Consider the following 113,158-nt stretch of genomic DNA (forward strand, 5'->3'; position numbering starts at 1 on the left):
ACGTAGCGCGCGGCGACCAGGTTCGGCGCGACGATCACGGCCTTGGCGTCAGCCGGCACCGGGACGTCCCGGTCGATGCTGAGCACCATCCGGGTGTGCGTGCCCTCCGGCGTGATCGATTCGATGGAGCCGACCTCCACGCCCGACACCCGGACTTCGTCGCCCGGGTAGATGCCGGTCGCGGACGTGAAGAGCGCCGAGATCGTACGCGGCCCGAAGTAGAGCTGGCGCACCATGTACGCACCGCCGGCGACCAGCAGGGCCACCAGTGCCACCGCGACGATCGTCGTAACCCGCCTGCGCCCCATCAGCGCGTACCTCCTGGAATCCCGTTGTACGGCAACGGAAGCTCTGCACGGGGGCCTGCCTGGTCCGGCGGCTTACCCGCGTTGGTGCCGCGCCGGAACCCGAACGCGTAGTCGAAGAACGGCTGCAGCAGCTGTGCGGGCTGCAGGTTCGGCACGAACGCGTTGTAGTACGGGCCGTTGGCCAGGGTCTCACCTTGGGCCAGGATGAACTTCTTGATGCTCGGCAGCATCTTGGCGATGTTCTCGCGGTTGCGTTCGAGCATCTCCATCACGGAGTTGAGCCGCGTGAGGGTCGGCGCGAGCTCGGCCTCGTTGTCGGCGACCAGGCCGCTGAGTTCCTGCGCCACCGCCGAGGTGTTCGCGAGCAGGTCCACGATCGCCTCCCGGCGCGTGTTCAGCACGCCGAGCAGGTCGTTGGCGTTCAGGATCAGCGTGTTGAGCTGCTGGCTGCGTTCGGAGAGCACCTCGGTCACGTCGCTGGCGCTGGCGAGCAGCGACGCGAGATTCTCGTTGCGTTCGTTGATCGATCGCGACAGTCGACTCAAGCCGTCGAAGGTCGGCCCCAGGCGCGGCGCGATCTGGTCGATGGTCGCCGACAACGTGTCCAGCGACTGGTTCAGCGACGACGTGTCGGTGCCTGCCGTGTTGGCGGCCAGATCGCCGACCGCATCGGTGAGCGAGTACGGCGACGACGTGCGCGTGGTCGGGATGACGTCGCTCGAATCCAGGCTGCCGCTGCCGTCGGATTCCAGTGTGATCACCCGCTCGCCCAGCAGGGAGCCGGTGCGGATGTGCGCGGTGGTCTGGGATCCGAGCGGATACTTGCCGGCGATGGTGAAGGTCACCAACGCGTCGCCGTTCTCCAGTTCGACGTCGGTGACGCTGCCGATCTTGATACCGGAGAGCGTGACGTCGTTGCCGACGGTGATGCCGCCGGCCTCGGTGAACAACGCCTGATGGCGGATCGAGGTGGCCCACTGGATCAGCCGCTCGGGCTGCAGACCGACCGCGATCACCAGGATGATCAGCATGGCGCCGATGAAACCGGCCTTGACCAGGTTGGATTCACGATATTTCAGCATCAGGGTTCCCCGCACCTTCCGCTCTCTTGTTTCAGCATGGGGAAGACCGCGGTCCGACCTTGCAGGTCGGTGACCCGGAATGACAAGCCGCAGATGTAGTACATGATCCAGCTGCCGTAGGACCCGAGGCGGGCCAGCTTGCGGTAGTTCTCCGGCCCGCGCTGCAGCGACCGTTCCAGCACGATCTGGTGGTCGTCGAGCAGGGGCGCCATTCGGTTGAGCTCATCGACCGTGCCCGCCAGCGAGGGGCGCGCCTGCGAGAGCAGACTCGCGATCGACGCGGTTCCGTTGTCCAGCGCGGTGATCGCGGTGCCGATCGGGTCCCGGTCCTCGGCGAGGCCGCTGATCAGTTGCTCCAGACCGTCGATCGCGGTGGAGAACTTGTCGCCGTCCTTGCCGAGCGTGGCGACGACGCTGTTGAGGTTGTCGATCAGCTGCTGCACCACCGCGCTGTTGTCGGCGATGGAGGTCGAGAACGACGACGTCTTGCTCATCAGGGAGTCCAGCGTGTTGCCCTGCCCCTGGAAGATCTGGATCAGCGCCGAGGTGAGCGCGTTGACGTCACGCGGATTCAGTCCCTGGATGACCGGTCGCAGGCCGCCGAGCAGCAGGTCCAGGTCGAGCGCCCCGGCGGTGCGCTGCTCGGGGATCTGCGACCCTTCGGGCAGCACGCGGGTCGACCCGGGTCCGTCGAGAAGCTCCAGGTAACGGTCGCCGGTCAGGTTCAGGTAGCGCACAGCGGCTTTCGTGCCGGTGGTCAGCACGACGGTCCGGTCGGCGTCGAAGTCCACCAGCACGCTCTTGTCCTGCTGCAGCGACACACCCTTGACGGTGCCGACCCGAACGCCGGCCACCCGCACCGAATCTCCGCTCTTGAGCCGCGACGCGTCGGCGAAGATCGCCGAATAGCCGGACGTGGAACCACTGCGGTACTGGCTGAACGTCATGAACAGGAACGCGGTGAGCACAGTCATCACGGTGGCGAACACGCCGAACTTGACGAGAGTGGCCGTGGTGCGCGTCATCCCGGTTGTCCGATCTGTGCGGTGTTGCGCGGCGGGCCGTCCAGCGGTCCGAACAGCAACTGCTTGAGGCCGTCGGAGTTCAGCAGGATGCCCTGGTTGCCGTACTGCCACGGGTTGGCGTTGGTGTCGGTGACGAGGTACTTGGCCCGGTTACCGAATCCGATGTACGGCAGGCCCATACACTGCGGGCCGCCCTTGGCCGCCACCTTCGGCAGGTTCTGCGGGTAGCGGTAGCGCTCGATGCCCAGCGTGAACGCGACGTTGACGAGGACGCCGGGATCCATCTGCGGCGGCTGGTGCAGGACGTACTCCATGCCCTGCAGCGTGCAGTTGATCGCGGGTGCGTATTCCTTGAACAGGTCGGTGGTGGGAGCGATCAGCTCGAGGACGTTGCTGACGGCCTCCCGGTTGCTGCCGAGCACGTCGTTGCCGACGTCGGCCAGCCCGATCGCGCTGACCAGGAACGCGTCCAGATTGTCCTGTTCGTCGACGATGCCCTCGCTGAGGGTGATCGAATTCTGCACGGTGCGAAGCAGATCCGGGGCGGCGTCGGCGTACGCGTCGGCCACCGGCGCGGTCAGCTCCAGGTCGCGGCTCAGCGCGGGCAGGCTGGGCTCCAGTTTGGCCAGCAGCGCGTTGAACTCGGTCAGGCTCTGGCCGAACTTCTCACCGCGGCCGGAGAACGCGGAGGAGATCGCGCCGAGCGTCTCGTTGAGCTTGGTCGGGTCGACCTTCTCCAGCACCGAGACCAACTGCTGGAACACGGTGTTGGCCTCGATCATCACGTGATCGCCCTCGAGCGTCTGCCCCTTCTGCAGCGGTTTCGGCGACGGGGTGGACGGTGCGACGAGTTGCACCGACTTCGCGCCGAAGACGGTCGATGAGGCGATGTCGACCCCGACGTTGCTCGGAATCAGGTGCATCTGGGACGAGTCGATCGCCAATTTCAGCGCCGCCGTGCCGTCGGGCCGGTAGTCGATCGCCTCGACCGTCCCGACCTGCACGCCGCGCATCTGCACCTTGGCGTCCGGGTTCATCACCAGGCCGGCGCGGTGCGAGATCACGGTCACCGGTGTGGTGGTCCGTAGGTCGCCGCGGAACAGCACCACGGCGATCGTGAGCGCCGCGATGATCGCGACCACCAGTCCGAGGCCGGCCAGCGGCCGGACGTAACTGCGTGTCACCTGTCCCCCTAGCCCGACAGATTGAAGTTGCCGTTGGAGCCGTAGATGGACAGCGACACCAGAAGCGTCACCGACACCACGACGATCAAGGATGTCCGTACTGCGTTACCCACGGCGACACCGACTCCGGAGGGTCCGCCGGAGGCGAAGTAGCCGAAGTACGTGTGGATCAACAGGATTGTGATCGCCATCAGAATTGCCTGCAGGAAAGACCACAGCAGGTCGATCGGGTTGAGGAACGTGTCGAAGTAGTGGTTGTACAGACCACTGGACTGCCCGAACAGCACGGTCGTGGTGAACTGGCTGGCCAGGAAGGACAGGATCACCGCGATCGAGTACAGCGGGGTGATCGCGATCATGCCGGCCACGATCCGGGTCGACACCAGGTACTCGACCGGCCGGATTCCCATCGACTCCAGCGCGTCGATCTCCTCGTTGATGCGCATGGCGCCCAGCTGGGCGGTCACGCCGGCGCCGAACGTGGCGGCCAGACCGATCCCGGCCACCACCGGCGCCGAGATGCGCACGTTGATGAACGCCGCGAGAAAGCCGGTGAGCGCTTCGATCCCGATGTTGCCAAGCGACGAGTAGCCCTGCACCGCCAGGGTTCCGCCTGCGGCCAGTGTCAGGAATCCGACGATCACCACGGTGCCGCCGATCATCGCCAACGTCCCGGCGCCCATGGAGATCTCGGCGATCAGCCGGATGATCTCCTTGCGGTAATGCACGGCGGCGTGCGGCACCCCGGCCAGCGACCGGGCGTAAAAGATCGTGTGGTCGCCGATGCCCGACAGCAGGGCCACCGGACGACCGGCGTAGTGGACCAGCCGCGGGAACCGCGACCGAATGACTGTGGAAGTACCCATGCCGCCCGCCCTAGCCCGTCGTCATCCGGATGCCGATGGCCGTGACGAGCACGTTGATCACGAACAGCGCCATGAACGCATACACCACCGTCTCGTTGACCGCGTTGCCGACCGCCTTGGCGCCACCGCCGGTGATCGTCAGCCCGCGGTAGCACGCCACCAGGCCCGCGATCAGGCCGAACAGCGCCGCCTTCACGCAGGAGATGATCACTTCGGGCACCCCGGTGAGCAGCGTGATGCCGGCGGCGAAAGCTCCGGGGTTGACGTCCTGGATGAACACCGAGAAGAAGTAGCCGCCCAGAATGCCGATGATCACGACCAGGCTGTTGAGCAGCAGCGCCACCAGGCCGGAGGCCAGCATCCGCGGGGTGACCAGCCGCTGCACCGGGTTGATGCCCAGCACCTCCATCGCGTCGATCTCCTCGCGGATGGTCCGCGAGCCCAGGTCCGCGCACATCGCGGTCGCACCCGCCCCGGCCACGATCAGCACCGTCACCATGGGTCCCACCTGGGTGACCGCACCGAATGCCGCGCCGGCGCCGGACAGGTCCGCAGCGCCCAGCTCGCGCAACAGGATGTTGAGGATGAAGCTGACCAGCACCGTGAACGGAATGGCCACCAGCAGCGTCGGGGCCAGGGACACCCGCGCGATGAACCAGCATTGCTCCAGGAACTCCCGCCACTGGAACGGGCGGCGGAACACGAACACGACGGCGTCGGCCGACATCGAGAACAGGCCGCCCACGGCCTGCATCGGCCCCGTGAGGTTGCGGATCTGCCCGATCCCGGGCGACCAGCGTTCCGGTCCCTTACTTGCCATGGGTTTCGGGTCCCTCCAGGATTGTCACAGCCGACACCGCCGTCGGACCGCCGACGGTGTGTGCCAATGCGATTCGGGCACCGTCGACCTGGTTGACGGCCTCGCCCCGCAGTTGGGCGAACAGTTCCACGCATTGAGCGACCCCGGTGGCGCCCGGCGGATGCCCCTTGGCCTTGAGCCCGCCGCTCGGGTTGACCGGCAGCGCCCCTCCGACGCTGGTCACCTCGGCCTCCAGAAGTTTGTAGCCACCGAGCCTCTCGGCGAAGCCCAGGTCCTCATAGCTCATCAGCTCGATCCCGGTCAGGAAGTCGTACACCTCGGCGACGTCCACGTCGGCCGGTGTTCTGCCCGCCATCGCGTAGGCCTGCTTGGCCGCGCGGGTGGTCGCCGGGAACGTGGTCATGTCCGCCTTGTGCTGGTGCATCACCGAATCCAGGCCGAGTCCGACACCGCTGACCCAAACCGGCCGGTCGGTGAATCGGTCGACCACGTCTTCCGCGGCGACGACCAGTGCCGCGGCACCATCGCTCGGCGGTGCGCAGTCGTACAGGCGGAAGGGGGTGACCACCGTAGGTGCGTTCAGTGCCTGCTCCATCGTGATCTCAAAGCGCAACCGCGCCTTGGGGTTGTTGAGTCCGTGGCGGTGGTTCTTGACCGCCACCATAGCTAAGTGTTCTTCAGTTGCCGGCGATTCGTGGAGATATCGGCGAACATGTAGCGCGAATCCCGCAGGCGCCACCAGACCGAGCGGATAGTCCCAGGCCATGTCGCGTGCCATGGCCTCCCATTCCCACACCATCTCCGCGCTGGTGGTGTCGCGGAGCTTGTCCGCGCCCATCACCAGAGCCACGTCGAAGGCTCCCGAACCGACGGCGAACAGTGCATTGCGGAGCGCGTCATGGCCCGTCGCACAGGAGTTCTCGACTCGTGTGACGGGCAGTTCGGGGGTGCCCAGCGTGTCGGCCAGGATTCCGGAGGGAAACCCGTCAGCGGTGCCCATCGCCCCGATCCACGCCGCCTGCAGATCCGACTTCGACAGGCCCTTGTCCACCGTGGCGGCGCACGCCGAGAACGCCATCGGCAGCAGGTCCTTGATGCCGAGCGCGAAGTGCTCGGCAAACGGCGTCATCCCGGCGCCGACGATCGCGACCCTTCTCACGCCGCTCCCCTGGTCTGGGCACCGACCGCGTCGGGCTCGAACGCGTAGCCGTAGTCCGGGACCCCGGATCGCATCGCGACGCGCCGGAGCACCAGGCGGCCCCGATCGCCGATGGCGACCGAACCCGGCGCCACCCCGGTGACTTTGACCAGCGCCCGAACCCCGACGCCGTCGAGTGCCACGATCGCCAGCGAGTACGGCGTCCGCAGTCCCGGAACCGGGATGTGCACGGTGGTCTCCGTGTACACGGTGCCGGTGCGCGGCAGCGGGACCAGTTCGTAATCGGTGGCCAGCGCCCCGTCGGCGCCGACGCGGTAGCGGGGCGGAAAGTCCAGTTCGTCCGAGCCCGCGAACAGCCCTGCCTCCCAACGCACTTTCGACTCGAAAGCACGCTCGTATGCGGCCAGGGAGATCGGGATATCGGTGCCGGTGGCCGAGATCCCGTCCGGCACCGCGCGCGCGGCGGGCTCCCTGCGATGGGTCCGCGCGCTGCCGCCACTCACGCTGATCCCCGACAGGATGGCCTGCTCCACCGCGACCAGCGGGCCCGATCGGCCCTGCTCGGCCAGGGCGGCCAGCGCGAACAGACTCGCGCTGGCACCGCAGGTGGGCAGTGCGGGTGGGTCGCCCAGGCACAGCTCGATGGCACGCTCGTGATCGACACCGGCCACCGCCACCGGGGTGTCCAGCCACGCGGCGGCCAGCGACGCGATCAGGCCCCGCTCGTGCAGCAGTCTCGGGTCCCCGTAGTCGTGCACGTCGCCGGTGGCCTTGCGGGTCCGCACCGGCAGGCTGCGCGCGACCCGGGCCGCGGTGCGCACCTGCAGACCCCGCTCGCCCGTCACGATGGCGGCGGCGCCGGCAGGCGCCAGGTCCGCACCGATGATCAGCGTGCGCGGCCGCGCCGAACTGACCGCATCGACGGTCGCGGGCGCCCCGCCGAGCCGTTCGTCGACCTCCAGTTCGGGATCCAGGCCGAGCCCGGCCAGCAGCACCGCGGCGTTACTGCTCTCCAGCAGAGGCAGATCGCGACTGACGAACACCACCCGCTCGACCGCGCCACCGCCCGTCAACGCCGCCCGGCCGGCCTCGACGGCCATCGTGACGGTGTCCTCGTCGTCGCCGGCGACCCGGTGCAGGGGGGTACCCCAACACGGCAGGTAGGTGCCGACGGACGCGACGTTAGGCATTGCGGATCTCCAGGTGTGGGATATCGACGGTCAGGTGACCGCACCTGCGGTCTTGAGCTCGATGATGCGGTCCCAGTCCAGCCCGAGCTCGACGAGGATGTCCTCGGTCTGCTCCGCGAAACCGGGGGCCGGTCCGGAGGCCGGCGCGGTGACGTCGAACTGTACGGGGTTGGCCACCAGCTCGAGTTCGCCTGCCTGAATGAGGTATTCGTTGGCGCGAACCTGTGCGTCCTCAGCCGCCTGGAGGGTGTCCTGCACCGGCGCCCACGGCCCGGCCAGCGTCGAGAACCGCTCACTCCACTCGACCAATGGCCGCTTCTTCATGGCTTCGGTGAGGATCTCGTTGGCCGTCGCGGTGTTCTCGGCGATCGCCTCCGCGGTGGCGAACCGCGGGTCGTCGGCCAGTTCGTCGAGATCCATGTGCCTGCACACGTCGGCCCAGAACTTGGTGGGCTGCATCATCACGAAGGAGATGTAGCGGTCGTCAGCGGTGGCATACAGCCCGACCAGCGGGTTGATCGGTGATCCGTGCACTCCCGGCGGGAACGCCTCCATGCGCTCGCCGAGGTGCTTGGTCAGCGCAACGGTGTGGCCCATCGCCCACAGACCGCTGCCCAACAGGGACACGTCGACGACCGACGGCTCACCGGTGCGTTCGCGCTTGAGCAGCGCCGCAGCGATACCGCCGGCGAGGTTGGTGCCCGAGATCGTGTCGCCGTAGGCCGGTCCGGGCGGGCCCACCATGCCGGGGGTGCCCGGCGGAGTGATGGTGGCGGCGGTGCCGGCCCGGCACCAGAACGCGGTCATGTCATAGCCGCCCTTGACCGACTCGTCCCCACGCGGTCCCAGCGCGCTGCCGCGCGCATAGACGATCGCCGGGTTCACCGCACGGATGTCGTCGACGTCGATGCCGAACTTCTTCCGGTGTCCCGGCAGGAAACTGGTCAGGAACACGTCCGCCCGACGGGCCAGTTCCAGCAGCACCTCTTTGCCTTCGGGCACCGACATGTCCAGACCGATGCTGCGCTTGAGGCGGTTGGCGTGCTCGATGTTCGGGTTCGGGTCGCCCTCCACCCGCAGCAGCCCGGTCTGGCGCAGGCCACGCTGCGGGTCGCCGGTGACCGCGTGCTCGACCTTGATGACGTCGGCGCCCCACTCGGCGAGCACCGCGCCCGCCGACGGCACGAAGCCGTACATCGCGACCTCGAGGACTCGGATCCCGTCCAACGGCTTGCTCATCAGTCTCGTCTCCTCTTCGCGCAAGCGCTCATCAGTGCCCCTCCGCCTCAGGCACCACTACTGCGAACGTCTTCGATTCCAGGAACTCTTCGAGGCCCGCCCGGCCCATCTCGCGGCCGATACCGGACTGCTTGAACCCCCCGAACGGGCTGTCGGGGCTGAAGTAATTACCGCCGTTGAGGGAGAAGGTGCCGGTGCGGATACGGCGGGCGACCGCGAGCGCGCGGTCGTGACTGCCGAACACGGCGCCCGACAGTCCGTAGATCGAGTTGTTCGCGATCCGCACCGCATCGTCGTCGTCCTCGTAGCCGATGACGGCCAGCACGGGGCCGAACACCTCTTCCTGGGCGATCTCGCTGTCGGGATCGACGTCGGCCAGCAGCGTCGGCGTGTAGAAGTAGCCGGGGTCGACCTTCTCGCCGCCGGTCACCAGAGTGGCGCCGGCCTCGACCGCGCGCTGGACCATGCCGTCGACCTTGTCGCGCTGCTTGGCGCTGATCAGCGGGCCCATGTAGGTCGACGGGTCCGTTGGATCCCCGAAACGCACGTGCCCGAAGTTCTTCTTGACCAGTTCGACGATCTCGTCCTTGTGGCGGTTGGGCACCAGCAACCGCGAGGTCAGCGCACATCCCTGGCCGGCGTGGGTGACCATGCTGAACGCGGAGAACATTGCGGCCGTGCCGAAGTCGGCGTCGTCGAGGACGATCGCGGCCGACTTGCCGCCGAGCTGAGGAACACCTTCTTCAGCGTGCCGCTGGCGGCGGCCATGATCGCCCGCCCGGTGGGGGTGGATCCGGTGAAGGTCACCATGTCGACGTCCGGACTGGTGGTCAGCGCAGCGCCGACAGCCGGGTCGGCGCCGGACAGCACGTTCACCACGCCGGCCGGGATGTCGGTGTGCTCGGCGATCAGCTCGCCGAGCGCCAACGTGATCAGCGGCGTGTCGGGCGCGGACTTCAGCACCACAGTGCAGCCGGCGGCCAGCGCCGGAGCCAGCTTGGCCAGTGCCAGCTGGTTGGGATAGTTGTAGGCGATGATCGCCGCGACGACCCCTGCGGCTTCCTTCTCCACCCAGCGGTGGTGTTGCATGCCGCGGCTCTCGATGTTGCCGAGATCTTCGGTCATCGGGTAGGTCTTCAGGAGTTCGGCGTAATACCGCACGATCTCGATCGGCTGATCCAACTGCGCGCCCTGGCACAGCGCCGGGGTGGCGCCAACCTCGGCGATGGTGAGGGCGGCCAATTCGTCGCGGTGCTCGACCAGTGCTGCGTGGAACTGCTCCAGGCAGCGGATCCGCAGCTCGGTGTCGGTCGCCCAGACGCCGGCGTCGAACGCGTGCCGGGCCGCGGTCACGGCGGCCTCGGCGTCGGCGACCGTCGCATCGGGGGCATGTCCGAGCACCCGGCCGGTCGCCGGGTTGAGCGAAGGAAACGTCCGCTCGGTCTCGAGCAGTTGCCCCCCGATCAGAAGGCGTCGCTGCGCGGCTGCGGCGCCTGCGATCGTGGCTGTTTCCTGCATCATCCTCCTCGGTAGCTGTGACGGCACAGGGGATATATAGGTGAGTGTGACGGAAACTGCATTCTCATCACCGGCGAATCATACATTCGCAGGATGAGAACTCAAGAAAATGCGTCGAACCGGCTCTGCCTGCGATAAACGGTGCGACAATCCACCGTCGGACGTCTCACCTGTGTGAACACACGCGACGAGATGTCTTGCGGTCTCGCAGGATCTGAGAGTACGGTTCTCATATTCGGAAGGATGGTTCTTGTTGACCGACGATTGGGCTGGAGCGCGCCGATGAAGAACGCTGTGGTGACCGGAGGGGCGTCGGGCATCGGCGCCGCAGTGGCCGAGCGGCTGCGGGCGGACGGCATGCGCGTCGCGACGCTCGACCTGAACCCAGGCGACGAGAAGTTCTCCTATGCCGCGGATGTCACCGACCGGGCCGCCGTCGATGCCGCACTCGATGCGATCCACGCCGAACTGGGCCCGGTGACCGTGCTGGTGAACGCGGCCGGGCTGGACCGCTTCAAGAAGTTCATCGACCTCACCTTCGACGAATGGCAGAAGGTGGTCGACGTCAATCTCAACGGCGTCTTTCACTGTGTCCAGGCAGTGCTGCCCGACATGATCGAGGCCGGTTGGGGGCGCATCGTCAACATCTCGTCGTCGAGCACGCATTCCGGCCAGCCCTACATGTCGCCCTACGTCGCCGCCAAGTCGGCCGTCAACGGACTCACCAAATCCCTTGCGCTGGAATACGGCCCCGACGGCATCACGGTGAATGCGGTTCCGCCGGGCTTCATCGACACCCCGATGCTGCGCAAAGCCGAGCAACGCGGTTTCCTCGGAGACACGCAGAAACAGATCGAGCAGACCCCGGTGCGGCGGATGGGCCGCCCGGAAGACATCGCCGCCGCGTGCGCCTTCCTCATCTCCGAGGAGGCCGGCTACATCACCGGACAGATCCTGGGCGTCAACGGCGGCCGGAACACCTGACCGGCCAGCAGATCTCAGCGAAAGGACAAGTGCTAATGGGACGCGTTCAAGGCAAGGTCGCCTTCATCACGGGGGCGGCACGCGGTCAGGGCCGCAGCCATGCCGTCCGGCTCGCCGAGGAGGGCGCCGACATCATCGCAGTGGACTTCTGCGAGGACTTCGAGACCATCGGTTATCCGATGGCCACCCCCGATGACCTCGAAGAAACCGCGGCGTTCGTCGAGAAGACCGGTCAGCGCATCGTCACCGCCAAGGCCGACGTGCGCGAGGCCGCGCAGCTGCGCGCCGCGCTGGAGGCGGGGCTCTCCGAGTTCGGCAAGGTCGACATCGTGGTCGCCCAGGCGGGTATCGCCGGCATGAAAGGCCAACCCCCGCTTCAGGCGTGGACCGATGTCATCAACACCAACCTGGTGGGCACCCTCAACGCCATCCAGGTCGCCCTGCCCCACCTGAAGGAAGGGGCCTCGATCGTCGCGACCGCGTCGGCCGCGGCGTTGATGGATGCGCACAACAAGCCGAACCCAGGCAGCGACCCGGGCGGCATGGCCTACATGGTGTCCAAGCGGATGATCTCGTCCTACGTGCACGACCTGGCCACCGAACTGGCCGTGCGCGGTATCCGGGCCAACGTCATCCATCCGACCAACTGCAACACCGACATGCTGCAGAGCCCGCCGATGTACAAGTCGTTCCGGCCCGATCTGGAGAATCCGACCCGCGCCGACGCCGAGCCGGTCTTCAGCGTGCAGCAGGCCATGAAGGTCAACTACATCGAGCCCGAGGACATCAGCAACGCGGTGCTGTGGCTGGCCTCTGACGAGGCCCGTTACGTCACCGGAATGCAGTTGCGAGTCGACGCCGGCGGCTATCTCAAGTGGTACGACTACCACGTCTGACGAACAGCAACAGGGTTGAGGAGGCCAGGCTGTGAAGGTTCGGGTTGATTCCGGACGGTGCCAGGGACACACGCTGTGTTCGATGATCGCGCCGGATTCCTTTGAGCTCAGCGACATCGACGGGACCGCATCGCCGGTCAACGAGATCGTCCCGGACGATCAGCGCGACGCCGTGCGGGAGGCCGCACAGTCGTGCCCGGAACAGGCGATCTCGGTCGACGAGTGAGACGAGTGATGAGCGCTTGCGCGAAGAACAGAACAGCCTGCCATTTGCGAAGAGAGAGCTAGGGAGACAGCCTTGAGTGTCGACGACGTCGTGAACGGCACCGCCGACGACAGCCGCAAGAAGAACACGTACTACTTCGACCGGCACACCCCCGAATACCGGCTGCAGTTCGAGAAGATCACCGAAGAGATGCAGGCCAAGTGCCCGATCGCGTGGTCGGAGACCTACAACGGGCACTGGGTGGCCGCCGACAGCAAGCACGTGTTCGAACTCGCCCGCTGCCCTGCTGTCTCGAACCATCACGACATCTCGGGTGAGACGCCGTTCCAGGGCATCACGATCCCGAAGGCCAGTCGCGCCACCGTTGTTCGCGGCGGCATCCTGGAGATGGACGAGCCCGAGCACAGCGCCTATCGCGGCGCGCTGAACCCCTACCTGTCCCCCGCGGCGATCAAGCGCTGGGAACCGTTCATCGACGAGATCACCCGCGCCGCGCTCGACGAGCACATCGAGTCGGGCCGGATCGATTTCGTCGACCATCTCGCCAATGTGGTGCCCGCGGTGTTCACGCTGGCGATGATGGGCATCAAGCTGGACAAGTGGAACGTCTACAGCGAGCCCACACACGCGTCGGTGTACACCCCTGAGCATGCGCCGGAACGCGAGAAGATCAACGAGCAGCACCGCGAAATGGGCATCGATCTCATCACCAACATGATGGAGATCCGCGAGAACCCGCGCCCCGGTCTGGTGAATGCGTTGCTGCAGTTGCGCATCGACGGTGAGCCCGCACCGGACATGGAGATCCTGGGCAACCTCGGATTGATCATCGGCGGCGGTTTCGACACCACCACCGCGCTGACCGCGCACGCACTGGAGTGGTTGGGCGAGCACCCCGACGAGCGGGACCGGCTGAGCCGGGAGCGGGACACTCTGCTGCATCCGGCCACCGAGGAGTTCCTGCGGTTCTTCACGCCGGCTCCCGGGGACGGCCGCACGTTCGCCGACGACGTCGAGGTCGAGGGTCAACAGTTCAAGCAATTCGAGCGGCTGTGGTTGTCCTGGGCGATGGCCAACCGCGACCCGTCGGTGTTCGAGCGGCCGAACGACGTGGTTCTTGACCGCAAAGGTAACCGGCACTTCAGCTTCGGCATCGGTGTGCACCGCTGCGTCGGCTCCAACGTCGCGCGCACGGTGTTCAAGTCGATGCTGACCGCGGTGCTGGACCGGATGCCCGACTATGTGTGCGACCCCGAGGGCACGGTGCACTACGACACCATCGGCGTCATCCAGGGCATGCGCAACTTGCCTGCGACGTTCACCCCCAGCAAGCCGCTGGGCCCCGGCCTGGACGAGACGATCGAGAAGCTGCAGCGGATCTGCGACGAACAGGAACTCGCGCGGCCCATCACCGAGCGCAAAGAAACCGCCGTTATCGACTAGCGCTGCCGGCATGACAAGGGCAAGGCCTGGTCACACGTCCTCGCCTCGAGCAGAGTCCCTCAGAGCGACGAGTAGCGCTGCCGTATCGCGGTGAACCGGGCCCACATCTGCGCGGTCCGCTCGTGCGCGGTGACGGTTGCGGTCCCGGCCGGTAACACATGCGCCAGGTCGGACTGTTTGACGACCCTGGTGTGCAGCGTCACGGGCGCCCCGTCGAGCATGTGCCGGTAGGTGAGATTGCCCCGCCCGAAGCCCTGGGTGTCGATCCAGTTGTGATAGCCGGGGTCGGTGTGGGCGAGGATGAGCCGGATCTTGCCGTCGGCGTCGACGCTCGTCCGGCTCGGCGTGTAGCTGACCGGGCGATACAAGAAGTCCATGCTGTTGAAGAACACGCCCATGTTGGTCAGAGACCACAGTCCGTCGTGGGCGTCGAACTCGATGATGAGGGCTTCGTCCGGCGAGAGGACCCAGTGCATGTTCACCGCGGCCCGCCCACGCTTGGCGTCGCCGTCATCGGAGGTGATGCGCGGGAAGCGGTTCGGGTGTTCGGCGTCCACTCCCCCGTAGGTGAAGGGAAACTCGGGCCAGTCCCGCATCAGACCCGTCAGGAAGTCTCCGGCCCACCCGATCGCCTCGACCATCTGCCCCGCAGTGGGCAAGGGCTTGGGTTCGGCCATGTCGACCCGCTCGATGCCGAGGCGAGCCGGGATTTCGTCCCAGGAGTCGAACCCCTGGCGGACGAACAGTTTCCGCGATTCCGGCGTGGTGGGCAGCCAGTTCTGGGCCCGGGCCTGGCCGCCGACGTACACCTCGAATGCCCCGTCCCGGTCGGTGGAGAGTTCCGCCGCGGACAGGTTGGCCTCGGGCACGTCGCCGAACGGTTCGTGCAGCACCCCCGGCCCGTCCGGGCGCCGACCCTGCACGGTGATATTGAAGAACCGTGCCGTCCCCCGCTCTCCGGAGATGCGGTAGGTCGAATCCCCGTCGATCCAGGCCTGTTGATAGGTGAAGTCCGCGCAGTCACCTCCCAACTTGCGCGTCGGTCCGCAGAACTCGTGCAGGACCGGATATTTCGTGTTTCGAGTCTCCAATGCCAGGTCGAAGGCCTGGCCCAGGTTCTGGGTGAGGAACCGTAGCGCGTCGACACGCTGCAGCCCGTCGACCGGGTTGTGCTCCTTGAAGATCTGCTGACCCGCCGCTGTCAGCTGATGGCAGAACGTCTCCCAGGCACGGCGCAGCGCGGCGTCGTCCGGTCCGTCTCCATAGGCCACCGCTACCGACCCTTCTCGATGTCGGACAGCATCTCCGACACCACTGAACACGCTCGCCGAGATGCCGCGAGGGAACCCTCGTCGGCGATTCGCGGACCGATCAGCTCCAAGTCGAATCCGTGTGCATAGCCGCCGGCCAGCGCGTGCGACACCACCGTCCCGATCGGGATCGCGCCGTCCCCGGGAACAGCGCGCGCGGGTAGGGCCCTGTCGCCGAGCACATGATCGCTGAGTTGGATCAGCTGGGTCCGCGGCAGCGCGCGGTCGAGCAGGGAGCCCAGATGCGCCTCGGTCCAGCAGTGGAACAGGTCGATACAGATGCCCAGCCCCGCCGATTCGGCCAACTCGATCGTGTCGCGCAGCGTGTGGGCGATGTGAATGTCGGCATAGAGACCCGATGCGTTCTCGACCGCCAACGCGACACCCGCCTGACGCGCGTCCTCAAGACACGGTTGCACAGCTTCGCAGAAGCGGCCGGCCGCCTGCTCCCAGCTGAATTCTCCGCGACCGCCGGTCAGCATGTAGATCACTCTCGCGTCCGCCCTCGCCGCCGCTTCGATGACCCGCCGCAAGCCGTCGGCCGAGCTGAACAGGTGGAAGACCGACTCCACGGAGTAGCCCTGTGCCGAGATGACGTCGGTGAGCGCGGGGTCGAACAGTTGATCGTCGATCAGGCTGAGGCGACTGACCCCGAGCGCCTCCCACGCGTGACGCAGCTCGGCGGGTCCGGCGCCGTGAAAAGTGACCGAATGCACCGACAGTCGCGGGTCCACCGCAGCGGTCATGTCAGTCACGGTTCTCGATCTCGACGCCGAACCTCTCCCGGAAGGGCCGGAACTCCTCGTGCAGCGCTTGGAGGTCCTCACCGATGTCGGTGAGAAGGCTGGTCGAGTACCGGAACTTCCCGTGCCGGTCCCCTTTGTTCGACGCGAGGTAGTCGCGCATACTCGCCTCGGCCTCTGCAGTCAGGGTCCGGCCGGCGAAAGTGTAGTAGTCCCGCACCGTCGCGACGGGCTTGGCGACAAAGTCGGTGTATCTGACATGCCGGATCCGCGGGTCACTCACCGCGGGGCTCGTCATGGTGTTCGCGATTCCGGCTCGTGTGAGTTCCAGATGCTTTTTCGCCGCCGCGCGCAGGTCGACCGGTCCGACGAGACCTTCGAGTATGTCGGCCATCATCATCGTGCGGGATGCGGCCACCTGCACCGGATCACGGTGCAGCCACACCAGGCTGGCATCGGGATAGGCGTCGAACAACTCCGTCAACCGGAACCCGTGGAAACCTTTCAACACCCAGTACTTCTGCGGTCGCTGATACTGGAATTGCTGCAGCATCGCCTTGTGGATGCGGTACTGGGCGACCGCGTCGGTCGGCAGCCCACCGACCACGGTCTGCATCGGCACCCGCCACCACGCCGTCGGTGTCATCACGCGGAAGTCGAACGCCCAGGTGCGTTCGTCCTCAGGCAGCCCGTCGCCGAGCATGTCGTTGTACGGGTGACTGTGCAGCCACTTCGGGAGCATCGTGTTGATCTCACGCCAGTCGGCGTCGGCCAGCGCACGCCGCCGGTCGTCGGGCCCGGCACGTCCAGGCGGCGGGGACGGGTACATCACCTCCCAGAACCGCAGCGCCCGGGCATCAGGGTCCACCGACATCAACGCGTGCATCAGCGTCGTGCCGGAACGGGGTTCTCCGGTAACGAACATCGGCCTGTCGATCACCTCGTCGGCAATCGGAAAGCGTTTCCTGTCCTCGAAGAATTCCAACCGTGTGGTCAACAGCCAGTGGCACACGTCGGCGGCCCGGCGGTGGCCGTCCTCATCCATTCCCAGTGCGTTGAGGTGCTCCACCGCGACCGCGAAACGCTCAGGCAGTGTCGGGTCGCCGTAGTCGTCCAATCCGGTCTCATCCTGTGCACGAGCGAGAAGTGCCGTGGCGTCCAGCTTCTGCGTCATTCGACCGCCCCGCACAGCATCATCAACTCGTCCTCTGCCTCCCTGACGTTGCCCGCCGAGGCTGCGGCGTGCCCGAGGCCGGCCATCGCCGAATAATCGAGGATCTTCGGAACTCGCAGACCAGCATCGACGTAGTCCTTGATGACGCGGGCCACCTGTCTCGGCGTCCCGTGTGGCACCAGGGCCAGGACCATCTCCGGCTCGACGCGGCCGAGAAATTCGACGATGCGGTCCCGGGTCAGGACTGCGGGGTCGACGTCGTGGAACCCGTTCCAGTGGGGCCCCATCGGATGTTCGAAACCGAACCTGCGCAACACGTCTGCGGAGACCTGCAACAGGAACGATTTGACCAGCGGAGCCTGCAGGACCTCCGCGAGTGCGGACTCGTCGCGGCCCATGAGGCAGACCTGGATGAAGCACGGCGTGATCTGGTCTGGGTCACGGCCGGCCTTCTCCGCAGAAGATCGCACCCGCGTGAGCTTTTCGGCATAGTCGTCGGGTGTCCACGCTCCAGCCGGCCACCACCCGTCCGCATATCGGCCGGCGATGTCCAGCGACCTCGGGCCGCTGGCGCCTATCCAGATCGGGGGGAACCGGCTGTCGTACGGCTCGGTGTCGAGCCGCGCGTTGTGCAGCCGGTAGAACGTCCCCTCGAAGTCGACGGGTCCGTCGCTCTCCCACAACAGCCGGATGACGTGCAGTGCTTCCTCGAAACGTCCGACGGGACGGCTGAACTCGAACCCGTACGGCAGGATATTCTCGCGCTCACCGCTGCCCAGCCCGAGGATGAACCGCCCCTTGGACAGGTGGTCGATGGTCAGTGCGCTCTGCGCCAGGCTGGCCGGGTGCCGTCGCACGGTGTCCACGACGCTGGTGGCCAGCGGCACGTTCTCGGTCAGGACGGCCGCGGCTGCGGCCACGGCCATGCCGTCGAGGTGACGGTGCGGGGACGGCGAGGCGGTGGCGAGATCCGTGAACTCGGGCGTCCAGATCGAGTCCGGCCAGAAACTCACCATATGGTCGGGCAGCCAGATGGAGTGGTACCGGCCGCTGTCGAGTTGTGCGAGCTGCCCGAGGTCCAGCGGCAGCGTGGTCCGCAGGAACGCGGCGGGCTGGACCTTCATTGATCGCTCCTCGCGTCCGCGGCCATCGATCGCTCCTCGCGTCCGCAGCCATTGATCGCTCCTCGCGTCCGCAGCGCCGGCTAGCGCCGGGGCAGCCCCAGCACCTGCTGGGCGATGATGTTGCGCTGGATCTCCGAGGTGCCACCGGCGATGGTGCCGCCGAAGCTTCGGCAGTAGCGCTCGAACCAGCTGGCGAAATAGTGATCCAGGTTCATGTGCTCGTACGGTCCGGATGTGGCGGGGTGCACCAGGCCCTCCGGCCCGGCCGCCTCCAGCGCGAGACCCTCGATCCGTTGTTCGGCCTCGGCCCCAAGCAGTTTGGGGATCGACACTGACGCCACGTCGACCTCGCCCCGCGCCGCCTTGGCGATCCCGACCGAACCGAGCAGCCGAAGAGCCTCGTAGTCCATGATGCTGGTGGCCAGCGCGTCGCGCTCCAGCGCAGTGCGGGGCTCGAAGTCGGCGATGCAGTTGGCGATCCGATCGGCGAAACCGAGCCACATCATCGTCCGCTCGTGTCCGAGCGAGCCGTTGGCCACGCCCCACCCACCGTGGAGTGGTCCCACGAGGTTCTCGACCGGCACGCGCACGTCGGTGAAGAACACCTCGTTGAAGTCGAGATTGTCGATCCCGGTCATGTCGGCGAACGGCAGGCACACCACGCCCTCGAGATCGGTCGGGATCAACAGCACGCTGATGCCCTTGTGCTTGGGGGCATCCGGATCGGTGCGCACGAACGTCAGCAGGAAGTCGGCGTCGTGCGCACCCGAGGTCCACACCTTCTGCCCGTTGACGACGAAATGGTTACCGTCGCGAACCGCCTTGGTGCGCAACGACGCGAGGTCGGATCCCGCGCTCGGCTCGCTCATCCCCAGCGACGCCGTGCGCTCGCCGCGCAGCACCGGAACGGCCCACTGGTGCTTCTGCTCGTCGGTGCCGAAGGTCAGCAGCGAAGCGGCGATGATGTTGACGCCCTGCGGGTTGAAGCTGTGGTAGATCCGGCGCCGGCACAGCTCCTCGGCGTGCACGAAGGTCTGCAGCACCGAGGCGTTGCGGCCGCCGAACTCGGGCGGTTGCGCGGGCAGCAACCAGCCGTTGTCGAACAACAGGCGTTGCCAGTCGCGGGCCCACTGCGGCATGTGCGAGACCGAGCGCGGACGCTCCAACGTCTCTGCGGCAGAAGGGGTGTGCTCGTCGAGAAACGCGGAGAACTCGGCGCGGAACTCCTCGACGTCGGTGTCGAAAGCCAGCTGCATCTACAGATCCCTTCCGTATTCCTCCGCGATCATCGCCCGGTGCTCGGCGGCGCCACCGAGCATCAACTCGCCCGCCTTGGCCCGCTTCAACGCGAACTGCAGATCGTTCTCCCACGTGAAGCCCATGGCACCGAACAGTTGCACGCCGTGCCGGAAGACCAGTGTCTGGCACTCCCCCGCGGACGCCTTGGCCATCGCGGCCGCGAGCCGGCGGCGCGGATCGTCTGCGGCGATGGTCAGCGCCGCGAAGTAGGACAGCGCGCGGGCGCGTTCGATCGCGACGTACATGTCGGTCGCCTTGTGCTGGACCGCCTGGAAGGTGCCGATCGCCACGCCGAACTGCTGGCGACTCTTGGCGTGCTCGAGCACGAGGTCCAGGATGCGCTGGCAGGCGCCGACCATGGTGACGGCCATACCCATCAGTGCCACATGATGCGCGCGTTCGGTGTCGGTCGGCAGCCGGTCGCCCTCGGATACCTGCGCACCGGCGAAGGTCACCTCGGCCACGTGCAGGACCGGGTCGAACACCTCGACGCGCCGGGTGGTGGCCTTGTCCGCGTCGATCAGGAAGACTCCGGCCGGGGTCACCACGGCCAGCCGGTCGGCGCGGTCGCCGTCGAGCACGAAGCGGTCGGTGCCGGACAGCACCCATCCCTGCGCATCGCGGTTGGCGCTCACCCCCGAGTACACGGCGGCGCCCGCACTGTCGGCGTCGTAGCGGTCGCCGACCAGTGGCGCGTACTGGGTCAGGGTGGCCAGGAATGGCGTCGGGTCGGTGGCCCGCCCGAGTTCCTCGAGCACGATCGCCAGCTCGACGGCGTTCTCGGGATCCGTCAGCTCGGTCCATCCGGCGTCCAGATAGCTGTTCCACAACGGGGTCGGATCGACGCCGGTCTCGGCGATGTCACGGATCAGGGAGGCCGGGCACTGCTTGGACACCGCGTCGCGCACGGTCTCCTGCCACAACCTCTGATCTGCATCGAACTCAAGTAACACCCGCACGCCTCCTGACGACCGACCAGACCGGAGAATATCATTCTCAGACTTGATCCTGAACGTTCTCATACGGCGGGTACCGGCTCTCCGCCGTCCGCCTCGGCGGGCACGGAGGGCACCCCGCCGACCTGCGCGGATATTAAGCGGTCTGCTGGAGAACAGAGTTCTTGATAATGAAGAACAACGATCTACACTGAAGCGATGACGGCCGCCCCCTCGGCCGCGTGAACAAAGGAAAGACGCGGACATGAAGGAGAGGATCCTGTGAAGGTTCTCGGCGACGGGTCCGTCGGCGCAGAGGCGGGCGCAAGCACCCCGGTCATCGACGCCAGCGTGCACATCTTCTGCCGGTCGAACAAGGACCTACGCCAGAACTTCCTGCAGGAGCCGTTCCGTAGCCGCGGCTTTCCCGACTACGAGATGGACTGGTACGGAGCGCCCGGCGGTGAGTACGCCGACCGGACAGAGGGTCCCGACGGCCAGTACCCGGGTTCGGACCCCGAGGTGGTGGCCAAGCACCTGTTCACCGACCGCGGCGTCGACATCGCGATCCTGCACCCGATGACCCGCGGAGTCATGCCGGATCGGCACCTCGGCACGGCGATCGCGTCGGCGCACAACGACATGATGGTGACGCGCTGGCTGGACCACCCCGAGTTCGGCGAGCGGTTCCGCGGCACGCTGCGGGTCAACCCCGACGACATCGCCGGCGCCCTGCGCGAGATCGACAAGTACCGGGGCCATCCGCGCATCGTCCAACTGGGCATCCCGCTGCAGTCCCGCGAGCTCTACGGCAAGCCCCAGTTCTGGCCCCTGTGGGAGGCGGCGGTCGATGCCGGGTGGCCGGTCGCGGTGCACTTCGAGGTCGGGTCCGGTGTCGCGCTGCCGCCGACGCCCAACGGCCTGACCCGCACCTATGAGCAGTACGTCGGCTTCACGGCGCTGAACTTCCTGTACCACCTGATGAACATGATCGCCGAGGGGGTATTCGAGAGAATGCCCGACTTGAAATTCGTCTGGGCCGACGGTGCCGCGGATCTGCTGACCCCGTTCATCTGGCGGATGGACTGCTTCGGCAGGCCCCACCTGGAACAGACGCCGTGGGCGCCGAGGATGCCCAGCGAATACCTCCCCGGCCACGTCTTCTTCGTCCAGGGCGCCCTCGACGGTCCCGGGGACGTCGATTTCGCCGGCGAGTGGGCGGGATTCACAGGCAAGGACGACATGGTGATGTACGGCTCGAGCTATCCGCACTGGCAGCTCAACGAGCTGTCAGTGCCCAGCGCGTACACCCCCGAGCAGCGCGACAAGCTGGCCTGGCGTAACGCCGCGCAGCTGTACGGGATCCAAAGCCCGGCTATTTCCGTCCCGGCTGCGGCACAGTAGAGGGAGCGAGGAGGCATCACCATGACCGTTACCGCCAATCCACGAGTACCTGCCGCTGAACGCATCGCGGTCCGGTGCGTGGACTCCGACGTCCACCCCGCACCCCGGCGCGGCGATCTCGTCCAGTACCTCCCGGAGCCGTGGCGCAGCAAGTACTTCCTCACGCGCAAGGTCGGCGAGCAGATCTACTACGACGCACCGGACTACGCGCACTCCTACGCGATGCGCATGGACGCGTTCCCCCTGGACGGCGAATTCGCTTGCAGTGACCCCGATCTGGCGTTCAAGCAGTTGATCATGGAAGCAGGCGCCGACATAGCGATCCTGGAACCGGCGGCCTATCCGGCCCGGATTCCCGAGGCGCAGCACGCGATGTCGGTGGCGCTCAACGACTGGCAGGCCAACCACTGGCTCGACAGCCACAACAACTGGCACGAACGCTGGCGTGGTTCCATCTGCCTGGCGATCGAAGAGCCCGAACTCAGCGTCGCCGAGATCGAACGCTGGGCCGGGCACCCCTACATGGCGCAGATCCTGATCAAGGCCGAACCGCGCCCGTCCTGGGGAAACCCGAAGTACGACCCGATCTGGGCGGCGGCGGCCAAACACGACATCACGGTCAGTTGTCACCTGTCGCGCAGCCATTACGACGAACTGCCGATGCCACCGGTCGGGTTGCCCAGCTACAACCACGACTTCATGGTCACCTACTCACTGCTCGCGGCGAACCAGGTGATGAGCCTGATCTTCGACGGCACCTTCGACCGCCACCCCAATCTGCACATCGTGTTCGTCGAGCACGCATTCAGCTGGATCCTGCCGCTGATGTGGCGCATGGACAAGCTCTACGAGGCACGCAAGTCCTGGATGGACATCAAGCGCAAGCCCAGCGAGTACGTCAAGGACCACATCAAGTTCACCACCCAGCCACTGGACTACCCCGAGGACAAGACCGAGTTGATGCGGGCGTTCGACTGGATGGAGTGCGAGAAGATCCTGCTGTTCTCCAGCGACTACCCGCACTGGACCTTCGACGATCCCCGCTGGCTGGTCAAGCACCTACCCGAACACGCCCGGGAAGCCGTGATGTTCAAGAACGGCATCGAGACCTACAAGCTGCCCGACACAGTGCCTGCACTCGAGGGTCAGGTACGGGTTTTCTGACACATGGACAAGGACAAGACGCCCCGGTTGGCACAGGGGCGTGAACACGTCGTCGCCACTGTCGATGAAATTCCGCCGGGCACACACAAACTCGTCCCGATCGGTCGTCACGGCGTCGGCGTCTACAACGTCAACGGCACCTTCTACGCGATCGCCAACTACTGCCCGCACGAGGGTGGTCCACTGTGTTCGGGCCGCGCCCGGGGGCGCAACGTCGTCGACGAGACGGTCCCCGGGGACGCGGTGATGGTGCGCGACATGGAGTACATCTTCTGCCCCTGGCACCAATGGGGTTTCGAGCTCGCCACGGGGACCACCGCGGTCAAGCCAGAGTGGAGTATCCGCACCTATCCCGTCCGGGTCGTCGGCAACGACGTCCTGGTTCAGGCCTGACACCCACTTGAGCCACTGAAATCGGAGCGACGTTGCCCAACAAGTCAATCGAAATCAACGGCGGAAACGTCGTCTACGAAATCCTCGGGAAGTCCGGGGATTTCATCGTCCTCACTCCGGGCGGACGGTTCAGCAAGGACATCCCCGGCCTCAAGCCGCTGGCCAAGAAGCTGGTCGAGGGGGGTTACCGGGTGCTGCTGTGGGACAGGCCCAACTGCGGCAAGTCCGACGTCCAGTTCTACGGCCAGAGCGAGTCCCACATGCGCGCCGAGACCTTGCAGCAGCTGATCACCAACCTCGACATCGGCCCGGTCATCCTGCTCGGCGGGTCCGGCGGGGCCCGCGACTCGATGCTGACAACGATGCTGTATCCGGAGCTGGTCCGGAAACTGGTGGTGTGGAACATCGTCGGCGGCGTCTACGGCTCGTTCGTGCTGGGCTCGTACTACATCGTGCCGAGCATCCTGGCGGTGCGTGGTGCCGGGATGAAGGCCGTCGCCCAGGTCGCCGAATGGCAGGAGCGCATCGCCGAGAATCCGGACAACGAGGCACGCATCCTCGGTCAGGACCCCGAGGTGTTCCTGAAGCTGATGCTGCGGTGGCTCAACGCCTTCGTGCCCAAGCCCGGACAGACCATCCCGGGTGTCGAGGACGAGATGTTCGACAACATCACGGTCCCGACGCTGATCATCCGCGGCGGCGAGAACGACCTCGATCATCCGAAGCGGACCTCGCTGGAGGTCAGCTGCCTGATCAAGGGCTCGAAGGTGATCGATCCCCCGTGGCCCGAGGACGCGTGGGAGCGGGCCGGCGAAGCGCGCGCCTCGGGGAAGGTCAAGCGGTTCAACATGTTCGACACCTGGGTGCAGGCCGCGCCGGCGATCCTGGACTTCCTGCAGAAGTCGAAATGACCGCGGGCTCGGCGTCCCGAGTGTGGGCCATATGCACGCCGGCGGGCGGATTTCGGTACACAAGGCCCACAGTCTCCCGCTCAGTCCGTGATGACGATGCGGACCTCGCTGTTGGTCGCAGCCTCCAGCGCGGTGTGGATGCGGCTCTCGGGGATGCGTTCCAGGTCGGCCTTGCGCAACCTCACCGTGATGATGTCCCAGCCCTCGTCGCCCGTCGTCCGGTCGACCACGCCGGTCAGCCCGAAACCCGCGAGCACACCGTGGGCGTCGTCGTCGGTGCCGTGACTGACGAAGGTCAGTACGCCGGGGACCGGATCGGTGGCGAAGGCGGCGGCGCAGAGGCCGATCGCCTTGTCCTGCAGGACTTGCGGATCGCTACCGCGCATCAGGATCTCCACCTCGCGGCGCTTGGGCGGCAGCGCGGGCAGGTTGTTGTCGATCAGCTCGGCGCCCGCGTCGGTGGCCAGCCGGCCCAGTTCGGCCATACCGGCGCTCAGCTGGTCGGCGGTCAGCTTCCCGGCCAGGTCGACGCCGACTCGCACCACCGCTGTTCGCATGCACGGAAGGGTAACCGGAGATGAGCACGGCGATGAACACCGAACTGACCGTCACCGCATGGCCCGGGCTGACACCGCGACTGCTCCGTATCGGTACCGGTCCCGAAACTGCCGACCAGTACCGCGACGCGGGCGGCTATCTCCCGTTGGCCGATGTCGACGCCCTGCACGACGCGATCGCCCACGCGGGTGTGCTCGGCCGCGGCGGCGCAGCGTTCCCGATGGCGGTGAAGCTGTCCACCGTGCGGAGGGCTTTTCAGCGCGGCGCCGACACCGTGCTGGTGGCCAACGGCGAAGAGGGCGAACCCGCCTCGGTCAAGGACCGCTGGCTGTTGCGCAACCGCCCGCACCTGGTGCTCGACGGGCTGCGGCTGGCCGCACAGATCATCGGTGCCCGGCATGCCCACGTCTACGTGTCCGACAGCGGGGCCGCCGGCGCAGTGCGCGCGGCGCTCGACGAGTTGACTCCCGGTGCGCTCGACGGCGTCACCGTCACCGTCCAGGTGGTGGCACCCACCTATGTGGCCGGCGAGGAGACCGCGGCGGTGCGGGCCATCAACGGCGGGCCCGCCAAACCCACCGACAAGCCGCCCCGGCCGTTCGAGGAAGGAGTCGGCGGCCTGCCCACCATGGTCAGCAACGTCGAGACGCTGGCCAACCTGCCCTACGTGCACCGCCTCGGCCCGGCCGACTACCGCCGGGAGGGCACCGAACGCTCCCCCGGCACGTTCCTGGCGACCCTGACAGGCGGCGGCCGGGCACCCGGCCTCTACGAGGTCCCGTTCGGCACGTCCGCCGCGGATCTCGTTGCGCTTCACGGGGTGTCTGCCGAGCAGGTCCGCGGTGCGCTGATGGGCGGGTACTTCGCCGGTCTGCTGGACCGGCGTGTCCTCGACGGCCGGCTCGACCACGAGTCGCTGCGCGGACTCGGCAGTGGCCTGGGGTGCGGCGCGGTGTCGCTGATCACCGACGAGTGCCCGGTCGCGGTCGGCGCCTCGGTGCTGTCCTACTACGACCGCGAGAACGCCGATCAGTGCGGTTCGTGCTTCAACGGCACCGCGGCGATGGCCGCCGCGGCGGCAGCGCTGCGCGACGGCGTCGCCGATGCCGACGACGTGGCGCGGCTGCAGCGATGGTCGGTCGTCCTGCGCGGCCGCGGGGCGTGCGCCACCCTCGATGCCGCCTGCAACATCGCGGCCAGCCTGCTGGCCATGTTCCCCGACGAGGTGGCCCGCCATCTGACCGCGGACTGCCCGGACTGCAGCGCAGGTGCTTTCAGCTCCGCCCGGCCGTTCGAAGTGGAGGCACTGTGACCGACAGGATGCGGATCAAGCTCGACCGGACGCTGTGTGACGGGTTCGGCATCTGCGCCAAACATGCGCCGGAGTACTTCTCTCTGGACGACTGGGGATACGCGGTGCTGGTCGGCGACGGCGACATCCCCGAGCAGGACCGCGACGCCGTCCAGCGGGCCCTGCTGGACTGCCCGGTGCACGCGATCCTGGAGATCGGTGAGCGCCGCCCGGACGAGACACCGATCCGGCCGTTGCGCGAACCTGACCTGGAGAACCTGAAGACCGAGGACAACGAAGCGGAGTGGGGGTTTTCGCGATGAGCCGACTTCCACTGCCGCAGTTGACCTTCGACAACGAGTTCTTCTGGACCTCGGGCGCCGACGGGGTGCTGCGGATCCAGGAGTGCGGGGACTGCAAGGCGCTGATCCATCCGCCGCAGCCGGTGTGCCGCTATTGCCACGGCCACAACATGGGTCCGCGCGAGGTGTCCGGACGGGCGGTGCTCTCGGCGTTCACCGTCAACGAGAGGTTCTCCATCCCTGGACTGCCCGCACCGTACGTCGTGGCCCAGGTCGCGATCGAGGAGGATCCGCGGGTCCGGTTGACCACCAACATCATCGACTGTGACCCCGGCGAACTGGAGCTGGGCCGCGTCCTCGAGGTGGTCTTCGAGGAGAACGACGACGTGTGGCTGCCGCTGTTCCGGCCCACCGCGGAGCCGGAGACCGCTCCACTGCCCGAGGACGAGATCGCCCCGCAGGACTTCGCGAAGTTCGTCCGGCCGATGCTGACGGCGGAGAAGTTCGAGGATGCGGCCGCGATCACCGGCATCGGCGCGTCGAAGATGGGGCGGCGCCTGATGGTGTCGCCGTTGTCGCTGACGCTGGAGGCGTGTGAGGCGGCGATCGCCGACGCCGGGCTGACGCTGGCCGACATCGACGGCCTGTCCACCTATCCGGCGATGGACGCGATGGGCATGGGTGAGGGCGGCGTCACCGCGCTCGAGGGGGCGCTCGGTATCCGGCCGACCTGGATCAACGGCGGGATGGACACCTTCGGTCCCGGCGGATCGGTGATCGCCGCGGTGATGGCGGTCGCGACCGGGATGGCGCGGCACGTGCTGTGCTTCCGCACACTGTGGGAGGCCACCTTCAACCAGTTGATGAAGGAAGGCAAAGTCTCGCCGCCGGGCGGGATCAGGGTGAACAACTGGCAGGCGCCGTTCGGGGCCACCTCGGCCGCGCACACGCTGGCGCTCAACGCGCAGCGGCACTTTCACCGGTACGGCACCACGAAGGAAACGCTGGGCTGGATCGCGCTGAACCAGCGCGCCAACGCCACGCTGAATCCGACGGCGATCTACCGCGATCCGATGACGATGGAGGACTACCTCAACGCGCGGCCCATCACCACACCGTTCGGCCTCTACGACTGTGACGTGCCGTGCGACGGCGCCGTCGCCGTCGTGGTGTCGGCCGTCGACGCTGCCGCCGACCTGCCGAAACCGCCGGTGTACTTCGAGGCGGTCGGCACCCAGATCATCGAGCGCACCGACTGGGATCAGACCACGCTGACCCACGAACCCCAGGTCCTCGGGCAGGCCGCCCACCTCTGGACCAGAACGTCGTTGCGACCCGCGGATGTCGACGTCGCCGAACTGTACGACGGGTTCACCTTCAACTGCCTGTCCTGGCTGGAGGCCCTCGGGTTCTGTGGAATCGGCGAGGCCAAGGACTTCCTCGACGGCGGCGCTGCCATCGCCCGCGACGGGGTGATCCCGCTGAACACCCACGGCGGGCAGCTGTCCCACGGACGCACGCACGGTATGGGTCTGATCCACGAGGCGGTGTCACAGCTGCGGGGCGAGGCAGGCGACCGACAGGTGGCCGACGCCCGGGTGGCCGTCGTCAGCAGTGGTGGACTGACCCCCAGCGGCGTGATGCTGCTGCGGACCGGCACATGACGGTGGCACCGCGGCCGCGGGTCATCCTCGTCGACGGGATTCCGATGTCGGGTCTGGTGGCGCAGGCGCCGGATCCGCGCGCGGTGATCGTCGCGGTGCACGGTGGGGCGACCTCGGCGGCGTACTTCGACTGCCCCGCCCATCCGGAACTCTCACTGTTAAGACAGGCTGCGGCAAGCGGTTTCACCGCGATCGCGCTGGACCGCCCCGGATACGGCACGTCGGCGGTGTATGCCGGTGAGTTCGCCGATCCGGCCCGCCGGGTGGCCGTCACCTCCGAGGCGGTGGACAAGATCCTGGCCGGCAGCGCCCGCGGCGCGGGGGTGCTCGTGCTCGGCCACTCGGCCGGATGTGAACTCGCGCTGCGGCTCGCGACCACCCGCGATGACGTGATCGGCGTCGAGTTGTCCGGCACCGGCCTGCGCTACAGCGATACGGCCAAGGACATCGTCGCCTCGGCGACGATGACCAACCGGCCCGCAGGGCTACGCGATCTGCTCTGGGAGCCGTCGCACCTCTACCCCGCCGAAGTGCTCACCGGGGCGCTGTCCGCGCAGGGGGCCGCCTACGAGGGCGAGGTGACAGCGAACTGGTCGCGGCGGGATTTCCCGGCCGTCGCCGCCGACGTGCGGGTGCCGGTGCAGTTCACCATCGCCGAGCACGAAAGAGTCTGGCAGACGGGACCGCAGGCCGTATCGGCCATCTCCGGGCTGTTCACCGCATCCCCGCAGGTCCGGATCAACGAGATGTCCGACAGCGGGCACAACCTCTCTGTCGGGCTGACGGCCGGTGACTACCACCGGAAAGTGTTGTCGTTCACCGAGAAGTGCATCGCGGACGCACAGGGCCGCGAGCGGAAACAAGTGGAGGCGAGCTGATGCGCGTCGGATTCATCGGTCTGGGCAGCCAGGGCGGGCCCATGGCACGCCGGATCGCCGAGGGAGGCTTCGAGACCACGCTGTGGGCGCGGCGGCCCGCCAGCCTCGAACCGTATGCCGACACCCCGGCGAAGACGGCCGCCACCCCGGCAGAACTCGGCGCCGCGAGCGACCTCGTGTGTCTGTGCGTGGTCGGCGACGACGACGTCCGCGAGGTGCTCTACGGCGACACCGGCGTGCTGGCCGGCATGGCCGACGGTGGGATCATCGCGATCCACAGCACCGTGCATCCCGACACCTGCCGGGAGATCGCGGACAAGGCGGCGGCGCAGGGGGTTTCGGTGATCGACGCCCCGGTCAGCGGTGGCGGCCCCGCGGTGGAGCAGGGCACGCTGCTGGTGATGGTGGGCGGCGACGAAGAGGTCGCGGAGCGCTGCCGGCCGGTGTTTGCGACGTACGCCGACCCGATCGTGCACCTCGGTCCGCTCGGCGCCGGACAGAACACCAAGATCCTGAACAACCTGTTGTTCAGCGCGAATCTCGGCAGCGCCGTGAGCACCCTGGAACTGGGCGAGTCGCTCGGTATCCCCCGCGACAAGCTCGTCGAGGTGCTCAACCGGGGCTCGGCCACCAGCAAGGCGGTGGGCAGCATCTCGATGTTCGGCGGCACCCTGGACGGGTTGGCCCCGATCGCCGGCGCATTGCTGCAGAAGGACGTGCGGCACGCGGCGAGCCTGGCCGCCGCCGCGAAAGCCGCCGAGGGCGCGGTGTTCACGGCGGCGGATGCGGCGCTGGAATCCATGGATCACAGGCGATGAGCGCTTGCGCGAAGAGCAGAAGACCACGATGAGCGCTTGCGCGAAGAGCAGAAGACCACGATGAGCGCTTGCGCGAAGAGCGCCGTCGGCTTCGTGGGCGCCGGCCGCATGGGCGCCCCGATGGTCGAGCGCCTCGTCAAGGCCGGCCACGACGTGCGGGTGCTGGGCAGGTCGGCCGAGAAGTGCGTCGCCATCTCAGAACTCGGCGCCACCGCGGTGACCGGACTCGACGAGGTGGCCGTCGACGCCGCCGTGGTGGTGATCTGCGTCTTCACCGATGCCCAGGTGCGCGAGATCTGTCTGGACGGTGGACTGCTCGCCGCCATGCCGACCGGCTCTGTGCTGGTCGTGCACACCACCGGCAGCCCGCGCACCGCCGAACTGCTGGCCGCGGCAGCGCCCGGGATCGCTGTGCTCGACGCGCCGGTCAGCGGTGGACCGCACGACATCGCGGCCGGGAACATCACGTTGTTCGTCGGCGGGGATGTGACAGCCCTGGAAGCGGCCCGTCCCGTGCTGGCTGCGTACGCCGACCCGATCCTGCATGTCGGCGGTCTGGGCACGGGCCAGTGGGTGAAATTGCTCAACAACGCGATGTTCGCCGCTCAGCTCGGAATGTTGCGTGAGGCAGCATCGTTCGCCGCGCACGTGGGAGTGCGCGAGGCCGGGCTGCTGGAAGCGGTCGGGCACGGCAGTGGGGCCAGCCGCGCCGCCGAGATCGCCGGCGCGCGAGGGTCGGTGCAGTCGTTCATCGAGTCGGTCGGCGAGTTCCTCGGCAAGGATGTCGCGGTGGTGCGTGAGGTGGCCGCCGAGGCGGGTGGTGACCTGGGCTTACTCGAAGGGCTTCTGGACTTGGTCGTTGGCGCACCGACCGACGGCACACCCCGGTGAGAACCAACACCGCAGAATCCATTGCTGGACCACAGGAAACTGTTAGCGTTACGGTAAACACAATTCTCGTAACGCTTCCGGCCCCAGTAGCCGCGACGGAGGAACACCGATGACCGCTCCTGAACTCCGCTTCGATCCCGTCTCGCAGGACTACTTCGACGATCCGTATGCGATCTATCGACGGATGCGTGACGAAGCGCCGATCTACTACAACGAGCATCTGGATTTCTACGCGCTGACCCGGCATGCGGATGTCGCGGCGGCACTCAAGGACCACGAGGCGTTCTCCTCAAGCCAGGGCTGCGACCTCGACATGATCCGCTCCGAAGACAAACCGATGAAGTCGATCATCTTCATGGATCCGCCGGACCACCGACACATGCGCAGCCTGCTCAACAAGGCGTTCACTCCACGGGCCGTTCAGTCCCAGCGCGAGACGGTCATCGAACTCGTCGAGCACTACCTGAGCAAGGTCGACCCGGACAACTTCGACGTGGTGCAGGACTTCTCGGGCCCCTTCCCGGTCGAGGTGATCACCCGGATGGCAGGCGTGCCCGAAGAATTCCGGCAGCAGGTCCGGCATTGGATCGACGTCGGACTGGAGCGCGAACCGGGCCAGATGGGGCTGAGCGAGCGGAGCATGCAGGCCCATATCGACTCCGGTATGTATTACTACAGCTTGACGCAAGAGCGACGGCGCAATCCTCAGGACGACATGATCAGCCGTCTGATCGCCGCTGAGATCCCGGGCGAGAACGGTGAGATGCGCAAACTCGATGACATCGAGATCACCGGATTCACCTCGCTGTTGGGCGGGGCGGGCGCCGAGACCGTCACCAAGCTCGTGGGCAGCGCAGTGGTCGAGTTCGCCCGCCATCCCGAGCAGTGGCAACTGTTGCTCGACGACCGCAGCCTGATTCCCGCCGCCGTCGAGGAACTGCTGCGTTATGTGGGGCCGGTGCAGTACAACGTGCGTTTCACCCTCAAGGAAGCCCACGTGCCGAGCGGCACCATCCCGGCGAACAAGCCGGTGTTCCTGATGAAGGCCGCCGCCAACCGTGACCCCCGCGCCTACGACGACGCCGAGACGTTCGACATCACCCGCGACCCCCGCCAGGCGCAGAACCTCGGGCTGGGCTACGGGATCCACAGTTGCCTCGGCGCGGCACTGGCCCGGATGGAGACCGCGATCGCGCTGGAGCACCTGCTGGACTTCATGCCGCGTTTCGAGGTCGATTTCGACGGCTTGCAGAAGGTGCACATGCAGAACGTCGCCGGATATCACCATGTGCCGGTGAGGGTGCTGAAATGAGCCAGAAGATCGTGGTTGATTTCGGCCTGTGCGAGAGCAACGGGGTGTGCATGGGCATCATCCCGGAGGTGTTCGATCTCGACGAAGACGACTACCTGCACGTCCTGCAGGACGAGGTGACGCCGGAGAACGAACAGGGGGTCCGGGAGTCGGTACGCCAATGCCCGCGACAAGCGATCTCGATCGTCGACGAGTGACCGCCGCCGAACTCGTCTTCGACCCGTTCTCCGAGGAGTTCTTCAACGGCCCCTGGGAGATCTACCGGCGGATGCGCGGCGAGGCTCCGGTGTACTACAACACCGAATACGACTTCTATGCGTTGTCCCGGCATGCCGACGTCGCCGCGGCCTACAAGGACTTCGAGACCTACTCCTCGGCGTACGGTCTCGACCTGGCGACGGTGCGCTCCAACGAACCGATGATGGCGAAGATGATCATCATCATGGATCCGCCCGAGCATCGGCAGATGCGCAGTCTGGTCAACAAGGTGTTCACGCCGCGGGCAATCCAGGCGTTGCGCCCCATGGTCGAGGCCACCATCGACCACTACATCTCCGAGGTTGATCCTGACGGTTTCGACGTCGTGCAGGATTTCTCGGCGCTGTTCCCCGTGCAGGTGATCACCCAGATGCTGGGTGTACCAGAGGAGTATCGCCTGCAGGTCGGCGAGTGGGTGGACACCTCGCTGCGCCGCGAGCCGGGTCAGATCGACATGTCCGACGAAGGCATGAAGGCCGTCGGCGAGCTGATGGGGTTGTACTACAACATCATTCAGCAGCGCAGGGCCGAACCTCGCGATGACATGTTCAGCAGGTTGATCGGCGCAGAGATCACCCGTGAGGACGGCGAGAAGGAAACGCTGGACGATTTCGAGATCGCGGGTTTCGCCACGCTGCTCGGCGGGGCCGGCGCGGAGACCGTCACCAAGCTGGTCGGCAACGCGGCGGTGACCTTCGCCCGCTTCCCCGACCAGTGGCAGAAGTTGCTCGACGACCGCAGCCTGGTGCCGGCCGCCGTGGAAGAGCTGTTGCGCTACGAAGCGCCGAACCAGTACAACGTGCGCCGCTCGATGCGGGATGTGACGCTGCACGGCGTCACCATCCCCGCCGGTAAGCCTGTCTTCCTGCTTGCCGGTTCGGCGAACCGCGACCCGGAGGCGTTCACCGACGCCGACACGTTCGACATCGACCGCGACCGTTCCGAGGCGCAGAACCTCGGTTTCGGGTACGGGGTGCACAGCTGTCTGGGCGCGGCACTAGCCCGGATGGAGAGTGCCATCGCGCTCGAGCGTCTGCTGGACTTCATGCCGCGCTACGAGGTGCGGTGGGACGAATGCCGCCGCGTGGCGGCGCAGAACGTCGCCGGCTGGTCACGGGTGCCGGTGCGGGTTTTGCCGTAGCGCAACGGCGTTCATTCAGTCCACACCACCGCGGCCGTCCGCCGTCACTGCTGGTGGACGCCGAGCCGCGGCGACGTGAGGTCGGGGATCACCGCCACCCCGGCTGGGGCACCGGTGTCTCCCGATTACCGTGAGTGCGCCGTCAGAACCCTGCGACGATGACCCCGTTGCAGTCGGCCGCGGCCTGACGCAGCTTGGCCGCCTCCTGGTACTCGTCGGAGTAGTACCACTCCTTCGCGGCGTCCACGGAGTCGAACTCCAACAGCACCGTCTGGGTGCCGTGCCACTGGCCCTCGAGGGCTTCCGCCGCCGGGCCGAACGCCAGCACCTTGGCGTTGCCCATCGTCTTGCCGGCGAGCTTGGCGTACTCCGCCATACCGGCGGCATCTTTGATGTCCTCGGTGATGATCACATAACCCTTGGCCACTGGTGTGTCTCCTGCTCTCAGTCGATTTCGCTAATTGCTCGTTCGGGACAGCTGCTGATGGCCTCGCGGGCGGTATCTTCGAGTCCGGCGGGCACCGTCTCGGGGTCGGCGACGGCCCAGCCGTCGTCGGTCATCTGGAACACGTCCGGACACAGCGTCAGGCACATACCGTGACCGGCGCACCGGTCCTCGTCGACCGTCACCTTCATCGAACGTCGAACTCCAGGTGGAGCTCGGTCAGTCCCCGCAGGATGTAGGTCGGGATGTACCCGTAGCGTCGGCTGCCCGCCGGGCCGTGCTCGCTCTCCGAGATGCGGATGTCGATGGTGCGGTCCAGAAGCCGCTCCAGGCCGACCCGGGTCTCGGTTCGGGCCAGCGGCGCGCCGGGGCAGCTGTGGATGCCCCGGCCGAAGGCCAGGTGCTGGCGCGCGTTCTTGCGGGCCGGATCGAACGTGTCGGGGTCCTCGAAGCGGCGTGGATCGCGGTTGGCGGCACCGTTGATGACCATCACCGTGCAGCCCGCGCCGAGTTCCTGGTCGCCGATGGTGGTGGGCACGCGGGTCAGCCGGAAATCCCCCTTGACCGGACTCTCGATCCGCAGACATTCCTCGATGAAGTTCGGCAGCAGGCTGCGATCGGCGCGCAACTGCGCCTGGACGTCGGGGCGCTCCCCGATCACCTTGAGCGCCGTGCTCAGCAGCCGCACGGTGGTCTCCTGACCGGCCGAGAACACGTTGGTCGCCACCCGCACCACGTCGCCGACCTCCGGCACGGTGCCGTCCGGGAACGTCGCCGTGGCGAGGCCGGTCAGCACGTCTTCACGCGGCTCGGCACGTCGTTCCTCGACGTAGGTGGCGAAGACCTCGTACAGGTATTCCAGCGGGGTCTTGGTCAGCGTCTTCTCGGCGTTGCCGAGACCGCTGCCGTGGGTGCCTTTCGCGAGCCGCTCCAGCAGTTCTGGTCGGTCGGCTTCGGGGACACCGAGCAGGTCGGCGATCACCCGCAGCGTGAACGGCGCCGCGAACCCTTTGATGAACTCACCCTGACCCGGCGCCAGGTAGTCGTCGAGGATGTCGTCGGCCAGCTGCCACATGGCGTCTTCGTTCTCTTTGAGACGCTTGGGCGTGATCAGGCGCATCAGCAGCGCGCGATGGTTGGTGTGTGTCGGCGGGTCGAGCGTCGGCAGCTGATCGCTGAAAGGGATCTCGTCGCGGTGCTTTTCGATCAATTCGGTGATGTCAGCGTCGCGGTGCTCGTCCAGCGACACCGGAAAGCCCGGGAAGGGGCCGGTCACCGAGATGCAGGACGAGAACGCGTCGGCGTCGTTGTAGACGTCGACGGCTTCCTGCCACCCGGTGACCATCGTGACGCCGTAGTGCTCTTCGCGCGCCACCGGGCACTTGTCGCGCAGCGCTTCGTAGAACGTGTACGGGTCGTCCGTCAGGCGACTGTCCCTGAAGAAATCCACCGCGGTGAGGTCTTCGGCCATCTTCACTCCGTTCCGACGATCCCAGGCTGCGAGAACGTGATTCTCAATATTGCGTATCAGGTTTTCATACCGGGCCGCACGACGTCAACGAGGACGCGCTCACTGCGGCTCGGGAAGCACACCCAGCACGTTCACCGCCGCACCCAGCAACTGATAACACCCGACGGTGAACAGCAGATCCAGGATCTGGCGCTCGTCGAAGTGCTCCCGCAGCGCCGACCACGTCGCATCGCCGACGGTGTTGGTGGCGTCCAGTTCGTCGACGGTGCGCACCAACAGCCGGTCGAGGGCGTCGGCGGGGTCGCCCTGTGCGATCGCGTCGATCTCGTCGTCGGTGAGGCCTGCCCGCCGCGCCAGCGGAATGTGGTGTTCCCACAGGTAATGGGACGGGCGCACGTGCACGGCCCTCAGCAGCGCGACCTCGCGGACCCGGTCCGACAGCGTCGACGTGCGCAGCAGATGCGCGTTGAAATGCAGGTAGGCGCGGGTCAGGTCCGGGTGGCGGACGAGCGTACCGAGCACGTTGCCGGCGTCGCGCGGGTTGGCCCTTTCCCGGGGCAGCAGCGGGCTCAGCGCCGCGCGGGTCTCGTCGTCCCAGTCCTCGTCGGGTAACGGCGCCAGCCTCGGCGGGACAGCGTCGGTCATCGTCTACTGGATCGGTTCGTCGCCGAGCACGGTGGTGCGCAACATCTCTCGCTCCGAACTCTCGTCGTAGGGGGCCGCCCGGTGCAATACGCCCCGGTTGTCCCAGATCACGGTGTCACCGACCGACCAGTTGTGGCTGTACACCTTGTCCGGGGTGGTCGCGCGGTCCAGCAGTTCGCCGAGCAGCGTGCGCCCCGCCTCGAGATCCATCCCGACGACGTAGTCGGCGGATGCTCCGAGCACCAGCGACTTTCGCCCGCTGCGGTGCGTCCAGACCAGCGGATGCTCGTGCGTCGGCCGCGACCGCCACCGCTGCAGCTGTTCGGGTGTCGGATCCGGGGTGATCCGACTCTGCGACGCCTCCAGTGAGTGGACGACGCGCAGCGCCGCGAACCGCTGCTTCTCGTCGTCGCTCAGCCCGTCGTAGGCGGCGTAGGAGCTCGCGAACTCGGTCTCCCCGCCACTGTCGGCGACCTGTTTGGCCGACAGCACGGTCGCCATCTGCGGATACTCGTCGCCGGTCGGGGTGCAACCGTCGATGTGCCAGTCGAACGTCGCTCGCAGATAGGCCGCCGAGGAGTTCTTCGACTTGTCCAGCGTGACGGGATAGATTCCGGCGACCGGATGGTGACCGTCCGAGGAGTAATCGACACCGCCGAGTCTGCGGCAGAATTCGACCTGCGCAACGGGATTCAGATGCAGGCCCGGCAGCACCAGCACCCCGTTCTCCTCCAGCGCCTCCAGCAGGGCGCCTGCGAGCGCCGCGTCAGCGCCCAGCCGCTCCGGGTCGAGGCCGACGACCTCGGCGCCGACGGACGCGGTGAGCTTGTTGATGGTCAGAACTGTCATTGCGGCCACGCTTCTCTCTCAGGGCACCGGGGCACCGACGCGGTCGATGACGGCGTCGGCGGAATCGGCGGGTTTCTGGGTACCGAAGACCTCCACGGCCATCGACACCATGATCATCGAATAGACCAGGTGCAATAGGTTCAGCACGTCCTCTGGCAGGTCGTCGAGCGGGAACTTGTCGCAGTAGTCGATCGCCTCTTCGAACCGGGGCGAGAACGCATCGTAGAACTCGTGGATCTGCCCCATCGGGGTCGACAGGCGGGTCTGCCAGCGCTCGGGCTCGGTTGCCAGGCACCACTTCTCGGCGAACCGTTCGTACTCGGCGAATGCGCTCGGCAGCCGCGGGGATCCGGACATGGTCACACCCCCACCGGACGGCGCTCGTTCTTGTACTGCTCGACCCAGTCGACGGCCGTCTTGTGCAGGTGTCGGACCAGGATCTCCTGGTCGCTGAGCGGGTAGTCGTCGACGACCGGTTCCCCAAGGCCGTATTCCAGCGCGGCCTGGGTGCCGCCGAGCATGCCGGCGTCCTGCAGTGCGAACTCCTTGAGCACGACCGACGCCACCTCGTGCTCGACGCGTTCCCGCACGCTGCGTGCCGGGTGAAAAGCGTTGTACGCCTCGAACTTGTGGGTGTTGTGCGAGGTCGGCCAGTACCGGTAGAGCAGATACCAACCGTGGTAGATCAGGATCTCGAGGTTGGGGAAGATCTGGAAGTTCGTGATCCCCCACGGCTCGATGCCGCCGGGATTCAAGCCGGCCGACTGGTGTGTCTCCGGGGTCCGCCACGGCCCGACCAATCCGCTGCGGGTGGCGCGCTCGACCGGATACATGTACTCCGGAGCGAGCAGCCAACGTCGGGTACCGGCCGTCGAGACGAGCCGGTGCGGCCCGTCGATCTGGAAATGTCCACACTCGAACGTCGCGTTGGGTTGGCGGACCTCGGTGGGCACCTGCTGGCTGTGCAGCGAGGGCACGTGGTAGTACTCCTGGAACGCGTCGGCGAAGACCTTCCAGTTGCTGTTGTTGTGTGCGACGAAGTCGTAACGCTCCGTCATCAGCTCGAACGGGTAGTCGTCGAGCGCGGTGATCATCGGCCCGAGGAATTCGCGCAGCGACTGGCGCGGTTCGGTGTCGAGATTGATGAAGATGAAGCCGTTCCACACGTCGCAGTGCACGGGAGCCAGTCCGAGCTTCCCGGTGTCCAGGTCGAAGAACTCGCCGGCCTGCTGGACGAAGGTGAGCTCACCGTCGAGTCCGTAACGCCAGCCGTGGTATTTGCAGGTGAACTGCCGGCACATCCCCTTGACTTCCTCGTTGGGAAAGTCGTTCCACACAAGCTTGTTCCCGCGGTGCCGGCAGATGTTGTGGAACGCACGGATCTGCTGGTCACGACCTCGCACCACGATCACCGAGGTCTTGGCGATGTCGATTTCCTTGGTGGAGTGACTTCCGACGCGCGGGACCTCCTCCACCCGGCCGACGTTGAGCCAGGCGCGCTTGAAGATCGCCTCGCGCTCGAGCTCGTAGAACTCCGGCGAGGTCGAGTCCCGGAACGACACCGGTCCGGTACCCAGTCCGGGATAGTGCTCGGTCCAGCTACCCTCGGCGGGCTTCGGCCACTTAGCCATCGGAACCTCCCTGTCCTCGTGCGTGCTCCTGGAACGTCATCCCATCACCGATCCGCCGTTGACCCCGAGTGTCTGGCCGGTGATGAATCCCGCTGCCTCCGAACACAGGAACCCCACCGCCGCGGCGATGTCGTCGCCGGTGCCGAGGTGGCCGACCGGGATGCTGGCGGCCATCTGCTCGCTGGGTGGCAGGAAGCCTGCCTGCTGCGACTGGCGTTGCATCGGGGTCTCGATACCCGATGGCGGAATGTTGTTGACGGTGATGCCCGCCTGCCCGTATTCGCGTGCCAGCGACCGGGTGAACGAGATCAGCGCCCCTTTGGAGGCGGCGTAGTGGGCCATGCCGGGCGATCCCCGCTGCGCGCTCGACGACGAGATCATCACGATGCGGCCCCAGCCCGCCTCGAGCATGTCGGGCACGGCGACCTGCGCGCAGTGGAAGGTGCCGTTGAGGTTCACGTCGACGAGGCGTTGCCAGTTCTGCGGCGTGATCTCCAGGAACGGGGTGAAGTCCACCAGACCTGCGCTGGTCACCAGGATGTGCACCGGCCCCAGTTCGGTGCGGACCTTGGCGAACGCCTCCTCCACGGCGGCCCGGTCGGTGACGTCGACGGCGACGCCGAGAGCCGGATACCCCTGGGCACGAAGCTCTTCGGCGACCCGTTGGGCTGCGTCGCCGTTGAGGTCGAGTACGGCGACCTTGTGCCCGAGCCGCCCCAGCTCGTGGCTGGTCGCCTCACCCATGCCCGAGGCGCCGCCGGTGACCACCGCCACCCGCACCACGTGGGAGTCCTTGTCCATATTCGGCCGCTCCTACTCGTAGATCATGTGCACTCGGGGGCTGGTCGGCAGTGCCTGGCAGGTGACCACCCAGCCCTCGGCCACCTCGTCGTCGTCGAGCGCGTCGTTGTTGACCATGCGGGCACTGCCTTCGACGATGCGTGCCATACATGTTCCGCACGAGCCGGTTTCGCACGAGTACGGTGCCTTCAGCCCGGCCGAGCGCGCGGTCTGCAGCAGGGTGTCACCCTTGCGGTAGGTCGCGGTGGTCTTCCTGCGGTCGAGTTCGATGACGATCTCGTCGGTGTCCTGGGCGTCGGCGGCACCGGATGCGGTGGCGGTGACCGTGAACCGCTCCAGATGTAGGCGGCCCTTGGTCACCCCGGCCGTCAGCAGGGTCTTCTCGACGGTGTCCATGAACGGTGCGGGACCGCAGATGTAGTAGTCGCCGACCTCGGTGTCGCCGGCGAAGGACTGGATCGCCTGCGCGCCCACCACTCCCCCGTCCTCGTCGAAGTGGTGCTGGACGGTCAGCCGGTCGGGGTGTGCCGCGGCCATCCCGGCCAGCACGTCGGCGAAGATCACCGAATCACGAGCGCGGTTGGCGTAGAACAGTTTGACGGTGCGATCCGATTCGGTCAGCACGGTCCGGACCAGGGACATGATCGGCGTGATACCGCTGCCGCCGGCGAACGCGATGAGCGGATCTGTCGCCGAAACACCCTCGTCGAGAACGAACTTCCCTTCGGGCGGCGCGGCGTGGAGTTCGTCGCCTGCGGCCACCGTGTCGTTGATCCAGTTGGACACCACGCCGCCGGGGTCGCGTTTGACGGTGATCCGCAGTTCGTCCTCGAGCGGCGCCGAGGACATTGAGTAGCAGCGACGCAGGTCGCGGCCGTCGAGGCTGACCCGCACTGTCAGGAACTGGCGGCCCGGTAGCGGAAGCGGTGCGAGCAGTGGTCGGGGACGTCGAGCACCAGCGAGACCGCGTCACAGGTCTCGCGGACCACCCGCGTGATGCGAAGCGGTGCGAATCCTTCTGTGCTGCGGTCGTCGGCCATCCCGCCGACAATATCAAGTACTTGTCATTCACATCAAGTACTTGACGCTCATTCAGTGCCGAAATGGCATTCCACGCGGCGGTTGTTCGAGAAGGCGCCGCATGGAATGCGGTTTCGGCGACTAGTTGGGGTCGACGTGGTCGGCATACAGTTCATGGCCCGTCCCCTGCTCGACCACCCGCCCCAGCAGTTCGCGCAGCGTCTGCTGCTCGGCCTTGGACAGCACGCCGAACACCTTGTCGTGCGCGGTGATTGCGTCGCTGACCACCGCGGCCGCCACCTTGCGTCCCTCCTCGGTCAGGAAGGCCTGCAGGATTCGGCCGTGCGTGGGGTTCTGTTTGCGCTCCACCAGCCCGCGCTTCTCCAGTGCGGTCAGCGCCAGCTGTACACCCTGCGGGGTGATGAGCAGCCGCCGGGCCAGTTCGGCGCCGGACAGGCCCGGCTCGTTGGCCAGCTGGCGCAGCACACCGATCTGCGCCGTGCTCACACCGTGCTCGGCGACGGCTTCGTTCACGCTGGTCAGCGAGAAGTAGAAGGCCTGCTTGAGCAGCCAGAGGATGTTGTCGGTGAGCTCGATGCCTGCCACCTCGTGCGCCTCCATGCGTTCACGCTAGTCCGGCGTGGCCGCGACGTGCTTGTGGACCACCCCGTCCTTCATCACGAACCGCACGTCGAGGGTGGCGGCGATGTCCTTCGACGGGTCCCCGCCCACCGCGATGATGTCGGCGAGGTAGCCGTCGGCGAGCCGGCCGAGTTCGTCGTCGGCCTCGATGAGCTCGGCGCTGGTGACCGTCGCCGCGCGCAGCGCCTGCATCGGCGTCATCCCCCGCGACACCAGGGCACACAGCTCCTTGGCGTTCTGCCCGTGCGGTACCGCGGGCGCGTCGGTGCCGCAGGCTATCCGCACGCCGGCGGCGATGGCCTTGGGCAGCATCGCCTGGGCCTGCGGGAACACCACCTCCGCCTTCTTGCGCAGTTCGGGTGCGATGCGGTCGATCGCCATCGCCTCGGTCAGGTAGGTGGTCGACACCAGGAAGGTGCCGTGGTCGACCATCATCGCGATGGTGTCGTCGGTGGCCAGGAAGCCGTGCTCGATACAGTCGATGCCGGCGCGGATGCACGCGCGAATAGCGCTGTCCCCCACCGCATGTGCGGCAACGCGCACACCGGCGCGGTGCGCTTCGTCGGCGATCGCGGCGAACTCCTCGTCGGAGTACTGCTGTGCGCCCGGCGCCGTGCTGTGGGACATCACCCCGCCCGAGGCCGACACCTTGATCAGCTTCGCGCCGTGCCGGATCTGGTAGCGCACACACGCGCGCACGTCGTCGACGCCGTTGGCGATCCCCTCGGCCACCGACAGCGGCATGATCCCCGGCGCGAGCCGCTGAAAAACCGTCGGGTCCAGGTGCCCGCCGTACGGGGTCACCGCGTGCCCGGCTGGATAGATGCGCGGCCCGGCGTGCCAGCCCTGGTCGATGGCCCGCTGAAGGGCCACGTCGAGCAGGTAGCCGCCGGTCTTGACCATCAGCCCGAGGTTGCGCACCGTGGTGAAGCCGGCGTCGAGGGTGCTGCGGGCGTTCACCGCGGCCCGCAGCGTGCGGTAGACCGGATCGTCCTGCACCCCGTGCATCGGGCTGGGCAGGCCCTCCGGTCCCCCTGGCCCGCCGATGAGCAGGTTCAGCTCCATGTCCATCAGTCCCGGCAACAGCGTGACGTCGCCGAGGTCGATGGTCTCGTCCGCGTCCTGCGGCAGGACCGCGGGATTCACCGCATGGATGCGGTTGTCGACGACCACGACGGTGGCCGGCGTGCGCACCCGGCCGGAGTCGATGTCGACCCACCGCGCTGCCCGGAGGACGGTGGTCGTCACGGGACGGGTTCGGAATCGCAGTCCAGCGACGTCGCGCCGGAATCCGGCACCTTCGGCTGTTTCCAGCACTCGACCGGAAACGACACCTGGATCATCGAATACAGCAGGCGCATCAGGTTCAGTACGTCGTCGGGAAGATCGTCGAGCGCGAACTTGTCGCAGTAGGCGATGGCCTCCTCCGCGCGCGGCGTGATCGCGTCGTAGAAGGCCTGCATGTCACGCATCGTGCTGGCGAGGCGCTTGCCGTAGCGTTCCGCCTCGGTGGCCAGGCACCAGTCGGCGAACTGCTCGAGATCGGCGAACTCAGCGGGGAGTTTGGCGGTCTGCGTCGACACGTCCACGCTCAGACCCCCTGCCCGACCTGCTCGGTCCTGCGCCGGTAGTCCTCGACCCACGCCGCGGTCTCGGTGTGTAGATGACGGATCAGCACCTCCTGGTCGCAGAGCACGAACTCGTCGAGCACTTGCGACTCGATCATCGACTGGGTGGCCTCCAGGGTGTTGGCGTCCTGCAGCCCGTACTCCTTGAACGAGACCGCGGCCAGTTCCTGCGCGATGCGCTCGCGCGGCGTGCGCGGCTGCGGGAAGTACAGCGTGCCCTCGAAGATATGGCTGTTGTGCGACGTCGGCCAGTAGTGGTAGGTCAGGTACCACCCCTGACCCCAGAACAACATCACGAAGTTGGGGAACAACTGGAACGAATCCAGGCCCCACGGATCGCATTTCGCGGGGTTGAGCCCTTCGGGCATCGGCCCGAGATCTTGCTTGTCCCACGGCCCGAACAGCCCGCTCTGGCAGATGTCCTCGATGGGCTTGCGCATCTCGTCGGCCATCTCCCAGGCACGCACACCTGAGGTGCTCACCAACCGGTGCGGACCGTCGATGCGATAGTGCGGCGCCTCGAAGCCGGCTTCGGCCGCGGCTTTGGAGTAGGCGGTCGGCGACTGGTTCGCATGCAGTACGGGGGCATGGTAGAACTCCTGGAACGCGTCCATGTAGAGCTTCCAGTTGGCCTTCACCTCGGACCGGTAATGGAACCGCGAGGTCATCTTGTCGAACGGATAGCCCTCAAGATCGGTGATCATCGGACCGAGGAAATCGCGCAGCGTCTGCTCGGGCTCCTTCGCGAAGTTGACGAAGATGAAGCCCTCCCACACCTCGCAGTGCACCGGCACGAGCCCGTAGCGACTCTTGTCGAGATCGAAGAACTCGCCCTCCTGCTGCACAAAAGTCAGGTTGCCGTCCAGGTCGTAGCGCCACGCGTGGTACTTGCAGGTGAACTGACGGCACACGCCGCTGGTCTCCTCCAGCGGCATCTCGTTCCACACCAGCTTGTTGCCGCGGTGGCGGCAGATGTTGTGGTACGCCTTGACCTCGCCGGCGGTCGTCCGCACCACGATGATGGAGGTGTTGACGACCTTGAGTTCCTTGGTGAAATAACTGCCTTTACGCGGAACCTGTTCCACCCGGCCCACGTTCAGCCAGGCCCGCTTGAACACCGCATTGCGCTCGATTTCGTAGAACTGCGGGTCCACCGAGTCCCGATAGGAGACCGGGCCGGTTCCCAACTGCGGATAGTGCTCGGTCCAGCTGCCTTCTGCCGGCTTCGGAAATCGGGCCATCGTCGTCTCCTCTTGACTGCCGCCACTGCCGCGCCGCCCGCGTGCGAAGCGCCCCGGTCCACTCTCAGGGAAACCATCAGGCACAGCTGACTTTTCGCCATATCGCAGGAGACGACAAGGCCGACGGTATCTGCTTCAGACACCAATCGCAAGTAGTTGATATTCGCGAGCGCCGCGCTCCCATCGCGAGCAGACACAAAATCGCACAGAACGGAGTGAAAACGTGCGAGTTCGCGTCTGCTCGCCGGGAGGAGGCGGCCTCAGAACGTCAGGTTGTGCTTCTCGAAATGCCGGGCGAGGGCCTGCATGTAGTCGTCACCGCGGAACGGCCCGCGCGCACCGATCGCCGCCTGGAGGAACGGCCCGTACTCCTCGTCGTTGACGTAGGTGGACCAGTGCACGATCCGGCATTCCTCGTCGGTCTCGACGAAGCTGATCGAGTAGAAGCCCATCACCGCGCCGGTATTGACGTTCGTGCCCTCCCAGCGGTAGCGCTGCACGAATCCGTTCTCGGCCGGCCAGACCTTGAAGTCGACAGGCTTCCAGTCGGGAAAGGTGATGCCGTAGGCCTTGGCCTCGATCGTCGCCGCGGTGTCCCAGTGGGTCGCGACGTCCTTGAGCACCAGTTCCTGCTCGGCGACGAAGTACGGCGAGGTGTACACCGCGTCGTCGGCGAACTCCCACTCGTCGTAGCTCTCCCCCTGCTGCACCTTCTGGAGCACGTACTTGTCGCGGTAACTCTCGGCCATTCTCCGGTGCTTGGCGATGCGCTCAACGAGATCCATTACGGAGCAATTCCTTTCGACTGCCATACCTGCAGCGGGACGTCCACCGACCGCTTCCTGGTTGAATATACATACGCGTATCCGTGATACATCGATGAATCGCAAGACTGGCCCCGACGCCGCGCCCGTGGTCGGCGAGCAGACATGTAATCGCACGAAAAGGGCCCGAACAGTGCGATTTCGCGTCTGCTCGGCGCCGATCCCGGATCAGCTCGGCAGCGTGATGACCGCGGTGTACATCTCGATGACCGGCCGATAGAGGTCGACGTCGTCGAGTTGACTGCCCAGGATCACCGAGTCGCTGGTGGCCACCAGTGCCTGGGCGAAGGTCAACGGCGAGATGGTCAGCGTGGCACCCAATTTGTCCATGCTGTCGACGATGAACTCGGCGAGTTTCTCGACGACCTCCGAGCGCTTGTTCGCGACCCGCTCCCTGGCTTCCGGGTTGCGCAGCAGGTACAGCGTGAACTCCAGGCCGAGCGCAGCATGCTCGGCCCCGCGGTCGTTGCTGAGCTGACGCCAACGTTCGGCGATCGCGTCGAGTTCATGAGCGCCGACCCGGCTCGCCGAGGCCATCACCTCGGCGAAGCTGTCGAAGTAGCGGCGCCAGTACCGGTCGCTGACGGCCAGGAACAGGTCTTCCTTGGTGGCGAAGTGCTTGTAAATGGCACCTTTGGTGTAGCCGGCCGCATACGCGATGTCGTCGAGAGTCGCTGCGGTGAAACCCTTTTCGCCAAAAACAGCCTCAGCGGCGTCCAACAGCAGCGACCGAGTGTGCTCGACTCGCCGCTCCCGGGTCCACCGCTCCGCCATGAAAGAAAGTCTGCCACAGAATCTGAGCAACCTATTGGAATCTCAGATACTGATGAGTATATTCGCATCCGTCGGATCGCCGCGCCGCGTTCGGAACGCGCCCGGGCGACTGCCTTCAGCGAGGGGAAACCGGATGAGCGATCTATCGAAGAAACCAGGCGTCACCGAATCGGCGACGCGAACTGCCGAACTCGGGCATCAGAAGCCTTCGTCGTCGGGGGCTTTCAAGATCTGGGCGACGATCGGTGCCGTGTTCCTTGCGTACACCCTCTATGTGTTCGTCCGGTGGGTGACCGGGCCCTACTTCGAGCCGGTGGCCAGGCGGCCCGAGCGACCCACCGATGTACATGAAGATCCCGCTGATCGCCAACGCCGTCGTGCTCTGGATCGGCCTGCCTTTCGCCCTGTGGTTCTTCATCATCCGGCCCTGGGTGCGGGAAAAGCGCATCACGCTCGACGGCATGCTGCTCGTGTCCATGGGGCTGATGATGTTCCAGGATCCGATGCTCAACTACTACAGCACCTGGTGCACCTACAACGCATGGCTGTGGAACCAGGGTTCCTGGGCCCCGCACATCCCCGGTTGGGTGGCCCATGAGGAGCCCGGCCACACGGTGCCCGAACCGCTGCTCACCAACATTCCCGGCTACATGTACGGCGTCCTGCTGCTGACCATCGTCGGCTGCGCGATCATGCGCAAGATCAAGAACCGGTGGCCCACGATCAGCAACCTGCGCCTGATCCTGGTGACCTACGCGATCGCGATCGTCTTCGACTTCATCATGGAGGGACTCATCCTCCTGCCGATCGGCTTCTACTCCTATCCCGGTGCCATTCAGTCGTTGTCGTTCAACGCGGGCACGTATTACCAATGGCCGATCTACGAGGGTTTCATGTGGGGCGGTGTCCAGGCGGCGCTGTGCTGCCTGCGCTTCTTCACCGATGACCGGGGCCGGACCGTGGTCGAACGCGGACTGGACAACATCCGCGGCGGATTCGTCAAGCAGCAGTTCATCCGCTTCCTGGCGATCTTCGGCGGGGTCAGCGCGTGCTTCTTCCTGTTCTACAACGTCCCCGCGACCTGGCTCGGCATGCACGGAGACCCGTGGCCGGAAGACGTTCAGAAGCGCTCCTACTTCAATCCCGGGATTTGCGGTGAGGGGACCGATCGCCCCTGCCCGAATCCCGATCTTCCGCTGCCGACCAAGCATTCGGGATACATCAACCACGACGGCGAACTCGTGATGCCAGAGGGATTGACGATACCGCCGGTGGTGCCTATCCAGGGTGCGAACAGTGTTGAGGGCCAGTAACATCCGGGTGGCATCCGACACCTCCTCGACGGCGCCGTTCTACCGGCCCACCGGCCGCGAGGTCGACGCGTTCCTCGCCGCGGCGCGCCGCGGGTCTCCGGTGCTGTTGAAAGGCCCGACCGGGTGCGGCAAGACCCGGTTCGTCGAGGCGATGGCCCACCGACTGGGACGTGACCTCATCACCGTGGCCGGCCACGAGGACATGACATCGGCGGACCTGGTCGGACGCTTTCTCCTCAAGGGCGGCGAAACCGTCTGGGTCGATGGCCCGCTGACACGAGCCGTGCGGGAGGGAGCGATCTGCTACCTCGACGAAATCGTCGAGGCCCGTCAGGACACGACGGTCGTCATCCATCCACTCGCCGACCACCGCCGCGAGTTGCCGATCGACCGGCTGGGTACGACTCTTGCTGCGGCACCGGGCTTTCAGCTGGTCATCTCGTACAACCCCGGCTACCAGAGCATCCTGAAGAGCCTGAAGGAGTCGACCAGGCAGCGATTCGTCGCGATCACGCTCGGCTTCCCTCCGGCGGACGCCGAGGCGGAGGTGGTCGCGCGCGAGGCCGGCATCGATAGCTCGACAGCGCAGACGCTGGTCATGCTGGGTGCGGCCATCCGCGACCTGGACGGCTCGGCGCTCAACGAGGTGGCCTCGACCCGGATGCTCATCCTCGCCGGGGGTCTGGTTGCCGAAGGCCTGAGCCTGCGTGAAGCTGTTCAGTCCGCTGTCGTCGAGGTCCTGTCCGACGATATCGCCGTGACCGTCGCTCTCGGCGAACTGGCCGACGCCCTGCTCCCCCGGCCGTGAGCTCCGAAGACCCTGGCCCCGAACGGTTTCGACTTCTCGCGAGCTTCGCCGCCGAGCGGACGCTCGATGTCGCCGAGGCTGCGGCGGGTGAACGCGCGTATACGGACGGCAGCGTCGTCTTCGTCTCCGCCGCCGGCGATGCGGACGACTGGCGCCGGGAGGTGCTCGTGCAGAGCGCTCTGCTGAGGTCGGGAAGTCTGGACCCCCGCCTTGTGCGGCGTCTGCGGGGCCGCCCCGCGGCGGCGCGCCGCTACCTGTCGCTGGAGGGTCGGCGGGTGCTGGCGGAACTCGGACGGTCGGTTCCGCTGGCGGCCGACGTCTACCCCGGCTCTGCGTTGACCGCAGATGGTGCCGAATCTCTTGACCTCGCCATGGGTAGAACGCACATCGACGACCCACCGGAGTGGTTCGGATCGATCAGACCGGCGGTGCTGCTGCGCTCCTCCGCGTTCACGGGAACACGCGCGACCGACGCCGACGTCGGATCGTCGCTCGGCGACGCCGAAGAACCGGAACCCGACGATGAGACAGATGAGGACGACCGACCGTCGGAGAGAAGCCGGATCCTGAAGATCTTCGAGGTTCCCGTCGGCGCCCAGGCCGCCGCGAACTTCCTGCGCAAGCTGCTCGGCAGCTCGCGTTCCGGCGAGAACGAGGGGCCCGGGGGCGAGCTGCGGGCCGGGTCCATTCGCCGTTCGCTGCACGCCGGCGCCCACGCCCGACCGGTGCCGACGCCGATCCGGTTCACCGGCGCCGAGAGCCCCGGCAGCGCCGTCGGGATCGGCGGGGCCCTGTATCCCGAATGGGACTGCCACCACGACGAATACCGTGAGGATTGGTGCCGGGTCATCGACTTTCCGTTGGTGACCACCGCCGACGTCGCCGCGGCCGGGGTCCCGGCCGATGCCGTCCTGCGCCGTCGCCTGAGCCGGGTCGGGCTCGGCCCGAAGGTGTTGCGTGCCCGGGCCGACGGTGAGGACATCGACACCGAGGCGCTGATCGATCTCTTCGTCGATCTGCACTCGGGGCACTCCCCGCCCGAACACGTCTACACCGAACGCAGGAGGGTCGCCAGGAATCTCGGCGTGCTGATCCTGCTCGACGCGTCGGGTTCGGCGACCGACGCCGACCAGGACGGTCTGGCGGTTCACGAACACCAGCGCCGCGCTGCTGCCATCCTGGCCGCGACCCTGGAGGAACTCGGCGACCGCGTCGCGGTGTACGGGTTCCGGTCTCAGGGCCGTCGCGCGGTCCACCTGCCCGCGATCAAGACCTTCGGACAACGATTCGGTGCGGTAGGCCGGGCACGTCTCAACCAACTCCAGCCGTCGGGCTACACACGGCTGGGAGCCGGCATCCGAGGCGCCGGCGAGATCCTGAAGAAACAGGCGGGCACACCGAACCGGTTGCTGCTGGTGCTGTCCGACGGCCATCCGTACGACGACGGATACGAGGGACGCTACGCCGAGGCCGATTCCCGGAAGGCACTCGAGGAGCTGCGCGCCGATGGCATGGGGTGCCTGTGCCTGACGATCGGCGCCACCACCGACGCCGACGCACTGGCGCGGGTCTTCGGTTCGGCATGCCACGCCAGCGGGACGACACTGGCCGAACTCAGCCCGCGGATGGACCAACTGTTCCTGGCGGCCCTGCGTGAACTCTCCGCTCCGCGACCGTCCCGCATATATGCTCGCCCGAGTTGACAAGTAGTTGATAAAGAACCGACAGAGGTAGCACCGTGGCGGTAACCACCGAGGCGCACGTACCGGACCTCGCCCAGCCCTGGGCGCCGCACCGGCTACGGATCTACACCTGGACCGGCATCTTCACCTTCGCGATGTTCCTGGCGGTGACCGTCGGGGTCGCCACCGGGATCGTCGCGCCGAGCTTCACCACCGACGTCGTCGTCAATCTGATCTTCGGCATCCCGGTGATGCTGCTGCCGTTCGTCATCCTGTGGAATGCGCCGGGAGAGAAGCGTACCCGGCTCGACAAGGCCGCCGAACTGACGCTGTTCTACCTGCCTTACACCGCCGGCAGTCAGATCGGCTACGAGCTGATGTTCCTCATCGGCCATCCGCTCGGTCTGTGGGCACCGACGACCGACCCGGGCTGGAAATGGCTGTGGTGGCAGTACGCTCTGGCCGACACCCGCTACGTCAGCGGCAACCCGTGGATCTTCGCGCTCGAGGTCGTCGGCGTACTCACCGGCGTCACCGTGTTCGTGATGTGGACCCGCCTGGTTCGCCCGGGACTGCCGGACGAGGCACGCATCAGATGTCTGTGGATCGCGTTCACCGGGTGCGCCATCCTGATGAGCAGCACCGCTGTCTATTTCCTCGCCGAGGTCGGCGCGGGCTTCACCAACATCGGGCAGGGCTGGTGGGGGCTGGGGTTCAAGTTCATCGGCGAGAACATCCCGTTCATCCTGTTGCCACCGCTGGTGCTCTACTCGATCCACCTGCAGATCGACTATCTGACCCGACGCGCCGGCCCGGTTGTTCCGAGCCGTTGACCGCGGAAACCGTGCTTCGCGGCGAGAAAATCCTGATCACCGGCGCCACCGGCAAAATCGCGTATCCGATCGCCCGCGCCCTGGCACCGGACAACGACGTCTGGGGTGTCGCCAGGCTCCGCGATCCGGCTGACCGGGACAAGCTGACCGCGGCGGGCGTCACACCTCTGGCCCTGGATCTGGGCAGCGTCGACTTCTCCCGACTACCAGACGATTTCACCTACGTGTTCCACGCCGCCGTCGACCCGGGACAGGGCGAATGGAGGCGTGCGCTCGAGACCAATGCACACAACTCCGGCGAACTGCTCCACCATTGCCGGACGGCCAAGGGATTCGTGCTCTGCTCGACCGGTTCGATCTACGGATACCAGGGCAGGCGCCCGCTGACCGAAGACGACCCGCCCGGAGTCCCGCTGCGGGCGAACTACAGCTTCTCCAAGGTCGCCGCCGAAGCGGTCTGCAGCTGGATCTCCCGGCACTACGACATCCCGCTGACGATCATCAGAATCTGCTCGACCTACGGGCCCGAGGGCGGCTCACCGGCAGACCGTCTCGATGCGATTCTGGCGCGCAGGCCGATTCGGCTCCACCCCGACCAACCGAACAACTACAACCCGATCTACGAGGACGACTACGTCGAGCTCGGCATCCGCGCAATGCAGGTCGCCCGCACACCGCCCCAGGTGGTGAACTGGGCAGGCAGCGAAACCGTCAGCGTCGAGGAATATTGCGCGTATCTGGGCGAACTTGTCGGCATCGAGCCCATCTTCGACTACACCGCCGACGCGCACACCCCGCTGTGGCCCGACGTGACGCACATGCATGAGGTGCTGGGCAAGACAAAAGTGCCGTGGCGAGAGGGATTCCGGAGGATGGCTGCCGCGCGCCACCCGGAGCTCACACTCTCCGACAAGCCCACGGCGAGCTGACGACGACGTGATGGAGCTACCCGGGACACCGTCCGACACCGTGGAAGGCGTGCTGGCCGCCGGACGCGGTGACATCAGCACCGTGTTCGTGTCCATGGCCGCCCGCCACCCCGAGGGACTCGATGCCGAGTACCTGCGATGGCACACGCTCGATCACCGGCCGGAGCAACATCGGCTCAGCGCCGTGCGGGCATCGCTGCGTCTGGTGTCCACCCCCGAATGTCGCGCGGCTCGCTGGGGCGGGGACGACCGGTTCGACGCCGTCGACCACGTGATGTCCTATTTCTTCTCCGATCCCGCCGGCTTGACGACCTTCAACGACTTGTCGATCGCACTCGGCGATGCCGGCCGGAAGCTGCGACTGCTGCCTCCGGTCGAACGAGGCGTGTACACCGTCGGCGACAGATCGGCGGCACCTCGGATCAAAGTGGGTGCCGACGTGCTGCCGTGGTGGCCGGTTCTCGGCGTGATCCTGCTTCTCGAACGCGAAGCCCCCACGACCGAGGAGCTTCTGGAGGTCGACGGGGTCGCCGGGGTGTGGAGCACCTCGACGTCGGTGACGCACGGGTCGTTCGCCGGCGCCCCGCAGGGCCAACACCTCACCTACTGCTTCCTCGACGACGACCCGGTGGTGACCGCAGGCCGGATGGACGCGGTGGTGCGCAACCGCTGGACCGGCGGTGGCCCGCTGCTGGCTGCACCGTTCTACCCCGTCATCCCGCACCAGTGGGATCGCCGTGTGCCGTAACGAAGGAGACCCATGCGCATCGGCCTGATGGTCGGCTCCGACAAGGAACGCGATCGCCGAGACCGGTTGGCGGGCCTGATCGACGACGCTGTCGCGGCCGAGGCCGCCGGCTTCGACTCGTTCTGGTTCCCGCAGGTGCCCGGTTACCTCGACGCGATGACCGCCGTCGCGTTGGTGGGCGCGTCGACGACCACCATCGAAGTCGGCACGGCGGTGGTCCCGATACAGACACGCCATCCGCTGATCCTGGCGCAGCAGGCGTTGACCACCAACGCCGCGTGCGGCGGCCGGTTCGCCCTCGGCCTGGGACTGTCCCACGACTGGATCATCCACGGCCAGTTGGGACTTCCGTATGAGAAGCCGGTACGCACGTTGCGCGAGCACCTCGATGTGCTCGGCGCCGCGTTCGCCGGACCCGGCCAGGTCGACGTCGACAACGACACCTTTCACGTGCACAGCCCGGTCGACGTCGCCGACACCGCCCCCGCGCTGCTGCTCGCGGCTCTCGGGCCGACGATGCTGCGGATCGCGGGCGAGCGGGCCGACGGCACCGTGTTGTGGATGGCGGACGAGCGCGCGATCGGCGAACACGTCGCACCGCGGATCACCGACGCCGCGCAGAATGCCGGCCGGCCGGCACCGCGCATCGTCGCCGGTGTCCCGGTGGCGCTGTGCGATCCCGGCGACGTCGACGATGCCCGCGCGTACGCGAGCGAGATCCTCGGACATGCGCACTTCTCCCCCAACTACGTCGCGCTGCTCGAACACGGCGACGCCGAGGACGTCGGGGACACCATGGCCGCCGGCGACGAAGCCGCGGTGCTGGCGCGACTCCGTAGTTACCGCGACGCCGGCGTCACCGATCTGGCTGCACGCATCGTCGGGCTCGGCCAGGATCCGGACCAGCGACGCCGATCACGGCTCCGCACAGCGCAATATATCGCATCGGTGGCCGCTCAGCTGTAGTGGGCGGAACGGTCAGCGCCGGGACTTCACGATCGCCGCGACGGCGGCAGCCCCCACGGAGCAGCCGACCGCACAGGCGAACACGCCGACGATCAGGTGCCGCAGCCAGCCGCCGGAGGCGTAGGCCGCGATCTGCAGCACCCCGGCAGTCAACGCCAACACGGCGAATGCCAATGCGGCGTACTTCAGCGCAGCCATTCCCCCATTGTTCACGAGGTCGGACCCGGCCCTGCCGCCCGGCTCGATAGTTGGACTCCGGTCAGCTATTCCTTCTCGTCGCCGAGCCTGTTAAGTTCAGCGGCATGGCGGCTACCCGGCGGGAGGTCGGCGCTGACCACGGTCAGCGCCGAGCTTCATTTCAGCGGGCCAGGTCGCATGAGACCAAGCGCATGCTTGTCCAGGCGGCGATGGCGCTGTGGCGGACCAAGGGTTACGCGGCCACCACGGTCGCCGACATATGCACCGCCGCCGGGGTCTCCAAAGCGTTGTTCTACTTCTACTTTCCGCGCAAAGAGGACGTGCTCTTCGAGGTCGGCGTGCTTTCGACGCAGTCGGCGCACCGAACCATCCACGCCCTACTGCAGAAGCCCTACGACATCGAACCTGTCGTGTCCGCTGCACTGACGGCGTTCGAGCGCTCCATGGCGCGCAATCCGCCGGAACTGATCATCGAGACGATCTTGGAGGGCTACCGCCACGAGCATCGGATCATCGCCGAGGGCGGTCCGCCGGAGGCCGACGCCGACATGTTCTCCGAGCTGTTCACCCGTGCCCGCGGCGACGGCAAGCTGCCGGACACCGTCGACGTCGCCCATCTGGCCTACCTCGCCCAGACGATGGTCAGCGAGGGCGCACGGCACTGGGCCGCCGGCGCGTTCGGGAAGCGCTCGTTCGCCGCGGTCGTCACCGCCGACATCTGCACCCTGGTCAAGGGGTACCTCACGCACTGACCCGGCAAGGAGGCCGACATGTGGAGTTTCGAAACCGACCCCGAGTACCAGAAGGTGCTGGACTGGGCCGACGAATTCGTCCGGGAGGAGGTCGAGCCACTCGATCTGGCGTTTCCCCATCAGCAGTTCGTACCGCTGGAGGGCAAGCGGCGTGAGGCGATCGATCCCCTCAAGGAGGAAGTGCGCCGCCGCGGCCTGTGGGCCACCCACCTCGGCGCCGATCTCGGCGGCCAGGGTTACGGACAGCTGAAGCTGGCGCTGCTCAACGAGATCCTCGGACGGTCGCAGTGGGCGCCGATCATCTTCGGCTGCCAGGCACCCGACACCGGCAACGCCGAGATCATCGCGCACTACGGGACCGAGGAGCAGAAGCAGCGATATCTGCGGCCTCTGCTGGAGGGCGAGCTGTTCTCCTGCTACTCGATGACCGAGCCGCATGCCGGCGCCGACCCCACGATGTTCACCACCTCCGCCGTGCGCGACGGAGACGACTGGGTGATCAATGGCTGGAAGTTCTTCTCCTCCAACGCCGCCACCGCGTCGTTCCTGATCGTCATGGTCGTCACCAACCCTGATGTCAGTGCTTACCAGGGCATGTCGATGTTCCTGGTGCCCACCGACACCCCCGGTGTCAAGATCGAGCGCAACGTCGGCCTGTACGGCGAGCGCGTCGGCGAGGGGTCACACGCGCTGATCCACTACGACAATGTGCGGGTGCCCGCCGAGGCGCTGCTCGGCGGTGAAGGGCAGGCGTTCGTCATCGCCCAGACCCGACTCGGCGGTGGCCGTATCCATCACGCGATGCGCACCATCGGACTGTCCCGCAAGGCGCTGGACATGATGTGCGAGCGGGCGCTGAGCCGTGAGACCCAGGGCAGCAGGCTCTCGGACAAGCAGTTCGTGCAGGGCTACATCGCCGACTCCTACGCCCAGCTGCTGCAGTTCCGGCTGATGGTCCTCTACACCGCGTGGGAGATCGACAAGTACAACGACTACAAGAAGGTCCGCAAGGACATCGCCGCGGTCAAGGTGGTGATGCCCACCGTGCTGCACGACATCGCCTGGCGGGCCATGCAGGTGCACGGTGCGCTCGGCGTCACCAACGAGGTGCCGTTCCTGGGCATGGTGACCGGCGCCGCGGTGATGGGGCTGGCCGACGGACCCACCGAGGTGCACAAGACGACCGTCGCCAAGCAGGTGCTGCGCGACTACCGGCCCACCGAGGGCACCTGGCCCTCGGAATGGATCCCGGCCAAACGTGAAGCCGCACTGGCCAAATACGCGGACTTCCTCGACCACGAGGTGGGCAATCTGTGAGCGGGATCGACACGGCGCGGCTGTCCGACTGGATGGATGCGGCCGCGCTGCCGGGCAAAGGTGAACCGCTGAGCGCACGCTTCCTGTCCGGCGGGACCCAGAACGTCATCTTCGAGATCACCCGCGGTGAGCACCAGTGCGTGTTGCGCATGCCGCCGCCCGGCGCCCCGCCCGACCGCGACAAGGGCATCCTGCGGGAGTGGCGGATCATCGAAGCCCTCGACGGCACCGATGTGCCCCATACCGCCGCCGTCGGTGTCTGCGACGACGCATCGGTGCTGGGCCGACCGTTCTACCTGATGGGCTTCGTCGACGGGTGGTCGCCGATGGACACCCACGGCCGATGGCCGGAACCGTTCGACAGCGACCCTTCCACCCGCCCGGGCCTGAGTTACCAACTGGCCGAAGGCATCGCTCTGCTGTCGAAGGTGGACTGGAAAGCCAAGGGGCTGCACGATCTGGGCCGGCCGGACGGCTTCCACGAACGTCAGGTGGACCGGTGGATCGGCTTCCTGGACCGGATCAAGAACCGCGAACTGCCGGGCCTCGAGGTCGCCACCGACTGGCTGAAACAGCACAAGCCGCTCGACTTCATCCCCGGCCTGATGCACGGCGACTACCAGTTCGCCAACGTGATGTACCGGCACGGCGCGCCGGCGCAGATGGCCGCGATCGTCGACTGGGAAATGGGTACCGTCGGCGACCCCAAACTCGACCTCGGCTGGATGGTGCAGTCCTGGCCGTCCGGCGACGACGACGCGGGGGCGATGAGCTATGTCGACATGCGCGGGATGCCGTCGCGCGACGATGTGGTCGCCCACTACGCCGAGGTGTCCGGTCGCCAGGTCGACGATCTCGACTACTACCTGGTGCTGGCCAAGTGGAAGCTCGCGATCGTGCTGGAGCAGGGTTTCCAGCGTGCCGGGGACGACGAGAAGCTGCTGGCGTTCGGGCCGGTGGTGACCAGCCTGATGGCGTCGGCGGCAGAGCTCGCCGAGTCCACCGACTACCGGGGCTAGCGCCGCCGTGCGCGCTGCGGTCTGCCCGGAGTACGGGCCACCCGAGGTGATCCGCGTCGAAGAACGCACCGCGCCCACCGCCGGACCCGGGCAGGTGCGGGTACGCGTCGAGGCTGCCGCGGTCAACTACCCCGACGTGCTGCTGGTGGCGGGCGCCTACCAGGTCAAGGTGGCGCCCCCGTTCGTGCCGGGCAGCGAGTTCGCCGGCGTGATCGACCAGATCGGGTCCGGGGTAGCGGATTTCGCGGTCGGCGACCGGGTGAGCGGCACCGGCATGGTCGGCGCCTTCGCACAGAACGTCGTGGTCGACCCGGCCTGTCTGTCGCCCGTGCCCGGCGGGATCGACGCGCGCACCGCGGCCGCGTTCGGCGTGGCCCACCGCACGGCATACCACGCGCTGCGCTCGACGGCGCGGTTGCGCAGCGGGGAACGGTTGGTGGTGCTCGGCGCAGGTGGCGGCGTAGGACTGGCCGCGGTGCAACTGGGCGCAGCACTCGGGGCCCACGTCACCGCCGTCGCATCGTCGAGCGAGAAGCTTGCCGCCGCAGGGCGGTACGGAGCGGCGCGGTTGATCAACCACCGCGAGTGCGACGTGCGTGCCGCGCTGCGGGAGGCGGCACCCGACGGGACAGACGTGGTGCTCGACCCCGTCGGCGGCGGCCTCAGCGAACCCGCCCTGCGGTCACTCGCCTGGGGCGGGCGCTTCGTGACGATCGGGTTCGCCTCCGGAGAGATTCCGCGCATCCCGCTGAATCTGGTGCTGATCAAAGGAGTTCACGTACTGGGTTTCCAGTTCCAGGACGTTGCGGCTGCGGAGTTCAGCCGCAACGAGGCCGAACTGCGTGAACTGTTGATCGCGGGCCGGGCCGCACCGCATGTCGGCGCGGTCTACCCGCTCGACGCGGTCGCCGAGGCCCTGCACCATGTCGGCGACGGGCGCGCGGTCGGCAAGGTCCTGATCGACCTGCGCTGAGATCAGCTGGCCGGGACCAGGTCCGCGGCCACCGAGACCATCATGCCGCTGCTGAACATCTCGGTCGGGGCGATCGTCTGACGTGAGCCGGACGCCGCGGCGAGTGCCTGCGCCTTGAACGCCCGGGCGGCCGCGCTGAGCCGGTGTTCGACGGGGCCCACGCTGCTGTCCAGTTCGGCCGGCACCGGCGCACCCCACAGCGTCACCTCGGTCGCGCCCTGATCGAGGGCGCCGAGCACGCCGAGGCGCACCCGGTCGTCGCTGGCGTAGAGGTCGGCAGCCACCGCGACGGTCTGCGGGTGCGGCCGATGTTCCCAGGCACCCAGCACCGACTCCAGGTCCAGGACCTCGGCCCCGAGAATCTCCAGCGGTCGCACGTCCTCGTCGCGGCCCACCAGGACGGTGACGTCCCACCCGGCGGTCACTCGGTCGTAGACCCAGCCGCCGGCGAAGCGCACCGCGTCGCACACCGTCGGGGACACGATGTCCAGGCGGTATCTCATGTCGGCGGTGCCGGTGCCGGTGCCGTCAGATCGCGCTCCAGCGACTCCGCGTATCCGTTGTACACCTCGGTCAGCGGGATTGAAGGATCGAGCAACCATTGGATCTCCATTCCGTTGATGAAGGCGAGAATCTCCGTGGCCTTGGCAGCCGCGTCGATGTCGCTGCGGTACAGCCCCTGCTGCTGACCACGGACGATGAGTTTCCTGATGATGTCCACCGCGTCGCGATAGCGCTTGTGCAGGCGGTCGTGCAGCGGCGCATCGGGAGCGATGTTCTCGGCGAGCAGCACCATGAAGGTCCCCACCAGTTCCGGCGCGCGTTCGAAGCGCTTGGGCACCTGCCGCACCGCGTCGACGAGATCCCCTGAGCGGTCGGCGTGTTCGTCGTCGTCGGTGTCGCGCGCGTCGAGCACGGCGTTGAGCAGTTGTTCTTTGGACTCGAAGTGGTGCAGCAGCCCGGCCGGCGTGACACCGGCCTCCCCGGCGATCTGAGCCAGCGACGTCGCGCGCCATCCGTTGCGAGCCAGCAGACGTTCCGCCACCGCGAGGATCCGCTGTCTGCGGTCCTCACCTTTGGCGAGCAACGCCGCGTAGGGCCGTCTGGACGATGCCAGATCGGCGGCTGCGGGCTCGGGGGCTGACAAGCGTCTCCTCGGTGCTGAACCAACCTAGTGAACACACAGTAGGTAGGTTTACCTGCTGTGACAAGCGTCTCAGCGAAATTGAGTTTAGACGGCTGTCACAGCGTATCCCGGACCCCCGCGAGACACCCGTAAACGCAGTGGTCAGTCCGAATTGGCGCTACAAGCCGAGGGATTTCGCGATGATCACCTTCATGACCTCGCTGGTACCGGCATAGATCCGGGCCACCCGCGCGTCCGTGTACAGCCGGGCGATCGGATACTCCATCATGTAGCCATATCCGCCGAACAGCTGCAGACACCGATCGATCACCCGCTGCTGCATCTCGGTGCAGAACAGCTTCACCCGGGCCGCATCGGCGCCCGTCAGCTCGCCCTCGACATGCAGCGCGACCGCGCGGTCCAGCATCGCCTGGGCCGCCTCCACCTCGGTCGAGCAGGCGGCGAGCTCGAACTTGGTGTTCTGAAAAGACGCCACCGGAGTGCCGAACGCCTTGCGGCTCTGGGTGTAGTCGATCGCCGCGGCGATCGCCGAGCGGGCCTGCGCGACCGAGCCCACGGCCACGGTCAGCCTCTCCTGGGGCAGGTTGTGCCCGAGATAGCCGAACGCCTCGTCGACCTCACCGAGCACGTTGGCGGCCGGGACCCGTACGTCGACGAACGACAACTCTGCGGTGTCCTGCACCTTGCAGCCCATCTTCTCCAGCTCGCGGCCCCGGGTGAGCCCGTCCATGCCGTCCTCGACGACCAGCAGCGTGAGGCCCCTTCGGCGGTTGTCCGGGTCGGTGGAGGTCCGTGCGACGACGATGACGAGGTCGGCCTGCATGCCGCCGGTGATGAACGTCTTGGCGCCGTTGACGACGTAGTCGTCGCCGTCACGGACCGCGGTGGTGCGCACCCCGGCGAGATCCGATCCGGTGCCGGGCTCGGTCATCGCGACCGCGGTGAGCAGCGTGCCCGCCGCCATTCCGGGGAACCACCGGTCGCGCTGTTCGGCGTTCGCGTAGTGCAGGAAGTAGGGCAGGATCACCTCGAGCTGGGTGCGCACCGTCGACAGCGTCACCAGCGCGCGAGCCGCCTCCTCCTGCAGCACCATGTTGTACCGGTAATCGGGCTGACCGCCGCCGCCGTACTCCTCGGGGATCGCCATGCCGAGCATGCCGAGCTCACCCATCCGCGCGAACACCTCGCGCGGCATCCGGCCGCCCTTCTCCCACTGCGGATAGTGCGGCACGACCTCCTTCTCGACGAAGTCGCGGGCCAGTTCGCGAAAGGCCTCGTGGTCCTCGGTGAAAAGATCTCTGCGCACCCCGGTGTCCTCTACTTGACGAGTTCGACGATCGTTGCGTTGGCGGTGCCGCCGCCCTCGCACATGGTCTGCAGTCCGTACCGAATTCCGTTGTCCCGCATGTGATGGATCATCCGCGTCATCAGCACCGCACCGGAGGCCCCGAGCGGATGGCCGAGCGCGATCGCGCCGCCGAGCGGGTTGAGCTTGGCCTCGTCGGCGCCGGTGTCGGCCAGCCACGCCAGCGGCACCGGCGCGAACGCCTCGTTGACCTCGAACACACCGATCTCGTCCAGCGTCAGGCCCGCCTTGTGCAGCACCTTCTCGGTCGCCGGGATCGGGCCGGTCAGCATCAGTTTCGGGTCCGCGCCGGTGACCGCTCCGGCCCGGTACCGCACCAGTGGGGTCAGCCCGAGGTTCACCGCGTTCTCCGCGGTGGTCACCAGAAGGGCTGCGGCGCCGTCGGAGATCTGTGATGAGTTGCCGGCATGGATGACGCCGTCCTCGCTGAACGCCGGCTTGAGACCGGCCAGCTTCTCCACCGTGGTGCCACGGCGGATGCCCTCGTCCTCGGTCACCACGCCGCCCTCGGTGAAGACCGGCACGATCTGATCTTTGAACGCACCGGCGTCCTGGGCCGCGGCGGCCAATTCGTGGGACCGCGCGGAGTACTCGTCGAGCCGGGCGCGGGAGAAACCCCACTGCTGCGAGATCAGCTCCGCGGAGATCCCCTGGTTGAACGAGAAGTCGTCATAGCGGGCAAAGACTTTCGGCCCGTAGGGGGTACCGATCGCGCGCGCGGATCCCAGCGGAACCCGGCTCATCACCTCCACTCCCCCGGCCACCACGATGTCCTGCTGTCCCGACATCACCGCCTGCACCGCGAAGTCCAGGGCCTGCTGGCTCGATCCGCAGGCCCGGTTCACCGTGGTGCCCGGGATGTGTTCGGGCCAGCCCGCCGCGAGCACCGCATAGCGCCCGATGTTGCTCGACTGATCCCCCACCTGCGACACACAGCCCCAGATGACGTCGTCGATCAGCTCGGTGTCCACCCCGGTGCGCTGCACGAGTTCGTTGAGCACCTCCGCCGACAGGTCCGCCGCGTGTTGCTCGGACAGGCCGCCGTTGCGCTTGCCGACCGGTGTGCGCACCGCGCCGACGATCACCGTCTCCCGCATTACCTTCGCTCCTCAGTTCGCTCGTTCAGGGTCCATGCCCCGGTGAACTCCGGGTCCCGCTTCGCGGCGAACGCGGCGTAGGCCTCGGCCGAGTCCGCGGTCGCGAAGTTACCGGGTTGGGCGCGGGCCTCGTTGGCCAACGCCTCACGCAAGGTCGCATTGGCGCCGTCGTTGAGCAGTGCCTTGCTCTGCGCCAGCGCGAACGGTGGCCCGGCGGCCAACCGGCTCGCCAGCTCGCCGACGAAGGCGTCGATCTCGTCGGCGGGCGTGACCCAGGTGACCAGACCGAGCGCATGGGCTTCGTCGGCGCCGATCATGTCGGCCAGCAGCACAAGGCGTTTGGCCTGTTGCAGGCCGACGATCTTGGGCAACAGCCAGGAACCGCCGAGGTCGACCGACAACCCGCGCTTGGAGAAGATCTGGCAGAACCGGGATCCCGGGGTGGCGACCACCAGGTCGCAGCCCAGTGCCAGGTTCCAGCCCGCCCCGACCGCAACGCCGTCGACCTTCGCGATCGTCGGTATCGCGAGTTCGTGCAGGGCCAGGGCCACGTCGGTGAGCCGGTCCAGCTTGTAGCGCGGATGGATCTGTTCACCGGTGCCGATGTCGGCGCCCGAGCAGAACGCGCCGCCGGCGCCGGTCAGTACCAGCGCCCGGATCTCGTTGTCGCGCTTGAGCCGGCGCAGCGCGTCGGCGAGTTCCACCCACAGTCGCGCATCGAGCGCGTTGCGCCGCTCGGGACGGTTCAGGGTCAGCGTCCGCACACCGTCGCGGTCCGCCGACAGCAGTGTCTGCTCCTCAGCCACGGTAGGCCGGCCCGATCGCACCGTCGATCCGCAGCTGCACCAGATCGTCTGCAGTGAAGCCCAATTCGGTGAGCACTGCGTCGGTGTGCTCGCCGAGGCCGGGGATCGCGCCCATCGGCTGCTCGAAATCGCTGATCACCGGCGGCGGACGCAGCGCCTGGATGTCGCCCTTCGGTGTCGCGACGGTGCGCCACCGGTCGCGGGCCGCCAGGTGCGGATGTGCCACGACCTCGCTGGGCTTGTTGTAGCGCGAGTTGCCGATCCCGGCGGCGTCGGCCTTCTTCTGGATCTCGGCGAGGTCGTGTCGAGCGCACCAGGCGCCGATCGCCTCCTCGAGGACCTCGCGGTGCGCGCACCGGTCGGAATTCGTCGCGAACCGGGGATCCTCGGCCAGGTCGGGCCGGTCGATGATCTCCCGGGCGACCCGTTGCCACTCCCGGTCGTTGGTGGTGCCGAGCACCACGGTCTGGCCGTCCCGTGTCGGGAACGCGCCGTAGGGTGCCACCGCCGGGGAGCCGACACCGAGGGGCTCCTGGTCGATACCCGAATGCTGGGTGTAGGTCAGCGCGTAGCCCATCACGTCGGTCATCACGTCGAACAGGCTCAACTCCACCGACGGTGTGGGACCGTTTCGGGCCGGCGCGGCCGTACAGCACGGCCAGGATGGAGATGGCCGCGTACAGCCCCGAGGTGAAGTCGGCCACCGCGGGACCGGGTTTGGCGGGCATGCCCGGGTAACCGGTGATCGCACAGGATCCCGATTCTGCCTGCACCAGCAGGTCGTAGGCCCGTTTGTGCGAGATCGGCCCGCCCGGGCCGTAGCCGTCGATCTCCACCGGGATCACCTGGGGGTGCCGCTCGGCGAGGTCGGCCGCGGACAGGCCCAGCCGCGCCGTCGCACCGGGGGCCAGATTGGACACGAACGCATCGGCACGGTCCAGCAGACGATGCAGGACATCCAGTCCCGCAGCGGTTTTCGTGTTCAGGGTAACCGATTCCTTGCCGCGGTTGGCCCACACGAAGTGCGCGGCCAGGCCGCCGGGACCATTGACGACGTCGTCGTAGGCGCGGGCGAAGTCGCCGCCCTGGGGGTTCTCCACCTTGATCACGCGGGCGCCGAAATCGGCCAGCACCCGGGTGCACATCGGAGCGGCCACGGCCTGTTCCATCGCGACGACGGTGACGCCGGCCAGCGGGCCGGCACCGGTCTGAGAACTGCTCACGCGTTCACATAACCATGCCGCCGTCGACCGGCAGCACCTGCCCGGTGACGTAGGACGCCGCATCGGAGGCCATGAAGACGAAGGCGCCGGCGATCTCCGCGGGCTCGGCCCACCGCCTCATCGGGATGCGGTTCATCATGTTGGCCGCGAACTTCTCGTTCGTGCGGATGGTCTCGGTCATCGGCGTCGCCGCAAGCGGGGCCAGCGCGTTGACGGTGATGGCCTTGGTCGCGAGCTCGCGGGCCAGCGATTTGGTGAAGCCGATGATGCTCGCCTTGGCGGCCGAGTAGTTGACCTGGCCGAGGGTGCCGGTCAAGCCGGCCGCCGAGGTGACGTTGACGATCCGGCCCGTGCCGTCGGTCGGGATGTAGGGCAGCGCCGCCTGTGTGACGTTGAAGGCGCCCATCACGTGGACGTCGAACAGCAGCCGGAACGACTCCTGCGTGGTCTTCTCGAACATCGCGGGCCTGGTGACCCCCGCGTTGTTGACGACGATGTGCAGGGCGCCGTCGGTCAGCGCCGCAGCCTGCGCGGCGGCCGCGTCGGCGGAGTCGCGGTCCGACACGTCGAGCGCAGCAGCCTCGGCCCGACCACCGGTAGCCGAGATCCGTTGGGCCACCGCGGCGGCCGCGTCCTTGTCGAGGTCGGTCACCAGGACCGCGGCGCCTGCGTCGGCCAGCGCCGTCGCGACAGCCGACCCGATGCCGCCCGCCGCTCCGGTCACCAATGCCGAGCGACCGCTCAGATCGAAGTACCGGCGGGGCTGGACCGCAGCGACCGGGGGGGAGGATTCAGCCACCATCAGTAGCTCCTCGGCAGCCCGAGCACGTGCTCGCCGAGGAAGTTGAGGATCATCTCCTGGCTCACCGGTGCGATCTTCATCAGGCGTGACTCACGGAAGTAGCGCGACACGTGGTACTCCTCGGAATAGCCCATTCCGCCGTGCAGTTGCAGCGCCCGGTCGGCAGCGCCGAAGCCGGCGTCGGCGCACAGGTACTTGGCCGTGTTGGCTTCCCGCCCACAGGGTTTGCCGTTGTCGTAAAGCCAGGTGGCTTTGCGCAGCACCAGTTCGGCCGCGTCGAGGCGGGCCAACGAGTCCGCCAGCGGGAACTGCAGGCCCTGGTTCATCCCGATGGGACGGTTGAACACCACGCGTTCGTTGCCGTACTTGACGGCCTTCTCCAGCGCGACCCGCCCGATGCCCAGGGCTTCGGCCGCGATGAGCATGCGTTCCGGGTTGAGGCCGTCGAGGATGTACTTGAAGCCCTTGCCCTCGTCGCCGACCCGGTCTTCGACCGGCACCATCAGGTCGTCGATGAACAGCTCGTTGGAACTCACCGCGTTGCGGCCCATCTTGTTGATGGGCCGGATGTCGACGTGGTCACGGTCGAGATCGGTGAGGAACAGCGTCATGCCGTCGGTCTTCTTGGTGACCTCGTCGTACGGCGTCGTGCGGGTCAGCAGCAGGATCTTCTCGGATTCCAGGGCCTTGGAGATCCAGACCTTGCGGCCGTTGACCCGGTAGTGATCGCCCTCGCGCTTGGCCGTCGTGGTGATGCGCGAGGTGTCCAGTCCCGCACCAGGTTCGGTGACCCCGAAGCACACGTGCAGCCCGCCGTCGACGATCCTGGGCAGCGTGCGGGCCTTGAGTTCGTCGGAGCCGTGCTTGACCACGGGCTGCATGCCGAAGATCGACAGATGGATGGCACTGGCGCCGTTCATCGCCGCGCCCGAGCGCGACACCTCTTCCAGGAGCAGGGTCGCCTCGGTGATGCCCAGACCGTGGCCGCCGTACTCCTCGGGGATGGTCATGCCCAGCCAGCCGCCCTTGGCGATGGCGTCGTAGAACTCCTGGGGGAACTCGTGGGCCTGGTCCTTCTCCATCCAGTAGTGGTCGTCGAACCTGCCCGCCAGTTCGGCCACCGATTTGCGGATGAGTTCCTGGTCTTCGGTCAGCTCGAAGCTCATACCACCCGGCATAGCTGTCTCTCCTCGATCACGTGTTCGCCGAAATCGCATTCCACGCGGCCGTTGCCCGGGTTTTCCCGCGTGGAATGCAATTTCGGCGGAAGGGTTTTCGTCAGTCGGTGTTGCCGCTCATCTCCTTGGCGCGAGCGGCGAAGTCGGCGAACGTGGCACCCGTCTTCTCTTTGTTCGACAGCGCCTGGATGGAGACGTCGTGACCTTCGGCGGCCTTGCGCAGCGCGCCGACGGTGGCCTGCTCCTTGGCGATGTGGGTGAACGGGTCCCAGTGATACCAGCGCATCGCGTTCTCGAAGGTCATCTTGTTGATCTCGTCGTCGGGCACGTCGTTGGCCTTGAGCACTTCGTCAAGCTGCTCGGGGGCCCCGGGCCACATCGAATCGCTGTGCGGGTAGTCGGCTTCCCAGCAGATGTTGTCGACCCCGATCTGATGCCGGGTGGCCACCCCCACCGGGTCGGCGATGAAACAGGTCAGGAAGTGCTCCCGGAACACCTCGCTGGGCAGCTTGCCCTTGAAATCCTGCCCAGTCCACGTCGAGTGCATCTCATAGGTGCGATCGACGCGCTCGAGGAAGTACGGGATCCACCCGGTGCCGCCCTCAGACAGGGCGATCTTCAGATCCGGGTACTCCTTGATCGGGCGCGACCACAACAGATCCGCCGCGGCCTGCACGATGTTCATCGGCTGCAGCGTGATCATCACATCCATCGGCGCATCCGGTGCGGTGATCGCCAGCCGACCCGAGGACCCGATATGCACGTTGAGGACCGTGTCGGTGTCGACCAACGCATCCCACATCGGCTTCCAATGCTCGAAATCATGGAAACTTGGATAACCCATCGCCGACGGGTTCTCCGAGAAGGTCAGCGAGTGCACCCCGCGCGCGGCGTTGCGCCGAATCTCATCCGCACACGCCTGCGGGTCCCAGATCACCGGCAACGTCATCGGAATGAACCGCGCCGGATAGGCGCCGCACCACTCCTCGACATGCCAGTCGTTGTAGGCCTGTACCAGTGCCAGCGAGAAGTCGGGATCCTCCGTCGCGAACAACCGTCCCGCAAAACCCGGGAACGACGGAAAGCACATCGAACCGAGGATGCCGCCGGCGTTCATGTCCTTCACACGCTCGTCGACCTTCCAGCACCCGGGCCGGATCTCGTCCAGACCCTGGGGCTCCAGCCCGTACTCCTCCTTGGGCCTGCCCGCCACCGCGTTGAGCGCGACATTCGGGATCACCACGTCACGGAACTGCCAGGTGTCCGAACCGTCCGGGTTGTGCACCAACCGGGGCGCCTCATCCAGGTACTTCTTCGGCAGATGATTCTTGAACATATCCGGCGGCTCAACGATGTGATCGTCCACGCTGATCAAAATCATGTCGTCTTTGTGCACGACGGCGCTCCTTCCGTCCGGGGCTTCCACCCGCGGACATACGGTCTCGGCCTTTTGTTCTCCTTCCAAGGAAACTAGCTTCTCCGTCAGTGAGAATCAACGTCCGTCAGCCACATCGACGCTGGCAGGCGGCAGCACTCCGACCTCCGGGCCGAACGCGGCCGTCGGCGCCTCCGACCTGGATCGTTGACGTCAGACGGCAAAAGTGGAAATCTACTGTCGAAATATGAGAACCTGATTCTCATGCGCGAGAGGAGTCTGCCGGTGCGAGTGTCCCCGCTTCCTGCCGACCAGTGGGACGGTGTCGCCGAGGAGGCGCTGCGCGGCGTGATTCCGGCCGCGATGCGCACCCCGGAATCGGCGGGCAACCTGGTCGGCACGCTGTTGCGCCACCCCAAGCTCGCCAGGTCGTTCCTGCGCTACAACTTCTACCTGCTCTACGGCGCGACGCTGCCCGAGCGCCTCCGGGAACTCGTCGTGCTGCGCGTCGCCTGCCTGACCGAGTGCGAGTACGAGTGGCGCCATCACGTGGCGATGGGCCGTGAGGCCGGACTGACCGACGAGGTGATCGCCGGCATCGAACGCGGCGAAGCCGTCGACGACTTCGACCGCGCGGCGTTGAGCGCCGTGGACGAACTACACCGCGACTCAGTCGTGTCCGAGCCCACCTGGACCGCACTGTCGGCACATCTCGACGAGCGTCAGCTGATGGACCTCGTCTTCACGATCGGCTGCTATGGCTCACTGGCCATGGCAATCAACACCTTTGGCGTACAACCCGACCAGGAGAGGTAACAATTCCATGGCACATTTCCCGAAGCCATCCGCCGGCAGTTGGACAGAGAACTGGCCGGAGCTCGGCACCGCTCCGGTCGACTACACCGACTCGATCGATCCCGAGCAGTGGAAACTGGAGCAGCAGGCCATCTTCCGCAAGCTCTGGCTGCACGTCGGACGGGTGGAACGGCTCCCGAAGGCCGGCAGCTACTTCACCCGCGAGATGCCGTCCGTCGGCCCCGGCACCTCGATCATCATCAACAAGGACAAGGACGGCGTCGTCCGCGCCTTCTACAACCTGTGCCGGCACCGCGGTAACAAACTGGTCTGGAACGACTATCCCGGCGAGGAGGTTTCGGGCTCCTGCAGGCAGTTCACCTGCAAGTACCACGCCTGGCGGTACGCCCTCAACGGTGACCTGACGTTCATCCAGCAGGAGGACGAGTTCTTCGACGTCGACAAGGCCGACTACCCGCTCAAGCCCGTGCGCTGCGAGATCTGGGAAGGCTTCATCTTCGTCAACTTCGACGACGACGCCGAGCCGCTGGAGGACTACCTCGGCGAGTTCGGACAGGGCCTCAAGGGCTACCCGTTCCATGAGATGACCGAGGTATACAGCTACCGGTCCGAGATCAAGGCGAACTGGAAGCTGTTCATCGACGCGTTCGTCGAGTTCTACCACGCGCCGATCCTGCACATGAAGCAGGCGACTGCCGAAGAGGCGGCCAAGCTCGCCAAGATCGGCTTCGAGGCGCTGCACTACGACATCAAGGATCAGCACTCGATGATCTCGTCCTGGGGCGGCATGAGCCCGCCCAAGGACCTCAGCATGGTCAAGCCCATCGAGCGCATCCTGCACAGCGGCCTGTTCGGCCCGTGGGACCGGCCCGACATCAAGGGCATCCTGCCCGACGAACTGCCGCCCGCCGTGAACCCGGCCCGCCAGAAGACCTGGGGCCAGGACTCGTTCGAGTTCTTCCCGAACTTCACGCTGCTGCTGTGGGTTCCGGGCTGGTACCTGACCTACAACTACTGGCCCACCGGTGTGGACAGCCACATCTTCGAAGCCAATCTGTACTTCGTGCCCCCGAAGAACACCCGGCAGCGCCTCTCCCAGGAACTGGCCGCCGTGACGTTCAAGGAGTACGCACTGCAGGACGCGAATACCCTTGAGGCCACGCAGACCCAGATCGGGACCCGGGCGGTCACCGAGTTCCCCCTGTGCGACCAGGAGATCCTGCTGCGTCACCTGCACCACACCGCCCACAAGTACGTCGACAAGTACAAGCTGGAGCAGGCCGCCAAGGCCGCCACCAACGGATCGGCCGTCGAGAACGAGAAGGAGGGGGCACATGTCTGAGAACAACGGGAGCACCGAACGGCTGCTGCCGGAGGAGTTCGCAGATCTGGAGCGGTTCGCCGACTGGATTCTGGCGACCGAGCCGGAGCGCTACGCGAAGCGGTTGGCCTCGACGATGGAGGAGATGCAGGACCTCTACGACGTCGGGATGACGCGCCTGGAGGACGTGATGGTCTACCTCGACGCCCGGTTCCCGCTGCACGACATGCCCGATGACGCCAAGCGGCTCATGCACCTGATGCAGTCGGTCGTGATGGTCTCGTTCCCCGTCGAGGTGTGGAAGCAGCCGCGCGTGCTCGACAGCGGCGCCGCCTGGGTCGAGATCATCAGGGAGCCGGTGGTTTAGCCCGTGCCCGATGCTCTTCGCGCAAGCGGCTCATCGGCGACGCTGACCCTCAAAGCCGCGGGTCTGCTCGACGTCGACGCCGGGGAGATCATCCGCCCCGGCGTCGTCACCGTCGACGGCGACCGGATCTCTGCTGTCGGCGGCAGTCCCCCGCCCGACGCCGACGTCATCGATCTCGGCGACGCGATCCTGTTGCCCGGCCTGATGGACATGGAGGTCAATCTGCTGATGGGCGGGCGCGGGGAGACCCCGGGCCTGTCGCAGGTGCAGGACGACCCCGACCCGGGTGCTGCGCGCGGTGGGCAACGCCCGCCGTACGCTGCGCGCGGGGTTCACCACCGTGCGCAACCTCGGACTGTTCGTCAAGACCGGCGGATATCTGCTCGACGTCGCGCTGGGCAGGGCGATCGACGCCGGTCTGATCGAGGGCCCGCGGGTGATTCCGGCCGGCCACGCGATCACACCGACGGGCGGTCACCTCGACCCGACCATGTTCGCGGCCTTCATGCCCGGCGTGCTTGAGCTGACCATCGAGGAGGGCATCGCCAACGGGGTCGACGAGATCCGCAAGGCGGTGCGCTACCAGATCAAGCACGGCGCCCAGCTGATCAAGGTGTGTTGTTCCGGCGGTGTGATGTCGCTGACCGGAGAGGCAGGCGCGCAACACTATTCGGACGAGGAACTGCGTGTCATCGTCGACGAGGCGCACCGCCGGGGGCTGCGGGTCGCCGCCCACACCCATGGCGCCGAGGCCGTCAAGCACGCGATCGAGTGCGGCATCGACTGCATCGAGCACGGCTTCCTGATGGACGACGAGGCCATCAAGATGCTGGTCGACAACGACCGGTTCCTGGTGAGCACCCGGCGCCTGGCCGAGTACATGGACGTCTCGAAGGCGCCCGCGGAGTTGCAGGCCAAGGCCGCCGAGATGTTCCCGAAGGCGCGGACGTCGATCAAGGCCGCCTACGAGGCCGGCGCGAAGATCGCCGTCGGCACCGACGCACCGGCGATTCCGCACGGCAAGAACGCCGACGAACTCGTCACGCTGGTCGACTGGGGCCTGCCGCCGGCGGCGGTGCTGCGGGCGGCCACCGTGGTGGCCGCCGAGCTGATCAACCGACAGGATTCGCTGGGCCGAATCGCCGACGGCTACCTCGCCGACATCATCGCGGTGCCCGGTGATCCGCTGGCAGACATCAGCGTTACAAAGAATGTTACTTTTGTAATGAAGGGCGGTAAGGTCTTCAAGAATGAGCACGCAACCGATACGAACTGAGGATCTGCTCGAGATCCAGCAGCTGCTCGCCAAGTACGCCGTCACCATCACCCAGGGCGACATCGACGGGCTGGTCAGTGTTTTCACTCCTGACGGCACCTACAGCGCATTCGGCGAGACCTACACCCTGAACCGGTTCCCGGTGCTGGTCGACGCCGCACCCAAGGGCCTGTTCATGACCGGGACGGCGCTGGTGGACTTCGACGACGGCAGCCGCGATCTCGCCACGGGCACGCAGCCGCTGTGTTTCATCGAGCATTCCAAGCACGACATGCGCATCGGCTACTACCGCGACAACTATGTCCGTACCGAGGACGGCTGGCGGCTGAAAACCCGTGCGATGACGTTCATCCGGCGTTCCGGGGAGCACGACTCCGGGCGCCCGCACGCGATCGGGAGGCCGGAAGCCGGATGACCGTTGCCGCCGACACCACGAACTCCGCCGAGTTCCGGTCACAGTTGCAGGCCTGGCTCGAGGCCAACGACCTGACCCCACCCGACGACCATTCCCTGCAGGGCCACATGCGCCAGTTCGCCCGGGTACAGCGCGCGCTGTACGACGCCGGGTGGAGCCGGTACGGCTGGCCCGAGCACGCCGGCGGCCTCGGCGGCCCCGCGCTGCTGCGGGCCATCGTCGGCGAAGAGGTGGTGGGCCGGCGACTGGCCGAGCCGGGGCCGTACTCGATGCTCGAGGTGCTGGCGCCGACCATGATCGACTACGCACCCGCCGAACTGGCCGCCGAGATGGTGCCCAAACTGCTCAGCGGCGAAGAGCAGTGGTGCCAAGGCTTTTCCGAGCCCGGCTCCGGCAGCGACCTGGCGTCACTGACCACCCGCGCCGTGCTGAAGCCCGATTCCGGAGGCAGCACCTACGTCATCAACGGCCAGAAGGTGTGGACGAGTTTCGCCCAGTACAGCCACCGGTGCATCCTGCTCGCCCGCACCGGCGACGCGGACACGCCCAATCACCAGGCCATCTCGGCGTTCTTCGTCGACGTCGACACACCGGGCATCACCGTGCGCCCGTTGCGCACCATGCACGACGTGGACGAGTTCTGCGAGGTGTACTTCGACGACGTCGAGGTCAACGCGTCCCGCATGCTCGGCAAGCCGGGCGACGGCTGGCAGCTGGCGATGGATCTGCTGCCCTACGAGCGCTCCACGTGCTTCTGGCAGCGCATCGCATACCTGTACTCGCGGTTCGACGCGCTGGTCGACGCGGTGAAGCGTCAGGGCCAGGCGGTTGACCAGGACATGGGCGAGGCGTATCTGGCCCTGCACACGCTGCGGTGCCGTTCTCGGGCCACGCAGCAGCGGCTGGCCGACGGACAGAAGCTGGGCCCGGACACGTCCATTGACAAGGTGCTGTTGGCCGGCGCCGAACAGCGGCTCTACGACACCGCCCGCGATCTGCTGCCCGGCGCCGTCGAACTGGACGACACCGAGTGGCGCACCGAGTACCTGTACTCGCGCGCGGCGACCATCTACGGCGGCACCGCCGAGGTGCAGCGCAACATCATCGCGCGCCGCCTGTTGGACCTCGGTAAGGAGTGACATGGCCCCCCAGATGGATGACGCATCACTGGACATGCTCGAGGCGTCCCTGCGCAAGACGATGCTCGCGCTGTCCGGCCCGGACCTCGACGCGGCGCTGACCGAGATGGGCTGGGCCGAGATGCTGTCCGACGCGGCCGAGTCGGCTGTGCCGATGGTGTTCCGGCTGCTGGGCGAAACGGGTTCGCACGCTTCGGTTCTGGTCGACGTGGTGCTGCACGCCACCGGTAACACAATCGGTGACACCGTCGAGCTTCCGTTGCCGTACGCAGGCAACGCCTGGGTCGTGTGGGACCGCATCAGCGCGCAGAGCGTCGAGCCCACCCTCGGCGGCTTACCGCTGCGCCGCGAGGAGGAGGGCTATCCGATCCGGCTGGCCGAGGCCCGGGTGGCTGTCGGCTGGTGGCTGGTCGGCTCCGCACGGGCAATGCTGAACCTGGCCCGCAGGCACGCGTTGGACCGGGTGCAGTTCGGCAAGCCGATCGCGTCGTTCCAGGCTGTCCGGCACCGGTTGGCCGAGACGCTGGTGGCCATCGAAGGCGCCGAGGCGACACTGAGCCTTCCCGGGGTCGACAATCCCGACCTGACCGCGCTGCTGGCCAAGGCCGCGGCGGGCAAGGCCGCGCTGACAGCGGCCAGGAACTGCCAGCAGGTGCTCGGCGGTATCGGCTTCACCGAGGAGCACGAGCTGCAGCTGCACGTGAAGCGCGCCCTGGTGCTCGACGGATTGCTCGGCAGCTCCCGGGAACTCACGCGCAGGGCGGGCGCCGGACTGCGCGCCCGCGGCTCCGCACCCCGCCTCGCCCACCTGTAGAGCACGCCCACCGGTAGTACGCACCCGCCGCGAGCGTGCGCAATGTTCGTCTTGTTGCCCGCGTGTCGGCCGCAGACACGCACGCTCGCGGGAATAGCAGGGTTACTTGATGTTGGCTTTCATCTCTTCGAGATTCACCAGCACCGGCCACCCTCCGACGCTGAGCGCGTTGCCGTGTCCGGTCTGGTGGACGTCGAACACCGACTGGATCGCCGCGTAGAACCCCTGCACGTCCAGCGTCTGGTTCACGGCCCGCTTCGCCTGCCGCAGCGCGAACGGCGGCATCTTCGCGATCTGTTCGGCCAGCGCCCTGGTCTCGGTGTCGAGCTGGTCGCGCGGCACCACGCGGTTGACCATCCCGGTGGCCGCCACCTCGTCGGCGCTCATCGCCCGGCCGGTGAACAGGATCTCCTTGGCCTTCCGCGGTCCCAGTTCCCAGGTGTGGCCGTGGTATTCGACGCCTCCGATGCCCATCAACACCACCGGGTCGGAGAACTGCGCGTCGTCGGCGGCGACGATCAGGTCACACGGCCAGCACAGCAGCAGCCCACCTGAGATGCAGCGGCCCTGGACCGCGGCGATGGACGGCTTGGGCACGTTGCGCCAGCGCAGCGTGTATTCGAGGTAGCGCTTGGCTTCGTGCTGGATGATGAACTCCAGCGTGATCTTGTCCGGCACCGGACCTCCGCCGCGCAGGTCGTGCCCGGCGGAGAAGTGCTTGCCGTTGGCCCGCAGCACGATGACCGACACGTCGTTGTCCTCGGCCGCCCGCGTCCACGCCGCGTCGAGCTCGTCGAGTAGCTCCGGATTCTGCGCGTTGGCCGCCTCGGGGCGGTTCAGCGTGATCGTCGCGATCCGGTCACTGACGTCGTAGTCGATGTACACGAGACTCCTCGGGCTGTCGGGAGCGGAAGAATTTCCGGGTATTGCGGGTGCAGAACTGGGACTTCTGTTATCACCGAAACGAGAATACTATTCTCGTGGTGAGAAAGTTACAATCTCGGACACGGGCGCCGAGGGAGGGTCGAGGACCGCTATGGCTAGGCGTTCTCCGGTACAGTCAGTGCATGTTTTCCCCAATCGGCCTGCGTCTGAGCCTCCGGTGACGAGCCCCAGCGAAGAACCCGCTTGGAAGCAGCGCGCCGTCGAGCGGTCGATCAAGACCGCCAAACTGCGCGCCGCTCAGCGGGTGCAGCGGTTCCTCGACGCCGCTCAGGCCATCATCATCGAGAAGGGCAGCACCGACTTCACGGTCCAGGAAGTCGTCGACCGCTCCCGCCAGTCGCTGCGCAGCTTCTACCTGCAGTTCGACGGTAAACACGAACTTCTGCTGGCCCTCTTCGAAGATGCGCTGGGCCGGTCGGCCGATCAGATCCGGGCCGCGACCGCCGGCCACGAGGACCCGATGGAGCGCCTCAAGGTCGCCGTTCAGTTGCTGTTCGAGTCCTCGCGGCCCGACCCCGCGGCCCAGCGTCCGCTGTTCACCGACTTCGCGCCACGGCTACTGGTGTCACATCCCTCCGAGGTCAAAGTCGCCCACGCCCCCCTGCTCGCGTTGCTGACCGAGTTGATGGAGGACGCCAGCGCCGCCGGGAAGCTGCGCGCCGGGATCAACCCGAAGCGGATGGCCGCGATGACTATGCAGACCGTGATGTTCGTGGCCCAGTCCAGCGGTGAGGTCGACGAGAACGCCGCCAACCCGCTCACCGCGGACGAGGTGTGGGACTTCTGCGCCCACGGGTTCGCCGCCCTCTGAGGCATTCCGCCCTCCCGTCAGCCTGCCGCTGACCCCCCGCGCACGCGGGTCTGTTTTGTCGTGCCCATCTTGACGCTGCCTGGTTCGCGAGAGGGAAGTTCTCCTCTTTGGAGAAGGATACTGACGCTCAGCGAGTTCGCCATTGACACTCGTGTGCCCGCGATGCCAAAGTTGTGAGACAAATTGCAGCCCGATGTCTTACGAGACTGATCCGCGAGAGGGACACGGTGACGATCAGCGCTGACAACTCCGACGTGCAAGACGCCCAGACCGGGGAGGAGTTGTACTACGACCCGTACAGCGTCGAGCTCAACATGGACCCGTACGCGGTGTTCGCCCGCCTCCGTGAAGAGGCCCCGCTGTACTACAACGCAGAGCACGACTTCTACGCCCTGAGCCGCTTCGACGACGTCAACAAAGGCGTCATCAACCACGAGACCTTCATCTCCGGGCGCGGGGCGTTGCTGGAGATCATCAAGTCCGGCATGGAGATCCCGCCGGGCACGCTGATCTTCGAAGATCCGCCGATCCACAACATCCACCGCAATCTGCTGTCCCGGGTGTTCACCCCCCGCAAGGTGCTGGCGCTGGAACCGCAGATCCGCGAGTTCACCGCCCGCTGCCTGGATCCGCTGACCGGTTCGGACAAATTCGACTTCGTCAACGACCTCGGTGAACAGATGCCGATGCGCGTGATCGGCATGCTGCTCGGCATCCCGGAGGAGGATCAGCGCCGCGTGACCGACCACGGCGAGGCCACGCTGCAGAGCGACTCGGCCAACATGATGGCCACCGGCGAGGTGTTCGCCGAGTTCATCGACCACCGCACCAAGCACCCGTCCGACGACATCATGACCGACCTTCTCAACGCCGAGTTCGAGGACGAGACCGGAACCCGCCGCAAGTTGCACCGCGACGAGTTGCTGATGTACCTGACGGTCATCTCGACCGCGGGCAGCGAGACAACGACGCGTCTGATCGGTTGGGCGGGAAAGACACTCGCGGATCACCCGGATCAGCGGGCACAGCTGGTGGCCGACCCGGCGCTGATCCCCCAGGCCGTCGAAGAGATCCTGCGCTGGGAGCCGCAGGCCCTGCAGATCGCCCGCTACGTGACCCGCGACGTCGAGTACTACGGTCAGGTCGTGCCCGAGGGGTCGGCGATGCTGATGCTCGTCGGCGCCGCGAACCGGGACCACCGGCGCTTCCCGCCGAACGGCGACGTCTTCGACATCCACCGGGAACTGCACTCGCACATGACGTTCGGCGCCGGCACGCATTTCTGCATGGGCAACGCACTCGCGCGGCTCGAGGGCCGCATCGCGCTGGAGGAGATCCTGAAGCGCTTCCCGACCTGGGAGGTCGACTGGGCCAATGCCCGGCCGTCGCACACCACCGCGGTCCGCGGCTGGGAATCCATGCCCACCTTCGTCTCCTGATCCCCCGTCTCCTGAAACCCGAACACCCCACCACCGAGAAGGACTGAAAGACATGGCAGGACGTGTAGAAGGCAAGGTCGCTTTCATCACCGGCGCGGCGCGCGGGCAGGGACGCGCGCACGCCGTGCGGCTGGCCTCGGAAGGCGCCGACATCATCGCCGTCGACATCTGCAAGCAGATCGACAGCGTGCTGATTCCGCTCTCCTCCCCGAGGATCTGGCCGAGACCGCGGATCTGGTCAAGAACGCCGGTGGGCGCATCCACACCGCCGAGGTCGACGTCCGTGACTACGACGCGCTGAAAGCCGCCGTCAACGCCGGCGTCGAGGAGTTCGGCAAGCTGGACATCATCGTCGCGAACGCCGGCATCGGCAACGGTGGCCAGACGCTGGACAAGACCAGCGAGGGCGACTGGAACGACATGATCGACACCAACCTCGGTGGCGTGTGGAAGACCGTGAAGGCCGGTGTCCCCCACATCCTCGCCGGAGGCAACGGCGGCTCGATCATCTTGACCAGCTCGGTCGGCGGCCTGAAGGCCTACCCGCACACCGGGCACTATGTCGCCGCAAAGCACGGCGTGGTGGGGCTGATGCGCACCTTCGCCGTCGAGCTCGGGGCGCAGAACATCCGGGTCAACTCGGTGCACCCGACCAACGTCAACACCCCGCTGTTCATGAACGAGCCGACGATGAAGCTCTTCCGTCCGGACCTGGAGAACCCGGGCCCGGAAGACATGAAGGTCATCGGTCAGCTGATGCACACCCTGCCCATCGGCTGGGTGGAGCCCGAGGACATCGCCAACGCGGTGCTGTTCCTGGCCTCAGACGAAGCGCGGTTCATCACCGGTGTCACACTGCCGGTCGATGGCGGCAGCTGCCTCAAGTCAGCCGGCGACGTGACCGCACCGGAACTGTCGATCCCGCAGGGATGGGACGAGATAACCCCGGACTGGATGACTTCGGCGCTCTCCCAACACTTTCCGGGCGCCGAAGTCAGCGGGGTGCGGGTGGCACTGCGGGACGACGGCACCAACCGCCGCGCCCGGCTGGCGCTGGAGTATTCGGCGGGCGAGGGGCCGGCGACGGTGTTCGCCAAGGCCGTCGACCCCGAACACGCCGACCTGGTCGAGCTGACCAGCGGGCTCTACCACGAGCCGAGACTGTTCGCGTCCGGGGTGGCGCTGCCGCTCGACCATCCGCAGGTGTACCTCGCGGCGATCGACGAACCGCGCCGCGACTTCCTGATGATCATGGAAGACGTCGCGGCGCGCGGCGCCGACCCCCGCGACTCCACCCGGCCGATGACCGTGGCACAGGCCGCCGCGGGGGTGCGCGGGCTGGCCCGCCTGCACAGCGAGTACTGGGGTGAGCGGCTCACCGGCCACCGCGACCTGAGCTGGGTGGAGCCGTTCGTCGCATTCCAGGGACTGGAGTACGCGCCGCTGCACATCGCCCACGAACGGCTCGGCGACACCGCGCCGGCCGAGGTGGTCGCGCTCAGCGGCACCGAGCTGTTCGTCGACATCTGGGCGCGCTACATCGGTACGCTGACAGACTCGGTGCCGACGCTGCTGCACGGGGATCCGCACATCGGCAACACCTACGTGCTGCCGGACGGGACCGTCGGCTTCCTCGACTGGCAGATGGTACGTCGGGGCAGCTTCTCCCTGGACCTCGGATACTTCCTGCAGGGTGCGCTGACCATCGAGGACCGCCGGGACTCCGAACGCGACCTGCTCGACGAGTACCGCGGTGCGCTGCGGCTACCGGCCGACGAACTCCCGTCGGCAGAGGACATCTGGACGCGGTACCGGGCGTCGGTCGCCCACGGCCTGGCCATCTGGATGGCGACCCTGTCCGGCGGCGACGCCTGGCAGCGCGCCGACATCTGCCTGGCCTTCGCGCAGCGCTACGCCGCGGCGTTCGTCGATCTGCAGACCGGGGACGCCCTCGACACCGTGTGCGGCTGACGCATTCGGCGAAACCACCGTGATCATGAAACGCGGATGGTTGCATATCCGTCCATGAGGCGGCTCAACGGCATGGATGCCATGCTGTTGTACAGCGAGACTCCGAACCTGCACACCCACACCCTCAAGGTCGCGGTGATCGACGCGTCCGACTACGACGGGGAGTTCGGCTTCGACGCGTTCCGGCGCACCGTCGCACGCCGGCTGCACCTGCTCGACCCACTGCGCTACCGGCTGATCGACATCCCGTGGCGGCTGCATCATCCGATGTGGCTGGAGGACTGTCCGGTCGATCTGGACTATCACCTACGCCGCGTGCCGGTGCCCGGCCCTGGACGGCGGCGCGAACTCGACCACGTCATCGGGGAGATCGCCAGCACCCCGCTGGATCGCAGGAAGCCGCTGTGGGAGTTCCACTTCGCCGAGGGCATGGCCGACGGCCGCTTCGCACTCATCGGGAAGGTGCACCACACCCTCGCCGACGGGGTCGCGTCGGCGAATCTGCTTGCCCGGCTGATGGATCTGGCCGACGCCGAACACGACGACCGGGACGAACCGCCCACGTCGTGTGAGGAGCCCTCGAATCGGGAGCTGCTGAGGGAGGCTCAGCTCGACCACGCGCGCAACATCGCGGGGCTTCCCGGCCTCGTCGCCGACGCGGCCCGCGGGGTGACCCGGCTGCGTCGCCGCGACAAGCAGCGACGCACCGTGCCGGATCTGGCCAAGCCGTTCAACGCCCCACCGACCTTCCTCAATCACGTCGTCTCCCCGGTGCGGACGTTCGCGACCGCGACGCTGTCGCTGGCCGAGGTCAAGCAGACGACCAAGCACCTGGGTGTGACGTTCAACGACGTGGTGCTCGCCGTGGCGGCGGGCGGGCTGCGGGAGCTGCTGCTGCGCTACGACGGGCGTGCCGACCGCCCGATCATGGCGACGGTCCCGGTGGCCACCGACAAGTCCCCCGACCGCGTCACCGGCAACGAGATCGGCGGGATGATGGTGTCGATGCCCGTGCACATCGACGACCCGCTGGAACGGGTCCGGCTCACCTCGCTGGCCACCACCCGGGCCAAGGAGAACAACGACCTGCTGGGGCCGACGTTGCAGGGCCGGATGCTGGAATACCTGCCGCCGCCGCTGGCTCCGGCGCTGTTCCGGGCCCAAGCCAAGCGCGCCGACCACAACCGGTTGATGAACGTCGCGATCTCCAACGTGCCGGGGCCGAGGCAGCGCGGACACATCGGCGGGGCGCCGGTCAGCGAGATCTATTCGGTCGGTGTGCTTTCGGCGGGCAGCGCGTTCAACATGACCGTATGGAGCTACGTCGACCAGCTTGACATCGCGGTGCTCTCCGACGACCGCACGTTCGACGACGCCCACGAGGCCACCGATGCGATGTTGCACGCGTTCGATGAATTGCGGGGAGCGTGCGGGCTGCCCCGGTCCGCGCCGGTGTCCAGCGCGATGGCGCCGGCGCCCTGCGGCCGCGACTAGGTCACCGCGTCAAACTCAGGCCTCCAACCGCAGCCGGGGATCGGGGTGGGGTCCCTCTGTCTCGAGGCGGTACTCCGTGCCGAACATCTCTCGGTGCATGTCGATGACCCGCTCGGTCGGCGGCTCCTCGCCGCCATGAATCTGCGCCTGTAGAGCCTCGAACCGTTCGTGGGCCTCCCGCACATAGCCGGCGCCGAGCGTCGTCAGGTCCATCTGCGTTGCCAACAACTCTCGCAGGTAGGCCTTGTTCGGCTCGAACGTCAGCGAATTCGGCAACTCGGGCGGGACAATCTCCTCCGGGTCCCGGTCATCGTGCTGGCGGAACAGGTCGGTGGCGATCCGCAACTGCTCGAGCTCCATGTTCAGGTGCAGTTCCCAGACGGCCTTCACCTTCGCGTCGGTCTCCTGCTGCATGAACGAGTGGTAGAGGTAGACCTCGTTGTACTCGTGCAGCAGCAGCCGTTCGAACCACGTCTCGTTGGGGTCCATCAGGGACTCGTAGTGCGTGACGTGCTCTTCTTCGATCAGGCCGATTTCCTGATAGAGCTGGCGCGCGATCGGCTCCATGTACAGCGGCCCGACGTTGGCATAGAAGTTCATCGTCTGCTGCTCGGACGACATGATCGTCAGCGCATGCAGTTTCGACAGTGGCTGGGTCGCGAACTTGTCATACGGGTCGCGGACGTTGTCGATCGGATGGCGGTGCTCGACCTTGGTGGGCCGGCCCGGCATCACCTCCGTGAGTTGGTCGACGACCTTCTCGGCCTTGCGATGCTCGATCATCTCGTAGAGGTTGGCGTACCGGTACAGGTGGTCGAAGTCCTCCAGGACGCCGAACTGGTAGGCCTGCTTCAGGTACTCGTCGGGCTCGGCCCGAGCGACCCATGCCGTCAGATCGACGGCCACCTGCTCGTAACCCAGCGTGGTCTCCAGGACCGAGGCCGTGCCGGGCAGCAACCAGTTCACCACCTTCTGCTGCTGCTGTTCGATGTAGCGGACCTGTGCCAGCTGTTCTTTGACCTTCCGGTCCGCGCACACCCGGGAGAAGTGGTGGCTGAACATCAGGGCCTCGACCTCGATGCCGTTCATCGTGATGATCCGACAGCGGGTGTACGGGTCGACGTCGTCGGGGTGGATCGGTTCGACGTTGAGTTCCCGCCAGTTACGCAACTGTTTGTCGAGCGGGATGCCCTTTTCGGTGAATGGGTTGAACGTCATTGGTTACCTTTCCTGATCAATCAGTTGATTGACGTGACGCTTGCCGCAAAGCGTCCCGAACCCGATCCGCCACCGCTGCGAACGGCCCCAGCATGAGATTGGCGGTGGCCGATTCCACGCCGGGGTGCGGGTGCGTCGGGGCTGTGGCCTCGGCGGCACGTACCGCCGCGGCCAGCGTCACAAGCTGCGCCGGGCTGGTGCGGCGACGCAGTTGCGTGAATTCGTAGCGCTCCTCGGCGCGGGCGTGTTCGAGCACCTCGTGGCGCAGTACCTCGAGAAGCTCGTCGAAGCCCTCGCCTTCTACGCCGATCTTTTCCAGCTCCTTGAGCTTTTCTTTGGCGTCGTGTTCTTCGGCCAGCCGGTCCTCAGCCACACCGGAGCCGCCGGGTGCCGTACGGGTGAGCGGATGCACGACCTCCTCTTCAGCGGTCTCGTGCACAGCAAGCAACCGCACCAACCGGTCGAACGCTTCCTGCTTCTCGTTCCCCTGCGCGAGTTTGACGTCAGCGAACATGTCGCGGATTTGAGAATGCTGCTTGATCAGAAGCGACACCACGTCACTGCTCAGTGCCATGTCCAGCGTCTGTTGGTCTGACATACAAGCCTCCGTTGTCCGTGTGCGCCGTACTTACCCAAACGAAGGCGTCTCAACCCCAAACCCGCAACGCAGTTCCGAGCGTCCCCTTCGACGAGCTTGCTGATCGTCTCGACTCCGACCTCGCGTAGGGCGCACGCCGCTGGTCCGATCAGCCGCGCCATCCCTTCCTCGTACCGGCTTCGGGCGTGATGAGTTGGGCTCGAACGACGAAATTTGTCGTCCAGCGCCGGATCGTCTTCATTCCTGATGGAAGGGTGTGCGTGCCGGATGGCCGAACACAACCCTCGCCGATCTGGCACAACGACCATCTCAGAGAGCCGACCCGACGCCGACTTATCGACTGCCGTTGAGACCGGAATCAGTCGTCTAGGTCAGGTCGCGCAGCTCGTTGCGCAGGATCTTGCCGGTGCTGCTGCGCGGCAGCTCATCGGTGATCGTGATGTCGCGCGGCACTTTGTAATTCGCGAGGTTCTCCCGCACGTGCTTCTTGAGGTCGTCGACGGTGACGGTGTGGCCGGCCGCCGGGACGACGAACGCCGCCAGCCGTTGGCCGTACTGCTCGTCGTCGACGCCGAGGACGGCCGCCTCGGCGACCGCGGGGTGGGCGACGATCGTCTTCTCGACCTCGATGGGATAGACGTTCTCGCCGCCGGAGACGATCATCTCGTCGTCGCGCCCGACCACGAACAACCGCCCTGCCTCGTCGAGGTAGCCCATATCGCCCGAGGCCATGAAGCCGTCGTGAAAGTCCTTGGTGGCGCCGGAGGTGTAGCCGTCGAACAGGGTGGAACTGCGGACGAAGATCTGCCCGACCTCACCGGCGGGCAGGGCGCGGTGGTCGGCGTCGAGGATCCGCAGTTCGGTGCCGTCGGCGGGCCGGCCCGCAGTGTCGGGTGCCGCGCGCAGGTCCTCCGGTGTCGCGGTGGCGATCATGCCGGCCTCGGTGGCGTTGTAGTTGTTGTAGATGACGTCGCCGAACTCGTCCATGAACGCGGTGACGATGTCGGGCCGCATCCGTGAGCCCGACGCGGTGGCGAACCGTAACGTTCTGCCGCTGTAGCGTTTTCGGACCTCGTCGGGCAGTTCCATGATGCGGTCGAACATCACCGGCACCACGGCCAGGCCGGTGGCCCGGTGCCGGTCGATCAACTCCAGCGTCGCCTCGGGGTCGAACTTGCGGCGGGTGACGATGGGACACGCCAGCAGGGCTGCGAACAGCAGTTGCGAGAAGCCCCAGGCGTGGAACATCGGGGCGGCGATCACGATCGGCTCCTCGGCGCGCCACGGCGTGCGGTCCAGGACGGCCTTGAGGTCACCGGCGCCGCCGCTGCCCGCGGAACGCTTGGCGCCCTTGGGGGTTCCGGTGGTGCCCGAGGTGAGCAGGATGATGTCGCTCTTGCGGTCGGCCGGTTGCGGGCGCTGCCCCAGATGCGCGTCGATGAGCGCTTCCAGGGTGGGGATGCCTGCCCCTTCTCCTGTTGCGGTGTCCGTGTCGGCGGGGGTGTCGACCCACGCCAGGATCCGCTGTGCCTGCGGCCGGTTCTGCAGCGCGCGGTCGACGGTCTCGGTGAACTCCTGGTCGTAGATCACGACGTCGGCGCCCTCGCGGTCGATGACCTCGGCCATCGCCGGGCCGGCGAACGAGGTGTTGAGCAGCAGCACGTCGGCCCCGATACGGTTGGCTCCGACCAGCGCCTCGATGAAACCCCGGTGATTGCGGCACATCACCGCGACGGTGCCCGGCCTGCTCTTCTGCAGCGCCACGCCGAGCGCGTCGCACCGGTCGTCGAGTTGTCTCCAGGTCAGCGTGCCGAGTTCGTCGATCACGCCCGGACGGTCGGGACACCGCTGCGCCGCCGCGGCGAACCCCACCGTGGCGGTCAGCCCCGCACGGCGCATGGCCTGGCCCATCCGCAGGTAGCGGTCAGGGCGCATCGGCGCGATCAGCCGTGCGCGCCACAGCGTGGTCAGCAGTCCGAACTGGTCGGCCATCAGCCCAGCACCGGGAAGCGACGTTTGCGGGCCAGTTCGTCGAGCGCGGCCTGCATCACCGACCGCACGTGGTGGTCGACCTCGTCGACGTCGGGGTCTGCCCCGAACCGTTCGGTGATGTCGATGGGGTCGAGCACCCGGGTGACGATCTTCGACGGCAGCGGAATGTTGGGCGGGAAGATCACCGAGAGGCCGAACGGGAACCCGACGCTGACGGGCAGAATCTCCATCCGGGCGCGGGTGAGTCCGATCCGCCGGGCGATCGAATCGCCCCGGGCCAGGAACATCTGGGTCTCCTGCGCTCCGATGGACACCACCGGCACGATCGGCACGCCGGTCTCCAGCGCTGTCCGGACGTACCCGGTGCGCCCGGCGAAGTCCACCTTGTTCGCCGTCATGGTCGGCCGGTACGAGTCGTAGTCGCCGCCCGGGAACACCAGCACCACCGCACCCGAGCGCAGCGCGTCGGCGGCGTTCTCCCGGCTGGCCTCGATCACCCCGGCCTTGCGCAGCAGGTCGCCGAGCGGGCCCATGAACACTCCGTAGTGCGCGAGCGTGTACAGCGGGCGGTCGAATCCGAAGTACTCGTAGAACGCGGGCGCGAACACCATCACGTCCGGGGTCAGCATTCCGCCGGAGTGATTGGAGACCACGAGGGCGCCACCCTCGGCCGGCACCGAACCGATGCCACGCACCTCTGCCCGGAAGTACCGTCTGATCAACGGACCCACCCAATTGGTGATCTGCCGCGTGAATCCGGGGTCCCACTCGGCGGTCTCGGCACGCTCGTCGGACATGATCCCGATTATGCTACTCTCCAATACGGAGAATGTCATATCCGCAGCTAGGAGCATGTGATGTCCGGTGCCGTCCTCGTTACTGGCGGCTTCGGCCTCGTCGGTTCAGCCACCGTCCGGCGGCTGGTCGAACTCGGCAGGCAGGTCGTCGTCGCCGACCTCGGCACCCCGGCCAACCGCACCGCCGCCGAACGCCTTCCGGCCGGAGTGACCGTCCGCTGGACCGATCTCACCGACGCCGAACAGACCTCGCGCCTGGTCGCCGAGGTGGCGCCCGAGGTGATCATCCACCTTGCGGCGATCATTCCGCCGGCGATCTACAAGAATCGCGCGCTGGCGCGGCGTGTCAACGTCGACGCGACCGCGACGCTGGTGGGCGTCGCCGAGGCGCAGCCCACTCCCCCGCGTTTCGTCCAGGCGTCCAGCAACGCGGTGTACGGCGCGCGCAACCCGTACCGATCCGCCGACCCGGTCACCGCCGACACGCCGGTGAAACACTCCGATCTGTACAGCACCCACAAAGCCGAGGCCGAGGCGATCGTGCGGGCGTCCTCGCTGGAATGGGTGGTGCTGCGACTGGGCGGGGTGCTCAGCGTGGACCCCAAGGCCATTCCGTTCAATGCCGATGCGCTGTACTTCGAGAGCCTGCTGCCCACCGACGGCCGGATGCACAGCGTCGACGTCCGCGACGTCGCATGGGCGTTCGCCGCAGCGACCACCGCGGACGTCGCCAGAGAGATCCTGCTGATCGCCGGCGACGATTCGCACATGCTGCTGTACGGCGACATCACCCCCGCGCTCGCCGAGGCGCGCGGGCTCAAGGGCGGTCTCGGACCGGGTCGCAAGGGCGACCCCGACGATGACGACGCCTGGTTCGTCACCGACTGGATGGACACCACCCGGGCGCAGGAAGCGCTGCAGTTCCAGCACTATTCATGGCAGGACATGATCGACGAGTCCCGCCGCAACGCCGGGGTGTCGAAGTACGTGCTGCCGCTCGCCGCGCCGCTCATCCGCGCGGTCCTCAAGCGGCGCTCGGCGTACTGGAATCAGCCCGGCCGGTACGCCGATCCGTGGGGTGCGATCAAACGCAAGTTCGGCGACCCCGCACCCGATTCGTAGCGACTGCGGCCGCGTTCACGCCGGCCCGAGCGTCGGCGCACCGGTCTGCGGGTGGAAGTACCAGCCGCCTGCCGCCTCGGTGCCGCCGTCCACATGGAGGGTCTGGCCGCTGATGTAGGCCGACATGTCCGAGGCGAGGAACACCGCCGCCGAGGCCATCTCGTCGACGTGGCCGGCCCGTCCCATCGGCACCATGGCGCCCATCGTCTCGGACAGGTCGCCGGCGGCCAGGTTCTGCAGGCCTTCGGTGACGGTGAGATCCGGGGCCAGCGCGTTGACGCGGATCCGATGCGGCGCCAGTTCGAAGGACGCGGTCTTGGTGTAGTTGACCACTCCGGCCTTGGCCGCGGCGTAGGCGGCGTATCCGGGTGCGGCGCGGCTGCCCTCGATCGAGGTGATGTTGATGATGCTTCCGGGTTCGCGAGCCTGCACCAGCCTGCGCGCCACCCGCTGCGTGCAGAGCAGCACGTGCCGGAGGTTGCTGCGATACAGCGCATCCCAGCCGTTGTCCGAGGTCTCCAGCAACGGTGAGTGGAACGTCCCGCCGGCGTTGTTCACCAGGATCGACACGGTTCCCAGCTCGCGCTCGGTGCGTTCCAGCGCGGCGTCGACGGCCGCGCCGTCGCGGACGTCGGTGGGCAACCCGAGCGCACCGGCGGCCGCCGCCGCGTCGGCGCAGCTGACGGGGTCGCGTTCCCAGATGGCCACCGACGCGCCGAAGGCGGCCAGTCCCTGGGCGATCCCCCTGCCGATGCCGGCGCCGCCGCCGGTGACGACCGCGACGCGGCCGGTGAGCAGGATGTCGGACGGGGTGATGGCCACGGTCGACCGGATCAGCGCGCCGGGGCGGTGCCGATGACGCCGTCGGCCTCCAGCGCCGCGATGTCGTCGACGGAGAGCCCGAGCTCTCGCAGCACCTGGTGGTTGTGCTCGCCGAGCAGCGGCGCTGGGCGGGTGTGCACGCGGTCCGGGCCACGCGAGCTGCGGAACGGCAGCGTGCTGTGCGGAGTCGGGGGGTTGACCGGATGCTCGACCTGCTCGAAGAACCCGCGCTCGGCCAGCTGCGGTATCTCGGTCTGCCGGTGCGGTTGCAGGACCTTGGCGACCGGCACCCCGCTGTCCCACAGCGCGGAGACGATCTCGTCGCCGGTGCGTTCGGCGCACCAGGCCGACAGGTGCCGGTCGATCAGGTCGTGCCGGGCGTGCCGGACCGCCGCGGTGCGCAGTTCGTCAGCGGCAGCCCAGTCCGGGCGGCCCAGCACGTCGCACAGCCGGTCCCATTGGGCGTCGGTGCTCACCGCGACCGCCACCCAGCTGTCGAGCCTGCCGAACTCGTCGATCTCGTTGGTGCGGTACAGGTTCTGCGGCGCGGCGGTGGGCCCGCGGTTGCCGGCACGCTGCAGCAGCGCGCCGTAGGCGGAATACTCGATGACCTGCTCGGCGGCCACGTTCAGCGCGGCGTCGACCATCGCGGCCTCGACCAGCACGCCCTCCCCGGTGCGGCGGCGGTGCTCCAGCGCCAGCAGGATCGCGTTGAGCGCGTGGATCCCGGCGTTCGGATCGCCCACCGAATACGGTTCGAACGGGTTGAGGTCCGGATAGCCGGTGAGCCAGCTGATCCCGGCCGCGGCCTCGATGACGTACGCGAAGGCCGGGTTGTCCCGCCACGGCCCGTCGAGGCCGAACCCCGGCATACGGACCATCACGACGTCGGGCTTGGCCGCCTTCACCGCGTCGTAGGTCAGGCCCATGCTCTCCAGCACCCGCGGGGTGAAGTTCTCGACGACGATGTCGCTGGTCGCGATCAGCTTGGTGAGAAGGTCTCTGCCGGTGTCGCTCTGCAGATTCAGGGTGATGCCGCGCTTGTTGGTGTTCAGGCCCGAGAAGATGGGCGAGCGCTCCCACCACTGCTCCTCGGTGACCGGGATGCCGGCGATCAGCCGGGTGCCGTCGGGGTGGCGGGTGGACTCGACGTGGATCACGTCCGCGCCCAGCATCGCCATCTGGTGGGTGCAGCTCGGCCCGGCCCAGAACGTCGTCATGTCGATCACGCGGAGGCCGTCGAACGGCTTGCCCTCCCGCCGCGGAATAGTGTTCCGGGCTGCTTCCAGGCTGGAATCGCCACCAGGAACGCTATTCCGCGGGGAGAGGAGTGAGCGGTAGTGCTCGGTGTGTTCGCCGAGGCGCGGGGCGGGCTCGGGATGGCGCAGCGTGGCCGGTGTCATCCGGTACGGCAGCGCGGGCTGGGTGAACCCGTCGCGAGGGTTCACCACGAACGAGCTGCGCGCCTGGAAGTGGTCGAGCTGTTCGACGTTGGCGCCGGTGGCGACCGGGGCGTTCGGGATCCGGAACGCGGTGGCCAGGTCCCGGATCTCGTCGACGGTCTGGTCGGCGACCCACGCGTAGAGCTCCTCGGCCCGCTCGTTGGCCTGCTGGGTGATCGACAGCGGCGAGTCCTCGTCGATCCACTCGACGTGCCCGGTCATCGCGCACAGGTCGAACCACTGCTGGGCGGTGCCGCAGCCGATGTCGACCAGCCCGTCCTTGGCGCGGGCGATGCCCGGCACCGTCAGCCGGCGGGCGTCACGCCACGGCCGGCCGAGCATCTCGTAGTAGCTCACCGGGTAGTAGGTGAGCCCGAGGATCGCAGTCTCCAGCATCGACAGGTCGATCAGCTCGCCGCCGCCCCGCATCCGCGACGCGAGCGTGGCCGCGCTGGCGTACGCACCGGACAGGTATTCGCCGACCTGCCCGCCGACGTACACCGGCGCCCGGTCCGGGGCGCCCCGCCCGAGGCCGACGATCCCACCCGACCAGGCCTGCAGGGTGAACTCGGTTGCCGGACGGTCACTCCACGGACCGCGCAGACCGAACGGCGTGATCGCGGTGACGCTCAGGTGCGGGTGTCGGTCCCGGATCTCGTCGGGTCCGAACGCGGCATCCGCTGCCGCCCCGGGCCCCGGCGACCAGATGACGGCGTGCGCACCGGCCAGCAGCGCGTCGACGAACTCGGCGTCGACGCCGGGTTCGGCAACCACCGAGTGCTTCGAGCACGCCAGGTAGGAGAACAGCGCTCCGTCCGTGCCGTCGATGATGTCCGCCCCGGAGACGGTCCATGCCCGCAGCGGATCACCCTGCGGTGGCTCGACTTTGACGACTTCGGCGCCGCCGTCGGCGAGCAGCTTCGTGCAATAGGCGCCGGCGATCCCACTGGACAGGTCGACGACGACGTAGCCGGAAAGCGGTGGTGCGGGCACTGGGGGCACCGACCCCCTAGTCCTTCGCCCGGTTGCGCTTGCTCAACCGGAACTCGGGCGGGAACTTGCTGTCGTTGTCGTTGACCGCCGCCGACAGACCGGAGTCGATGGACTCGAACATGTCGAGGTCCTCGTCGCTGTCGTTGGCCACCCCGTTGCCCATCGACTCGAAGAACGCGCTGAGCAGGCTGCCCATGTACTCGCCCTGCTGCTGCTTGAAGATCTCGAAGAACATCTTCTGCTGGAACACGGTGTCCACCGGGCGGTTCCGCGCACAGGCCATCGCGTACTTCTCGGTTTCGGCCTCCAGTTGGTCGCGCGTCACCACCTTGTTCAGGAAGTTGCAGTCGTACATCTCGGCGGCGGTGAACGGCCGTCCGGTGAAGACCATCTCCTGGAACTTGCGCAGCCCCATCATCTGCACCCAGGTCCACATCCGCGGCCCCCAGCCGTGGTAGCGGAACGACGGGTGACCGAACAGCGCGTCGTCGGAGGAGATCACCAGGTCGGCGTCCGCGCACTGGTAGAAGTGCCAGCCGTAGCAGTAACCCTTGGCCTCGACGATGCTGATCTTCTTGAAGTCCTGCAGCGCCCGGTTGCCTGCCTGCGAGTTGGCGTACCAGGAGCTGATGGTGGCGCCGTTGCGGAACGTCCCCTTCGGCGGATAGGTCACCTCACCGACGCCGTCATCCTCCAGCCGCAGTTCGGCCAGTCGCACCGCGGGATTGTCGTTGCCCTCCATGAACTCCGGCAGATCCGCACCGCTGCCCAGGTTGTCCCCCACGCCGCGGATGATCACCACCTTGACGTCGTTGTCGGCGTTGGCCGCCCGCAGCACGTCGGCGTACCGCAGCCGCGCCATGGACGTCGGCGCGTTCAGGAACTCGGGCCGGTTGAACGTGATCGTCGCGATCTTGGTCTTCGGGTTCTTCTCGTAGAGGATGATCTCCTCAGGCGCGGGCCGCTCCGCGGCGGAAGGCGACGGCCGGTCAGCCATGAACGACCTCGCCGTAGGCGGGCACGTCCGAGAGGACCTCGGCGCCGGCGGCGGTGATCAGCACCGCGTCGCGGGTGAACACCGCCCCCACGCCCCGTTCCCACACATAAGCGGTGACTGCGAGCACCATGCCCTCCTCGAAGGGTTCGGAGTCCGCGGTGGCCCGCAGACTCGGGGACACCACCGGCGGGTCGAAACCCAGTCCGAGGCCGTGTGCCACCGGCATCGCCGGCAGCGGTTCGCCGGCCTGCTGGTAGGCATCCAGCAACGCGCTCGTCGGCCTACCGGGGCGGCAGGCCTCGATCAGGCTGTCCCAGAGTTGGTCTCGGCGCCGGTACAGCGCGCGCACGGCGTCGGTCGGCTCGCCGACGTGGAGCGTGCGGGCCACTTCGGCGACGTAGCCGTCGGCCAGCACGCCGGCCGACACCGCCACCAGGTCACCGTCGCGCACCGGGCCGTCACCCTCGGCGCGGCGCCACGGGTGCTCCTTCGAGGTCACCCACGCGGCATCCTGGGTCGCGGGCGTACTCACCCCGCCGGCGGCCTCGGCCTCCAGAACGGCCCCGGCCAGGGCGGCGACGGCGGTGCCCGCACCGAGCGCGGCGACACCGGCCGCCAGGCCCTTCTCGGCCACCGCCAGCGCGTGGCGCAACGCCTGCACCTCCTCGGGCGTCTTGATCCGCCGGGCCGCCTGCATGGCCTGCTCGGCGTCGACCAGCTCCGCGTTCGGGAAGGCCATCGGCAGCAGTTTGGCGAACGTCGGTGTCAGCGCGTCGGTTCCGACCCGGCGGAACGTGTCGGCGCCCTCGATGTTCTGCAGGATGCCGACCAGCGTCATCGGGTTCCACGCGAAGCCGTACAGGTTCTCGTGCGGGATTTCCTCGGGGATGCCCTCGTCCCAGGTGCTGTTGAGGTGGATCTCGCCCGTGGCACGCACGAACTCGCAGATCGGCCCGAACGGGCGGGTGCCGACCACCCACAACTGCGGGGCCCCGGAGATGTAGCGCACATTGGCCTGACGCCCGAGTACCAGGATGTCGAGATCGTGGGCCTCCATCTGCGCGAGGGCACGTTCGCGGCGGCTCAGGCGCAGCGCGCGGCCGTCGGCTTCGATCTCAACTCCCATTGGACACCTCATACGGGTCGTACGGATAGGAGGTCAGCGGCATCCAGCCGCCCTCGGTGACCACCACGATCTCCTCGCCGCGGTAACCGCCGGTGCCGTCCTCCCAGACGATCGGCTCGAACACCAGCAGCATGCCGTCTGGGAAGACGAAGTCGTCATCCCACTTCTGGCCGAGATCCGTTCCGATCATCGGCATCTCGGCCGCGCTCGTTCCGATGCCGTGGCCCAGGTAGAAGTGCGGCAGCCAGGGTTTCTCGCCTCCGGCGGCCGCGGTCGCGGCGCGGCCGAGGTCGCCACAGGTGGCGCCGGCCTTCGTCACCGACAGCACTGCGTCGACGATCCGCGCCCACCGGTCGAACTGGGTCTGCTGCGCCGCGGTCGGATCCTGACCGACGATCCAGGTGCGGCCGTGGTCGGAGCAGTAGCCGTGATAAGCGATGGACACGTCGGTCCACAGCACGTCCCCCTGCGCCAACTCACGCTCGGTGGTCAGCAGGGGCAGCGCGAGATCACCGGTGGTGGTCCAGGCGCCCTCGGCCTTCGATGCGGGCATGACCTGCCAGATCGAATCGAACATGTTCGTGGTGGCGCCGAGTTCGAAGGCACGGCGGACGAACTGGGCCGACAGGTCGATCTGACGAGCGCCGGGCGCCAGCGACCGCTGGATCTCGGCGACGGCCTGCTCGGTGATCTGGCAGGCCCGGCGGACGCACGCGATCTGGTCGATGGTCTTGACCAGTTTCGCCGCGCCGACGACCGGGGCGGCGTCCACGGGCGGGCTGGGGAACAGTGCAGTGCCTGCCCGCCGCATCGCTCCGGTCAGCTCGTCGGTCGCGACGTTCGCGCCGGCCGGGACGAGGCTCGCCAGGATCCGCGCGAATTCGGCCACGCCCTCGTCGAATTCGAGGTAAACCGGCCCGTGCAGATGGTCGTCGGGCAGGTCCGACTCCATCGCCGCGCCCTCACGGAACGGCAGGAACAGATGGGGGTGCTCGTCGCCTGCCAGCACGACCGCGACCGGGCGCTCGACATGGGACAGACCCGCGTCGGCCAGCGGCCAGCTGATGCCGGTGGCGTACATGACGTTGCCGTTGCCCAGCAGAACCAGGGCGTCCACACCCTGTGCGGTCATCGCGGCGTGGAGCCGCGCCCCGACCTCCCGGCGCATCCGGGTGAAGTCCGGCTCGGCCGGGATGTCCAGCCACGTGTAGCCGGTCCGGGCGATCTGCGTGACGCCCGTTTCCGTGGACGCCGTCATGAGATGCCGAGGAACTTCTGCACGTTCGTGGACACGATCTTGACGGCGGCTTCCGGACCGACCGCGTCCACGACGGTGGCCAGCGACTTCTCCGAGTACCCGAACGTGCTCTCGTTGTGCGGGTAGTCGCTCGACCACATCACGTTGTCGACCCCGATGCGGTCGATCAGCTGCAGGCCCAGCGGGTCGACCATGAACGACGCGCTCATGTGATTGGCCCAGTAGTGGTTCACGTCGTGCTGCAGTTCGTGATTGAACATGTGCCGGTAGGACGCGAGCATGTGCTCGGCATCCTGCAGCGCGGTCGGCACCCAGGCGATGCCGCCCTCGAACCAGCCGATCTTCAGGGACGGGTGCCGGTCCAGGATGCCGGAGAACACGTACTTGGCGAACTGCTCGCGGAACGAGTCGACGTTGACCATCATTCCGACGACCACGCTGTTGTTCTGGCACGGGGTTTTCGGGGGCGTCTCCCCGATGTGGTGGCTGACCGGGATGCCCGCGGCTTCGATCTCGTCCCACACGGCGTCCATGCTGGTGCTGCCGTAGTCGTAGATGTTGCCGTCGTCGTCCTTGCCGGGGTTCAGCGGCAGCAGGAACGTCTTGAGCCCCAACGCCTTCAGTTCTTCGAGGGTGGACCGGGTCCCGGCAGGGTCCCACCAGTTGATCAGCCCGACTCCGTAGAAGTGGCCGTTCGAGCGCTCCTGCAGGTCGGCGATGTGCTCGTTGTAGATGCGGAACACCCGCTCGCGCAGCCCTTTGTCCGGGTAGTGGAACAGCGCCAGCACCGCGTTCGGGAACGCGAGCTCCTTGTCGATGCCGTCCTCCTTGAGTTCCCGGATCCGCGCCTCGATGTTGTTCGACGCCGCGCCGGCGAGGTCGTCGTACTGCATCAGCACGCGCCCGAAGTCACCGCCGGTCCAGGCCTTGCCCTTCATCCCGACCATGTACGCGCCGTCCTCGTACCAGATGCGGGGCGCGGCACCCTTGAGCTCCTCGGGGAACCGCTCGTAGAAGATGTCGTCGGCCACCGAGATGTGATTGTCGGCGGAGAAGATCACGGTGTCGGCGGGGAGCCCGGTGACGGCGCCGGCCGAATGGCCGTGCCGGTGCTTGGGTGCGCCGAATCCCTCGGGCGGATAGAGGGTGGCCGGGGGGTGGGTCGGTGACGGAACGGTCGGGGTAGACATCGTTGGTGCTCCAATCGGGCTGTGGTAGAAGGCTGTTACCAGGTCACCGGTAGTTCGTAGACGCCGTAGGCGAGGCGGTCGTGCTTGAACGGGACCTCGTCGAGCGGGATGGCCAGCTTCATCGTCGGGATCCGGCGCAACAGCGTGTGGAACACGATCTGCAGCTCGGCGCGTGCCAGTTGCTGACCGACGCACTGGTGCCTGCCGTACCCGAAGCCGAGTTGCTGGTTCGCGTCGCGGGTGAGGTCGAGCTTGTCGGGCTCGGGGTAGGTATGCGCGTCCCAGTTGGCCGGCGCCAGGTCGAGGATGATGCCCTCCCCCGCCCGGATGGTCTCGCCGGCGATCTCGATGTCCTCGGTGGCCACCCGCCGCTGCCCGTTCTGGATGATCGACAGGTAGCGCATCAGCTCCTCGACCGAATTGGCGATGAACTTCGGGTCCTCTGAATCCCGCAGCAACGCAGCCTGTTCCGGGTTGTCCAGCAGTGCGCAGATACCGATGCCGATCATGTTGGCCGTCGTCTCGTGGCCGGCGATCAGCAACCCGGTACCGAGCTGGGCGGCTTCCTTGACGCTGATCTCACCGGCGGTGACCCGCTCGGCCAGGTCGGACACCGCGTCCTCGGCCGGGTTGGCCTGCTTCTCCTCGACCAGGTTGATCAGGTACTGATGCAGGCTCATCGCGCCCTTCTGCATGGCGTCGGCCGCGGCGTAGCGGGCCAGGCCGGCATTGGCGTGCTCCTGGAAGAACTCGTGGTCCTCGTACGGCACGCCGAGCATGTCGCTGATCACCCGGGTCGGCACGGGAAGTGCGAGCTTGGCGACCATGTCGGCAGGCTGCGGGCCCGCCAGGATCTCGTCGATGCACTCGTCGGTGACCTGCTGGATCACCGGACGCAACGCCTCCACCCGGCGGAACGTGAACGGCTTGGACAGCATCCGGCGGAACCGGGTGTGTTCCTCGGCGTCGGAGGTGAAGACCGAGCGCGGCCGCTTGTCCACGGTGGACAGCATGTGCTCGTTCCAGTGCGGGAAGCCCTCGATCCGGTCGTCGACGCTCACCCGGGAGTCGGCGAACAGGGTGCGTGCGGCTTCGTGACCGGTGACGAGCCAGGGCGTGGTGCCGTTCCAGATCCGCACCCGCGACAGCGGTGTGGTCTCGGTCATCTCCAGCATCTGCCGCGGCGGCGCGAACGGGCAGGCCGCGGCACGCTCCATCGGGTACTCGGGGATCGCGGACACCGCCTGCTCGGCGAGCGTGTCTGTCATCAGTTCTCCTCGATGTCGATAGCCAAAGCCGGGCATGCGGCGGCGGCTTTGCGGATGTCTTCTGCGTACTCGGGTCCGGGCTCGGGAATCAGCAACTCGACGACCCCGTCATCGTCGCGCTGGTCGAAGACCGCGCCGGCGTTGAGCACGCACTGACCGGACGAGACGCACCTGTCCTGATCGACCGTGACCTTCATGTCAGGGCAGCTCCGTGACCGGGGCGTGCCACAGGCCGATTATCGCGTCGATCAGCCCGGACGCCGCGGCCTGCCACGACGTCCGCGGCACGGGCGAACCCTGCGCCAGCAGCCGCTCCCGATCCGCGCAGGTGTGCATCAACAGGTTGCGGCCCATGATGTTTCGCTCCACCCGCACGTCGACGGGCAGATCGGGCAGACACCCGTTGATCCCGTCGAGCACCCGCACCAGCGACGGTGAGGACAACGCGTCCTTGACGACCATGTTGTGGTAGGCGGGATCGGTCATCACCTGGGCGGCGAAGCGGGCATACCAGGTCGGATTGCCCAGCGCGGCCAGGTGATCGGTCAGCGGGCACACCAGCGCGGCCACCCAGTCGCGCATGTCGGTCGAGGGCCCGATCTCCGCGATCCGCCGCTCACGCAGTTCCTCGATCGGGCCGCGATGCTTGTGTTCGATGGCGCGCACCAGGTCGGCCTTGGTCCCGAAGTGGTAGCCGACCGCGGCGTTGTTGCCCTGTCCTGCAGCCTCACTCACCTGCCGGTTCGACACCGCGAAGACGCCGTGCTCGGCGTAGAGCCGCTCCGCCGCCTTCAGGATCGCCTCTTGGGTGCTGGTCGCGCGGTCGGCGCGCACAGTCCTCGCACTCGTCACCCCCACAGTGAACCCGGTCACACCCGCTAAGTCAAGCGACTGATTTAAAAGTTCCATGCCCGCCTAGCCGGTCGTCGGCTTGCGCGCGATGACCTTGCCGGCGACCGTGCCGCCGTCCACGGGCAGCACCGTGCCGGTGACATACCTCGACCGGTCCGTCGCCAGGTACAGCGCCGCCTCGGCCACGTCGTCGGCGGTGCCCTCCCGCTTCAGCGGACGGTCGTCGCGCATCTGCTGCCGGATCCTGGCCTCGAAGCGCTCCAGCCGTTCCCGGTCCTCGTCGGTGGCCGACGACGCCAGGATCGGCGTCGGGATGTTGCCGGGGGCAAGGCAGTTGACGCGCACCTCGTAGTGGGCGAGTTCGATGGCCGCGCATTTGGTGAAGTGGATGATGGCCGCTTTGGACGCGCGGTAGGTCGAAACCCCGCCGCCTGCCTGGATGCCGCCGATCGACCCGAGGTTGATGATCGATCCGCCGCCGTGCTCGGCCATGTGCCGGGCGGCATCGCGGGTGCCTGCCATCACGCCGAGGAGGTTGACGCGCATGACCCGGTCGAACTCCTCGAGGTCCTCGTGGAACAGGCCCTTGCGCAGCGGACTGGAGATGCCCGCGTTGTTCACCATGACGTCGAGCCCACCGAGGGTCTCGACCGTCGAGGCCACGAGGTCGGCGACCTGCGCCTGGTCCGCGACGTCGGTGTGGCGGTAGACGGTCTTGGCGCCTTGTGAGTTCAGCTCGGTGGCGAGGGATTCCCCGAGATCGTCGCGGACGTCGGCGATGACGACCCCGGCGCCTTCGGCGGCGAAGCGCTCGGCGATGCCCCGGCCGATTCCCGACGCCCCGCCGGTGACGACGACGACCTTGCCGACGAGTTCGTTCATGTCTGCTCCTCGAAGAAGTCCAGCAGCTGCTGGTTGACCGCGGCGGGTTGCTCGATCTGCGGGCAGTGGCCCGCGTCGTCGATCACCGCGGAGCGGCCGTGGGTGATCTGCCCGGCGATCTCGGCCGCCCACCCCGCGGGCAGTAGTTTGTCGCCGCGCCCCTCGAGCACCAGGGCCGGGACGGTGATGCGGTCGTAGGCCCGCGCGCTGCTCGGGGTGGCAGGCGGTTCGAGGCCCGGCCGCCGGAAACGCGCTGCGGCCAGCGATTCCCAGGCCCCCGGTGCGATGCTCGATTCGTACCGGCACCGGACGTAGTCCTCGTCGGCCGGGTAGGCGGGGTCGGCGAACAGCGCTGCGACGATGCGGCGCATGCCCTCGAGCGTCGCGTCGTAGTCGTAGAGCGCGGTGACGTGCTCGTTGCGCTGGATCTCCCCGCCGCCGCAGATGGCGACGAGGCTGCGGACCGGCAGCACCGGCTTGTCGGAGGTGGCATCGACCAGGAGATTGATGGCGCCCATGGAGTTGCCGACGAAGTGCGCCGACTCCACGCCCATCACCTCGCAGAAGCGGGCGATGTGCCTGATCCGCATCCCGCGGCCGTCGGTGAAGTCCACCACTTTGGCCGATTCGCCGAAGCCGAGCATGTCCGGGGCCAGCACCCGGTACCGCTGCGCGAGCGCACCGATCGTGTGTTCCCAGCCGATCCTGGCGTTGGCGCCGAACTCGCCGCCGTGCAGCAGCACCACCGGATCGCCCTGTCCGGCTTCCAGATAACCGGTGCGCAGGCCGTCGACCAGCACCGTGCGCTGATCGATCACATTCTGTCCCTGTTGGTCTGCGCGAATGCCAGCACCTGGGTGGCCAGCAGGTCGAGCTGGTTGGCCACGGCCCGGCCCTGCTCGGTGTCGGCCAGCTCGCCGGACTCATCCCAGATCGGTTCGGCGGAGTTGATGGCCACGCCCAGCGGTGTCGGCCATGCCCGCAGCGCATGGCCGATACCGCGGAGCTGGGTCAGGGTGCCGACGGCCGCCTGCCAGCCGTAGGCGCAGCTGATGCATCCCCACGGGGTGTTGTCGAGGTAGACGCGGGGATCCTCTCGCAGATCCTCGATGTAGTCGAGCGCGTTCTTCACCAGACCGGAGACGGCACCGTGGTATCCGGGCGAGCCGACGACCACGGCGTCGGCATCGCGCAGGTTCTCGACCAGTTCCAGCGCGCGGGGCGTGCGCTCCAACTCGTGCGGCGCGTACATGGGCAAATCGAGGTCCTCGGCGCTGAACAACCGGGTGCGTCCGCCCTGCCGCTCCACCGATGCCAGGCAGTAGCGCAGTGCGCGCTCGGTCGACGAGTTCGCCCGCAGTGTCCCGCCGAGGCCGACGATGAACGGCCGGCCGGTGCCGGTCACTTCCCCGCTCATTTGATCGCGATCGGGCTGACGGGTGCCCCGACCGCACCGACCACCTTCAACGGCGGTGCGACGAGCTGGAATTCGTAGACGCCGTCGGCGGCGCAGTCGGCGGCCAGCGGCCCGAGGTCCCAGTACTCGCCGAGCATCAGACCCATGTCGCGAAGACACAGCATGTGCATCGGCAGGAAGGTGCCCTCTACGCCCTTACCGGGATCGGGATCCTCGACCATCAGGTTGTCGGCGGCCACCGCGGCCACCTCGTGACGGTGCAGCCACGACGCGCAGGTCCAGTGCAACCCCGAACCGGCCTCGCCGCCGTCTCCGGTGGCCAGGAAGCGCGTCCACCACCCGGTGTGCACGACGACGATGTCGCCGGAACGGATCTCGATGTTCTGCCGGGCCACGATCTCGTCGAGCTCGTCGGGCGTGATGGGTGTGCCGGGCTCGCAGAACGTGTCGGCGCCGCGATGGGCGACGACGTCGAGAAGCACACCGCGCGACGTGATCCCCTTGTGGTCGACCTTCTCGATCCCGAGGTGGAATGCGCCGAAGCTGGTCACCGAATCCGCGGGAAAACCGTTGTACAGCTTGTCCTCGTAGTACACGTGCGACATCGCGTCCCATTGGGTGGCCGCCTGCAGCGGCATCACGATGATGTCGTCGTTGAAGCGGAACGGGTTGTCGGCGAAGAAGGCGCTCATGTCCGCGGCCACCGCGTTGCGCAGCCACTGCGGGCCGTACTCGACCAGCGTGGAGGCGTCGCCGCCGTCCACGGTCATCACGTGCACCGGGTTCTGCCGGAACTTGAAGGCGCCCTGCGGTCCGCCCGCGCTGAAGTCCCCGCCCAGCGAGATCACCTTGCCCTGCTTGACCAGCCCAGCCGCCTCGGCGACCTTCGCGGGGGTGATGAAGTTGAGCGTGCCGACCTCGTCGTCGTCGCCCCACCGTCCCCAGTTACGGACCTCGTCGGCCGTCCTGCGGAAATCCTTCATCGTGCCGGTCATCTCAACTCCCCTGTGCCACTTCGTTGTCGCGGATCTGTGTGGCGATCCGCCGAGCCAGGATGCCTCCGTCGGTCCACACCACCTGCCCGGTCAGGTAGCCGGCCGCCGGGCTGCCGAGGAACACCAGCGTCGCGGCCTGTTCCTCGGGCGTGGAGACACGGCCCAGCGGTGCGGTGAACGAGTCGAGATACTGCTGCCCGTAGGCGGCACGCAACTGGTCCAGAATCGGGGTCTCGGTGACTCCCGGTGCGGTGCAATTGATCCTGATACCCCGGGCGCCGAGATCGGCGGTCCGGTCCATACCGTAGAGGATGATCGCCTCCTTGGACTGGCGGTACCCGCCGTCGGCCAGCGCGTCGGGATGGTCGGCGCACCATTGCAGCCCTTCGGCCACCGACGCGGTGGCCAGCAGACCCGCGGTGGTGGCCGCGTTCTCCAGGTACCCCGACGCCGCGAGCGACGACACGTTGGTGATCGCCGCGCCCGCGGGCATCCGGTCCAGGAGCGCCTCGGTGAACTGGCGCATGCCGAGGAAGTTGATCCGCACCACCAGCAACGGGTCCCCGATGCCCGAGGACACCCCGGCGACGTTGAACAGCGCGTCCACGTCGCCCGGCACGGCGGCGACGGCGGCCTCGACGGAATCGGGATCGGCGAGATCGACCGGGACGAAATCGACGAGGGCGGAACAATCTTGCGGTTCCCGTAGATCCAGGCCGGTCACCCGCGCGCCGAGCGATGCGAGCTGGTGCGCCGTCTGCGCGCCGATCCCGGATGCGCATCCGGTGACCACGGCATGCCTGCCGTCGAAGCGCACCAGCTCATCCAATGCGCTCACGTTAGCCCGAGGCCTCCTTGACGGCCTTCGCCTGCTTCTCCTGCTGCGCGGCCTTGACCCGCCCCTCGTTGATCTCGGCCATGGCCTCCGGGATCTCGCCGGCGGTGAAATTGCCGCCGCGGCCGGTCGGCAGCCCGCCGAACGCGTAGTCCTCGTCGAACAGCGGTGCGTCCCAATGCTGCCGGCGCGCCTCGACCTTCTCGATCACCGGCTCCAGGCGCCTGGCCTTGTCCTTGACCGCCTTCTCGTCACGTTCGATGAACTCGGGCAGGATGTCTCGGCCCATGATCTCGATGGACTCCATCGTGCCCTCGTGGCTGCGCGGGTTGAGCAGCAGGATGATCTCGTCGACCCCGCTGGCCTCATAGCCGCGCAGGAACTCCCGGACGGTGTCGGGCGAGCCGATCGCGCCGCGTCCGGGCCCGTAGGCCAGGGTGGGATCGTCCTTGACGGCCTTCTCGTACAGCTCCCACACCCCGGTGCGGCCGGGGGTGTGCATGCCGGTCAGGTAGTAGTGCATGATCCCGAACGAGAAGAAGCCGCCGCCGATGCCGAGCCTCTTGAGCGCCTCGTCGTCGGTCTTGGCCACCATCATCGACAGGTCGCCGCCGATCGCGAGCAGGTTCGGGTTGATGGCCGGGGTGATCGGCGTGCCCTTCTCCTCGAACTCCTGGTAGTAGCCGTCCACCCGCTCCTTGAGCGCCTCGGGCCCGGTGTAGGCGAAACTCAGTGCGCCGATGGCCTTCTGGGCTGCCATCTGCACCGACGAGGGGCGGGTGCACGCCACCCACACGGGCGGGTGGGGCTGCTGCAGTGGTTTGGGGATCACGTTGCGGGCGGGCATCTCGACGTGCTCGCCCTTGAACCCGGTGAACGGCGCCTCGGTCATGCACCGGATCGAGACCTCGAGGGCCTCCTCCCACATGGTGCGCTTGTCGGCCGGGTCGATGTTGAACCCGCCGAGCTCGGCGACCGAGGACCCTTCACCGGTGCCGAACTCGACCCGGCCGTTGGACAGGTGGTCCAGCGTGGCGACGCGTTCGGCGATGCGCGCCGGATGGTTGATCGGCGGCGGCAGGTGCATGACACCGAACCCGAGCCGGATGTTCTTGGTGCGCTGGCTGGCCGCGGCCAGGAACATCTCGGGCGCGGTCGAGTGGCAGTACTCCTCCAGGAAGTGGTGCTCGGTGAGCCACACGGTGGAGAAGCCGGCCTTGTCCGCGAGCTCCACCTCGTCGAGGCCGTGCTGGAACAGCTGGTGCTCGTCGTCGTCCGACCACGGCCGGGGCAAGGGGAATTCGTAGAACAGAGAGATCTTCACTGCTGCTTACCTCCTAGGAGATTCGGGGCTCTGGGTGGTTCGTGTTCGCTGGTGGTCGATTCCGCGATATGCCGGGCTGCGACGTAGCCGAATGTCATCGCGGGTCCGATCGTGGCGCCTGCGCCGGCGTAGCTGCGGCCCATCACCGCCGCCGACGCGTTGCCGACCGCGTACAGACCGTCGATCACCGAGTCGTCGGCGCGCAGCACCCGCGCGTGTTCGTCGGTGCGCAGCCCGCCGGAGGTGCCGAGGTCGCCGAGGATGATCTGGAAGGCGTAGTACGGCGGCTTGCCGAGCGGATGCAGGTTCGGGTTGGGCAGCGTCGGGTCGCCGTAGTAGTTGTCGTAGGCGCTGTCACCACGGTTGAAGTCGTCGTCGTGTCCTTGCGCGGCAAGGGTGTTGAACCGTTCCGCGGTCCGGCGCAGTCGATCGGCGGGCACCCCGATCTGCGTGGCGAGTTCCTCCCAGGTCGAGCCGGTCTTGACGATGCCGGACTCCAGCCATGCCGCAGGCACCTTCCGGCCCGTCGGGACGGGGGCGAACGGCACCTTCGGAATCGGCAGGTGCCCGGCGACCACATACCGGTGGAACGATCGGATGTCGGTGATCAGCCAGCACGGGATGTGCGTGACGCCGGAGCGCTGGCCCTCGATCATCGCGTGCGCGAAGTCCATGTAGGGCGCGGCCTCGTTGATGAACCGTTCGCCCTGGCCGTTGACGACGAACTGGGACGGCATCATGCGCTCGTTGAGCATGAACTGCAGCCGGCCGTCGGGCCAGCAGATCGCCGGGAACCACCAGGCCTCGTCGAGTAGTTCGGTGGCTGCGCCGACCTTCTCGCCGGCCCGGATCCCGTCCCCGGTGGCGGCCGGGTTGCCGAAGCTCCAGTCCTTGCCGGGACCGGCGAGTTCACCGACCCGGTTCAGCTCGGGCAGGTGCTGCAGGCGCCACTGCATGTCGTGGTCGAACCCGCCGCTGGCCAGGATCACCCCGCGCCGGGCCTGCACCCGCAGGGTGCGTCCGTTCTTCTCGATCACCGCACCGATCACCCGCGCGTCGGGCCCGTCGGTGTCGGTGATCAGTTCGGTCATCGGCGCGTCGAGCCACAGCGGGATGTCCTGCTGCTTCATCGCCAGCCGCAGCCGCGCCGACAGCGACTGTCCGATGGCGGCCATCCGGTCCCCGAACACCCGCGCCCGGAACATCCGCCAGATCAGCTTCACCAGCACGGCTTTGCCCCGCCAGTTCTGCCGGACCTGGTAGAACAGCCGCAGATCTTTGGGGGCGAACCAGATTCCCTTGGGCGCCAGCGCGAGCGGGGTCAGCAGGTTCTGCTCCTCGTCGCCGAGCACCCGCAAATCGATCTCGGGGACGTTGATGGTGCTGCCCAGCGCCGAGCCGCCCGGAAGCTCCGGATAGTAGTCGGCGTAGCCGGGCTTCCACACGAATTCCAGCCAGGGACTGGCCTTTTCCAGGAACTCCATCATCCGGGGCGCGGCGTCGACGTAGGCGCGCAGGCGCGCGTCGCTGACCAGGCCGCCGGTGATCTCCTTGAGGTAGGTGAACACCTCCTCGGGATCGGGGCGGTAGCCCTCCCGGCGTTGCGACGGCGCACCGGGCACCCAGATGCCGCCGCCCGACAGCGCGGTCGAGCCGCCGAATCGCGGCGACTTCTCCACCACCAGAGTGTCCAGACCCGCCGATCGGGCGGCCAACGCGGCGGTCATCCCGCCGCCTCCGGAGCCGATCACCAGCACGTCGGTGACGTGGTCGAAGCGCGGGCCCGCAGCAGAACTCATGACGTACACACCGCCGTTCGGATGGCGAAACCGGCGATGAGTTCCGGTGCGGCCCGGTAGAACCGGTTGCCGGTTTCGTAGTTGCCCTGCGCGGCCAGCGCCGCGAAGGCGGCCACCCAGGTTCGGACCTCGTGCGCGGAGTTGCCGGCCTGCGCGGCGATCCAGCTGTTGTCCCAGCCGTCCACCTCGGTCAGCCGTCCCGTGTCCAGAAGATCGAGGAATGCGGCGTCCCAGTCCGGGTTCAGCGGGGCGAGCGCGCCCCGGCCCGCGGCAAATTCGCGGGCGGCCTCGATCACCGCGGCCTGCCGCGCCTGTCGCTGCTCGGTGGTCATCGGCACGCCGTGCACGATGCGGTCCAGTGCGGCCGGCGGTGCGGTCGCCAGCGTGGGCACCGGCGGGTCGTGCGACAGCCCGCCGGACCCGACGACCAGCACCCGCTTCCCGAGGCCTGCCAGATGCGTGCCGACCGCCGCACCGAGTGCCCGCACCCGGCGCATCGGGCCCAACGGGGTCGCCACGGAGTTCACGAACACCGGGATCACCGGTTTGGCCGTGGCGTCGCCGAACAGGTTCTGCAGGGGTTGCACGGTGCCGTGGTCGACGTCCATCGCCGCGGAGATCGCGACGTCGACGTCGGCGTCCAGCACGGCCCGGGCACAGTCGGTGGCCAGATCGGCGGGCACGTCCAACGGGCCGCGGTGGGTGCCGTAGTCACCGACGCCGTCGGCCGCGGTGCCGATGCAGAAGGGCGGCATCGCACGGTAGAAGAACCCGTTGTAGTGGTCCGGAGAGAACGTGACGACCAGCTCGGGGTCGAAGTCGGCGACGAACTCCCGCGCGGCCCCGAGGGCACCCTCGATGTCGTCAAGCAGTGCCTGTGCCGGTCCCGGAAGGTTCAGCAGCGGACTGTGCGACATGCAGCACAGGGCTATCTGTGATCTGGCCATGAGAATCGGATCCTCCTTCCTCGGTGAGGTGAAGCACGTCGAACAGGGCCGCGGTCACCTCGGGGGCGCGTTGCGCGATGCACGCGGCCGCGATGCAGCGGTCCGGACGCAGGAACAGCACGGAGTCGGTCGTGGCGTCGAACCACTTCTTCAGCGCTCCCCCGCGGTCACCCACCACGACGACGTCGGCGTCGTCGTGGCCGGGCCAGTGCAGCTGGGTCGTCGGCCTGGCTTCGATGAACCGCGCCCCCAATGCCTTCCAGCGGCCGAAGGCGTCGTCGCCGAGCACGGCGCGCAGATTGTTGCTCCAGCACAGCACCGCGAAGCCGGGTCCGAGCACGTCGTCAAGCGGCACGTTCTGCGCATCGCGGGTGTCGACGCGTGGCTGGATGAACAACGTGCCGGTCGGCGAGTTCGGCGCCGGCCGCGCGTCGTGGTGGACCGCACCCTGCAGGTAGCGCGGCATCGGCTTGAACCGCATCTCCAGGATGTAGCGCTTCAGCGTGGGCACCACCGACGCAGCGTGAATCACCCTGTCCCGCAACGCCGCCACCCGGCGGTCGGTCGGCGAGATGACCCGGCCCACCATCGTGGACAGGTCGATCATCGCGCGTGCGTGCTTGCGGCGCTCCACGTCGTAGGTGTCGAGCAGCGCGTCGCCGGCCTGCCCGCGCACCACCGCGGCCAGCTTCCAGCCGAGGTTCGCCGCGTCCCGGATCCCGCTGTTGTAGCCCTGGCCCTGCCAGACCGGCATCAGGTGCGCGGCATCCCCGGCGAGCATCAGACGGCCCTTGCGGAACGACCCGGCGATGCGGGAGTGGTGGGTGTAGACCCGGTGGCGGATCATGTCGACCCGCTCGGGGTACGGGACGCGCTGACCGAGCATCTGCCGGACGAACTCGGGATCGTCGGCCTGTTCGTCGGTTTCGTGCGGGTGGATCATGAACTCGAAACGCCGGATGCCGTGCGCGATCGAGATCGACACGTACGGACGGGCCGGATCGGCGCCGACCTCGCTGTTGGGATGGCCGAGCGGGTCGTTGGCCACGTCGACCACCAACCAGCGCGTCGAGGACGTCGTCCCGTCGAAGGACACGCCCATCAGCCGCCGGGTCACGCTGCGGCCGCCGTCGCATCCCACCACGTAGCGAGCCCGCACCGGCTCGCGGTCACCGTCGAAGCCGACGATGACGCTGTCGGCGGTCTCGCTGCAGGTCTGCATGCGATGACCGAAGCGGACCTCGACATGGTCGAACCGCGCCAGACCCCTGAACAGTTCGGCGTCGACCATGGGCTGGACGAAACCGTTGCGCTTGGGCCAGCCGAACCGTGCGTCCGGAGGCGCCATCTCGGCCAGCAGTTTCCGGTTCGCGTCGAAGAACCGCAGGATCTGGTTCGGCACGGTGTGCGGCAGCACCTGCTCGACCAGACCGATGGACTGGAAGGTGCGCAGCGCTTCGTCGTCGAGCCCGACGCCCCGCGGGTAGTCGATGAGGCTGTCGCGTTCGTCGACGACCAGTGTCCGGACATCGTGCAGGCCAAGGATGTTGGCCAGTGTCAGCCCGGACGGACCTGCGCCGACGATGAGCACGTCGACGTCGGGTGCGTCGGCCACGGCCCGCGAGGTCATGCCCGCCCCAGCAGGAAGTCCAGGTGCAGACGGTCGAAGGTCTTGGGGTCCTCGTACTGCGGCCAGTGCCCGCAGCCGGGCATCACCTCGAAGCGGGCGCCGGGGATCATCGACGCCATCCGCCGGCCCTCTTCGACGTCGGCGGTCGGGTCGTCACTGGTCCAGACCACCAGCGTGGGCGCCGCGATGGCGCCGTACTCCTTGGGGCCGAGCAGGTTTCGGGCCCTGATCACCGGATCCTGCAGCGCCATGATGTCGCGCATCGCGTCGACGAATCCCGGCTGCCGGTACACCCGCTGCCGACTGGCCACGATGTCGTCGTAGTCCTTGGTCTTGTCGGCCATCAGCCATTTGATCCGGGCCTGCACGGTCTCCCAGGTCGGGTTCTCCGCAGCGGCCATCGACAACGTGATGATGCGCTGCATCACCTCCGGATCGGCCTGCGAACCGCCCGCGGTGTTGAGCACCAGGTGGTCCACCTTCTCGGGCCTGTCGGCGGCGAACCGCGCGGCCACCCAACCGCCCAGCGATTCCCCGCTGATGTGGGCCCGGGGCGCGTCGACGGCGTCCAGGAACGCGGCCAGATGGTCGACGTAGTGCGGTATTTCGAGTGGGTGGCCGGGCTTGTCGGTGTAGCCATGGCCGAGCATGTCGATCGACCAGGTCGAGAAGTGCTCGGCGTGTGCCTCCAGGTTGCGCACGTAGGCCTCGGCGTGACCGCCGGACCCGTGCAGGAACACCAGCGCGGGCTTGGCGGGGTCACCGGCGTGCAGGTAACGGGTACGGACGCCGCCTGCGTCGAGGTACCCCTGGGAGAACGGCACGCCCTGCAGGTCGCTCCACACGCTCTCGTAGTCCGCCACCCCGCACTCCTTCCGTGCCGCGCCGGCCGCGAGACGAGACCTTTGCCGGTGAGAATTGAATTCTCGTAAACCGTAAGCACTTTGCTCATTTATCGCACATACATGTGCACTATAGTTAGAGCATCACTCTCCCGGGAGAGATCTGTCAAGGAAGGCCCGCATGAATCGACCGGACGGCGCTCAGGCGTCCGCGGGTGCGAGCGCGCCGGGTTCGCAGACCCTGGCCCGCGGACTGAACGCGCTCCAGTTGGTGGCGGCCGCCCCGACGGGGTTGACCGTCGCCGAGGTCGCCGACGAGATCGGTGTGCACCGGACGATCGCGTACCGGTTGCTCAGCACCCTTGCCCAGTTCCGGTTCGTCGCCAAGGGCGAAGACGGCAGGTACCGCTCGGCAGCTGCCCTTGCCGTGCTCGGTGCGTCGTTCGACAACAACGTCCGTCAGCTGTGCGTGCCGACCCTGCGCGCACTGGCCGACGAACTCGGCACCACGGTCTCCCTGCTCGTCGCCGAGGGCGACCAGCAGGTCGCCGTCGCGGTGATGGTGCCGACCAATGTGTACTACCAGTTGTCCTTTCACGAGGGCAGCCGCTATCCGCTCGACCGTGGCGCCGCCGGGATCGCACTGCTGGCGAGAATGACGCCGCGCCCCGGTGAACGCGAACTGGTCCAGCAGACCCGTCAGCAGGGCTGGGTGATCACCCACGGGGAGATCGAGCCCAACACCTTTGGTCTGGCGGTCCCGGTGCGCCGCACCGCACCGTCGCCGCCCACCTGCATCAACCTGATCTCGCACCGCGAGGACGTGGTGCTCAACGGCCGCGACGCGGTGATCAAAGCAGCCGGCGACCTGTCGGCCGTCCTCAGCTGAGCACAGCAACCATCGGAAGGAGACAGCGATGACCGAGTGGGACCATGAGGTCGACGTCGTGGTGCTGGGCAGCGGCGCCGCGGGCCTCACCGCAGCGCTGACCGCGGCCGTCAACGGGGCCACCGTCGAGGTCTACGAGAAAGCCGCGGCGCTCGGCGGAACCACCGCGGTCTCCGGCGGAATCGTGTGGATCCCGGCGCACGACCGGTCGGCCGACGGCGAGCTGACCGTCGAGGACGCGATGGCCTACCTGCGCGCCCAGTCGCTCGGGTACATGGACGACGAACTCGTCGAGACCTTCGTGCGGACCGGCGCGCCGATGCTCGACTTCGTGGAGTCCCACAGCGACCTCGTCTTCGAGGTCGCCGCCGGATTCCCCGACTACAAGCCCGAACTGCCCGGCGGCAAGCCCGGAGGCGGACGGTCGTTGAACGCCAAGCCTTTCGACCTGGCCCGGCTGGGCGAGTGGAGTGGCCGCATCACCTCGTTCCCACCCGATTTCAGCAATGTCGGCATCGACGCCGAAACCCGGGCACGCATCCACGCATCGGTCGACAGCGAGACCGGCGACTTCTGCGTCGCGGGCACCGCGCTGATCGCGGGACTGCTCCGCGGCCTGCTGGACCGCGGCGTCACACCGCACACCGACGCCCGCGCGGTCGAGCTCATCGCCGATCCGCTGGGCATCACCGGCGTCCGGATCGAGACCGGCGGCATCGAGAAGAAGCAGGACTTCCGGGTGCACGCCCGGCGCGGCGTCATCCTGGGCACCGGCGGCTTCGAGTGGGAACCGCGGCTGGTCGAGGCCTACCTTCGCGGGCCGATGCGGGGCGCGGTCTCGCCGCCCAACAACACCGGCGACGGACTGCGGATGGCGATGGCGCACGGCGCCGACCTGGCCAACATGGGGGAAGCCTGGTGGGTGCCGATCGTGCAGATCCCGGGTGACAGCTTCGCCGGGCACCCGCGCAGCCGCAGCGTCCGACTGGAGCGCACCCGTCCGCGCAGCATCATCGTCAACCGGGCCGGCAGACGGTTCGTCAACGAGGCCGGCGAGTACAACTCGATGGCCGGACCGTTCCACTTCCTCGACCCCAAGCTCGGCTATGCCAACGACCCGGCGTGGATCGTCTTCGACTCCATCCACCTCAAGCACTACGGGTTCCTCGGCGTCGATCCCGACGGTCCGGTCCCCGACTGGTTCTGCCAGTCCGCCGACTTCGAGGAACTCGGCGCGAAAACCGGTATCGACCCGGACGGGCTGGCCGCCACCCTGGCCGGGTGGAACGCGAACGTCGCCGATGAGCACGATCCCGACTTCGGCCGTGGCGCAAGCGCTTACGACGGCTACTGGGGTGACACGTCGGCGCCCACCACGGCCGGCCAGACGCTGGGCCCGATCGACACCGCGCCGTACTACGCGGTCCCGGTCTCCGTCGGCGCGATGGGCACCAAAGGTGGGCCCCGCACCGACCGCGACGGACGCGTCCTGCACGTCACCGGCACCGCGATCACGGGACTGTTCGCCGCGGGCAACGCGATGGCCGGGCCCACCGGCAAGGCGTACGGCGGGGCGGGCGGCACCCTCGGACCCGCGATGGTCTTCGGGTATCGCGCCGGCTACACCGCGGCCACCGGCCAGTCGGTGCCCTGACCGGGATCGGGTGGCTCAGCCGACCGCGCGGGGCACGACCAGTCGCGCGGCGGCGGCGTAGGGGTCGGTGCGGCCGGTGGCCACCGCGTCGGCGAGCGCGTCGAGGTCCTCGTGCTGGCGGAGCAGCGTCTGCGCGAGCGAGAGGATCTGCGCGCGGGCCCGGGCCGCGCGCCGCCCGGGATTGTCGGTGCGGTGGTGGTTCTCGATCAGGTCGCGCAGCTCGTCGATTCCCTGACCCTGGGCGGCAACGAGTTTCAGGATCGGCACCTCGGTCTCGGCGCGCAGGTCCCGCACCGTCTGGTCGGCCCCGTCCCGGTCGGCCTTGTTCACCGCGACGATGTCGGCGACCTCCAGCAGCCCGGCCTTCGCGGCCTGGACAGCGTCCCCGGCCCCCGGATTCAGGACCACCACGGTCGGGTCGGCCACCGCGGCGATCTCGATCTCCGACTGCCCGACTCCGACGGTCTCGAGGATGACGACGTCGTAGTGCAGCGCCGAGACCAGCCGGATCGCTGCGGGCACAGCCGCGGCCAGACCGCCGAGGTGCCCGCGGGCGGCCACCGAGCGGATCAGCACGTCGGGGTCGTTGATGTGCGCGGACATTCGGATGCGGTCACCCAGCAGCGCACCGCCGCTGTACGGCGACGACGGATCGACGGCCAGCACCGCGACCCGCTTGCCGTCGGCCCGGTAGGCGCCGACGAGTGCGCCTGCCGTGGTGGACTTGCCCGCCCCGGGCGGTCCCGTGATGCCGACGACGCGGGCCTGGTCGACGTCGCCGAGCGCGTCGAGCACCTCGTCGCGGCGGGGACTCTCCACAAAGCTGAGCAGTCGGCCGGTGGCGCGTGCCGAGCCGGCGCGGGCGGCGGCGATGAGATCGTCGATCGTCACGCACGACACCTTACGCAGGCGGTCTTCTGCCCCGCGAGGGACCATTCCGCAGAAGAGAATGTTATTCTCCTTCGTTGAGAGCCCGCATTTCAAGGAGGACGACGCATGGACATCGCAGGAACCTCGGCCCTGGTCGTCGGAGGCGCAGGTGGCCTCGGCGAGGCGACGGTACGGCGACTGCACGACGCCGGCGCCAAGGTCGTCATCGCCGACCTCGCCGACGAGAAGGGCAAGCACCTGGAATCCGAGCTCGGTGTGCGTTACGTCCGCACCGACGCCACCTCGGAGGAGTCGGTGCTCGCCGCTATCGCCGAAGCGGAAGCACTTGGCCCCCTGCGCATCTCGGTGGATACCCACGGCGGCCCCGCCGGCGGCGGCCGGCTGGTCGGCAAGGATGGCTCCCCGCTGGGGATGGAGGCCTTCGAGACCACCATCAAGTTCTACCTGACCGCGGTGTTCAACATCATGCGCCTGTCGGCGGCGGCGATCGCCAAGACCGATCCGCTCGAGGAGGGCGGCCGCGGCGTCATCGTCAACACCGCGTCGGTGGCCGGCTACGAGGGCCAGATCGGCCAGCTCCCCTACTCGGCGGCCAAGGGCGGCGTGATCGGCATGACGCTGGTCGCCGCACGGGACCTGTCGCCGTTGGGAATTCGCGTGGTCACGATCGCCCCCGGAACGATCAACACCCCGGCTTACGGCAAGGCAGCCGATCAGCTTGAGCAGTACTGGGGTCCGCAGGTGCCGTTCCCCAAGCGCATGGGCCGATCCACCGAGTACGCGCAGCTGGCCCAGAGCATCATCGAGAACGACTACCTCAACGGCGAGGTCATCCGCCTGGACGGGGCCCTGCGGTTCCCGCCCAAGTGACGCTCCAGGGCAAGGTCGCCTTCGTCGCCGGTGCCAGCCGCGGCATCGGCGCCACGGTGGCGACCGCACTGGCCCGCGCCGGAGCGTCGGTGGCCGTGGCCGCCCGCTCCGAACAGGAGGGGAAGCTGCCCGGCACCATCGGCTCTGTCGCGCAACGTATCTCCGCCCTCGGCGGGCGCGCACTGCCCGTGGTGTGCGATGTCACCGATGAGGAATCCGTCGACGCCGCGGTCGCCGCGACGGTGGCCGAGTTCGGCGGCATCGACATCCTCGTCGCCAACGCCGGGGTGCTGTGGCTCGGGCCGATCGAGTCCACGCCGCTGAAGCGCTGGCAACTGTGCCTCGACGTCAACACCACCGGCGTCTTCCTCGTCACCAAGGCGGTGATCCCGCATGTCCGGGCCCGCGGCGGTGGCTCCCTGATCGCGGTGACCACCACCGGGGTCGCGATGACCGACCACGGCGCGAACGCGTACTGGGTGTCCAAGGCTGCCGCGGAGCGGCTGTATCTCGGCCTGGCCGCGGACCTGAAGCCCGACAACATCGCGGTGAACTGCCTGAGCCCGTCCCGGGTGGTGCTGACCGAGGGCTGGCAGGCCGGCGGCGCAGGTATGGAGATCCCGCCGGAGATGGTCGAGCCGCCCGAGGCGATGGCCGACGCCGCGGTTCTCCTCGCGGGTCAGGATGCCTCGGGCATCACCGGCACCATCCAGCGCTCCGAGGAACTCACCCGCTAGACCTGACGTACGACTGTGGACCCCTTCGGGCGCGAGCGTGCGTGTCTGCGGGCGACACACCGAAGATCATCCAAAGTTTGCGCACGCTCGATGCCGCCGACAGCCGAAGACCCGAGGGCCTTCACCGACGCAAGCCGGCGACCGTTCGCGCCCGGCATGCGGTATGCGGCCGCCAGATGCCAGTCGCGAGCGTGCGCGAAATCAGCACAGAGCACGGCGATTTGCCCGCAGACACTCAGTGTGAGGGTGGACGGTGCCGCTGTGCGGTGGTTGGGTCTTCTCACCTGGTGTCTGGCTCCTGCAGACACTGCCTTCGTGGCGTTCGTGCGTTGTGCCGACATTAGGTGGGAAGGACCGACCGGCAAATGACCTGATAGGAGCGTGGCACCGCCCCCACTGAGATATGTCCTGCCGGCCAGGCCCGACCTTCACCCTCATCCCTCTGATGAAAGAAGGCACCGTCCATGGTGGTCGTTGGAACCGATGTACACAAGCGCACTCACACCTTCGTCGCCGTTGATGCGGTCGGGCGCAAACTCGCTGAAAAGGTCGTACCTGCCACGACGGGCGGGCACCTCAAGGCGTTGGCGTGGGCGCGCCAAGAGTTCGGCAACGACCTGCTGTGGGGTATCGAGGACTGCCGCAATCTGTCGGCGCGTTTGGAACGTGATCTGCTTACCGCCGGTCAGTCGGTGGTACGGGTCGCCCCCAAACTCATGTCGCAGAGCCGCGCCTCGGCACGAACCCGCGGCAAGTCCGATCCGATCGATGCGTTGGCGGTCGCGCAGGCGGTGCTGCGGCATCCCGATCTGCCGATCGCCGCCCATGACGCGATCTCGCGTGAATTGAAGTTGTTGACTGATCGCCGTGAAGACCTTGTCTGCCAGCGCACTTCGACGATCAACCGCCTTCGGCAGCGGGTTCATGAGCTCGATCCCGCTGCCGAACCCAAGCCTGCATCGCTGCACCGCGCCAATCCCTGCGCCGTGTTGAGCGCGTGGTTGGACACTCAATCGGGAGTGCTGGCCGAGCTGGCCCGCGATGAGCTCGCCGACGTGATGCGCCTGACCGAGGCCATCGACGCGTTGGCTGCCCGTATCGGTGAGCGCGTCCGCGAGGTAGCCCCATCCCTGCTGGCACTGCCTGGCTGCGGTGAGCTCACCGCGGCCAAAATCGTCGGCGAGACCGCGACCATCAGCCGGTTCCGCAGCGAGGCCGCGTACGCCCGCCACACCGGGACCGCCCCGATCCCGGTCTGGTCCGGAAACACCGCGGGCCGAGTCCGGCTCAACCGCTCAGGCAATCGTCAACTCAACGCCGCGCTGCATCGCATCGCCATCACACAGATCCGACTAACCGACAGTGCCGGACAGCGTTACTACCGCAACCGTCTCGCCGACGGCAAAGCCACCAAGGAAGCCCTGCGCTGCCTCAAACGCCACCTCGCCCGCACCGTCTACCGCCGCCTACACGCTGACGAGCACCCCCGAGAAAGCCACCCCAAACGCGACACACCAGCCGCCGCTTGACATAGGAGCAATGCACGCTCGCGAAGAGGACCCCTCGTGCAGTCCTACTTCTTGGCGATCAGGCCGTCGACGATCTTGTTGAACTCGGTGGTGCCGAACGACACGTACTCGGCGAGGTTGGCGTAATCCAGCGACGCCATCACCGACTTCTCCAACTGGATGTTCATCAGCCGCTTGGTCGCCTCGACCGCCTGCTGCGGCAGCTCCATCATCTTCTTCGCGCACGCGATCGCCTCGGCCACCGGATCGTCGACCACGTGGTTGGCCAGGCCCAGCTCGACGGCACGCTGGGCCTTGATCCGCACACCGGTCAGCGCGAACTCTTTGGCCTGCAGCAGGCTGATCTGCGAACCCCAGACCAGCGGGCCGCCGTCGGCCGCCACCAGGCCGATCGACACGTGCGGGTCGGCGAAGAACGCGTTCTCGGCGATATAGACCACGTCGGACAGCGCCGCCAGGCTGCAGCCCAGCCCGACAGCCGGGCCGTTCACCGCGGCGATCACCGGGATCCGGCAACGCAGCATGCCGATCACCAGGTCGCGGCCGTGCTTGATCGTCTTCTGGCGCAGCGCTTCGTCGTTGCGCAGCTCGTCGAGGTAGTTGAAGTCGCCGCCGGCCGAGAACGCCCGTCCCGCACCGGTGATGACGGCCGCGCGCGCGCCTGCGTCCTCGTTGAGCTCATCCCAGATCTTGGCCAGACCGACGTGCAGGTTGTCGTTGACCGCGTTGAGGTCGTCCGGCCGATTCAACGTGATGATGCGCAGCGCACCGTCGGCGCGGACGTCGATCTCTTCTGGCATTCCGTACATCTTTAGCTCCTAAAGCCCGAGAATCCGCTGACCGATGATGTTCTTCTGGATCTGCGACGTACCGCCCATCACGCTCTGCGCCCGGCTGTACATGTAGGCGCCGAACAGTTCCTCGTCGGCGGTGCCGACGGTCTTGAGTGCGGCGTGGCCGACAGACTGCTCGGTCCACGTCATCAACAGCTTGTCCAGCGATCCCTGCGGACCGTGGGTGATGCCGTCCAACTGCTCGGAGAGCCGCCTGCGCACGTGCAGGCGCAGCATCTCGGTCTGCACCCACGCCCACAGCAGTTCCTCGTTCGGCGGCCCGTCGACGCGGGATGCCATCTGGCGCACCGTCTTCCCATACCGCGCCGAGAACCCGAGCGTCGACGGCTCGCGTTCGTGGCTGACCACCGTCATCGCCAGCTTCCAGCCCTCGCCGGGCGCGCCGACCATGTTCTCGGCCGGCACCCGCGCACCGTCGAAACTCACCTGGCCGAACTCCTTGGTCACGCCGCTGATCATCTTCAGCGGCCGCTGCTCGATGCCGGGCTGGTGCATGCTGACGATGAACGCCGAGATGCCCTTGTGCTTCGGCACGTCCTTGTCGGTGCGGGCCAGCACCAGGCACCA

General features: G+C 67.4%; 109 protein-coding genes and 6 pseudogenes (2 of these 115 running past the window's edge). 46 read left to right on the forward strand and 69 right to left on the reverse strand.

What is annotated here, in order from left to right; all coding sequences use genetic code 11:
- The 10 genes and pseudogenes from C6A87_RS18995 to C6A87_RS19040 all read right to left on the reverse strand — a co-directional run.
- Positions 1 to 308, reverse strand: partial view of an MCE family protein gene (locus C6A87_RS18995; RefSeq protein ID WP_311113696.1) — the beginning only. It extends 1,138 nt beyond the left edge of the window; only the first 308 of its 1,446 coding nucleotides appear in the window; it begins with the start codon at positions 306 to 308; the stop codon falls past the left edge of the window.
- Positions 308 to 1,390 (reverse strand): MCE family protein, encoded by a 1,083-nt coding sequence (locus C6A87_RS19000; protein ID WP_311113697.1) that lies wholly within the window; start codon positions 1,388 to 1,390, stop codon positions 308 to 310. The genes C6A87_RS18995 and C6A87_RS19000 overlap by 1 nt, the downstream gene beginning before the upstream one ends.
- Positions 1,390 to 2,415, reverse strand: coding sequence for an MCE family protein (locus tag C6A87_RS19005; protein ID WP_311113698.1), 1,026 nt, complete (start codon positions 2,413 to 2,415; stop codon positions 1,390 to 1,392). The genes C6A87_RS19000 and C6A87_RS19005 overlap by 1 nt, the downstream gene beginning before the upstream one ends.
- Entirely contained in the window at positions 2,412 to 3,599 is a 1,188-nt protein-coding gene (locus C6A87_RS19010; protein WP_311113699.1) for an MCE family protein, read from the reverse strand. The genes C6A87_RS19005 and C6A87_RS19010 overlap by 4 nt, the downstream gene beginning before the upstream one ends.
- Positions 3,600 to 3,607: 8 nt before the next feature.
- Positions 3,608 to 4,465, reverse strand: coding sequence for an ABC transporter permease (locus C6A87_RS19015; protein ID WP_311113700.1), 858 nt, complete (start codon positions 4,463 to 4,465; stop codon positions 3,608 to 3,610).
- A 10-nt stretch (positions 4,466 to 4,475) separates the two neighbouring features.
- Positions 4,476 to 5,285 carry an ABC transporter permease gene (locus C6A87_RS19020; RefSeq protein ID WP_311113701.1) on the reverse strand — a complete coding sequence of 270 codons (810 nt, stop codon included), beginning with the start codon at positions 5,283 to 5,285 and terminating at the stop codon, positions 4,476 to 4,478.
- Positions 5,275 to 6,444 (reverse strand): thiolase C-terminal domain-containing protein, encoded by a 1,170-nt coding sequence (locus C6A87_RS19025; RefSeq protein WP_311113702.1) that lies wholly within the window; start codon positions 6,442 to 6,444, stop codon positions 5,275 to 5,277. Before C6A87_RS19025 ends, C6A87_RS19020 begins: the two co-directional genes overlap by 11 nt.
- On the reverse strand, positions 6,441 to 7,634 hold the full coding sequence (locus C6A87_RS19030) for an OB-fold domain-containing protein (RefSeq protein WP_311113703.1): 1,194 nt from the start codon (positions 7,632 to 7,634) through the stop codon (positions 6,441 to 6,443). The genes C6A87_RS19025 and C6A87_RS19030 overlap by 4 nt, the downstream gene beginning before the upstream one ends.
- Positions 7,635 to 7,664: 30 nt before the next feature.
- Complete coding sequence (locus tag C6A87_RS19035) at positions 7,665 to 8,873, reverse strand: CoA transferase (RefSeq protein WP_311113704.1); 1,209 nt, start codon at positions 8,871 to 8,873, stop codon at positions 7,665 to 7,667.
- Between the two features lie 31 nt (positions 8,874 to 8,904).
- Positions 8,905 to 10,391, reverse strand: a pseudogene (locus tag C6A87_RS19040) (aldehyde dehydrogenase family protein).
- Positions 10,392 to 10,673: 282 nt separating this feature from the next.
- Between C6A87_RS19040 and C6A87_RS19045 the strand changes: the two are divergent.
- From C6A87_RS19045 to C6A87_RS19060, 4 genes are all read left to right on the forward strand, one after another.
- Entirely contained in the window at positions 10,674 to 11,375 is a 702-nt protein-coding gene (locus C6A87_RS19045) for an SDR family NAD(P)-dependent oxidoreductase (protein ID WP_311113705.1), read from the forward strand.
- 35 nt (positions 11,376 to 11,410) lie between these two features.
- Positions 11,411 to 12,271, forward strand: coding sequence for a mycofactocin-coupled SDR family oxidoreductase (locus C6A87_RS19050; RefSeq protein WP_311113706.1), 861 nt, complete (start codon positions 11,411 to 11,413; stop codon positions 12,269 to 12,271).
- A 31-nt stretch (positions 12,272 to 12,302) separates the two neighbouring features.
- Complete coding sequence (locus C6A87_RS19055; protein WP_311113707.1) at positions 12,303 to 12,497, forward strand: ferredoxin; 195 nt, start codon at positions 12,303 to 12,305, stop codon at positions 12,495 to 12,497.
- Between the two features lie 72 nt (positions 12,498 to 12,569).
- Entirely contained in the window at positions 12,570 to 13,940 is a 1,371-nt protein-coding gene (locus tag C6A87_RS19060) for a cytochrome P450 (RefSeq protein WP_311113708.1), read from the forward strand.
- Between the two features lie 59 nt (positions 13,941 to 13,999).
- Here C6A87_RS19060 and C6A87_RS19065 read toward each other — a convergent pair whose 3' ends face one another.
- The 6 genes from C6A87_RS19065 to C6A87_RS19090 form a co-directional block, all read right to left on the reverse strand.
- Positions 14,000 to 15,211, reverse strand: a complete 1,212-nt coding sequence (locus C6A87_RS19065; RefSeq protein WP_311113709.1) for a DUF1214 domain-containing protein — start codon at positions 15,209 to 15,211, stop codon at positions 14,000 to 14,002.
- 2 nt (positions 15,212 to 15,213) lie between these two features.
- A complete protein-coding gene (locus C6A87_RS19070; RefSeq protein ID WP_311113710.1) occupies positions 15,214 to 15,996 on the reverse strand; it encodes a TIM barrel protein in 783 nt (260 codons plus the stop codon).
- Between the two features lies 1 nt (position 15,997).
- Positions 15,998 to 17,167 carry a sulfotransferase gene (locus tag C6A87_RS19075; RefSeq protein WP_311113711.1) on the reverse strand — a complete coding sequence of 390 codons (1,170 nt, stop codon included), beginning with the start codon at positions 17,165 to 17,167 and terminating at the stop codon, positions 15,998 to 16,000.
- Entirely contained in the window at positions 17,164 to 18,291 is a 1,128-nt protein-coding gene (locus tag C6A87_RS19080) for an LLM class flavin-dependent oxidoreductase (protein WP_311113712.1), read from the reverse strand. Before C6A87_RS19080 ends, C6A87_RS19075 begins: the two co-directional genes overlap by 4 nt.
- Positions 18,292 to 18,371: 80 nt before the next feature.
- Positions 18,372 to 19,547, reverse strand: coding sequence for an acyl-CoA dehydrogenase family protein (locus C6A87_RS19085; protein WP_311113713.1), 1,176 nt, complete (start codon positions 19,545 to 19,547; stop codon positions 18,372 to 18,374).
- The gene (locus C6A87_RS19090) at positions 19,548 to 20,543 is read right to left on the reverse strand and encodes an acyl-CoA dehydrogenase family protein (RefSeq protein WP_311117994.1); all 996 of its coding nucleotides are present in this window, start codon (positions 20,541 to 20,543) and stop codon (positions 19,548 to 19,550) included.
- 264 nt (positions 20,544 to 20,807) lie between these two features.
- Here C6A87_RS19090 and C6A87_RS19095 point away from each other — a divergent pair, with 264 nt between their 5' ends.
- Genes C6A87_RS19095 through C6A87_RS19110 form a run of 4 tightly spaced genes read left to right on the forward strand, consistent with a single transcriptional unit; the run spans position 20,808 to position 24,397 of the window.
- Positions 20,808 to 21,929, forward strand: coding sequence for an amidohydrolase family protein (locus tag C6A87_RS19095; protein ID WP_311113714.1), 1,122 nt, complete (start codon positions 20,808 to 20,810; stop codon positions 21,927 to 21,929).
- Positions 21,930 to 21,950: 21 nt separating this feature from the next.
- Positions 21,951 to 23,093 (forward strand): amidohydrolase family protein, encoded by a 1,143-nt coding sequence (locus tag C6A87_RS19100; RefSeq protein ID WP_311113715.1) that lies wholly within the window; start codon positions 21,951 to 21,953, stop codon positions 23,091 to 23,093.
- A gap of 3 nt (positions 23,094 to 23,096) precedes the next feature.
- Positions 23,097 to 23,486: a Rieske 2Fe-2S domain-containing protein gene (locus tag C6A87_RS19105; protein WP_311113716.1), complete on the forward strand. Its 390-nt coding sequence runs from the start codon at positions 23,097 to 23,099 to the stop codon at positions 23,484 to 23,486.
- Positions 23,487 to 23,518: 32 nt separating this feature from the next.
- The gene (locus C6A87_RS19110) at positions 23,519 to 24,397 is read left to right on the forward strand and encodes an alpha/beta fold hydrolase (protein ID WP_311113717.1); all 879 of its coding nucleotides are present in this window, start codon (positions 23,519 to 23,521) and stop codon (positions 24,395 to 24,397) included.
- Between the two features lie 80 nt (positions 24,398 to 24,477).
- Here the strand turns inward: C6A87_RS19110 and C6A87_RS19115 are convergent, their stop codons facing one another.
- Positions 24,478 to 24,954, reverse strand: coding sequence for a hypothetical protein (locus C6A87_RS19115; protein WP_311113718.1), 477 nt, complete (start codon positions 24,952 to 24,954; stop codon positions 24,478 to 24,480).
- A 20-nt stretch (positions 24,955 to 24,974) separates the two neighbouring features.
- Here C6A87_RS19115 and C6A87_RS19120 point away from each other — a divergent pair, with 20 nt between their 5' ends.
- The 9 genes from C6A87_RS19120 (at position 24,975) to C6A87_RS19160 (ending at position 33,510) form a co-directional block, all read left to right on the forward strand.
- Positions 24,975 to 26,267 (forward strand): NADH-ubiquinone oxidoreductase-F iron-sulfur binding region domain-containing protein, encoded by a 1,293-nt coding sequence (locus tag C6A87_RS19120; RefSeq protein WP_311113719.1) that lies wholly within the window; start codon positions 24,975 to 24,977, stop codon positions 26,265 to 26,267.
- Between the two features lie 8 nt (positions 26,268 to 26,275).
- On the forward strand, positions 26,276 to 26,569 hold the full coding sequence (locus C6A87_RS19125) for a ferredoxin (RefSeq protein WP_311117995.1): 294 nt from the start codon (positions 26,276 to 26,278) through the stop codon (positions 26,567 to 26,569).
- Positions 26,566 to 28,212, forward strand: coding sequence for a thiolase C-terminal domain-containing protein (locus tag C6A87_RS19130; RefSeq protein ID WP_311113720.1), 1,647 nt, complete (start codon positions 26,566 to 26,568; stop codon positions 28,210 to 28,212). Before C6A87_RS19125 ends, C6A87_RS19130 begins: the two co-directional genes overlap by 4 nt.
- Positions 28,209 to 29,090 (forward strand): alpha/beta fold hydrolase, encoded by an 882-nt coding sequence (locus C6A87_RS19135; protein WP_311113721.1) that lies wholly within the window; start codon positions 28,209 to 28,211, stop codon positions 29,088 to 29,090. Before C6A87_RS19130 ends, C6A87_RS19135 begins: the two co-directional genes overlap by 4 nt.
- The gene (locus C6A87_RS19140; protein WP_311113722.1) at positions 29,090 to 29,908 is read left to right on the forward strand and encodes an NAD(P)-dependent oxidoreductase; all 819 of its coding nucleotides are present in this window, start codon (positions 29,090 to 29,092) and stop codon (positions 29,906 to 29,908) included. The genes C6A87_RS19135 and C6A87_RS19140 overlap by 1 nt, the downstream gene beginning before the upstream one ends.
- A 60-nt stretch (positions 29,909 to 29,968) precedes the next feature.
- Positions 29,969 to 30,799 carry an NAD(P)-dependent oxidoreductase gene (locus C6A87_RS19145; RefSeq protein ID WP_396837108.1) on the forward strand — a complete coding sequence of 277 codons (831 nt, stop codon included), beginning with the start codon at positions 29,969 to 29,971 and terminating at the stop codon, positions 30,797 to 30,799.
- A gap of 109 nt (positions 30,800 to 30,908) precedes the next feature.
- Positions 30,909 to 32,111 (forward strand): cytochrome P450, encoded by a 1,203-nt coding sequence (locus C6A87_RS19150; RefSeq protein WP_311113723.1) that lies wholly within the window; start codon positions 30,909 to 30,911, stop codon positions 32,109 to 32,111.
- Positions 32,108 to 32,308 (forward strand): ferredoxin, encoded by a 201-nt coding sequence (locus tag C6A87_RS19155; protein WP_003928240.1) that lies wholly within the window; start codon positions 32,108 to 32,110, stop codon positions 32,306 to 32,308. The genes C6A87_RS19150 and C6A87_RS19155 overlap by 4 nt, the downstream gene beginning before the upstream one ends.
- Complete coding sequence (locus C6A87_RS19160) at positions 32,305 to 33,510, forward strand: cytochrome P450 (protein WP_311113724.1); 1,206 nt, start codon at positions 32,305 to 32,307, stop codon at positions 33,508 to 33,510. Before C6A87_RS19155 ends, C6A87_RS19160 begins: the two co-directional genes overlap by 4 nt.
- Positions 33,511 to 33,652: 142 nt before the next feature.
- On the opposite strand, the gene C6A87_RS19165 is transcribed toward C6A87_RS19160, so the two are convergent.
- The 15 genes and pseudogenes from C6A87_RS19165 to C6A87_RS19235 form a co-directional block, all read right to left on the reverse strand.
- Positions 33,653 to 33,937, reverse strand: coding sequence for a DUF1330 domain-containing protein (locus C6A87_RS19165; RefSeq protein ID WP_311113725.1), 285 nt, complete (start codon positions 33,935 to 33,937; stop codon positions 33,653 to 33,655).
- Between the two features lie 17 nt (positions 33,938 to 33,954).
- A complete protein-coding gene (locus C6A87_RS19170; protein WP_311113726.1) occupies positions 33,955 to 34,146 on the reverse strand; it encodes a ferredoxin in 192 nt (63 codons plus the stop codon).
- Positions 34,143 to 35,426, reverse strand: a complete 1,284-nt coding sequence (locus C6A87_RS19175; RefSeq protein WP_311113727.1) for a cytochrome P450 — start codon at positions 35,424 to 35,426, stop codon at positions 34,143 to 34,145. Before C6A87_RS19175 ends, C6A87_RS19170 begins: the two co-directional genes overlap by 4 nt.
- A 99-nt stretch (positions 35,427 to 35,525) precedes the next feature.
- Positions 35,526 to 36,071, reverse strand: coding sequence for a carboxymuconolactone decarboxylase family protein (locus tag C6A87_RS19180; protein WP_311113728.1), 546 nt, complete (start codon positions 36,069 to 36,071; stop codon positions 35,526 to 35,528).
- 3 nt (positions 36,072 to 36,074) lie between these two features.
- Complete coding sequence (locus tag C6A87_RS19185) at positions 36,075 to 36,920, reverse strand: TauD/TfdA family dioxygenase (RefSeq protein WP_311113729.1); 846 nt, start codon at positions 36,918 to 36,920, stop codon at positions 36,075 to 36,077.
- Positions 36,921 to 36,938: 18 nt separating this feature from the next.
- Positions 36,939 to 37,277: a hypothetical protein gene (locus tag C6A87_RS19190; RefSeq protein ID WP_311113730.1), complete on the reverse strand. Its 339-nt coding sequence runs from the start codon at positions 37,275 to 37,277 to the stop codon at positions 36,939 to 36,941.
- Positions 37,278 to 37,279: 2 nt separating this feature from the next.
- Positions 37,280 to 38,551, reverse strand: a complete 1,272-nt coding sequence (locus C6A87_RS19195) for an aromatic ring-hydroxylating dioxygenase subunit alpha (protein WP_311113731.1) — start codon at positions 38,549 to 38,551, stop codon at positions 37,280 to 37,282.
- A 36-nt stretch (positions 38,552 to 38,587) separates the two neighbouring features.
- Entirely contained in the window at positions 38,588 to 39,334 is a 747-nt protein-coding gene (locus C6A87_RS19200) for an SDR family NAD(P)-dependent oxidoreductase (protein WP_311117996.1), read from the reverse strand.
- A 30-nt stretch (positions 39,335 to 39,364) separates the two neighbouring features.
- A pseudogene (locus C6A87_RS19205) lies at positions 39,365 to 40,392 on the reverse strand (2Fe-2S iron-sulfur cluster-binding protein).
- Between the two features lie 121 nt (positions 40,393 to 40,513).
- Positions 40,514 to 40,969, reverse strand: a complete 456-nt coding sequence (locus C6A87_RS19210; protein WP_311117997.1) for a MarR family transcriptional regulator — start codon at positions 40,967 to 40,969, stop codon at positions 40,514 to 40,516.
- Between the two features lie 33 nt (positions 40,970 to 41,002).
- Positions 41,003 to 42,262, reverse strand: coding sequence for an amidohydrolase family protein (locus C6A87_RS19215; protein WP_311113732.1), 1,260 nt, complete (start codon positions 42,260 to 42,262; stop codon positions 41,003 to 41,005).
- On the reverse strand, positions 42,259 to 42,609 hold the full coding sequence (locus tag C6A87_RS19220) for a hypothetical protein (protein WP_311117998.1): 351 nt from the start codon (positions 42,607 to 42,609) through the stop codon (positions 42,259 to 42,261). Before C6A87_RS19220 ends, C6A87_RS19215 begins: the two co-directional genes overlap by 4 nt.
- Entirely contained in the window at positions 42,606 to 43,883 is a 1,278-nt protein-coding gene (locus C6A87_RS19225) for an aromatic ring-hydroxylating dioxygenase subunit alpha (protein ID WP_311113733.1), read from the reverse strand. The genes C6A87_RS19220 and C6A87_RS19225 overlap by 4 nt, the downstream gene beginning before the upstream one ends.
- Before the next feature lie 260 nt (positions 43,884 to 44,143).
- Complete coding sequence (locus C6A87_RS19230; protein ID WP_311113734.1) at positions 44,144 to 44,668, reverse strand: hypothetical protein; 525 nt, start codon at positions 44,666 to 44,668, stop codon at positions 44,144 to 44,146.
- A 207-nt stretch (positions 44,669 to 44,875) separates the two neighbouring features.
- Positions 44,876 to 45,481, reverse strand: a complete 606-nt coding sequence (locus tag C6A87_RS19235; protein ID WP_311113735.1) for a helix-turn-helix domain-containing protein — start codon at positions 45,479 to 45,481, stop codon at positions 44,876 to 44,878.
- 133 nt (positions 45,482 to 45,614) lie between these two features.
- On the opposite strand from C6A87_RS19235, the pseudogene C6A87_RS19240 reads away from it, so the two are divergent.
- The 7 genes and pseudogenes from C6A87_RS19240 to C6A87_RS19270 all read left to right on the forward strand — a co-directional run bounded on the left by C6A87_RS19240 (position 45,615) and on the right by C6A87_RS19270 (position 52,760).
- A pseudogene (locus C6A87_RS19240) lies at positions 45,615 to 46,794 on the forward strand (spirocyclase AveC family protein).
- Positions 46,795 to 46,801: 7 nt separating this feature from the next.
- A complete protein-coding gene (locus C6A87_RS19245; protein WP_396836901.1) occupies positions 46,802 to 47,602 on the forward strand; it encodes a CbbQ/NirQ/NorQ/GpvN family protein in 801 nt (266 codons plus the stop codon).
- Positions 47,599 to 49,305, forward strand: a complete 1,707-nt coding sequence (locus tag C6A87_RS19250) for a VWA domain-containing protein (protein WP_311113736.1) — start codon at positions 47,599 to 47,601, stop codon at positions 49,303 to 49,305. Before C6A87_RS19245 ends, C6A87_RS19250 begins: the two co-directional genes overlap by 4 nt.
- A gap of 35 nt (positions 49,306 to 49,340) precedes the next feature.
- Positions 49,341 to 50,117, forward strand: a complete 777-nt coding sequence (locus C6A87_RS19255; RefSeq protein ID WP_311113737.1) for an emopamil-binding protein — start codon at positions 49,341 to 49,343, stop codon at positions 50,115 to 50,117.
- Positions 50,118 to 50,128: 11 nt separating this feature from the next.
- A complete protein-coding gene (locus C6A87_RS19260; RefSeq protein ID WP_311118000.1) occupies positions 50,129 to 51,046 on the forward strand; it encodes an NAD(P)-dependent oxidoreductase in 918 nt (305 codons plus the stop codon).
- A 10-nt stretch (positions 51,047 to 51,056) separates the two neighbouring features.
- Complete coding sequence (locus C6A87_RS19265; RefSeq protein ID WP_311113738.1) at positions 51,057 to 51,794, forward strand: hypothetical protein; 738 nt, start codon at positions 51,057 to 51,059, stop codon at positions 51,792 to 51,794.
- A 12-nt stretch (positions 51,795 to 51,806) separates the two neighbouring features.
- Positions 51,807 to 52,760 (forward strand): LLM class F420-dependent oxidoreductase, encoded by a 954-nt coding sequence (locus tag C6A87_RS19270; protein ID WP_311113739.1) that lies wholly within the window; start codon positions 51,807 to 51,809, stop codon positions 52,758 to 52,760.
- Between the two features lie 12 nt (positions 52,761 to 52,772).
- Here C6A87_RS19270 and C6A87_RS19275 read toward each other — a convergent pair whose 3' ends face one another.
- Positions 52,773 to 52,958 carry a hypothetical protein gene (locus tag C6A87_RS19275; protein WP_311113740.1) on the reverse strand — a complete coding sequence of 62 codons (186 nt, stop codon included), beginning with the start codon at positions 52,956 to 52,958 and terminating at the stop codon, positions 52,773 to 52,775.
- A 104-nt stretch (positions 52,959 to 53,062) separates the two neighbouring features.
- On the opposite strand from C6A87_RS19275, the gene C6A87_RS19280 reads away from it, so the two are divergent.
- Genes C6A87_RS19280 through C6A87_RS19295 form a run of 4 tightly spaced genes read left to right on the forward strand, consistent with a single transcriptional unit; the run spans position 53,063 to position 57,019 of the window.
- Positions 53,063 to 53,710, forward strand: coding sequence for a TetR/AcrR family transcriptional regulator (locus C6A87_RS19280; protein ID WP_311113741.1), 648 nt, complete (start codon positions 53,063 to 53,065; stop codon positions 53,708 to 53,710).
- Between the two features lie 18 nt (positions 53,711 to 53,728).
- Positions 53,729 to 55,027 (forward strand): acyl-CoA dehydrogenase family protein, encoded by a 1,299-nt coding sequence (locus tag C6A87_RS19285; protein WP_311113742.1) that lies wholly within the window; start codon positions 53,729 to 53,731, stop codon positions 55,025 to 55,027.
- Between the two features lie 32 nt (positions 55,028 to 55,059).
- Complete coding sequence (locus tag C6A87_RS19290) at positions 55,060 to 56,046, forward strand: phosphotransferase family protein (protein ID WP_311118001.1); 987 nt, start codon at positions 55,060 to 55,062, stop codon at positions 56,044 to 56,046.
- Between the two features lie 7 nt (positions 56,047 to 56,053).
- Entirely contained in the window at positions 56,054 to 57,019 is a 966-nt protein-coding gene (locus C6A87_RS19295) for an NADPH:quinone oxidoreductase family protein (RefSeq protein WP_311113743.1), read from the forward strand.
- Between the two features lie 2 nt (positions 57,020 to 57,021).
- Here C6A87_RS19295 and C6A87_RS19300 read toward each other — a convergent pair whose 3' ends face one another.
- The 9 genes and pseudogenes from C6A87_RS19300 to C6A87_RS19340 all read right to left on the reverse strand — a co-directional run bounded on the left by C6A87_RS19300 (position 57,022) and on the right by C6A87_RS19340 (position 66,034).
- Complete coding sequence (locus C6A87_RS19300) at positions 57,022 to 57,522, reverse strand: hypothetical protein (RefSeq protein WP_311113744.1); 501 nt, start codon at positions 57,520 to 57,522, stop codon at positions 57,022 to 57,024.
- On the reverse strand, positions 57,519 to 58,166 hold the full coding sequence (locus tag C6A87_RS19305; RefSeq protein WP_311113745.1) for a TetR family transcriptional regulator: 648 nt from the start codon (positions 58,164 to 58,166) through the stop codon (positions 57,519 to 57,521). The genes C6A87_RS19300 and C6A87_RS19305 overlap by 4 nt, the downstream gene beginning before the upstream one ends.
- A 157-nt stretch (positions 58,167 to 58,323) precedes the next feature.
- Positions 58,324 to 59,472: an acyl-CoA dehydrogenase family protein gene (locus tag C6A87_RS19310; protein WP_311113746.1), complete on the reverse strand. Its 1,149-nt coding sequence runs from the start codon at positions 59,470 to 59,472 to the stop codon at positions 58,324 to 58,326.
- 11 nt (positions 59,473 to 59,483) lie between these two features.
- Entirely contained in the window at positions 59,484 to 60,629 is a 1,146-nt protein-coding gene (locus C6A87_RS19315; RefSeq protein WP_311113747.1) for a thiolase family protein, read from the reverse strand.
- The gene (locus tag C6A87_RS19320; RefSeq protein ID WP_311113748.1) at positions 60,629 to 61,435 is read right to left on the reverse strand and encodes an enoyl-CoA hydratase-related protein; all 807 of its coding nucleotides are present in this window, start codon (positions 61,433 to 61,435) and stop codon (positions 60,629 to 60,631) included. The genes C6A87_RS19315 and C6A87_RS19320 overlap by 1 nt, the downstream gene beginning before the upstream one ends.
- Positions 61,428 to 62,604: pseudogene (locus tag C6A87_RS19325) on the reverse strand (CaiB/BaiF CoA transferase family protein). The gene C6A87_RS19320 and the pseudogene C6A87_RS19325 overlap by 8 nt, the downstream one beginning before the upstream one ends.
- 58 nt (positions 62,605 to 62,662) lie before the next feature.
- On the reverse strand, positions 62,663 to 63,460 hold the full coding sequence (locus C6A87_RS19330) for an SDR family NAD(P)-dependent oxidoreductase (RefSeq protein ID WP_311113749.1): 798 nt from the start codon (positions 63,458 to 63,460) through the stop codon (positions 62,663 to 62,665).
- Positions 63,460 to 64,626, reverse strand: a complete 1,167-nt coding sequence (locus C6A87_RS19335) for an acyl-CoA dehydrogenase family protein (RefSeq protein ID WP_396836902.1) — start codon at positions 64,624 to 64,626, stop codon at positions 63,460 to 63,462. The genes C6A87_RS19330 and C6A87_RS19335 overlap by 1 nt, the downstream gene beginning before the upstream one ends.
- 112 nt (positions 64,627 to 64,738) lie before the next feature.
- The gene (locus tag C6A87_RS19340; protein WP_311113751.1) at positions 64,739 to 66,034 is read right to left on the reverse strand and encodes an amidohydrolase family protein; all 1,296 of its coding nucleotides are present in this window, start codon (positions 66,032 to 66,034) and stop codon (positions 64,739 to 64,741) included.
- Between the two features lie 264 nt (positions 66,035 to 66,298).
- Here C6A87_RS19340 and C6A87_RS19345 point away from each other — a divergent pair, with 264 nt between their 5' ends.
- The 7 genes and pseudogenes from C6A87_RS19345 to C6A87_RS19375 all read left to right on the forward strand — a co-directional run bounded on the left by C6A87_RS19345 (position 66,299) and on the right by C6A87_RS19375 (position 72,161).
- Positions 66,299 to 66,829, forward strand: a complete 531-nt coding sequence (locus C6A87_RS19345; protein ID WP_311118002.1) for a carboxymuconolactone decarboxylase family protein — start codon at positions 66,299 to 66,301, stop codon at positions 66,827 to 66,829.
- 7 nt (positions 66,830 to 66,836) lie between these two features.
- Positions 66,837 to 68,171 carry an aromatic ring-hydroxylating dioxygenase subunit alpha gene (locus tag C6A87_RS19350; protein WP_311113752.1) on the forward strand — a complete coding sequence of 445 codons (1,335 nt, stop codon included), beginning with the start codon at positions 66,837 to 66,839 and terminating at the stop codon, positions 68,169 to 68,171.
- The gene (locus tag C6A87_RS19355; protein ID WP_311113753.1) at positions 68,164 to 68,517 is read left to right on the forward strand and encodes a hypothetical protein; all 354 of its coding nucleotides are present in this window, start codon (positions 68,164 to 68,166) and stop codon (positions 68,515 to 68,517) included. Before C6A87_RS19350 ends, C6A87_RS19355 begins: the two co-directional genes overlap by 8 nt.
- Positions 68,518 to 68,520: 3 nt before the next feature.
- Positions 68,521 to 69,793 (forward strand): annotated as a pseudogene (locus tag C6A87_RS19360) (amidohydrolase family protein).
- Positions 69,768 to 70,208 carry a nuclear transport factor 2 family protein gene (locus C6A87_RS19365; protein WP_311113754.1) on the forward strand — a complete coding sequence of 147 codons (441 nt, stop codon included), beginning with the start codon at positions 69,768 to 69,770 and terminating at the stop codon, positions 70,206 to 70,208. The pseudogene C6A87_RS19360 and the gene C6A87_RS19365 overlap by 26 nt, the downstream one beginning before the upstream one ends.
- Positions 70,205 to 71,347, forward strand: coding sequence for an acyl-CoA dehydrogenase family protein (locus C6A87_RS19370; protein WP_311113755.1), 1,143 nt, complete (start codon positions 70,205 to 70,207; stop codon positions 71,345 to 71,347). The genes C6A87_RS19365 and C6A87_RS19370 overlap by 4 nt, the downstream gene beginning before the upstream one ends.
- Positions 71,348 to 71,360: 13 nt before the next feature.
- On the forward strand, positions 71,361 to 72,161 hold the full coding sequence (locus tag C6A87_RS19375) for an acyl-CoA dehydrogenase family protein (RefSeq protein ID WP_311118003.1): 801 nt from the start codon (positions 71,361 to 71,363) through the stop codon (positions 72,159 to 72,161).
- Between the two features lie 102 nt (positions 72,162 to 72,263).
- Here C6A87_RS19375 and C6A87_RS19380 read toward each other — a convergent pair whose 3' ends face one another.
- On the reverse strand, positions 72,264 to 73,046 hold the full coding sequence (locus C6A87_RS19380; RefSeq protein WP_311113756.1) for an enoyl-CoA hydratase: 783 nt from the start codon (positions 73,044 to 73,046) through the stop codon (positions 72,264 to 72,266).
- A gap of 151 nt (positions 73,047 to 73,197) precedes the next feature.
- Here C6A87_RS19380 and C6A87_RS19385 point away from each other — a divergent pair, with 151 nt between their 5' ends.
- The 5 genes and pseudogenes from C6A87_RS19385 to C6A87_RS19405 all read left to right on the forward strand — a co-directional run bounded on the left by C6A87_RS19385 (position 73,198) and on the right by C6A87_RS19405 (position 78,821).
- Entirely contained in the window at positions 73,198 to 73,917 is a 720-nt protein-coding gene (locus C6A87_RS19385) for a TetR/AcrR family transcriptional regulator (RefSeq protein ID WP_311113757.1), read from the forward strand.
- Between the two features lie 227 nt (positions 73,918 to 74,144).
- Positions 74,145 to 75,356 carry a cytochrome P450 gene (locus C6A87_RS19390; RefSeq protein WP_311113758.1) on the forward strand — a complete coding sequence of 404 codons (1,212 nt, stop codon included), beginning with the start codon at positions 74,145 to 74,147 and terminating at the stop codon, positions 75,354 to 75,356.
- A 52-nt stretch (positions 75,357 to 75,408) separates the two neighbouring features.
- Positions 75,409 to 76,241 (forward strand): annotated as a pseudogene (locus C6A87_RS19395) (mycofactocin-coupled SDR family oxidoreductase); the annotation flags it as partial.
- A gap of 12 nt (positions 76,242 to 76,253) precedes the next feature.
- A complete protein-coding gene (locus tag C6A87_RS19400) occupies positions 76,254 to 77,327 on the forward strand; it encodes a phosphotransferase (RefSeq protein WP_311118004.1) in 1,074 nt (357 codons plus the stop codon).
- 54 nt (positions 77,328 to 77,381) lie between these two features.
- Positions 77,382 to 78,821: a wax ester/triacylglycerol synthase family O-acyltransferase gene (locus tag C6A87_RS19405; protein ID WP_311113759.1), complete on the forward strand. Its 1,440-nt coding sequence runs from the start codon at positions 77,382 to 77,384 to the stop codon at positions 78,819 to 78,821.
- Between the two features lie 15 nt (positions 78,822 to 78,836).
- On the opposite strand, the gene C6A87_RS19410 is transcribed toward C6A87_RS19405, so the two are convergent.
- From C6A87_RS19410 to C6A87_RS19425, 4 genes are all read right to left on the reverse strand, one after another.
- Positions 78,837 to 80,039 carry a hypothetical protein gene (locus C6A87_RS19410; protein WP_311113760.1) on the reverse strand — a complete coding sequence of 401 codons (1,203 nt, stop codon included), beginning with the start codon at positions 80,037 to 80,039 and terminating at the stop codon, positions 78,837 to 78,839.
- 16 nt (positions 80,040 to 80,055) lie between these two features.
- Positions 80,056 to 80,637 carry a hemerythrin domain-containing protein gene (locus tag C6A87_RS19415; RefSeq protein WP_311113761.1) on the reverse strand — a complete coding sequence of 194 codons (582 nt, stop codon included), beginning with the start codon at positions 80,635 to 80,637 and terminating at the stop codon, positions 80,056 to 80,058.
- Between the two features lie 366 nt (positions 80,638 to 81,003).
- On the reverse strand, positions 81,004 to 82,629 hold the full coding sequence (gene fadD12, locus C6A87_RS19420; RefSeq protein WP_311113762.1) for an acyl-CoA ligase FadD12: 1,626 nt from the start codon (positions 82,627 to 82,629) through the stop codon (positions 81,004 to 81,006).
- Complete coding sequence (locus tag C6A87_RS19425; protein WP_396836903.1) at positions 82,629 to 83,465, reverse strand: lysophospholipid acyltransferase family protein; 837 nt, start codon at positions 83,463 to 83,465, stop codon at positions 82,629 to 82,631. Before C6A87_RS19425 ends, fadD12 begins: the two co-directional genes overlap by 1 nt.
- 21 nt (positions 83,466 to 83,486) lie before the next feature.
- On the opposite strand from C6A87_RS19425, the gene C6A87_RS19430 reads away from it, so the two are divergent.
- Positions 83,487 to 84,548, forward strand: coding sequence for an NAD(P)-dependent oxidoreductase (locus C6A87_RS19430; protein ID WP_311113764.1), 1,062 nt, complete (start codon positions 83,487 to 83,489; stop codon positions 84,546 to 84,548).
- A gap of 15 nt (positions 84,549 to 84,563) precedes the next feature.
- Here C6A87_RS19430 and C6A87_RS19435 read toward each other — a convergent pair whose 3' ends face one another.
- From C6A87_RS19435 to C6A87_RS19525, 19 genes are read right to left on the reverse strand one after another with little or no spacing between them, the layout of a single operon-like run.
- On the reverse strand, positions 84,564 to 85,370 hold the full coding sequence (locus C6A87_RS19435; protein WP_311113765.1) for an SDR family oxidoreductase: 807 nt from the start codon (positions 85,368 to 85,370) through the stop codon (positions 84,564 to 84,566).
- Positions 85,371 to 85,381: 11 nt separating this feature from the next.
- Entirely contained in the window at positions 85,382 to 87,814 is a 2,433-nt protein-coding gene (locus C6A87_RS19440; RefSeq protein ID WP_311113766.1) for a CoA transferase, read from the reverse strand.
- Positions 87,815 to 87,821: 7 nt separating this feature from the next.
- Positions 87,822 to 88,802 (reverse strand): enoyl-CoA hydratase/isomerase family protein, encoded by a 981-nt coding sequence (locus C6A87_RS19445; protein ID WP_311113767.1) that lies wholly within the window; start codon positions 88,800 to 88,802, stop codon positions 87,822 to 87,824.
- A complete protein-coding gene (locus C6A87_RS19450) occupies positions 88,795 to 89,928 on the reverse strand; it encodes a M24 family metallopeptidase (RefSeq protein ID WP_311113768.1) in 1,134 nt (377 codons plus the stop codon). The genes C6A87_RS19445 and C6A87_RS19450 overlap by 8 nt, the downstream gene beginning before the upstream one ends.
- Positions 89,918 to 91,186, reverse strand: a complete 1,269-nt coding sequence (locus C6A87_RS19455; protein WP_311113769.1) for a M24 family metallopeptidase — start codon at positions 91,184 to 91,186, stop codon at positions 89,918 to 89,920. The genes C6A87_RS19450 and C6A87_RS19455 overlap by 11 nt, the downstream gene beginning before the upstream one ends.
- Entirely contained in the window at positions 91,183 to 92,376 is a 1,194-nt protein-coding gene (locus C6A87_RS19460; protein WP_311113770.1) for an amidohydrolase family protein, read from the reverse strand. Before C6A87_RS19460 ends, C6A87_RS19455 begins: the two co-directional genes overlap by 4 nt.
- A 35-nt stretch (positions 92,377 to 92,411) precedes the next feature.
- Positions 92,412 to 93,644: a cytochrome P450 gene (locus C6A87_RS19465; protein WP_311113771.1), complete on the reverse strand. Its 1,233-nt coding sequence runs from the start codon at positions 93,642 to 93,644 to the stop codon at positions 92,412 to 92,414.
- Complete coding sequence (locus tag C6A87_RS19470) at positions 93,644 to 93,841, reverse strand: ferredoxin (RefSeq protein ID WP_311113772.1); 198 nt, start codon at positions 93,839 to 93,841, stop codon at positions 93,644 to 93,646. Before C6A87_RS19470 ends, C6A87_RS19465 begins: the two co-directional genes overlap by 1 nt.
- A gap of 1 nt (position 93,842) precedes the next feature.
- Positions 93,843 to 94,553, reverse strand: a complete 711-nt coding sequence (locus C6A87_RS19475) for a TetR family transcriptional regulator (protein WP_311113773.1) — start codon at positions 94,551 to 94,553, stop codon at positions 93,843 to 93,845.
- Between the two features lie 6 nt (positions 94,554 to 94,559).
- Positions 94,560 to 95,378: an SDR family oxidoreductase gene (locus C6A87_RS19480; RefSeq protein ID WP_311113774.1), complete on the reverse strand. Its 819-nt coding sequence runs from the start codon at positions 95,376 to 95,378 to the stop codon at positions 94,560 to 94,562.
- A complete protein-coding gene (locus tag C6A87_RS19485; RefSeq protein ID WP_311113775.1) occupies positions 95,375 to 96,196 on the reverse strand; it encodes an alpha/beta fold hydrolase in 822 nt (273 codons plus the stop codon). The genes C6A87_RS19480 and C6A87_RS19485 overlap by 4 nt, the downstream gene beginning before the upstream one ends.
- Complete coding sequence (locus tag C6A87_RS19490; protein WP_311113776.1) at positions 96,193 to 96,795, reverse strand: NAD(P)H-dependent oxidoreductase; 603 nt, start codon at positions 96,793 to 96,795, stop codon at positions 96,193 to 96,195. The genes C6A87_RS19485 and C6A87_RS19490 overlap by 4 nt, the downstream gene beginning before the upstream one ends.
- Entirely contained in the window at positions 96,792 to 97,790 is a 999-nt protein-coding gene (locus C6A87_RS19495) for a cyclase family protein (RefSeq protein WP_311113777.1), read from the reverse strand. The genes C6A87_RS19490 and C6A87_RS19495 overlap by 4 nt, the downstream gene beginning before the upstream one ends.
- A 1-nt stretch (position 97,791) precedes the next feature.
- On the reverse strand, positions 97,792 to 98,628 hold the full coding sequence (locus C6A87_RS19500) for a coniferyl-alcohol dehydrogenase (RefSeq protein WP_311113778.1): 837 nt from the start codon (positions 98,626 to 98,628) through the stop codon (positions 97,792 to 97,794).
- Position 98,629: 1 nt separating this feature from the next.
- The gene (locus C6A87_RS19505) at positions 98,630 to 99,949 is read right to left on the reverse strand and encodes an LLM class flavin-dependent oxidoreductase (RefSeq protein WP_311113779.1); all 1,320 of its coding nucleotides are present in this window, start codon (positions 99,947 to 99,949) and stop codon (positions 98,630 to 98,632) included.
- Positions 99,946 to 101,748 (reverse strand): FAD-binding protein, encoded by a 1,803-nt coding sequence (locus tag C6A87_RS19510; RefSeq protein WP_311113780.1) that lies wholly within the window; start codon positions 101,746 to 101,748, stop codon positions 99,946 to 99,948. Before C6A87_RS19510 ends, C6A87_RS19505 begins: the two co-directional genes overlap by 4 nt.
- Positions 101,745 to 102,665, reverse strand: coding sequence for a 3-carboxyethylcatechol 2,3-dioxygenase (locus C6A87_RS19515; protein WP_311113781.1), 921 nt, complete (start codon positions 102,663 to 102,665; stop codon positions 101,745 to 101,747). Before C6A87_RS19515 ends, C6A87_RS19510 begins: the two co-directional genes overlap by 4 nt.
- Complete coding sequence (locus tag C6A87_RS19520) at positions 102,613 to 104,325, reverse strand: bifunctional 3-(3-hydroxy-phenyl)propionate/3-hydroxycinnamic acid hydroxylase (protein ID WP_396836904.1); 1,713 nt, start codon at positions 104,323 to 104,325, stop codon at positions 102,613 to 102,615. Before C6A87_RS19520 ends, C6A87_RS19515 begins: the two co-directional genes overlap by 53 nt.
- Entirely contained in the window at positions 104,322 to 105,188 is an 867-nt protein-coding gene (locus tag C6A87_RS19525; RefSeq protein ID WP_311113782.1) for an alpha/beta hydrolase, read from the reverse strand. Before C6A87_RS19525 ends, C6A87_RS19520 begins: the two co-directional genes overlap by 4 nt.
- A 160-nt stretch (positions 105,189 to 105,348) precedes the next feature.
- On the opposite strand from C6A87_RS19525, the gene C6A87_RS19530 reads away from it, so the two are divergent.
- Both C6A87_RS19530 and C6A87_RS19535 read left to right on the forward strand, forming a co-directional pair.
- Positions 105,349 to 106,056: a helix-turn-helix domain-containing protein gene (locus C6A87_RS19530; protein WP_311113783.1), complete on the forward strand. Its 708-nt coding sequence runs from the start codon at positions 105,349 to 105,351 to the stop codon at positions 106,054 to 106,056.
- A gap of 28 nt (positions 106,057 to 106,084) precedes the next feature.
- A complete protein-coding gene (locus C6A87_RS19535) occupies positions 106,085 to 107,710 on the forward strand; it encodes an FAD-dependent oxidoreductase (RefSeq protein WP_311113784.1) in 1,626 nt (541 codons plus the stop codon).
- Between the two features lie 15 nt (positions 107,711 to 107,725).
- Here the strand turns inward: C6A87_RS19535 and meaB are convergent, their stop codons facing one another.
- Positions 107,726 to 108,646 (reverse strand): methylmalonyl Co-A mutase-associated GTPase MeaB, encoded by a 921-nt coding sequence (gene meaB, locus C6A87_RS19540; protein WP_311113785.1) that lies wholly within the window; start codon positions 108,644 to 108,646, stop codon positions 107,726 to 107,728.
- Positions 108,647 to 108,706: 60 nt separating this feature from the next.
- Between meaB and C6A87_RS19545 the strand changes: the two genes are divergently transcribed.
- The 3 genes from C6A87_RS19545 to C6A87_RS19555 all read left to right on the forward strand — a co-directional run bounded on the left by C6A87_RS19545 (position 108,707) and on the right by C6A87_RS19555 (position 111,737).
- Positions 108,707 to 109,471, forward strand: a complete 765-nt coding sequence (locus C6A87_RS19545) for an SDR family NAD(P)-dependent oxidoreductase (RefSeq protein WP_311113786.1) — start codon at positions 108,707 to 108,709, stop codon at positions 109,469 to 109,471.
- A complete protein-coding gene (locus tag C6A87_RS19550; RefSeq protein WP_311113787.1) occupies positions 109,468 to 110,208 on the forward strand; it encodes an SDR family NAD(P)-dependent oxidoreductase in 741 nt (246 codons plus the stop codon). Before C6A87_RS19545 ends, C6A87_RS19550 begins: the two co-directional genes overlap by 4 nt.
- A gap of 464 nt (positions 110,209 to 110,672) precedes the next feature.
- Positions 110,673 to 111,737: an IS110 family transposase gene (locus C6A87_RS19555; protein WP_311113788.1), complete on the forward strand. Its 1,065-nt coding sequence runs from the start codon at positions 110,673 to 110,675 to the stop codon at positions 111,735 to 111,737.
- Between the two features lie 44 nt (positions 111,738 to 111,781).
- Here C6A87_RS19555 and C6A87_RS19560 read toward each other — a convergent pair whose 3' ends face one another.
- Positions 111,782 to 112,546: an enoyl-CoA hydratase/isomerase family protein gene (locus tag C6A87_RS19560; protein ID WP_311113789.1), complete on the reverse strand. Its 765-nt coding sequence runs from the start codon at positions 112,544 to 112,546 to the stop codon at positions 111,782 to 111,784.
- Positions 112,547 to 112,555: 9 nt separating this feature from the next.
- On the reverse strand, positions 112,556 to 113,158 hold the 3' portion of the coding sequence (locus C6A87_RS19565; RefSeq protein ID WP_311113790.1) for an acyl-CoA dehydrogenase family protein. It continues 480 nt past the right edge of the window; the window shows 603 of its 1,083 coding nt (coding positions 481–1,083); the start codon falls outside the window, past its right edge; the stop codon is at positions 112,556 to 112,558.

It is taken from the genome of Mycobacterium sp. ITM-2016-00317, from assembly GCF_002968295.1.
Classification (GTDB): Bacteria; Actinomycetota; Actinomycetes; order Mycobacteriales; family Mycobacteriaceae; genus Mycobacterium.

What these genes read in the sequence shown, in the direction of transcription:
- C6A87_RS19520 (WP_396836904.1), bottom strand. Translation starts at nt 104,325, where the DNA reads ATGACCTCGCGGGCCGTGGCCGACGCACCCGACGTCGACGTGCTCATC.
- C6A87_RS19445 (WP_311113767.1), bottom strand. Translation starts at nt 88,802, where the DNA reads ATGGCTGACCGGCCGTCGCCTTCCGCCGCGGAGCGGCCCGCGCCTGAG.
- C6A87_RS19150 (WP_311113723.1), top strand. Translation starts at nt 30,909, where the DNA reads ATGACCGCTCCTGAACTCCGCTTCGATCCCGTCTCGCAGGACTACTTC.
- C6A87_RS19230 (WP_311113734.1), bottom strand. Translation starts at nt 44,668, where the DNA reads ATGGATCTCGTTGAGCGCATCGCCAAGCACCGGAGAATGGCCGAGAGT.
- C6A87_RS19450 (WP_311113768.1), bottom strand. Translation starts at nt 89,928, where the DNA reads ATGGGAGTTGAGATCGAAGCCGACGGCCGCGCGCTGCGCCTGAGCCGC.
- C6A87_RS19280 (WP_311113741.1), top strand. Translation starts at nt 53,063, where the DNA reads ATGGCGGCTACCCGGCGGGAGGTCGGCGCTGACCACGGTCAGCGCCGA.
- C6A87_RS19425 (WP_396836903.1), bottom strand. Translation starts at nt 83,465, where the DNA reads ATGACATTCTCCGTATTGGAGAGTAGCATAATCGGGATCATGTCCGAC.
- C6A87_RS19195 (WP_311113731.1), bottom strand. Translation starts at nt 38,551, where the DNA reads ATGGCTAAGTGGCCGAAGCCCGCCGAGGGTAGCTGGACCGAGCACTAT.
- C6A87_RS19480 (WP_311113774.1), bottom strand. Translation starts at nt 95,378, where the DNA reads ATGAACGAACTCGTCGGCAAGGTCGTCGTCGTCACCGGCGGGGCGTCG.
- C6A87_RS19265 (WP_311113738.1), top strand. Translation starts at nt 51,057, where the DNA reads ATGGAGCTACCCGGGACACCGTCCGACACCGTGGAAGGCGTGCTGGCC.
- C6A87_RS19155 (WP_003928240.1), top strand. Translation starts at nt 32,108, where the DNA reads ATGAGCCAGAAGATCGTGGTTGATTTCGGCCTGTGCGAGAGCAACGGG.
- C6A87_RS19375 (WP_311118003.1), top strand. Translation starts at nt 71,361, where the DNA reads ATGGATGACGCATCACTGGACATGCTCGAGGCGTCCCTGCGCAAGACG.
- C6A87_RS19005 (WP_311113698.1), bottom strand. Translation starts at nt 2,415, where the DNA reads ATGACGCGCACCACGGCCACTCTCGTCAAGTTCGGCGTGTTCGCCACC.
- C6A87_RS19235 (WP_311113735.1), bottom strand. Translation starts at nt 45,481, where the DNA reads ATGGCGGAGCGGTGGACCCGGGAGCGGCGAGTCGAGCACACTCGGTCG.
- fadD12 (WP_311113762.1), bottom strand. Translation starts at nt 82,629, where the DNA reads ATGGCCGACCAGTTCGGACTGCTGACCACGCTGTGGCGCGCACGGCTG.
- C6A87_RS19185 (WP_311113729.1), bottom strand. Translation starts at nt 36,920, where the DNA reads ATGACAGTTCTGACCATCAACAAGCTCACCGCGTCCGTCGGCGCCGAG.
- C6A87_RS19475 (WP_311113773.1), bottom strand. Translation starts at nt 94,553, where the DNA reads ATGGAACTTTTAAATCAGTCGCTTGACTTAGCGGGTGTGACCGGGTTC.
- C6A87_RS19415 (WP_311113761.1), bottom strand. Translation starts at nt 80,637, where the DNA reads ATGTCAGACCAACAGACGCTGGACATGGCACTGAGCAGTGACGTGGTG.
- C6A87_RS19530 (WP_311113783.1), top strand. Translation starts at nt 105,349, where the DNA reads ATGAATCGACCGGACGGCGCTCAGGCGTCCGCGGGTGCGAGCGCGCCG.
- C6A87_RS19355 (WP_311113753.1), top strand. Translation starts at nt 68,164, where the DNA reads ATGTCTGAGAACAACGGGAGCACCGAACGGCTGCTGCCGGAGGAGTTC.
- C6A87_RS19350 (WP_311113752.1), top strand. Translation starts at nt 66,837, where the DNA reads ATGGCACATTTCCCGAAGCCATCCGCCGGCAGTTGGACAGAGAACTGG.
- C6A87_RS19560 (WP_311113789.1), bottom strand. Translation starts at nt 112,546, where the DNA reads ATGTACGGAATGCCAGAAGAGATCGACGTCCGCGCCGACGGTGCGCTG.
- C6A87_RS19275 (WP_311113740.1), bottom strand. Translation starts at nt 52,958, where the DNA reads ATGGCTGCGCTGAAGTACGCCGCATTGGCATTCGCCGTGTTGGCGTTG.
- C6A87_RS19515 (WP_311113781.1), bottom strand. Translation starts at nt 102,665, where the DNA reads ATGTCGCACAGTCCGCTGCTGAACCTTCCGGGACCGGCACAGGCACTG.
- C6A87_RS19175 (WP_311113727.1), bottom strand. Translation starts at nt 35,426, where the DNA reads ATGGCCGAAGACCTCACCGCGGTGGATTTCTTCAGGGACAGTCGCCTG.
- C6A87_RS19170 (WP_311113726.1), bottom strand. Translation starts at nt 34,146, where the DNA reads ATGAAGGTGACGGTCGACGAGGACCGGTGCGCCGGTCACGGTATGTGC.
- C6A87_RS19070 (WP_311113710.1), bottom strand. Translation starts at nt 15,996, where the DNA reads ATGACCGCTGCGGTGGACCCGCGACTGTCGGTGCATTCGGTCACTTTT.
- C6A87_RS19100 (WP_311113715.1), top strand. Translation starts at nt 21,951, where the DNA reads ATGACCGTTACCGCCAATCCACGAGTACCTGCCGCTGAACGCATCGCG.
- C6A87_RS19385 (WP_311113757.1), top strand. Translation starts at nt 73,198, where the DNA reads ATGGCTAGGCGTTCTCCGGTACAGTCAGTGCATGTTTTCCCCAATCGG.
- C6A87_RS19015 (WP_311113700.1), bottom strand. Translation starts at nt 4,465, where the DNA reads ATGGGTACTTCCACAGTCATTCGGTCGCGGTTCCCGCGGCTGGTCCAC.
- C6A87_RS19430 (WP_311113764.1), top strand. Translation starts at nt 83,487, where the DNA reads ATGTCCGGTGCCGTCCTCGTTACTGGCGGCTTCGGCCTCGTCGGTTCA.
- C6A87_RS19105 (WP_311113716.1), top strand. Translation starts at nt 23,097, where the DNA reads ATGGACAAGGACAAGACGCCCCGGTTGGCACAGGGGCGTGAACACGTC.
- C6A87_RS19125 (WP_311117995.1), top strand. Translation starts at nt 26,276, where the DNA reads ATGCGGATCAAGCTCGACCGGACGCTGTGTGACGGGTTCGGCATCTGC.
- C6A87_RS19145 (WP_396837108.1), top strand. Translation starts at nt 29,969, where the DNA reads ATGAGCGCTTGCGCGAAGAGCGCCGTCGGCTTCGTGGGCGCCGGCCGC.
- C6A87_RS19085 (WP_311113713.1), bottom strand. Translation starts at nt 19,547, where the DNA reads ATGCAGCTGGCTTTCGACACCGACGTCGAGGAGTTCCGCGCCGAGTTC.
- C6A87_RS19460 (WP_311113770.1), bottom strand. Translation starts at nt 92,376, where the DNA reads ATGTCTACCCCGACCGTTCCGTCACCGACCCACCCCCCGGCCACCCTC.
- C6A87_RS19555 (WP_311113788.1), top strand. Translation starts at nt 110,673, where the DNA reads ATGGTGGTCGTTGGAACCGATGTACACAAGCGCACTCACACCTTCGTC.
- C6A87_RS19030 (WP_311113703.1), bottom strand. Translation starts at nt 7,634, where the DNA reads ATGCCTAACGTCGCGTCCGTCGGCACCTACCTGCCGTGTTGGGGTACC.
- C6A87_RS19365 (WP_311113754.1), top strand. Translation starts at nt 69,768, where the DNA reads ATGAGCACGCAACCGATACGAACTGAGGATCTGCTCGAGATCCAGCAG.
- C6A87_RS19000 (WP_311113697.1), bottom strand. Translation starts at nt 1,390, where the DNA reads ATGCTGAAATATCGTGAATCCAACCTGGTCAAGGCCGGTTTCATCGGC.
- C6A87_RS19270 (WP_311113739.1), top strand. Translation starts at nt 51,807, where the DNA reads ATGCGCATCGGCCTGATGGTCGGCTCCGACAAGGAACGCGATCGCCGA.
- C6A87_RS19050 (WP_311113706.1), top strand. Translation starts at nt 11,411, where the DNA reads ATGGGACGCGTTCAAGGCAAGGTCGCCTTCATCACGGGGGCGGCACGC.
- C6A87_RS19130 (WP_311113720.1), top strand. Translation starts at nt 26,566, where the DNA reads ATGAGCCGACTTCCACTGCCGCAGTTGACCTTCGACAACGAGTTCTTC.
- C6A87_RS19465 (WP_311113771.1), bottom strand. Translation starts at nt 93,644, where the DNA reads ATGACAGACACGCTCGCCGAGCAGGCGGTGTCCGCGATCCCCGAGTAC.
- C6A87_RS19405 (WP_311113759.1), top strand. Translation starts at nt 77,382, where the DNA reads ATGAGGCGGCTCAACGGCATGGATGCCATGCTGTTGTACAGCGAGACT.
- C6A87_RS19290 (WP_311118001.1), top strand. Translation starts at nt 55,060, where the DNA reads ATGGATGCGGCCGCGCTGCCGGGCAAAGGTGAACCGCTGAGCGCACGC.
- C6A87_RS19035 (WP_311113704.1), bottom strand. Translation starts at nt 8,873, where the DNA reads ATGAGCAAGCCGTTGGACGGGATCCGAGTCCTCGAGGTCGCGATGTAC.
- C6A87_RS19535 (WP_311113784.1), top strand. Translation starts at nt 106,085, where the DNA reads ATGACCGAGTGGGACCATGAGGTCGACGTCGTGGTGCTGGGCAGCGGC.
- C6A87_RS19180 (WP_311113728.1), bottom strand. Translation starts at nt 36,071, where the DNA reads ATGACCGACGCTGTCCCGCCGAGGCTGGCGCCGTTACCCGACGAGGAC.
- C6A87_RS19510 (WP_311113780.1), bottom strand. Translation starts at nt 101,748, where the DNA reads ATGAGTTCTGCTGCGGGCCCGCGCTTCGACCACGTCACCGACGTGCTG.
- C6A87_RS19300 (WP_311113744.1), bottom strand. Translation starts at nt 57,522, where the DNA reads ATGAGATACCGCCTGGACATCGTGTCCCCGACGGTGTGCGACGCGGTG.
- C6A87_RS19115 (WP_311113718.1), bottom strand. Translation starts at nt 24,954, where the DNA reads ATGCGAACAGCGGTGGTGCGAGTCGGCGTCGACCTGGCCGGGAAGCTG.
- C6A87_RS19545 (WP_311113786.1), top strand. Translation starts at nt 108,707, where the DNA reads ATGGACATCGCAGGAACCTCGGCCCTGGTCGTCGGAGGCGCAGGTGGC.
- C6A87_RS19225 (WP_311113733.1), bottom strand. Translation starts at nt 43,883, where the DNA reads ATGGCCCGATTTCCGAAGCCGGCAGAAGGCAGCTGGACCGAGCACTAT.
- C6A87_RS19315 (WP_311113747.1), bottom strand. Translation starts at nt 60,629, where the DNA reads ATGCGGGAGACGGTGATCGTCGGCGCGGTGCGCACACCGGTCGGCAAG.
- C6A87_RS19495 (WP_311113777.1), bottom strand. Translation starts at nt 97,790, where the DNA reads ATGACCGGCACGATGAAGGATTTCCGCAGGACGGCCGACGAGGTCCGT.
- C6A87_RS19285 (WP_311113742.1), top strand. Translation starts at nt 53,729, where the DNA reads ATGTGGAGTTTCGAAACCGACCCCGAGTACCAGAAGGTGCTGGACTGG.
- C6A87_RS19490 (WP_311113776.1), bottom strand. Translation starts at nt 96,795, where the DNA reads ATGAGCGGGGAAGTGACCGGCACCGGCCGGCCGTTCATCGTCGGCCTC.
- C6A87_RS19470 (WP_311113772.1), bottom strand. Translation starts at nt 93,841, where the DNA reads ATGAAGGTCACGGTCGATCAGGACAGGTGCGTCTCGTCCGGTCAGTGC.
- meaB (WP_311113785.1), bottom strand. Translation starts at nt 108,646, where the DNA reads ATGGTCCCTCGCGGGGCAGAAGACCGCCTGCGTAAGGTGTCGTGCGTG.
- C6A87_RS19140 (WP_311113722.1), top strand. Translation starts at nt 29,090, where the DNA reads ATGCGCGTCGGATTCATCGGTCTGGGCAGCCAGGGCGGGCCCATGGCA.
- C6A87_RS19075 (WP_311113711.1), bottom strand. Translation starts at nt 17,167, where the DNA reads ATGACGCAGAAGCTGGACGCCACGGCACTTCTCGCTCGTGCACAGGAT.
- C6A87_RS19335 (WP_396836902.1), bottom strand. Translation starts at nt 64,626, where the DNA reads ATGAGCTTCGAGCTGACCGAAGACCAGGAACTCATCCGCAAATCGGTG.
- C6A87_RS19410 (WP_311113760.1), bottom strand. Translation starts at nt 80,039, where the DNA reads ATGACGTTCAACCCATTCACCGAAAAGGGCATCCCGCTCGACAAACAG.
- C6A87_RS19455 (WP_311113769.1), bottom strand. Translation starts at nt 91,186, where the DNA reads ATGACGGCGTCCACGGAAACGGGCGTCACGCAGATCGCCCGGACCGGC.
- C6A87_RS19045 (WP_311113705.1), top strand. Translation starts at nt 10,674, where the DNA reads ATGAAGAACGCTGTGGTGACCGGAGGGGCGTCGGGCATCGGCGCCGCA.
- C6A87_RS19080 (WP_311113712.1), bottom strand. Translation starts at nt 18,291, where the DNA reads ATGAAGGTCCAGCCCGCCGCGTTCCTGCGGACCACGCTGCCGCTGGAC.
- C6A87_RS19120 (WP_311113719.1), top strand. Translation starts at nt 24,975, where the DNA reads ATGAGCACGGCGATGAACACCGAACTGACCGTCACCGCATGGCCCGGG.
- C6A87_RS19135 (WP_311113721.1), top strand. Translation starts at nt 28,209, where the DNA reads ATGACGGTGGCACCGCGGCCGCGGGTCATCCTCGTCGACGGGATTCCG.
- C6A87_RS19020 (WP_311113701.1), bottom strand. Translation starts at nt 5,285, where the DNA reads ATGGCAAGTAAGGGACCGGAACGCTGGTCGCCCGGGATCGGGCAGATC.
- C6A87_RS19370 (WP_311113755.1), top strand. Translation starts at nt 70,205, where the DNA reads ATGACCGTTGCCGCCGACACCACGAACTCCGCCGAGTTCCGGTCACAG.
- C6A87_RS19190 (WP_311113730.1), bottom strand. Translation starts at nt 37,277, where the DNA reads ATGTCCGGATCCCCGCGGCTGCCGAGCGCATTCGCCGAGTACGAACGG.
- C6A87_RS19330 (WP_311113749.1), bottom strand. Translation starts at nt 63,460, where the DNA reads ATGGTGGCTGAATCCTCCCCCCCGGTCGCTGCGGTCCAGCCCCGCCGG.